The sequence below is a fragment of the Collinsella sp. AM28-11LB genome (assembly GCF_003469895.1).
Taxonomy (GTDB): domain Bacteria; phylum Actinomycetota; class Coriobacteriia; order Coriobacteriales; family Coriobacteriaceae; genus Collinsella.
This window is the reverse complement of record NZ_QSKJ01000002.1, coordinates 1-115,343: the sequence shown is the minus strand read 5'-3', so window position 1 is coordinate 115,343 and position 115,343 is coordinate 1. Positions and strand designations below refer to the sequence as shown.

General features: G+C 59.2%; 97 protein-coding genes, 6 tRNA genes, 1 other RNA gene and 2 pseudogenes (1 of these 106 running past the window's edge). 15 read left to right on the top strand and 91 right to left on the bottom strand.

The annotated features are described in order from the left end of the window. The 9 genes from DW732_RS02455 to ftsH all read right to left on the bottom strand — a co-directional run. Nucleotides 1–4, bottom strand: the beginning of a protein-coding gene (locus DW732_RS02455; RefSeq protein ID WP_199569711.1) for a replication-associated recombination protein A. 1,346 nt of this gene lie to the left of the window's left edge; 4 of the gene's 1,350 nt are visible here — the first part of the coding sequence; the start codon lies at nt 2–4; its stop codon lies beyond the left edge, outside the window. 60 nt (nt 5–64) lie between these two features. Further along, the gene (locus DW732_RS02450) at nt 65–1,312 is read right to left on the bottom strand and encodes a deoxyguanosinetriphosphate triphosphohydrolase family protein (RefSeq protein ID WP_118098512.1); all 1,248 of its coding nucleotides are present in this window, start codon (nt 1,310–1,312) and stop codon (nt 65–67) included. Between the two features lie 31 nt (nt 1,313–1,343). Next, the gene (locus DW732_RS02445; protein ID WP_118098511.1) at nt 1,344–1,769 is read right to left on the bottom strand and encodes a prepilin peptidase; all 426 of its coding nucleotides are present in this window, start codon (nt 1,767–1,769) and stop codon (nt 1,344–1,346) included. Nucleotides 1,770–1,847: 78 nt separating this feature from the next. Then, entirely contained in the window at nt 1,848–3,143 is a 1,296-nt protein-coding gene (locus DW732_RS02440) for a glycosyltransferase family 2 protein (protein ID WP_118098509.1), read from the bottom strand. Between the two features lie 82 nt (nt 3,144–3,225). Further along, on the bottom strand, nt 3,226–4,239 hold the full coding sequence (locus DW732_RS02435) for an RluA family pseudouridine synthase (RefSeq protein ID WP_118098507.1): 1,014 nt from the start codon (nt 4,237–4,239) through the stop codon (nt 3,226–3,228). Continuing rightward, nucleotides 4,239–4,766, bottom strand: a complete 528-nt coding sequence (gene lspA, locus DW732_RS02430; RefSeq protein WP_233539331.1) for a signal peptidase II — start codon at nt 4,764–4,766, stop codon at nt 4,239–4,241. The genes DW732_RS02435 and lspA overlap by 1 nt, the downstream gene beginning before the upstream one ends. Nucleotides 4,767–5,078: 312 nt before the next feature. After that, the gene (ileS, locus tag DW732_RS02425) at nt 5,079–7,856 is read right to left on the bottom strand and encodes an isoleucine--tRNA ligase (protein WP_370214004.1); all 2,778 of its coding nucleotides are present in this window, start codon (nt 7,854–7,856) and stop codon (nt 5,079–5,081) included. 563 nt (nt 7,857–8,419) lie between these two features. Then, nucleotides 8,420–8,875: a DUF523 domain-containing protein gene (locus DW732_RS02420; RefSeq protein WP_117799234.1), complete on the bottom strand. Its 456-nt coding sequence runs from the start codon at nt 8,873–8,875 to the stop codon at nt 8,420–8,422. 81 nt (nt 8,876–8,956) lie between these two features. Next, a complete protein-coding gene (gene ftsH / locus DW732_RS02415; RefSeq protein ID WP_199407087.1) occupies nt 8,957–10,849 on the bottom strand; it encodes an ATP-dependent zinc metalloprotease FtsH in 1,893 nt (630 codons plus the stop codon). A gap of 91 nt (nt 10,850–10,940) precedes the next feature. On the opposite strand from ftsH, the gene DW732_RS02410 reads away from it, so the two are divergent. Beyond that, on the top strand, nt 10,941–11,426 hold the full coding sequence (locus DW732_RS02410; protein ID WP_117735051.1) for a cob(I)yrinic acid a,c-diamide adenosyltransferase: 486 nt from the start codon (nt 10,941–10,943) through the stop codon (nt 11,424–11,426). A 32-nt stretch (nt 11,427–11,458) separates the two neighbouring features. Here the strand turns inward: DW732_RS02410 and DW732_RS02405 are convergent, their stop codons facing one another. From DW732_RS02405 to thyA, 4 genes are all read right to left on the bottom strand, one after another. Next, on the bottom strand, nt 11,459–12,808 hold the full coding sequence (locus DW732_RS02405; RefSeq protein WP_117742827.1) for an MATE family efflux transporter: 1,350 nt from the start codon (nt 12,806–12,808) through the stop codon (nt 11,459–11,461). A gap of 125 nt (nt 12,809–12,933) precedes the next feature. Continuing rightward, the gene (locus tag DW732_RS02400) at nt 12,934–13,848 is read right to left on the bottom strand and encodes an RNA methyltransferase (RefSeq protein WP_117794258.1); all 915 of its coding nucleotides are present in this window, start codon (nt 13,846–13,848) and stop codon (nt 12,934–12,936) included. A 109-nt stretch (nt 13,849–13,957) separates the two neighbouring features. Next, nucleotides 13,958–14,476, bottom strand: coding sequence for a dihydrofolate reductase (locus DW732_RS02395; RefSeq protein ID WP_117794257.1), 519 nt, complete (start codon nt 14,474–14,476; stop codon nt 13,958–13,960). A gap of 9 nt (nt 14,477–14,485) precedes the next feature. Beyond that, on the bottom strand, nt 14,486–15,334 hold the full coding sequence (gene thyA, locus DW732_RS02390) for a thymidylate synthase (RefSeq protein ID WP_117794256.1): 849 nt from the start codon (nt 15,332–15,334) through the stop codon (nt 14,486–14,488). Nucleotides 15,335–15,543: 209 nt separating this feature from the next. On the opposite strand from thyA, the gene DW732_RS02385 reads away from it, so the two are divergent. After that, complete coding sequence (locus DW732_RS02385; protein ID WP_117735046.1) at nt 15,544–16,308, top strand: NifB/NifX family molybdenum-iron cluster-binding protein; 765 nt, start codon at nt 15,544–15,546, stop codon at nt 16,306–16,308. A 115-nt stretch (nt 16,309–16,423) separates the two neighbouring features. Here DW732_RS02385 and ffh read toward each other — a convergent pair whose 3' ends face one another. The 27 genes from ffh to DW732_RS02250 all read right to left on the bottom strand — a co-directional run bounded on the left by ffh (nt 16,424) and on the right by DW732_RS02250 (nt 48,087). After that, nucleotides 16,424–17,899 (bottom strand): signal recognition particle protein, encoded by a 1,476-nt coding sequence (gene ffh, locus DW732_RS02380; RefSeq protein WP_117735045.1) that lies wholly within the window; start codon nt 17,897–17,899, stop codon nt 16,424–16,426. Nucleotides 17,900–17,909: 10 nt separating this feature from the next. Beyond that, the gene (ftsY, locus tag DW732_RS02375; protein WP_117794254.1) at nt 17,910–18,827 is read right to left on the bottom strand and encodes a signal recognition particle-docking protein FtsY; all 918 of its coding nucleotides are present in this window, start codon (nt 18,825–18,827) and stop codon (nt 17,910–17,912) included. Next, entirely contained in the window at nt 18,827–22,363 is a 3,537-nt protein-coding gene (gene smc / locus DW732_RS02370; protein WP_118098502.1) for a chromosome segregation protein SMC, read from the bottom strand. The genes ftsY and smc overlap by 1 nt, the downstream gene beginning before the upstream one ends. A gap of 10 nt (nt 22,364–22,373) precedes the next feature. After that, nucleotides 22,374–23,099, bottom strand: a complete 726-nt coding sequence (gene rnc, locus DW732_RS02365; RefSeq protein WP_117637759.1) for a ribonuclease III — start codon at nt 23,097–23,099, stop codon at nt 22,374–22,376. A gap of 3 nt (nt 23,100–23,102) precedes the next feature. After that, nucleotides 23,103–23,345: an acyl carrier protein gene (locus DW732_RS02360; protein WP_055309519.1), complete on the bottom strand. Its 243-nt coding sequence runs from the start codon at nt 23,343–23,345 to the stop codon at nt 23,103–23,105. 124 nt (nt 23,346–23,469) lie between these two features. Beyond that, nucleotides 23,470–24,489 carry a phosphate acyltransferase PlsX gene (plsX, locus tag DW732_RS02355; RefSeq protein ID WP_118098500.1) on the bottom strand — a complete coding sequence of 340 codons (1,020 nt, stop codon included), beginning with the start codon at nt 24,487–24,489 and terminating at the stop codon, nt 23,470–23,472. Nucleotides 24,490–24,576: 87 nt separating this feature from the next. Continuing rightward, nucleotides 24,577–24,756, bottom strand: a complete 180-nt coding sequence (gene rpmF, locus DW732_RS02350) for a 50S ribosomal protein L32 (RefSeq protein WP_022094017.1) — start codon at nt 24,754–24,756, stop codon at nt 24,577–24,579. A 64-nt stretch (nt 24,757–24,820) separates the two neighbouring features. Then, nucleotides 24,821–25,375 carry a DUF177 domain-containing protein gene (locus DW732_RS02345; protein ID WP_118098498.1) on the bottom strand — a complete coding sequence of 185 codons (555 nt, stop codon included), beginning with the start codon at nt 25,373–25,375 and terminating at the stop codon, nt 24,821–24,823. Then, nucleotides 25,375–25,872: an ATPase gene (locus tag DW732_RS02340; RefSeq protein WP_040358176.1), complete on the bottom strand. Its 498-nt coding sequence runs from the start codon at nt 25,870–25,872 to the stop codon at nt 25,375–25,377. Before DW732_RS02340 ends, DW732_RS02345 begins: the two co-directional genes overlap by 1 nt. A 68-nt stretch (nt 25,873–25,940) precedes the next feature. Beyond that, nucleotides 25,941–26,438, bottom strand: coding sequence for a pantetheine-phosphate adenylyltransferase (gene coaD / locus DW732_RS02335; RefSeq protein WP_117742816.1), 498 nt, complete (start codon nt 26,436–26,438; stop codon nt 25,941–25,943). After that, nucleotides 26,431–27,087, bottom strand: coding sequence for a 16S rRNA (guanine(966)-N(2))-methyltransferase RsmD (rsmD, locus tag DW732_RS02330; RefSeq protein WP_117735039.1), 657 nt, complete (start codon nt 27,085–27,087; stop codon nt 26,431–26,433). Before rsmD ends, coaD begins: the two co-directional genes overlap by 8 nt. Beyond that, complete coding sequence (recG, locus tag DW732_RS02325; RefSeq protein WP_118098496.1) at nt 27,084–29,261, bottom strand: ATP-dependent DNA helicase RecG; 2,178 nt, start codon at nt 29,259–29,261, stop codon at nt 27,084–27,086. The genes rsmD and recG overlap by 4 nt, the downstream gene beginning before the upstream one ends. Nucleotides 29,262–29,271: 10 nt before the next feature. Then, the gene (locus DW732_RS02320; RefSeq protein ID WP_118098494.1) at nt 29,272–30,933 is read right to left on the bottom strand and encodes a DAK2 domain-containing protein; all 1,662 of its coding nucleotides are present in this window, start codon (nt 30,931–30,933) and stop codon (nt 29,272–29,274) included. Between the two features lie 27 nt (nt 30,934–30,960). Continuing rightward, on the bottom strand, nt 30,961–31,350 hold the full coding sequence (locus DW732_RS02315) for an Asp23/Gls24 family envelope stress response protein (protein ID WP_195919456.1): 390 nt from the start codon (nt 31,348–31,350) through the stop codon (nt 30,961–30,963). A gap of 161 nt (nt 31,351–31,511) precedes the next feature. Then, nucleotides 31,512–31,586, bottom strand: a tRNA-Asn gene (locus DW732_RS02310). A gap of 34 nt (nt 31,587–31,620) precedes the next feature. Beyond that, nucleotides 31,621–31,695 (bottom strand) — tRNA-Asn (locus DW732_RS02305). Between the two features lie 165 nt (nt 31,696–31,860). After that, on the bottom strand, nt 31,861–33,210 hold the full coding sequence (gene rpoD / locus DW732_RS02300) for an RNA polymerase sigma factor RpoD (protein WP_117742812.1): 1,350 nt from the start codon (nt 33,208–33,210) through the stop codon (nt 31,861–31,863). A 110-nt stretch (nt 33,211–33,320) separates the two neighbouring features. Beyond that, a complete protein-coding gene (gene dnaG, locus DW732_RS02295) occupies nt 33,321–35,420 on the bottom strand; it encodes a DNA primase (RefSeq protein WP_118098492.1) in 2,100 nt (699 codons plus the stop codon). After that, complete coding sequence (gene ribF / locus DW732_RS02290; RefSeq protein WP_233502180.1) at nt 35,413–36,420, bottom strand: riboflavin biosynthesis protein RibF; 1,008 nt, start codon at nt 36,418–36,420, stop codon at nt 35,413–35,415. Before ribF ends, dnaG begins: the two co-directional genes overlap by 8 nt. Beyond that, nucleotides 36,417–37,349, bottom strand: coding sequence for a tRNA pseudouridine(55) synthase TruB (gene truB / locus DW732_RS02285; protein ID WP_118098490.1), 933 nt, complete (start codon nt 37,347–37,349; stop codon nt 36,417–36,419). Before truB ends, ribF begins: the two co-directional genes overlap by 4 nt. Before the next feature lie 15 nt (nt 37,350–37,364). Then, entirely contained in the window at nt 37,365–38,408 is a 1,044-nt protein-coding gene (locus tag DW732_RS02280; protein WP_089571696.1) for a bifunctional oligoribonuclease/PAP phosphatase NrnA, read from the bottom strand. Further along, nucleotides 38,401–38,811, bottom strand: coding sequence for a 30S ribosome-binding factor RbfA (rbfA, locus tag DW732_RS02275; RefSeq protein WP_006234038.1), 411 nt, complete (start codon nt 38,809–38,811; stop codon nt 38,401–38,403). The genes DW732_RS02280 and rbfA overlap by 8 nt, the downstream gene beginning before the upstream one ends. Nucleotides 38,812–38,822: 11 nt before the next feature. After that, nucleotides 38,823–41,537 (bottom strand): translation initiation factor IF-2, encoded by a 2,715-nt coding sequence (gene infB / locus DW732_RS02270; RefSeq protein ID WP_117735032.1) that lies wholly within the window; start codon nt 41,535–41,537, stop codon nt 38,823–38,825. Between the two features lie 91 nt (nt 41,538–41,628). After that, nucleotides 41,629–42,876, bottom strand: a complete 1,248-nt coding sequence (gene nusA, locus DW732_RS02265; protein WP_006234042.1) for a transcription termination factor NusA — start codon at nt 42,874–42,876, stop codon at nt 41,629–41,631. A gap of 1 nt (nt 42,877) precedes the next feature. Then, on the bottom strand, nt 42,878–43,372 hold the full coding sequence (rimP, locus tag DW732_RS02260; RefSeq protein WP_118098488.1) for a ribosome maturation factor RimP: 495 nt from the start codon (nt 43,370–43,372) through the stop codon (nt 42,878–42,880). A 256-nt stretch (nt 43,373–43,628) separates the two neighbouring features. Beyond that, the gene (leuS, locus tag DW732_RS02255; protein WP_118098486.1) at nt 43,629–46,205 is read right to left on the bottom strand and encodes a leucine--tRNA ligase; all 2,577 of its coding nucleotides are present in this window, start codon (nt 46,203–46,205) and stop codon (nt 43,629–43,631) included. A 370-nt stretch (nt 46,206–46,575) separates the two neighbouring features. Continuing rightward, on the bottom strand, nt 46,576–48,087 hold the full coding sequence (locus tag DW732_RS02250; protein ID WP_117758167.1) for an IMP dehydrogenase: 1,512 nt from the start codon (nt 48,085–48,087) through the stop codon (nt 46,576–46,578). A 193-nt stretch (nt 48,088–48,280) separates the two neighbouring features. Here DW732_RS02250 and DW732_RS02245 point away from each other — a divergent pair, with 193 nt between their 5' ends. Beyond that, a complete protein-coding gene (locus tag DW732_RS02245) occupies nt 48,281–48,625 on the top strand; it encodes a winged helix-turn-helix domain-containing protein (RefSeq protein WP_118098484.1) in 345 nt (114 codons plus the stop codon). A gap of 101 nt (nt 48,626–48,726) precedes the next feature. Here the strand turns inward: DW732_RS02245 and DW732_RS02240 are convergent, their stop codons facing one another. The 9 genes from DW732_RS02240 to DW732_RS02195 form a co-directional block, all read right to left on the bottom strand. Next, nucleotides 48,727–49,719: a PLP-dependent transferase gene (locus DW732_RS02240; protein ID WP_158567319.1), complete on the bottom strand. Its 993-nt coding sequence runs from the start codon at nt 49,717–49,719 to the stop codon at nt 48,727–48,729. A gap of 96 nt (nt 49,720–49,815) precedes the next feature. Next, nucleotides 49,816–51,357, bottom strand: a complete 1,542-nt coding sequence (locus DW732_RS02235; protein ID WP_118098480.1) for a glycoside hydrolase family 32 protein — start codon at nt 51,355–51,357, stop codon at nt 49,816–49,818. Nucleotides 51,358–51,464: 107 nt separating this feature from the next. After that, nucleotides 51,465–52,865 carry a PTS transporter subunit EIIC gene (locus DW732_RS02230; RefSeq protein WP_118098478.1) on the bottom strand — a complete coding sequence of 467 codons (1,401 nt, stop codon included), beginning with the start codon at nt 52,863–52,865 and terminating at the stop codon, nt 51,465–51,467. A 184-nt stretch (nt 52,866–53,049) separates the two neighbouring features. Continuing rightward, nucleotides 53,050–54,021, bottom strand: a complete 972-nt coding sequence (locus DW732_RS02225) for a LacI family DNA-binding transcriptional regulator (protein ID WP_233539337.1) — start codon at nt 54,019–54,021, stop codon at nt 53,050–53,052. A 247-nt stretch (nt 54,022–54,268) separates the two neighbouring features. Further along, on the bottom strand, nt 54,269–54,706 hold the full coding sequence (locus DW732_RS02220) for a DUF4956 domain-containing protein (RefSeq protein WP_199569707.1): 438 nt from the start codon (nt 54,704–54,706) through the stop codon (nt 54,269–54,271). Nucleotides 54,707–54,933: 227 nt separating this feature from the next. Next, complete coding sequence (locus DW732_RS02210; RefSeq protein ID WP_118098476.1) at nt 54,934–55,752, bottom strand: hypothetical protein; 819 nt, start codon at nt 55,750–55,752, stop codon at nt 54,934–54,936. Between the two features lie 2 nt (nt 55,753–55,754). Further along, nucleotides 55,755–56,855, bottom strand: coding sequence for an ATP/GTP-binding protein (locus DW732_RS02205; protein ID WP_118098474.1), 1,101 nt, complete (start codon nt 56,853–56,855; stop codon nt 55,755–55,757). 478 nt (nt 56,856–57,333) lie between these two features. Beyond that, nucleotides 57,334–58,698, bottom strand: coding sequence for an AbiH family protein (locus tag DW732_RS02200; protein ID WP_158567318.1), 1,365 nt, complete (start codon nt 58,696–58,698; stop codon nt 57,334–57,336). A gap of 602 nt (nt 58,699–59,300) precedes the next feature. After that, the gene (locus tag DW732_RS02195; RefSeq protein ID WP_118098470.1) at nt 59,301–60,188 is read right to left on the bottom strand and encodes an Abi family protein; all 888 of its coding nucleotides are present in this window, start codon (nt 60,186–60,188) and stop codon (nt 59,301–59,303) included. Nucleotides 60,189–60,336: 148 nt separating this feature from the next. On the opposite strand from DW732_RS02195, the gene DW732_RS10045 reads away from it, so the two are divergent. Next, complete coding sequence (locus DW732_RS10045; protein ID WP_233539330.1) at nt 60,337–60,627, top strand: hypothetical protein; 291 nt, start codon at nt 60,337–60,339, stop codon at nt 60,625–60,627. Between the two features lie 404 nt (nt 60,628–61,031). Here DW732_RS10045 and DW732_RS02185 read toward each other — a convergent pair whose 3' ends face one another. Further along, entirely contained in the window at nt 61,032–61,619 is a 588-nt protein-coding gene (locus DW732_RS02185) for a HEPN domain-containing protein (RefSeq protein ID WP_118098466.1), read from the bottom strand. Then, complete coding sequence (locus tag DW732_RS02180; RefSeq protein WP_118098464.1) at nt 61,609–62,781, bottom strand: DUF262 domain-containing protein; 1,173 nt, start codon at nt 62,779–62,781, stop codon at nt 61,609–61,611. Before DW732_RS02180 ends, DW732_RS02185 begins: the two co-directional genes overlap by 11 nt. On the opposite strand from DW732_RS02180, the pseudogene DW732_RS10190 reads away from it, so the two are divergent. Then, nucleotides 62,753–63,208: pseudogene (locus tag DW732_RS10190) on the top strand (transposase); the annotation flags it as partial. The gene DW732_RS02180 and the pseudogene DW732_RS10190 overlap by 29 nt on opposite strands. A gap of 29 nt (nt 63,209–63,237) precedes the next feature. Here DW732_RS10190 and DW732_RS02170 read toward each other — a convergent pair. Continuing rightward, a complete protein-coding gene (locus tag DW732_RS02170; RefSeq protein WP_118098462.1) occupies nt 63,238–64,170 on the bottom strand; it encodes an Abi family protein in 933 nt (310 codons plus the stop codon). Nucleotides 64,171–64,556: 386 nt separating this feature from the next. On the opposite strand from DW732_RS02170, the gene DW732_RS02165 reads away from it, so the two are divergent. Together DW732_RS02165 and DW732_RS02160 are read left to right on the top strand one after the other, a co-directional pair. Then, nucleotides 64,557–65,228 carry a hypothetical protein gene (locus DW732_RS02165; protein WP_118098460.1) on the top strand — a complete coding sequence of 224 codons (672 nt, stop codon included), beginning with the start codon at nt 64,557–64,559 and terminating at the stop codon, nt 65,226–65,228. Between the two features lie 241 nt (nt 65,229–65,469). Continuing rightward, nucleotides 65,470–67,395: a transglutaminase domain-containing protein gene (locus tag DW732_RS02160; RefSeq protein ID WP_158567317.1), complete on the top strand. Its 1,926-nt coding sequence runs from the start codon at nt 65,470–65,472 to the stop codon at nt 67,393–67,395. A 108-nt stretch (nt 67,396–67,503) separates the two neighbouring features. On the opposite strand, the gene DW732_RS02155 is transcribed toward DW732_RS02160, so the two are convergent. The 12 genes from DW732_RS02155 to DW732_RS02100 form a co-directional block, all read right to left on the bottom strand. Then, nucleotides 67,504–68,499, bottom strand: a complete 996-nt coding sequence (locus tag DW732_RS02155) for a hypothetical protein (protein WP_118098456.1) — start codon at nt 68,497–68,499, stop codon at nt 67,504–67,506. Next, nucleotides 68,483–69,019, bottom strand: coding sequence for a hypothetical protein (locus DW732_RS02150; protein ID WP_118098454.1), 537 nt, complete (start codon nt 69,017–69,019; stop codon nt 68,483–68,485). Before DW732_RS02150 ends, DW732_RS02155 begins: the two co-directional genes overlap by 17 nt. A gap of 23 nt (nt 69,020–69,042) precedes the next feature. Further along, nucleotides 69,043–70,137: a non-hydrolyzing UDP-N-acetylglucosamine 2-epimerase gene (gene wecB / locus DW732_RS02145; protein WP_370213923.1), complete on the bottom strand. Its 1,095-nt coding sequence runs from the start codon at nt 70,135–70,137 to the stop codon at nt 69,043–69,045. Beyond that, nucleotides 70,127–71,623 (bottom strand): oligosaccharide flippase family protein, encoded by a 1,497-nt coding sequence (locus tag DW732_RS02140; RefSeq protein WP_118098450.1) that lies wholly within the window; start codon nt 71,621–71,623, stop codon nt 70,127–70,129. Before DW732_RS02140 ends, wecB begins: the two co-directional genes overlap by 11 nt. 8 nt (nt 71,624–71,631) lie before the next feature. Next, nucleotides 71,632–72,732, bottom strand: a complete 1,101-nt coding sequence (locus DW732_RS02135; protein WP_118098448.1) for an EpsG family protein — start codon at nt 72,730–72,732, stop codon at nt 71,632–71,634. Next, complete coding sequence (locus DW732_RS02130; protein WP_118098446.1) at nt 72,733–73,857, bottom strand: glycosyltransferase; 1,125 nt, start codon at nt 73,855–73,857, stop codon at nt 72,733–72,735. Then, nucleotides 73,854–75,029 carry a glycosyltransferase gene (locus tag DW732_RS02125; protein WP_158567316.1) on the bottom strand — a complete coding sequence of 392 codons (1,176 nt, stop codon included), beginning with the start codon at nt 75,027–75,029 and terminating at the stop codon, nt 73,854–73,856. The genes DW732_RS02130 and DW732_RS02125 overlap by 4 nt, the downstream gene beginning before the upstream one ends. 177 nt (nt 75,030–75,206) lie before the next feature. Next, on the bottom strand, nt 75,207–76,310 hold the full coding sequence (locus tag DW732_RS02120) for a glycosyltransferase family 1 protein (protein WP_199569705.1): 1,104 nt from the start codon (nt 76,308–76,310) through the stop codon (nt 75,207–75,209). A gap of 5 nt (nt 76,311–76,315) precedes the next feature. Continuing rightward, entirely contained in the window at nt 76,316–77,038 is a 723-nt protein-coding gene (locus tag DW732_RS02115; RefSeq protein ID WP_199569703.1) for a sugar transferase, read from the bottom strand. A gap of 123 nt (nt 77,039–77,161) precedes the next feature. Then, on the bottom strand, nt 77,162–77,752 hold the full coding sequence (locus DW732_RS02110; protein ID WP_118098440.1) for a hypothetical protein: 591 nt from the start codon (nt 77,750–77,752) through the stop codon (nt 77,162–77,164). Nucleotides 77,753–78,077: 325 nt separating this feature from the next. Beyond that, a complete protein-coding gene (gene thrS, locus DW732_RS02105; RefSeq protein WP_118098438.1) occupies nt 78,078–79,841 on the bottom strand; it encodes a threonine--tRNA ligase in 1,764 nt (587 codons plus the stop codon). Nucleotides 79,842–80,070: 229 nt separating this feature from the next. Continuing rightward, nucleotides 80,071–80,502 (bottom strand): zinc ribbon domain-containing protein, encoded by a 432-nt coding sequence (locus DW732_RS02100; protein ID WP_055251579.1) that lies wholly within the window; start codon nt 80,500–80,502, stop codon nt 80,071–80,073. A 565-nt stretch (nt 80,503–81,067) separates the two neighbouring features. Here DW732_RS02100 and DW732_RS02095 point away from each other — a divergent pair. The 4 genes from DW732_RS02095 (at nt 81,068) to DW732_RS02080 (ending at nt 85,850) form a co-directional block, all read left to right on the top strand. Beyond that, entirely contained in the window at nt 81,068–82,522 is a 1,455-nt protein-coding gene (locus DW732_RS02095) for an NAD(P)/FAD-dependent oxidoreductase (protein ID WP_118098437.1), read from the top strand. Nucleotides 82,523–82,538: 16 nt separating this feature from the next. Then, nucleotides 82,539–83,891: an NAD(P)/FAD-dependent oxidoreductase gene (locus DW732_RS02090; RefSeq protein ID WP_118098622.1), complete on the top strand. Its 1,353-nt coding sequence runs from the start codon at nt 82,539–82,541 to the stop codon at nt 83,889–83,891. 3 nt (nt 83,892–83,894) lie between these two features. Next, on the top strand, nt 83,895–84,287 hold the full coding sequence (locus tag DW732_RS02085) for a DUF1667 domain-containing protein (RefSeq protein WP_118098435.1): 393 nt from the start codon (nt 83,895–83,897) through the stop codon (nt 84,285–84,287). A gap of 474 nt (nt 84,288–84,761) precedes the next feature. Continuing rightward, nucleotides 84,762–85,850, top strand: coding sequence for a Xaa-Pro peptidase family protein (locus DW732_RS02080; RefSeq protein ID WP_118098433.1), 1,089 nt, complete (start codon nt 84,762–84,764; stop codon nt 85,848–85,850). 150 nt (nt 85,851–86,000) lie between these two features. Here the strand turns inward: DW732_RS02080 and DW732_RS02075 are convergent, their stop codons facing one another. From DW732_RS02075 to DW732_RS01990, 19 genes are all read right to left on the bottom strand, one after another. Continuing rightward, the gene (locus DW732_RS02075) at nt 86,001–87,344 is read right to left on the bottom strand and encodes a folylpolyglutamate synthase/dihydrofolate synthase family protein (protein ID WP_118098431.1); all 1,344 of its coding nucleotides are present in this window, start codon (nt 87,342–87,344) and stop codon (nt 86,001–86,003) included. A gap of 243 nt (nt 87,345–87,587) precedes the next feature. Beyond that, nucleotides 87,588–90,284, bottom strand: coding sequence for a valine--tRNA ligase (locus DW732_RS02070; RefSeq protein ID WP_118098429.1), 2,697 nt, complete (start codon nt 90,282–90,284; stop codon nt 87,588–87,590). A gap of 287 nt (nt 90,285–90,571) precedes the next feature. Further along, a complete protein-coding gene (gene clpX / locus DW732_RS02065) occupies nt 90,572–91,981 on the bottom strand; it encodes an ATP-dependent Clp protease ATP-binding subunit ClpX (protein WP_118098427.1) in 1,410 nt (469 codons plus the stop codon). Nucleotide 91,982: 1 nt separating this feature from the next. Next, nucleotides 91,983–92,603: an ATP-dependent Clp protease proteolytic subunit gene (locus DW732_RS02060; RefSeq protein ID WP_022095182.1), complete on the bottom strand. Its 621-nt coding sequence runs from the start codon at nt 92,601–92,603 to the stop codon at nt 91,983–91,985. A 163-nt stretch (nt 92,604–92,766) separates the two neighbouring features. Further along, nucleotides 92,767–94,068 carry a trigger factor gene (gene tig, locus DW732_RS02055; RefSeq protein ID WP_233539328.1) on the bottom strand — a complete coding sequence of 434 codons (1,302 nt, stop codon included), beginning with the start codon at nt 94,066–94,068 and terminating at the stop codon, nt 92,767–92,769. A gap of 88 nt (nt 94,069–94,156) precedes the next feature. Next, nucleotides 94,157–94,240 (bottom strand) — tRNA-Leu (locus DW732_RS02050). 13 nt (nt 94,241–94,253) lie between these two features. Continuing rightward, on the bottom strand, nt 94,254–94,850 hold the full coding sequence (locus tag DW732_RS02045; protein ID WP_199569701.1) for an FAD binding domain-containing protein: 597 nt from the start codon (nt 94,848–94,850) through the stop codon (nt 94,254–94,256). 236 nt (nt 94,851–95,086) lie between these two features. Continuing rightward, nucleotides 95,087–96,442 (bottom strand): NADP-specific glutamate dehydrogenase, encoded by a 1,356-nt coding sequence (gene gdhA, locus DW732_RS02040; protein ID WP_118098423.1) that lies wholly within the window; start codon nt 96,440–96,442, stop codon nt 95,087–95,089. Nucleotides 96,443–96,705: 263 nt separating this feature from the next. Next, nucleotides 96,706–96,802: transfer RNA gene (locus DW732_RS09830), tRNA-Sec, on the bottom strand. 62 nt (nt 96,803–96,864) lie between these two features. Next, on the bottom strand, nt 96,865–98,055 hold the full coding sequence (locus DW732_RS02035) for a SelB C-terminal domain-containing protein (protein WP_118098421.1): 1,191 nt from the start codon (nt 98,053–98,055) through the stop codon (nt 96,865–96,867). Between the two features lie 5 nt (nt 98,056–98,060). After that, nucleotides 98,061–99,110, bottom strand: a complete 1,050-nt coding sequence (locus DW732_RS02030; RefSeq protein ID WP_199569699.1) for a hypothetical protein — start codon at nt 99,108–99,110, stop codon at nt 98,061–98,063. 185 nt (nt 99,111–99,295) lie between these two features. Next, nucleotides 99,296–100,132: a formate/nitrite transporter family protein gene (locus tag DW732_RS02025; RefSeq protein ID WP_118098618.1), complete on the bottom strand. Its 837-nt coding sequence runs from the start codon at nt 100,130–100,132 to the stop codon at nt 99,296–99,298. 115 nt (nt 100,133–100,247) lie between these two features. After that, nucleotides 100,248–100,321: transfer RNA gene (locus tag DW732_RS02020), tRNA-Gly, on the bottom strand. A 6-nt stretch (nt 100,322–100,327) separates the two neighbouring features. Next, a tRNA-Pro gene (locus DW732_RS02015) sits at nt 100,328–100,404 on the bottom strand. Nucleotides 100,405–100,495: 91 nt separating this feature from the next. Further along, nucleotides 100,496–101,854 carry a branched-chain amino acid transport system II carrier protein gene (gene brnQ, locus DW732_RS02010; RefSeq protein ID WP_118098419.1) on the bottom strand — a complete coding sequence of 453 codons (1,359 nt, stop codon included), beginning with the start codon at nt 101,852–101,854 and terminating at the stop codon, nt 100,496–100,498. A gap of 118 nt (nt 101,855–101,972) precedes the next feature. Further along, nucleotides 101,973–102,269 (bottom strand): hypothetical protein, encoded by a 297-nt coding sequence (locus DW732_RS02005; protein WP_118098418.1) that lies wholly within the window; start codon nt 102,267–102,269, stop codon nt 101,973–101,975. A 15-nt stretch (nt 102,270–102,284) separates the two neighbouring features. Further along, nucleotides 102,285–102,473 (bottom strand): MBG domain-containing protein, encoded by a 189-nt coding sequence (locus tag DW732_RS02000; protein ID WP_118098416.1) that lies wholly within the window; start codon nt 102,471–102,473, stop codon nt 102,285–102,287. Between the two features lie 5 nt (nt 102,474–102,478). Further along, entirely contained in the window at nt 102,479–102,817 is a 339-nt protein-coding gene (locus DW732_RS10040) for a molybdenum cofactor biosynthesis protein B (protein ID WP_233539327.1), read from the bottom strand. 10 nt (nt 102,818–102,827) lie between these two features. Further along, a complete protein-coding gene (locus tag DW732_RS01990) occupies nt 102,828–103,235 on the bottom strand; it encodes a hypothetical protein (RefSeq protein ID WP_233539326.1) in 408 nt (135 codons plus the stop codon). Between the two features lie 217 nt (nt 103,236–103,452). On the opposite strand from DW732_RS01990, the gene DW732_RS01985 reads away from it, so the two are divergent. Both DW732_RS01985 and DW732_RS01980 read left to right on the top strand, forming a co-directional pair. After that, on the top strand, nt 103,453–104,874 hold the full coding sequence (locus tag DW732_RS01985) for a chloride channel protein (protein WP_117743612.1): 1,422 nt from the start codon (nt 103,453–103,455) through the stop codon (nt 104,872–104,874). An 87-nt stretch (nt 104,875–104,961) separates the two neighbouring features. Continuing rightward, nucleotides 104,962–105,924, top strand: a complete 963-nt coding sequence (locus DW732_RS01980; protein WP_118098414.1) for a diacylglycerol kinase family protein — start codon at nt 104,962–104,964, stop codon at nt 105,922–105,924. Between the two features lie 21 nt (nt 105,925–105,945). On the opposite strand, the pseudogene DW732_RS01975 reads toward DW732_RS01980, so the two are convergent. The 4 genes and pseudogenes from DW732_RS01975 to DW732_RS01960 all read right to left on the bottom strand — a co-directional run. Beyond that, nucleotides 105,946–106,254: pseudogene (locus DW732_RS01975) on the bottom strand (peptide chain release factor-like protein); the annotation flags it as partial. Between the two features lie 156 nt (nt 106,255–106,410). Beyond that, nucleotides 106,411–106,989, bottom strand: a complete 579-nt coding sequence (locus DW732_RS01970) for a xanthine phosphoribosyltransferase (RefSeq protein WP_117773615.1) — start codon at nt 106,987–106,989, stop codon at nt 106,411–106,413. A gap of 180 nt (nt 106,990–107,169) precedes the next feature. Further along, entirely contained in the window at nt 107,170–108,474 is a 1,305-nt protein-coding gene (locus DW732_RS01965) for an MFS transporter (protein ID WP_118098412.1), read from the bottom strand. A 141-nt stretch (nt 108,475–108,615) separates the two neighbouring features. Further along, on the bottom strand, nt 108,616–109,899 hold the full coding sequence (locus DW732_RS01960) for an O-acetylhomoserine aminocarboxypropyltransferase/cysteine synthase family protein (RefSeq protein ID WP_117799201.1): 1,284 nt from the start codon (nt 109,897–109,899) through the stop codon (nt 108,616–108,618). A gap of 233 nt (nt 109,900–110,132) precedes the next feature. Here DW732_RS01960 and DW732_RS01955 point away from each other — a divergent pair, with 233 nt between their 5' ends. Then, nucleotides 110,133–110,579: a C-GCAxxG-C-C family protein gene (locus tag DW732_RS01955; RefSeq protein WP_117734986.1), complete on the top strand. Its 447-nt coding sequence runs from the start codon at nt 110,133–110,135 to the stop codon at nt 110,577–110,579. 67 nt (nt 110,580–110,646) lie between these two features. On the opposite strand, the gene DW732_RS01950 is transcribed toward DW732_RS01955, so the two are convergent. The 3 genes from DW732_RS01950 to rpsA all read right to left on the bottom strand — a co-directional run bounded on the left by DW732_RS01950 (nt 110,647) and on the right by rpsA (nt 113,381). Beyond that, nucleotides 110,647–111,285 carry a YigZ family protein gene (locus DW732_RS01950; protein ID WP_199412323.1) on the bottom strand — a complete coding sequence of 213 codons (639 nt, stop codon included), beginning with the start codon at nt 111,283–111,285 and terminating at the stop codon, nt 110,647–110,649. 224 nt (nt 111,286–111,509) lie between these two features. Continuing rightward, nucleotides 111,510–111,871, bottom strand: an RNA gene (gene rnpB, locus DW732_RS01945) — RNase P RNA component class A. Nucleotides 111,872–112,214: 343 nt separating this feature from the next. Beyond that, nucleotides 112,215–113,381 (bottom strand): 30S ribosomal protein S1, encoded by a 1,167-nt coding sequence (gene rpsA / locus DW732_RS01940; RefSeq protein WP_022095232.1) that lies wholly within the window; start codon nt 113,379–113,381, stop codon nt 112,215–112,217. Nucleotides 113,382–113,696: 315 nt separating this feature from the next. On the opposite strand from rpsA, the gene DW732_RS01935 reads away from it, so the two are divergent. After that, entirely contained in the window at nt 113,697–114,455 is a 759-nt protein-coding gene (locus DW732_RS01935) for an HAD family hydrolase (protein ID WP_117794727.1), read from the top strand. Between the two features lie 87 nt (nt 114,456–114,542). Here the strand turns inward: DW732_RS01935 and DW732_RS01930 are convergent, their stop codons facing one another. Further along, nucleotides 114,543–114,932, bottom strand: a complete 390-nt coding sequence (locus DW732_RS01930; protein WP_118098410.1) for a hypothetical protein — start codon at nt 114,930–114,932, stop codon at nt 114,543–114,545. Between the last annotated feature and the right edge of the window lie 411 nt (nt 114,933–115,343).

Genomic DNA, 115,343 nt, shown 5'->3' with positions numbered 1-115,343 from the left:
CCATAGCCATCCCGTGCATCAATCAAAATCGTTGTTGACCAACAGTATACCGAAAGGATACGAACTACCGTTCGTTAATATAGGTGCGGTGCGGAAACTTTAAACCCGGGAACAGCTTGCTCGTGAGCTCGCAGAAATAACCGTCCGTCATGCTCGCGATGTAATCCACCACGGCTTGATCCTTGTCGTCCTGCCAGGCATACACGCGATCGTAGTAAGAAAGCTGCTGCTCAATGCGAGAAATGTGATGCTTAAAGATGTACGAAGACTCGTCGCCTTCGTTTATGTCCCGCAGGCAACGGCCGTAGAGCTTTTCGAAGGCCTCTCGCAGCTCCGCTTCGGAGTCGCCTTCGATACCGCCCTTGCTATAGATTTTCTCATAGTTCTCGCGCTTGGCTCGGCGTATTTCCTCAAACAGGTCCTCGCTCATCTCGATGCGCGGCTTGCCATAGCTGTGCTCGACGATATCGATGGAAGCGTGCGTGAGGATCCAACTGTTGTAGGCACCGCCCCGGCCATCATCAAAAGCGTCGGGCGAAAGCAGGCCCGCCGCGATCGCATCCTGACGGTCACGACCGACGTAGGCGAGGATGTCCGAAATGCGAACGACGCAGCCCTCGAGCGTCATGGGACGCAGGTGCTCAATAGCGCCATAGCCCGTGGCGATACAGTCCTCAACTGTCCGATCGAACTGGTCAAAGGAGCCCATATCCGACAATTCAAACACGCGCTGCTCGTACTCGCCGTTATGGCATAGCACGCCGTCGAGCGTCTGGAGCGATACGTTGCGGCCATACAGGGCATCGAGCACGCGCACCGACTGCACGTTATGGAAAAAGTAGCGACCGGTGCGCTCGTGGTAAATATCGTTGAGGAATCGCTCACCGGCATGGCCAAAGGGCGTGTGCCCCAAGTCGTGGCCCAGGCCAATCGCCTCGATCAGATCACAGTTGAGCCCCAAGGCGCGGCCGATATCGCGTGCGATGCGCGAAACAAGCTGCACGTGCAAACCGCGACGTGACAGATCGTCATTGCTACGGAAACTAAAGACCTGCGTTTTGCCTGCATAACGGGTGTACGCCGGAAGATGAAGTATCTTTTCGGTATCGCGCATAAACGCTGGACGCATAAGCGTACCTTTGTCGGCGACGCGATCAACACGACGAATGACCTGGTCGTCGTTGCAACGATACGGACTGACATAGCCCGAAGCACGATCGGCGGCAATGCGCTCGACAAGTTCGGACGACAACGCCGAGGGAATACGGTCCATGCGCGCCTTTATGACGGCCGTTTCTTGATTAGTTGCCATGGCATGCTCCTTAAGAAGGATGCGCAATCGGTTACAATGTGCAGCCCACGACCTCGATTATGGCAAAAATCGGCACCAAAAACGGGAGCAATGGCAGGGAGCGAGATTTTGTGATGAGACAGGAGAGGGCAAGGGCCAGGAGCGCGGCGGCAAATGCCACGATGCCACCCATAGGGTCGAGCGTGCAAAGCGCGAAGAGCGCCTTGGCATCTCCCATGCCGATGCCCGGGGTTTGGCGAAGACGACGCCAGAGGGACTCAGTCAGCACGAGAGCAAGATACATGATGACGGCTAGACCCGCGTGGTCAAGCGCTGTGCTCAAACCGACGTCGAGCCAAACGCCCGCAAACGCCGCCACCACGCACGCGCCGGCAAGCTCATTCGGGAACCGCCGCTCGCGGGCATCAACCACCGCACCGGCAAAGGCGCAGATCCAAAATGGGATATAGAACATCATGCACCTCCATGAACAGCTGCTCAAAAGCAAAAACCACCACAAAGGTGCCTGTCCCCTTTGTGGTGGTTTTGGTGGTGGTTATTTAGCGCCCTGCATGACCTCGTCGAGGGTAACGTTGACGGCGTGCTGCGTCGGGACCCAGTCGACCTTTAGGAACAGTGCGGCCACCGTGATGGGAATATAGCTGAACATAAAGATCGGGAAGGTAAACAGGTTGGTCACCAGGCGCCACTTTTGAGCGCAGTGAATGTGCTTGTACTCAAAGATGGTCGTGAGCAGCGCCAGGATAAAGAAAGTCTGGTACATCATCGCGAAGGTCATAATGAGCGAGGCGGCACAAGCCTGCATCTCGACTTCGGTAGCCAAGAAGCCGTGTGAGAGTCCGCCCACGATAAGGAACGTCGCGTTGGCTAGCATGGAAATCAGGGACAGAAGCATGCCCGGAGCGATGGTCATAAACATGTCATATGCGGCAAAGCGATGATAGCGGAAGGTCGACTTGACCAGGTGCTTACCATACGTAAAGAACACCTGGTAAAAGCCCTTGGTCCAACGCATACGTTGCTTCCAGGACGCCTTAAATGTCACGGGCTGCTCGTCAAAGAACTCCGCCGGCGCATAGCCAATACGAATGCCGTGAATAGCGCAGAACGTGGTGAACTGAATATCCTCGGTCAGCGTATGGAACTGCCAGCCGTGCATGCCCTCAATAACGCTAGCCGAGATAAGGTAGCCCGAACCCGATACGGCGCAGGACGTCTTGCAGATGTTGCGCGCGTTGTTGAGAAAACGCGCCTCGCGCAGATACCAAGTGGCATTCGCTGCCGAGATCCACGAGCTTCCGAAGTTCTTGGAGTTACGATAGCTCGTGACCACATGGAAGCCCTGGTCAAAGGCGTCATTCATCTTGGAGACGTAATCGCGGGAGATAACGTTGTCGGCATCGAAGATAAAGTAACCCTCAAACGTGTCGGGATACTCGTTGAGAATGCGATCGAAACCAAAGTCCATGACCCAGCTCTTGCCCTTGCGGGCCAGGTCATTGCGCTCGTAAACAATGGCACCGGCCTCGCGCGCGAGCTGCGCCGTGTTGTCGGTGCACGCGTCGGCAACGACAAAGACCTCAATGAGCTCGGACGGATAGTCCTGGTCCTTGATGGAACGTACGAGATTGGCAATTACGGCCTCCTCGTTATGCGCCGCGATAAAGAAGGCATAACGGTGGAGTTTTTTGGCCTTGGGAGGTGCAACCTCACCGCGCAGGGCGCCAATGACAAAGAAGACGACCTGGTACAGAAAGCAGACCGTGAGCAGCGTAACCACAATCTGGTTAAAGATCACGATGGGCGTGTTGGTTTGTAAATAGGCGAGCATGCAGGCTCCCAGGAACGCGTTACGTAAACAACCGTATATCTTACCGCAGGCTAGGGGCGTTCAAGAAACCACCTAATACTGACTAGGCTTCGAGAAGACCGAGCTGAGGAACGATCTCGTCGCCGGCAGCGGTGCGACCAAGCGAGCGCGGGGCCAGGTCGTCAAGAACCGCAGCGAGATCCCACGGCAGCTCGTCGCGGCACTCAATGCGCTCCCCCGTCACGGGATGGTCGAATGCGACGCGCCAGGAATGAAGGAATTGCCTGGTCAGACCCTGATCGGCGCGTGCATCGCACTTGCCGTAGAGCGGATCCCCCACGCAGGCGTGGTTGATATGGCGCATATGCACGCGAATCTGATGCGTGCGGCCCGTAAACAGGTGGCACTCGACGAGCGTATAGCCGTCGTCAAAACGCGTGGAATCGAAGCGCTCGAGGACCTTAAAGGTCGTAATGGCCTGGCGCGCGAAAGGATCGTCCGAAACCGCCATCTTGACACGGTCACGCGTAGAACGGGCAATGCCGGTGTTAATGGTGCCCTCATCCATAGCGATATGTCCGTGAACGAGCGTAATATAGCGGCGGTCGAGCGTGCGCGTACGGATAAGATTTTGGAGCGCGCGCTGGGTGTCGTCGTCCTTCGCCGCAAGCATAAGGCCCGAAGTGTCGCGATCCAGACGATGCACGATGCCGGGGCGATCCTCGCCCTGCACGGTGCCCAGATGGTCGATGCCGCAGTGATAGACCAGGGCATTCGCGAGCGTACCGCTCTCATGACCATGCGCAGGATGGCACACCAGGCCGCGCTGCTTGGAGAGCACAATGAGATAGTCGTCCTCGTAGCGAATATCGAGGGGAATGGCCTCGGGAATCACGTCGGTCGGGTCGTGCGGCTCGAGCAAATCGACCGAAATGCGGTCGCCGGCTCGCACGGCGTACTTTTTGGAGAGACAGGTCTCGCCGTTGACGGCAACGGCACCGCCCTCGATCAGATGCGCGCAGGCAGAGCGCGTAGGGCAGCCATCATTGGCACCCAGATAGGCATCAAGACGCTGACCAGCGGAATCGTCAGCAACAAGAATATGGATGTCGGCCATTAGCGCTCATTCCTTTCGCGAATCTTGCGGGCACGCTCCCCACGCTGCTTGGCCTTGCGCATAGCGCGAGCCTCATCACGGGCGTTAAGCTCGGCGGTCGCATCGACCTCGCGAGCGGCAGGGCTCAAGAGCATGTAGCCAAAGAGGGCAAGCACGACGCCCAAGGTAATGCCGATATCGGCCACATTGAAGACGGGGAAGTCGATGAAGGTAGTGGCAATAAAATCGGTCACGAACCCAAAGGCGAGACGGTCGATCGCGTTGCCGACGGCACCGCCCGCGACCATAGCCATACCAACGACCTCCAGGCGAGCAAGCTGAGGCGCACGAACAAGATACACCGCGATGGCAATGATGACGACAAGTGCCAGCACGGCAAACGCAATGCCATGACCCTCGCCCATGCTAAAGGCAGCTCCGATATTACGGACAAACAGAAAGTCAATCACGCCGGGGATAACAGTCACATGCAAAGCGTCGCCCACGGCACGAACCGCAAGCTTGGTCAGCTGGTCAACAAGTAGCACAACCAGCGCCACCCCACCAGCAACACCTAGCCGCCAACGCAAAGGAGGCGTCATATCCCCAGTACGACCCAAATCAATCTCCTACCCTCAAGAACATCGAATTACGTTTAACGCAAATTAATATCTTATATTGACCAGCAACGAAATAGCTGATGATTCGTTACCGACAGCGAAAACCCGCCAGAGCGAGCAAGGTGCCTTGAAACAAGGCGGCATTGACCTTCTGGTCATGCCGCCGAAGTTGAAAGGCAGATTGCCGCTCTGGCGGGTTTGCAGCGTCAACTGGTTACGCGGTTTGGTAAAACCGCGTAACTAAAGAGCTTCGGCACAACGCTTGCAGATGTGCGCGTGGCCGTTGTACTCGCCGACGGTGGTGCGGTAGTTCCAGCAACGGTCGCAGCACTCGCCTTCGGCAGCCTCGATGGCAACGGAAAGCTCCTCGCCCTGGGTCAACTCAACATCGGAAACGATGTAGAACTCGGCCAAGTCGACGGCCTTATCACCGGTCAGCAGCGCGTACATCTCGGCGGGAACGACCGCCTTGACGCGGACCTGCTGGCTCTTGGTGAAGGTGCCGGCAGAACGGGCATCCTCGAGAGCCTTGGTCACGACGCTACGGAGTTCGAGCGAAGCCTCGAGCACACCCTCAAACTCGTTAGCCTCGTCGACCGTGATGGGCGACTTGTACCAATCGAGCAGCGCAGCGTACTTCTGGTGATCGACGCAGCCAGCAGGCGCATAGGCCATGGCCTCGTCGACGGTGTAGGACAGGATCGGCTGCAGGTCGCGCATGAGCATCGAGAAGAGCTCGGCCAGCACGGTCTGGGCGCTGCGACGCTCGAGCGAGCCGGGCTTGTCGCAGTACAGACGGTCCTTCAGGGCGTCAAGGTACACGTTGGAAAGCTCGGTAACCACAAAGTCGTAGAGCGCACGGTAGGCGCGCGGGAACTCGTAGCTAGCGTAGGCGTCGTCGACCTCGGCCTGGACCTGGGTCAGACGGGCGACCATGAGCTTGTCGAGCGGCAGCAGGTCGGCAAAGGCGACGCCGTCGGTCTCGGGCTCAAACTGGCCCTCGAGCTCGGAGAGCAAGAAGCGCAGCGTGTTACGGAAACGACGGTAGGCATCGGACGTACGAGCGAGAATCTCGTGGTCGATGGAGACGTCGGAGCTGGTGTCGACGGAGGCAACCCACAGACGGATGATGTCGGCGCCCATCTCGTCGCTGACCTTGTTGGGGTCGATGACGTTGCCGAGCGACTTGGACATCTTGCGGCCCTGGCCGTCGAGGGTAAAGCCCTGCGAGACGACCGCCTTGTACGGAGCATGGCCGTTGGCACCCACCGAGGTGAGCAGCGAGCTCTGGAACCAACCGCGGTGTTGGTCGGAACCCTCGAGGTAGACGTCCGCCGGGTACTCCAGCTCGGGACGATACTCGCAGACGGCCTTCCAAGACACGCCGGAGTCCCACCATACGTCGAGGATGTCCTTATCGGCCTTGAGGTGATGGCCGCCGCACTTGGGGCAGACGCAGGCCTCGCCCAGATAGCTCTCGGGAGCGTCGGTGAACCAAGCATCGGAGCCCTTCTCGTGGAAGAGCTTGATGACGGCGTCGAGCGTGGCGTCGTTCATGACCTTCTCGCCGCAGTCGGCGCACGTGTAGCTGGGGATCGGCACGCCCCAGTTGCGCTGACGGCTGATGCACCAGTCGGGGCGTTGCTCGACCATGGCGCCAATGCGGTTGGCGGCGTGGGCCGGATACCACTTGACGTTCTCGCGGACCTCCTTGCCAGCCTGCTCGCGCAGACCGGTCTTGTCCATCGAGACAAACCACTGGTCGGTAGCACGGAAAAGCACCGGATGCTTGCAGCGCCAGCAGTGCGGATAGCTGTGCGTGATCTTCTTCTCGAGGACCAGGGTGCCGCGCTCGCGCAGGAACTCGATGATGTGCGGGTTAGCCTCGTCGGTGTCCATACCGCTGAAGGGACCACCGGTGCCAAACTCCTCGCCGGTGTAGAACTTACCGTCGTCGTCGACCGGCATGCAGATGTCGGTGATGCCCTCCTTGAGGCAGGCAAAGTAGTCGTCGACACCGTGGCCGGGCGAGTTGTGGACAATACCGGTACCGTCATCGACACCGACGTAATCGGCCAGCAGCGCCACGCCCTCAACACCGTCAAAGATCGGCTGCTTGTAGTGGATGTGGTGGAAGGTCTCGGCGGGAACCACATAGGGCTTGCCGTCGACCGTGACCGGGGTGTACTCCCAGCCAAACTCCTCGCAGCACTTGGGAGCCAGGTCCTCGAGCATGACCTCGGCGCGGCCGTCGTGCTCAACGGCGACGTAGGCGGCACCGGGCTTTAGGGAAACTGCCTGATCGGAGGGGATGGTCCACGGGGTGGTCGTCCAGATGATGAAGTCGACCGGGCCGTCGAAGTTCTCGAGGCCGGCAGGCTTGGTGGTCATCTCAAAGCGCACGAAGATGGACGGGCTCGTCTCGTCGGAGTACTCGATCTCGGCCTCGGCCAGCGCGGTGTGGCAGTGCTTGCACCAATGAACCGGCTTGTGGCCGCGATAGATCATGCCCTTATCGAACATGGCCTTGAAGACCTCGATGTCGGCGGCGTCATGCTGGTGATAGAGCGTCAGATACGGGTTGTCCCAGTCGCCAAGTACGCCCAGACGGCGGAAGCCGGCCTTCTGCAGCTCGATGTTCTCGACAGCGAACTTGTTGCACAGCTCGCGAATCTTAGCCGTAGAGGTCTGATTGAACTTCTCGGTGCCGAGCTTCTCCTCGACCTTGTGCTCAATCGGCTGACCGTGGCAGTCCCAACCGGGGACATAGGGAACTTCGCAGCCCTGCATCATCCAGTAACGGTTGATCATGTCCTTAGAGATCTTGTTCATGGCGTGGCCGATGTGGATCGGGCCGTTGGCGTACGGAGGGCCGTCGTGCAGCACGAATTTCTTATGACCCTCGTTCTTCTTCAAAACCTGCTCGTAGACCTTGTTGTCCTGCCAGTCCTTGAGTCGCTTGGGCTCGGACTTGGAAAGACCGGCACGCATGGGAAATCCGGTTTTGGGCAGATTCATCGTCTGCTTGTACTCGTTTGCCACGGTACCCCTTTCATGTCGTGGGCGCACACGCCCTCTGGGCACCAAAAATAGCGCCCGTCCCTACAAGCTGGGACGAAGCGCCACAAAACGGGCAGAATGCCCGTAAAAGCTCTTCGCTTAACCACCCAGCTTAGATGCCCTCGCCCGCGTCGCCACGCGCTCGCATCCGTTACTCGGCTGGCCTGTATCGACGACCATCTCGGCGATGTCTACTAAGACGTGCCTGTGCGGCGCGTCCGTTGGGACCGCAGCTCCGGGGTGATTTTCATCGGTCGCATGCACGGGTTCTCAGCGCTCCCCGCTCTCTGTAGCATGCGGATGGCCGACTACTCGTCCCCATCAACGCTTATGCGCTGTATAGTAGCACGGTCAACGCCGGCAAAAAACCCTCAACACTGGTTTTATACGTTCGAAAAATCTCGCGGCTGTGGACTTTCTCTTGGAGCAAAATACCGGGCGGCCAACGCCTACGGTCACACGCTCCTCGCCTAACCTACCAAAACCACCACAAGGGGGACAGGCACCTTTGTGGTGGTTTATTATTGCTCCAGCATGCTGGGGTCGAACTCGCTAGCCGGAATCACGCGATAACCGTGGCGCAGCAGTAGGTCGACGAAGACACCGTTGCCCGCGATGAGCGTACCGCTAAAGGTTCCATCATAGATACGACCCGCGCCACACGAGGGACTGCGGTCCTGAAGGAAGCACGCAGCGATCTCGGACGGGCCGCCAAAGTGCTCGCACATATCGAGCGCACGCTGGGCACCTAGACGAAACTCGCGATCGACCGAGGTGCCCTCGCAGGTGCGGACCTCACCGTCCACAATCTCGGACGGCTTGCGCGGCGTAGGCAGACCGCCAAAAACCTCAGGGCACACCAGTAAGACCTCGGTCCCCGTACGTTCGCAAGCCTCGACCAGCTTGCGATGGTAATTGTCAAGCCCGTTATATTTACAGTTCTCGCCCATCAAGCAGGCGCTCACCACGATCTTCATTTCCATCCCTCTCAAGCAAAACGCCCCATTTGAGAAAGCTGCTCAAATGGGGCGTCGGCGATCACTGGCTCGGCCGCGGCTTTACTGCTGCTTTGGCATCAGCGGATTCTCACGCATGAGGAGGTTCATGAACTCCTCACCCGTAATCGTCTCCTTCTTATACAGATAACGAGCCAGCTCGTGAAGCTTAAACTTGTTCTCCTTGAGGATCTGCAGGGCGCGATCATGCGCATCCTCGATCAGCTTGGCGACAATCGCGTCCACGCGCTCGGCCGTACCGGGAGCGCAGGTGAGCGACGTGTCCTGGTTGAGGTACGCGTTCTGAACGGTACCGAGCGCCATCATGCCAAACTCATCGGACATACCAAAACGCGTCACCATGTTGCGGGCGAGCTTGGTGGCCTGCTCGATATCGTTGGCCGCGCCGGTCGTCATCTCACCAAAGATGAGCTCCTCGGCAGCACGTCCGCCGCAGTAGACAGCGAGCTTGTCGAGCACCTCCTGGCGCGTGGTCAGAAAACGCTCGTCCTCCTCGACCTGCATGGTATAGCCAAGAGCACCGCTCGTGCGCGGCACGATGGTGATCTTGGTGACCGGGGCAGAGCCCTTTTGGCGGGCAGCGACAATGGCATGGCCAATCTCGTGGTAGGAAACAACCTGCTTCTCGTGGTCGGAAAGCACCGTGGACTTACGCTGCTGGCCGGCGATAACAACCTCCACCGACTCCTCGAAGTCGTCCTGGGTTGCACGCTTTCGACCCTCGCGAACGGCGCGCAGGGCGCCCTCGTTGATGATATTGGCCAGGTCGGCGCCCGAGGCACCGGGCGTAGCGCGGGCAATCGCGGTCAGATCAATCGGTGGCTGGGTCTTCACACTCTTGGCGTGGAGTTCGAGGATGTTCTTGCGGCCGGTCAGGTCGGGCAGCTCGACGGGAATGCGGCGGTCAAAACGGCCGGGGCGCAGCAGGGCCGGATCGAGGCTGTCGGGGCGGTTGGTGGCAGCAAGGACGACAATACCCTTGTGGTTATCGAAGCCGTCCATCTCGGTCAGCAGCTGGTTGAGCGTCTGCTCGCGCTCGTCGTTGCCGCTAAAGCCGCCGCCATCGCGCTTCTTACCGATGGTATCGATCTCATCGATAAAGACGATACACGGGGCCTTTTCCTTGGCCTGCTTAAACAGGTCACGCACCTTAGCAGCGCCGCGACCAACAAACATCTCAACGAACTCAGAGCCCGAAATGCTAAAGAACGGCACGCCCGCCTCGCCGGCAACAGCCTTGGCAAGCAGGGTCTTACCGGTACCCGGAGGGCCAACAAGAAGAGCGCCGCGCGGCAGCTTGGCGCCGATCTCCTCGTAGCGCTGCGGCTTCTCCAGAAAGTCGACGACCTCCTTGAGGGACTCCTTGGCCTCTTCCTGGCCGGCGACGTCCTTAAAGGTCACGCCCACGTCCTTGGAGGCGATCACGCGCGCGCCGGACTTACCCAGTCCGCCGCCGCCAAAACCGCCGCCGCCAAAGTTCATCGACGGACCGTCATCGCCCATGGCCTTCTTCATGCGGCGGTTGAGCCACCAGCCAATCAGGAAGAATATCGCCATGGGAAGAATGAGGGTGAGCAGGTAGTAGGTCATCAAACCCGAGTTTTTATCGGGAACGACCGACTCAAGCGAGGCGCCAGATTCAAGCACGCGATCGGTAAAGCCCGCGTCATTCGGCACACCGGTCGTCTTGTAGGCGATGTTCTCGTCCTCGCCCTTCTTGGTGTAATAAATCGAGTAATCGTCCGTGTTGTACTCGACTTTGTCAACGCTCTTCTTATCGAGCGCTTTGACAAACGTCGAGTAATCGGTCTTCGTAATCTGCTGCGTGTGACCGATGTTGGGGAACAGAACGGTCGAGAGCACGAGGTAGACGACGAAGGCGATGAGCACGTAGAGGATCATATTCCGTCTACGTTTGTTGTCATCCATCTCCATCTGCTTGAACTCCATCTACTGGGGTTGATAATGTTTTTAGAATACCCAACCCGGACGGCGATAAACCGACGCCGGGCACGAAAGGACAGAGATGGCATCACTGGAAGTCGGCAAGGTTCAAATCTATACGGGCGACGGCAAGGGCAAGACAACGGCTGCGTTGGGGCTCGCCTTGCGCGCGACGGGCTACGGACTTAACGTGCTTATGCTGCAGTTTGCGAAGAAGCTGCACTGCGCCGAGCATGATGCGGCGCCCCGTTTGGGTCTGCGCATCGTACAAGCCGACCGCGACACGCCCGAAGCCTGTGCCGCACAAATCATGGAGCTGGCGCGCGAGCAGATTAGCCAGGTCGACGTGTTGATCTTGGATGAGCTGGGAGAAGCCATGCGGCGGGGCTTTGTGACGCGCAAAGATGTCGAAGCGCTGATCGCGATGAAGCCCGACACCACGGAGCTCGTACTGACCGGCCGAGGCTTGCTGCCCCTCGCCGACCTTGCCGATCTGGTAACCGAAATGCGCCCTGTCAAACACTACTTCGACGAAGGCCTCCTAGCCCGCCAAGGCATCGAATACTAATTCGGCACTTAGGGACGTTCCCTTTCTGCCGGCTAGGCGGTGGCGCGGCCTAGCCAGTTGCCGCTGTGGTGGTAGATGGTGAACATGGTTGCGGTGATGAGCCAGGTTACGGGATAGACCAGCAGCAGGTGCTCGAGCGACGGATCAAAAGGCATAATCGCAAACACCCAGATTACCCTTAGGACGACGGTACCGAAGATGGTGAGAACCATGGGCTGGAAGCTCACGCCGGCGCCGCGGATGGAGCCCGACGCGTTCTCGATAATCGAGAAGATCGCGTAGAACGGTGCAATGAAATGGATGATGGTCGTGGTGTAACCCGAAATCGAAGCATCATCGACAAACAGGCGCGACAGGGGACCCGAGAACACCAACAGTACACCGGACAGACCGCCGATGAGCAAAAACGACAGCACGAGCGACGTGTGGTAGCCCTTGCGCATGCGCTCGTAATTGCGCGCGCCAAAGTTCTGCGCCGAGAACGTGGTGATGGATACGCCGAGCGCCTCGGTCACCATCCAGATGATGCCGTCGAGACGGCCCGAAAGACCCCACGCCGTCGTAACATCGGCACCAAACGAGTTGACCGATACCTGAATCAGAACGTTGGAAATCGAATACGCCGCCGATTGAAAACCCAGCGGCAAACCGCACGAAAGCATGCTCTTGCAAATACCGCGATCGATGCCGAGCTTGGATATCGACAAACGCCATGCGCCCGGAGCACGCATCATGCGAATCACAATCATCGTGGCATTAGAGCAAATGGTCAGTGCCACCGCGATACCGCAACCCAAGGCCTCCAAATGCAGCACGGCAACAAAAATGATATCGAGCACCACGTTCACGAGGCAGCCGGAAGCAATAATCACGGCAGGGCCACGCGTATCGCCCACGGCACGCAGCAGCGCGGTACCCATATTGAGCAGCAGCGCCGCAAACATGGCGGCAAAATAGCAGCGAGCATAGGCTACGCCCTCGGCGAGAAGCTCGTGCGGCGTATTCATCAAAACGAGCATGGGCTCGACAAGCACTATGCCAAGAATGGAAACGACGATACCGCCCACGAGCGCAAGCGTCATGGCTGTATGGATCGAACGGCTCAAACGCTCGTCATCGTGCTGGCCAAAAAACTGCCCCGTGATAACGGCGCAACCGGCGCCAACGCCAACGCAAAAACCAATGCAGAGCTCCGTGAGCACCATCGTGGCTTGAATGCCGCCCAGCGCAAGCTTGCCGCCAAACTGACCGACGATATAGGTGCCGATAAGCGTGTAAGCCTGCTGGAAAAACGAACTAAAAAAGATGGGAACGCACAGCGACAGCAATTGCTGCCAAATGACACCTTGCGTTACATCGATAGCCGTAGATTTCTTAGCCACACGCCCTCCCCACTCGTATACGTCAAACAACAAATTAGCAATTTAAAACCAAAGTCAAAACCAGCTTAGCACCGACTGGCGGCTACCGAAACGCCCCGAATCAGAGCGCGGTGCGGAATATCTGCCTAGTGATACAAACCCGGCTGGTAGTGATACTCGTTGCTCACGTGCGGGCACAGCTGCCAAAAGGCGACGGCGCTCGCCGCGGCAACGTTGAGCGAATCGACCCCGTGCGCCATCGGAATGCGCACGGCTCGGTCGCAGCCGGCAATGGTCTTGGCGCCCAAGCCAGCACCCTCGGTGCCCATAAAGATCGCCAGACGGTCAATCTCGCGCAGCGCAGGGTCGTCCAGCGAAACGGAGTCGTCCGTCAGCGCCATGGCGGCACAGGAAAACCCGGCATTGTGCAGCGCCGCCAGGCCATCATGCGGCCATACGCGCGCCTCGCTGCCAATACGAGTCCACGGCACCTGAAACACCGTGCCCATGCTCACACGGGCGGAACGACGATACAGCGGATCGCAGCACGTAGGGCTGACCAAAATACCGTCAACATTCAATGCGGCAGCCGAGCGGAAAATCGCGCCCACATTGGTATGGTCGACAATGCCCTCAAGCACGCACACGCGCACCGGACGCTCCCCTGCCGCCTCAGCGACGCCGCCGAGAAACTCATCGACCGGAATCTGCCGCGGGCGACGAAAAGCCGCCAGCGCGCCGCGCGTCACATTAAAGCCCGTCAGCTGCTCCATGAGCTCCATCGAGGCAACAAACACGGGAACCGGGCCCTCACCGTCGCGAACGGCCAGACGCCCAAACAGCGGCATCATCTGATCGAGCCAGCGCTCGCCCAACAGAAAGCTCACCGGCTCGTAGCCGGCGCGTACCGCACGCTCGATGACCTTGGCGCTCTCTGCGATAAAGATGCCCTTTTGCGGCTCCAGCACGCAACGTAGCTCACGCTCCGTCAGTCGCACGTAGGCATCGAGCCGCTCGTCCTCGAGCGAATCGATTCGCAGCACCTCAACGGCATCAGTCATAGTAGCCAGCCCGCACCTTTCTTTGCAGCACCTATACAAATATCGGGGCAACGCCATGCGCCGCCCCGTCATTCATTTCATCCCGATAATACCGAAGGGATAATCGGTTTTACGCCTCGATGCGACGATACGTCACGAACTCATAATCGACGCCCTCGTCACCCTCACCGGCGGCAATCGTTGCGACCCCGCTACGCTGCGCAATCTCCCACGCAGGATCGGTTCCCAAATCGGGAAAGTACGTATCCACGACATGCACGCAATGGTTGTGCGTGACCTCGGCCTCGACGCAATACGGCAAAAACTGCCGATAGACATCGCCGCCACCAATCACCCACGCAACGGGCTCATCGGCAACCGCAGCGAGCGCCTCATCAATACTATGCACCACATCGACGTCCTCGGGAGCAAAGTCCACGTCGCGCGTGAGCACGATATTGCGGCGGTTCTTGAGCGGACGCCCCCCGGGAAAACTCAGCAGCGTCTTGCGTCCCATGATGACCGGACAGCCTTTGGTGCACGCAACAAAATGGCGCATGTCGGCGCGATTGGACACTACCATGTCGCCCTCGCAGCCAATGCCCCAGTCGTCACACACGGCGACGATGACAGAAAGCTTACACGTCATAAGCGCCACCTACACCGCAATAGGAATGTTCTTGACCTGCGGACCGTGCTCATAGCCCTCGACGATCAGATCATCGGTCGTAAACGCATAGAAATCATGCACGTCGGGGCTCAGCGTTACCTTAGGCGCCGCAAACTGCGGACGCTCGATAAGCTCGCGGACAATATCGACATGACGGTCGTAAATGTGAGCATCGGCAATCACGTGCAGCAGCTCGCCGGGAATCATATCGACGGACTGCGCAACCATCATGAGCAGAATGGCGTACTGGCACACGTTCCAGTTGTTCGCGGCCAAAATGTCCTGGCTGCGCTGGTTGAGAATCATGTTGAGCGTCGGTTTGTCATCCTGCGGGCGCTGCGTCACGTTATATGTCACGCTGTAGGCGCACGGATACAGGTGCATCTCGGACAGGTCGCTGAACACATAGGTGTTCGTCATGATGCGACGGCTATACGGCGTATGCTTAAGGTCGTACAGCACGCGGTCCATCTGGTCAAAGTCGCCCTCGGCATAATGGCTCTTCTGGCCAATCTGGTATCCGTAGGCCTTACCGATGGAGCCGGTCTCGTCAGCCCACTCGTCCCAAATATGGCTGTGGAGGTCATGGACGTTATTGGACTTCTTTTGATAGATCCACAGGATCTCGTCCATGGCAGACTTAAGCGCCGTGCGGCGCAACGTGAGCGCGGGGAACTCCTCGCGCAGGTCGTAGCGCGCCGTAACGCCAAAGTTTTTAATGGTATAGGCAGGGGTGCCGTCCTCCCACACCGGACGGACCTTTTGGCCCTCGGTGGTGGTGCCATGGTCCAAGATATCGCGGCACATGGCTACAAACTGTTGATCAGCTTTGCTCATTGACCCTCCTGTCAGTCGCCTATAAGCAATTTTTATTGTAGCCCAGGCGCACAGCATCGGATGGGACACTTGGGCCGGCACACGCAATGCACGGCAGCTCACTCTCAGTCGCAACGGCTTTGCCTTTTTCTGACATATGCCAAAAATGCCTTGCGCTGGTCCGCAGGTGCGCTATCCTATTTTTGACATATGTCAGATTTGGAGTGTATATGGCAGGAAGACGCAAAAAATTGCGCCGTGTTGGGATTATTCCTGAATATCGCGGTTTTACCCCCGATGGCCTTGCCAGCGGAGACGCCATCGACATGACGGTCGACGAGCTCGAGGTGCTGCGGCTGTGCGACCTGGAAGGCCTCAATCAGGAGGCTGTCGCCCAGCACATGGGCATCGCTCGTGCCACCGTGGCGGCCATCGGCAGCCGCGCGCATCGCAAGGTGGCAAACGCGCTGGTCAACGGGCGCGCGCTGAGTATCGAAGGTGGCAACATCGCGTACTCCCCCATTACCACGACGACGGCCGCATGGCCAGCAAAGGAGGTTGACACTATGAGGGTGGCAACGACGTACGACAACGGCAACATCTTTATGCACTTTGGCCGCAGCGAGCAGTTCAAGATCTACGACATCCAGGACGGCGAGGTGATCGACGAGCAGGTCGTGGGCACCGGTGGCACCGGTCATGGCGCGCTGGCGGGTCTGCTCGCCAACGGCGGCGTCGACACGCTCATCTGCGGCGGCATCGGCGGTGGCGCTATCAACGCGCTTGCTCAAGCCGGCATCACCGTCTATGCGGGAGCCCAGGGCAGCTGCGATGCGTGCGTCGAAGCCCTTATCGCTGGCACGCTCGCACAGAACGGCGAGGCCACGTGCGGCTGCCACGGCCATGACCACGAGCATTCCCATGAGCATGGCGAGTCCTGTGGCTGCCACGGCCATCACGAGCACGAGGGCCATGAGGGCTGCGGCTGCCACTAGCGGCAGGCAATCGATGCCATCACGTGCCTGCTCACACAACAAATAACGCACCAACGACGAAGGCCGCCTGGAATACCATCCGGGCGGCCTTCGCCATACACGACTCAGCCAGTCGCTACTTTTTCTTACGCATCTGCGCTTCCATCTGGCGCAGCAGATCCATATCGGACTTGGGGCCACCCGTTCCCAGGCCGCCCATGCCGCCCAGGCCCATGGCATCCAGGCCGGGAATATTGGGCATGCGCATCTTTTTGCCCTTCTTACCCTTTTTGCCCTTCTTGCCGCCGGCCTGTGCCTGATTGGCCATCGTGCGCATGCGGCCCATCATCTTGTTCATCTCGCCCCACTGCTTCATAAGGCTGTTGACCTCGGTTGGGGTTACGCCAGCTCCCTTGGCAATGCGGGCACGGCGCTGACCGTTGATGATGGAGGGACGCAGGCGCTCCTCCTTGGTCATCGACATGATGATGGCCTCGTTCTTATCGAAGATGCCCTCGTCCAGGTTGCCGCCCATCTGGCTGAGCGCGCGCTGGCCACCGGGAAGCATGCCCAGAATGCCCTTCATGCCGCCCATCTTCTTAACGGCCTTCATCTGGTCGAGCATATCGTTCATGGTGAAGCCCTCGCGCAGCATGCGCTCGGCAGCCTCGAGCTGCTCGGCATCGGCTGCCTCCTGGGCCTTCTCGATGATGCCGACGACGTCGCCCATGCCCAAAATACGCTTGGCCATACGATCGGGATAGAACGGCTCCAGCGAATCGGGCTTCTCGCCCATGCTCACAAACTTGATGGGCTTGCCGGTCACCTGGCGCACGGAAAGCGCGCCGCCGCCACGGGCATCGCCGTCGAGCTTGGAGATGATCACACCGTCAAAGTCGGTGCGCTCGGCAAAGGTCGAGACCACGTTGACGATATCCTGGCCGGTCATGGCATCGACGACCATCAGCACCTGATCGGGCTTGACGGCTTTCTTGATGTCCACGGCCTCCTGCATCATCTGCTCATCGATCTGCAGGCGACCGGCGGTATCGACGATGACCACGTCGCGCAGGTGGTCGACGGCCTCCTGGATGGCGCCCGTGGCAATGTCGACCGGATGCACACCGTCACCGCGGAAGACCGGCACGCCAATCTCGCCGCCAAGCGTTGCCAACTGGTCGGCAGCGGCAGGGCGGTAGACGTCGCACGCGGCGAGCAGCGGCGAGCGGCCCTGCTTCTTGAGCAGGTAGGCCAGCTTTACGGCCGCCGTGGTCTTACCGGAGCCCTGCAGACCCACAAGCATGATGACGTTGGGGATACGGTTGCTAAAGACGAGCTTGCTCTCGGTGGAGCCGAGCATCTCGGTGAGCTCGTCGAGCACGATCTTGACGACGTTTTGCGCCGGCGACAGCGACTCCATGACCTCTGCGGTCATGCAGCGCTCCTTGGTCTTGGCGACGAACTCCTTGACGACCTTAAAGTTGACGTCGGCCTCGAGCAGCGCCATACGGATGTCGCGCATGGCCGAGGTGATATCGGCCTCGGTCAGCTTGCCCTTGCCGCGCAGGCGGTCAAATGTGTCGTTGAGGCGATCGCTCAGGGAATCAAACACTAGTCACTCCTTAATTGGACTCGCCCACCAGGGCGCGGCAGAAATCTTTGGCATTGAACTCCTGCAGGTCATCGACCTGCTCACCCACGCCGATGCGCAGGATCGGGAGCTTGAGCTTCTCAGCCACGGCCATGGCGATACCGCCCTTTGCCGTGCCATCGAGCTTAGTCATGATAATACCGTCCAGACCCAGCGCCTCGTTAAACTCGAGCGCCTGGTTCAGACCGTTCTGACCGGTGGCGGCATCGATCACGAGCACGACCGAGACGGGCATAGGACCGGCGGCCATATTGGCAGCGCGCTTACGCGTCACGTTGACCACCTTGGCAAGCTCGCGCATGAGCTCGGGGCTCGTGTGCAGACGGCCGGCGGTATCGATCAGCACCAGGTCGCTGCCGCGCTTATCGGCCTCGTCAAGCACGTCATAGCACACGCTCGCCGGATCGGAGCCGCGGTCGCGCTTGATGACGGGAACGCCGGCGCGCTGGCCCCACACATCGAGCTGCTCGATGGCGGCGGCGCGGAAGGTATCGGCCGAACCGATCACGACGTTCTTGCCGCGGGCGGCCATGGCGCTCGCGATCTTACCGACCGTCGTGGTCTTGCCGGCACCGTTAATGCCCACAAACAGCACGCAGCTCGGCGTATCGGAAAACGGATCGCGCTCGATGGGCACAAAGTGCTGCTCGAGCTGCTCGGCCAGGGCACGACGGAGCTGCGGAGCGGTCTTGAGGTTCTTCTTTGCCGCGGCATCGCGCAGGTCATCGGAGACCTGAATGGCGACCTCGGCACCCATGTCACCCATAACGAGGGTGTCCTCAAGGTCCTCCCAAAAGTCCTCGTCAACCTCGCCGCCAAAGTAGAAGACCTCGTTGAGTGCCTCGCGGCTGCGCTCAAGTCCGCGCGAGAGAGCGTCAAAGAATCCCATTATGCATTCACGACCTTTCCGGTTTCGCGATCGAGTTTTTGCGAGACGACGCGACTGACGCCGTCGGCTTGCATCGAGACGCCATAGAGAACGTCAGCGTCCTCCATGGTACGGCGCTGATGCGAAATGACCAAGAGCTGCGTATCGGAACGCAGCACATCGAGGGCGCCGATGAGCTTGGACAGGTTGGCGTCATCAAGCGCCGCCTCAACCTCGTCCAGCACATAGAACGGCACCGTGCGCGTGCGGTACACGGCAAAGAGCAAGGCGAGCGCCGTCAGACTCTTCTCGCCGCCCGACATGAGCATCATCTTTGTGATGCGCTTGCCGCGCGGCTGCGCCACGACCTCAATGCCCGTCTCGGCCGGATGCTCGGGATCGGTCATCTCCAGATGAGCCTGACCGCCCGGGAAGAGCATGGCGAAGATCTCGCGGAAGTTCGCGTCGACCTTCTCAAACGTCACCAGGAACGCCTTGCGCATCTTGCGGTCGATCGCCACCGTGATCTTGGTGAGCGCCTTGCGCGCGCTCTCCAGATCGGCCAGCTGCTCCTCGATGTAGTCGGCGCGGCGCTTGAGCTGCTCGTACTCCTCCATGGCAACTTGGTTCACAGGGCCCAGGTTGTTGATCTGGCGCACAAGCTGGTTGAGCTCGCGCTCGGCGGCATCGCGGTCCGTGGGCGCGGGAAGCATGAGCGCTTCCTCGAGTACCGTGGTGCCATCGGCGGTAATGGCCTTAATGGCGGCCTCTACCTGCACCTCGAGCTTGCCACGCGCGACCTTAAACTCGTTTTGCGTGGCGGTGGCGGTATCGACCCGCTCCTTAGCGCGGGCAACCTCTGCCTTGGCATCCTCGATGGTCTTCTTGAGCGAAGCGGAGTCCGCCTCTTCCAGAGAGGCCTGGTCACGCAGGCGCGCTGCCCAATCCGACGCGCGTTCCAACAGGGCAGAATATCGTTCGTGCATGGGGTCGACGCGCAGGCGCAGCAGCTCGAGCGAGCGCGAAGCCTGGCGTGTTCCGCGGATACGACGGTCGATGCCCTCAAGACGATGCTCCAGGTCGGGCACGCGGCCCTTCAGCGAACGCAGGCGCTCGCTCGTCCGAGCTAGGCGAACCTTGGCGTCGGCGAGCTTGCCAGCAGCCTCGGAATCGTCACGACGAACGCGGTCAAGTTCATCGTTGGCCTGGGCAATCTGCAAGCCCAGGTCGCTCGCCTGCGCACGAGCCTCGTCACGCGAACGAGTGAGCTCGTCCACGCGCGGACGCGCAGCGCGAACGGCCTCTGCGGCCTGCTGACGGCGCTTGGAAATACGCACGTGCTCGACCTCGGCATTGTTGGCGCTTTGCTCCAGACGGCCGATCTCGGACAACAGGGAGCGGCGCTCGCCCTCAAGGCGGGCAATCTCGCCGGCGGCATCGCCCTCGGCGGCACGCGCCTCCTCGACGGCCGCGTTGGCCTCGACGACCTGGTCCGACACATGTTCAAACACAGCGGCCAAATCGGGCTCAAGCCCCTCCAGCTCGCGGATACGGCGCTTGCGCTCCAAGGCACCCGACGCCTCGCCGGCATCGAGGCCCACGCGCACCAGGCCGCCGCAGGCGACGCGGGCGCCATCAGGGGTCACATAGGTCACGCCATCCACAACCGGCGCCGCCAACGCGGCAGCCAAGTCATCGACCACGTAATAGCCGCCTAGCAGAGCCTCGACAACAGGACCGTAGCCCGCACGAACGGACAGACGATCGACCAGACGGGTACCGAAAGCACCCTCAGCGGCCGCAGAACCGCTCACGCCGCGCGCTACCAGCAGCGCCTCGCCCGAGGCCTTCTTCTCGTCCAGGGCCGCACGACCGGCACGCTCAAGCGCGGACGTATCGTCGAACAGCAGCGCATCGATATCGCCGGCGAGCAATTGCTCAACCAGGCCCTCAAGCTCGCGCGGGGCCTCGAGCACGTCGCCCAGACGACCCGAGATATCGTCGCCCAGCGCACCCACCAGGCGGCTCACGAGCGGCGAGCTGTCGCCCATGCGGGCATCGAGTTTCTTTTGGCTGGCAAGCTCCGAGCGCACCTCGGAAAACTTGTTGCGCGCCTCGCTCTCGCGGGCACGCAGGTCCTTCAGGGCCGCGCGTGCCATCTCGGTGGCTTCACGCGCATCGACCTGAGCCTGGCGCGCTTCCTCAAGAGCGCACTCAAGCTCCTCGGCGCAGCCGCGACGGCTCTCGAGCGAAGCCGTGACCTCCTCGAGCTGTTCATCGATCTGCTCCAGGCGCGAGGCGTACATGTTGTCCTCGACCTCGGCATTGCTCAAGGAATCCTTCACCTTAGCGAGCTCGAGCGCGGCGTTATCGGCCACGCGCTGCACATCGCGTTGCTCACGCGTAAGCTGCGAAATCTGATTGTCGAGCGCCACGCGGCGCTCGTGGAGCTCGGCGGCAGCAGGACCAGCGGCGTCAACGTCCTCCTGGGCCTGCATGTGCGCACCAGTCACTTCCTCAAGCTGCGCGCGCGCGTCCTCGAGCTCCTCGACCACGCGACGACGCTGATGCTCGGAGCTCGAAATCTGGCCGCGCATGTCGGACAGGCGCGACACCATGTTGTGGCCCTTTTCCTCGAGCAGGCGCATATCGGAGTTAATGCGGCCGACCACGTCTTGCATATGGCGGCGCTGCTCGCCCAGATCGCCCACAAACAGGCCCTTTTCCTCGAGCATAACCTGGAGCTTCTCGAGCTCGCGCTCCTTTTCGCCCATGCGGTACTGCGCAAGCTCCAGCTCGGCGGCACCTTCCTTGGAGCGGCTCTCCAAGTCGTTCCACTGCGACTGCAGCGAACGCAGCTCGTCGACAGCCAGCATCTGCGTAATCTCATTCGCGCGCGAGGACAGCTCTTTGTACTTGCGCGCGCGATCGACCTGACGCTCCAGCGGTCGCAGTTGACGGGCGATTTCCTTATTGATGTCGCGGGCACGCGTCAGGTGCTCGTCCATCGACTTGATCTTTTTGAGCGCACGCTCCTTGCGGCGCTTGTGCTTGGAGATGCCGGCGGCCTCCTCGATGAGGGCACGGCGCTCCTCGGGGCGGCTCTGCAAAATGGCGTCGAGCTTGCCCTGACTGATGATGGAATGCGTATCCTTACCCAGGCCCGAATCGTGCAGGATGTCCTGAATGTCCATCAGGCGGCACGGACTCGAGTTGATGAGGTACTCGCTTTCGCCCGAGCGATACATGCGACGGGTGATGGAGACCTCGTCAAAATCGACGGGTAGCACATGGTCCGAGTTATCGAGCACCAGCGTGACCTCGGCGACGCCCACCGGCTTGCGAGCCGACGAGCCCGAGAAGATGACATCCTCCATGGCCTGGCCGCGCAGCTGCTTGGCGCTCTGCTCGCCCAGAACCCACAGGATGGAGTCGGAGATGTTCGATTTTCCCGAGCCGTTGGGACCGACGATGACGGTCAGGCCCGGCTCAAACGTCATATGGGCGCGGTCGGCAAACGACTTGAACCCTTTGAGCGTGAGGGACTTGAGATACACGGTTCCTCGCTTACACAGGCTTCTTGTTGAGAATCACGCCGTTAGTGGTGTAGCCCATGCGGTCAAGTGCCTCGAGTGCAGCGGCCCCCTCGGCTTCCTTCTTTGAGGAGCCGGAGCCGCGACCCTGGCGAATACCATCGATCAACACCACGGCGGTAAAGGTGGGCGCATGCGCCGGACCCTCGGAACCAACCAGCTTATACGCCGGAGGCTCGTGGCCGTCGGCCTGCACGCACTCCTGCAAAAACGACTTGGGATTCGCAGGATGTTCGGCACGCTCGGAAGCCAAGTGCGGCTTAAGCGTGCGATGAATGAACTCCGCTGCGGCATCCCAGCCGGCATCCAGGTACAGCGCGCCCACGAGCGACTCATAGACGTTCTCGAGCGCCGAATGCAGGCCGCGTGCGCCCGTACCGGTCTCGGAGGCACCAAAGATGATGATGTCGTCGATACCCAGCTCGTGCGATACCTCGGACAGCGTGGCGCCCGAGACAAGCGACACCTTCAGGCGCGTGAGCTTGCCCTCGTCAAACTCCGGATAGGACTCAAACAGGGAGCGTGCGACCACGGCGCCCAAAATGGAATCGCCCAAGAACTCAAGGCGCTCATAGCTGGCAGAAACCGGCTGGCCCTCGACTGCCGAGGGATGCGTAAGCGCCGCGCGCAGCAGCACCTTATTATTGAACTCATGGCCCAGAATTTCCTGGGCGCGCGTAAGTCGTTCAGACAAAGCCAAGACCTAGGCCTCCCTGGCGTTTTCGATCGCGTCGACGGCGTCGGCGACAGAGTTGAGCGAAAGCAGAGTCTCGTCATCGATCTCGAGGTTGAACTCGTCCTCGATAGCCGTAACCAGCTGCAGGCGCTCGAGCGAGTTGGCATCGAGGTCGTCAAAGGTGGTCTCATCGCTAATTTCGGCAACATCGACGCCCAGAACGTCAGCAGCGACCTCGGCGATCTTGTCGAAGATTTCGGAGCGGTCCATAGCGCTTCCTCTCATAGTGCATGAATACCAAAAGAATGGTACCGCCCGGGCGGTACCAAGACACGGTTCTGATTCTACCCCACGACGCACGCCCCGAGGCGCATAACAGCGCTCTAACTCGCTCTTATAAAACGATACCGTCCATAGAGTTGGCGACATTCTCGACCAGCCCGACGCGCACGGCTTCGGCCGCCGCGAGCGTACCGTTTTTGACAGCTTCGACCGACGTGGCGCCGTGGCCGATCAGAACCACGCCGCGCAGGCCCAAAAGAATCGCGCCGCCCTTGGCGTCGCCAGAGAGCTTGGCCTTGATCTCGCGCATCTGCTTTTTAATAAGCAGCGCGGCGATCTTGGTGCCAAGTGAAGACATAAAGACGCCCTTGAGTTCCTGCAGCAAAAACTTAGCAGCGCCCTCAGTGGCCTTGAGCGCGATGTTGCCCGACATGCCGTCGGCGACCACGACGTCAAAATTGCCCGACGTAAGATCGGTGCCCTCGCAGTTACCAACAAAGCCGGGAACGACGGCTTTCATGGCCGGGAAGCACGCCTTGGTAAAGTTGGAGCCCTTCTCGTCCTCGGTGCCGTTAGCAAGCAGGCCCACGCGGGGATGCTCAATGCCCAGGACGACGCGGGCATAAGCGCTACCCATCTGAGCAAAACGCACCATGTCATCGACCTCGACATCGGGGTTGGCGCCCATATCGCACAGCACCGTCAGACCGCCGGCGCGATTGGGCAGCGCATTGGTCAGACAGGGGCGCACCGGCTGCTTCTTGCCTTCGGCCTGATACCTAAACGGCGTCACATAGGCGGTAGCGGCGGCGGTCATAGCACCGGTCGAGCCGGCAGAGAAGAACGCGTCCGCATTTCCCTTCTTGATGGCACGGCACGACAACACGATCGAAGACTTGCGTTTGGTCATCACGGCGCGAATGGGATCGTCATCCATGGCGATAACGTCGGGTGCCTCAAGGGCCTCAACACGTGCATGGGAAGCTGCAAAGGGATTGACGATTTCGGCGGGGCCAGCTGCCAAGACCTCGATATCGGGATCGGCGGCAAGCGCAGCCTCGATACCATCGAGAACAACCTGAGGTTTCTCGTCTCCGCCCACAACGTCTACACAAACGCGAACGTTACTCATATACATGCTCCTTATACAAAAATGGCCGACTCATTGAGCCGGCCATTGTGGTTCCATTTGGAACGGCATCGCATCCAGAGTATACCGTTACTCGGTAACGATAACCTCGCGGTCCTTGTAGAAACCGCAGCTGGGGCACACGTGGTGCGGGAGCTTGACGGCGCCGCAACGGGGGCACGTGGACTGAGCCGCAGCCGAGATCTTCATGTTGGCGGAACGACGGGTGTGAGTGCGGATACGACCCTGCTTTTGTTTAGGTACGGGCATAGTGACCTTCCTTATGAACTATCCAGTGTGGCGATTACGCGCAAGTAGCGATACTACCACAGTTTTACTCGTCAAGCTTGAGATTCTTCAATGCTGCAAATGGATTTTCCGTGGCAGCGGCCCATTCGGCCTCCGTCTGGGCGGCGCAATCGCATTGCTCGACGTTGAGATTGCAACCGCAAGTGGGGCACAGACCGTGGCAATCGGGCTTGCAGAGCACCACAAACGGCGTGTCCATGACGACCGCGTCATTGATGGGCTCACCCAGATCGACGATGCGGTCCTCACCCAGGAGCTCGTAGCCGTCCTCGTAGGCCTCGGGGTCCTCGGGCTCCTCAAAGAGGTAGAACTCCTCGATCTCGCCGGCGATATCAAACGAAGCGGGCTCCAGGCAACGGTCGCACTCGCCGGTGGCGTGCGCGCGGACCATACCCGTGAGCAAGACACCGGTACCGGCGTTGGTAAAGACAACGTCGTAGTCGATGCCGTCCTGTAGCTGGTACTCCTTCTCGCCCACCGTGTAGGTGGCGACATCGACCTTACCGGTCAGCGGATACGAATCTCCAGGGAACTCGAGCTGCTCAGATAGATCGACGGTAACGCTCGGGAACTCAGCCATTACCACTGACCATTCTGTTGGGCGGCACCCTCGTTAAGCTGCTGACGGCAACGAGTAACGGTGCCGGTCAGGCTCTTGAGGTTCTCCTCCAGGTGCGTAAAGACCTGCTCTGCGTAGTCCTCGGCAGCATAACGCGTCTCGCGCTCGTACTGCTGGGCACGATCACGGATGTCGTCGGCCTGCTGCTGCGCTAAGCGGACGATCTCCTGCTCACCGGCAATGGTAAGAGCCTGCTGCTGAGCGTCGGCGATGATGGAATCGGCCTGAGCGGCAGCGGAAGCCATAAGCTCCTCGCGCTCCTTAAGGATACGGCGGGACTTCTGCCACTCCTCGGGATAGCTCATGCGGATCTCGTCGAGGATGTTGAAGAACACGTCGGCGTCGATGACCTTGAACTGAGCGTTCTTGCCGAAAGGCGGCTTGGCTTCCTCGATCAGCCCTTCGAGCTCATCGACCAAGCTGACGATCCTATCGCCAGGAAAATTCTCGCCCGGCATCCGGTCTCCTTTCATAGGTAACATATCATCGTGCTAGTTTACCACATGCCACCAGGCAATAAGAAACGTCACGAAAAGCGAAGTCTGAGCGCTTCGACCACGTTGGGCGGGACAAACGTCGATACATCGCTGCCGAGTGAGGCGATCTGGCGAACGACCGAGCTCGAGATGTAGCCGTACTGCGGCGCACTCATGACAAAGATGGACTCCAGCTCGTTATCCAAGCGATAGTTGAGATCTGCCTGCTGCAGCTCGTACTCAAAGTCGGTCATGGCGCGCAGGCCCTTGACCACGGCCCCCGCCCCCTGCTCACGAGCGAAGTCAACCAAGAGGCCGGTGAAGGGCAGGACCTCGACGCCGTCGATATCGCCGAGCGCCTCGCGGGCCAGCGCCACGCGCTCATCGAGCATAAACGTCGTGCCCACACCGTTTTTACCCTGCGACTCGGCAACAGCGACGATCACGCTGGGAAAGATGCGGCGGGCGCGGCGGATTACATCGATATGGCCAAACGTAATGGGGTCGAAGGTGCCCGGAACGATGACGCGGTTAATGGTGTCACTCATGGGCGTCCTCCTGAAACGTCGTGGCATCGTTGTTGTCAGCATCGGTGCCGGCGTTATCACCCTCACCATCGTCATCGCCGACCCAACGAAGCAGATCGACCGAGGTGATGCCATAACGCTTCTCACGCACGGTCTCAAAACCTGCCGGATGCGCGCCCGCATCGGCAGCGGCATGCTCAAACAGGGCATAAGCGCCAGATGCAAGCAGACCCTGCTGAGCCAGGTTCTGCAGCAGCTCCTCGACCGGCTCGGCACCAAAAGCATATGGTGGGTCGAGCAGGACCAGATCAAAGGGGCCGCCCGGCACACGACCGCGTGAGGCACTCGCCAGCATGTCGCCCGCTACCACGCGCCAACGCGCACGGTCACAGCAGAGCGACTCAATATTCTTGGTAATGAGCCGCGCGGCGTTGCGATCGATCTCAAACGTCGTGAGCGAGCGGGCCCCACGAGAGAGCATCTCTAACCCTAAGGCACCGGAGCCGCCAAAGGCGTCCAACACACGAACCTCGTCCAAATCGAAATCGAATGCCGACATGACCATAGATGCGCACGCCTCGCGCACGCGATCAGTCGTGGGGCGGGTGACATCGCGACCACGGGGCTCCTCGATCTTACGACCGCGCCATTCGCCGCCGATGATTCTCATCCTCCGCTGACCTCCTTAAAGATATGTCGATAACGCATGGCGACCGCGTCGCGCAAGGGACGCGTCGCCACAGAGTCAAGGTTGCAAGCATACCGCAAGAGCTCGACCGCGTCCAAATGGGCCCACTCGATCAGCTCCTCGTCGGCATCCAGGTCGACAAAGCGCAGGGTCACACCACCATGCTGGCGATAACCCAGGATTTCGCCCTCATGGCGCAGGCGCAGGTCCATCTGGGCGAGCGTAAAGCCATCCGAGGTTTTTTCGAGCGATTGCAGACGATCTTGCGCCGCCGATGCGCCGCCGTTGCCCTTGGAGTGCGTCATGACCAGGCACGTGCCCGACACGCCGCCACGGCCCACGCGGCCGCGCAGCTGGTGCAGGGCAGCCAAACCAAAACGCTCGCCGTTCTCGATGACCATGACGGTGGCGTTGGGCACGTCAACGCCCACCTCGACCACCGTAGTCGAGACGAGCACGTCAATCTCGCCACGCTTGAAGGCATCGATAACCTGGTCCTTCTCCCCCGCTGGCATGCGGCCGTGGAGGCGCTCGATAGTAAGACCCGGCAGCGCCAGACGCAGGCGGTCGAGCTCGGTCGCCGTATCATGCAGCGGCACGGGGACCGTCACGCGGCCCTCCTCGTCGCGGGCGATACCGGGCACGTCCTCCAACTCATCGGCCGAGTCACTCGGCTCCACGAGCGGGCAAATCACGTAGGCCTGCTGACCTTTTTCATGCGCTTCGCGGATGGCGCCATAGGCGAGGTCGCGGCTCGACTCGGTGAGCACGCGTGTCGACACGCCAGCGCCAGGGACGGGCCGATGGCGGATGATGCTCGTATCCAGATCGCCGTAGACCGAAAGCGCCAGCGTACGCGGGATGGGCGTTGCCGTCATAACGAGCAGATCGGCACCGGGGCCCTTCGCGCGTAGGGCGTTGCGCTGGCCAACGCCAAAGCGGTGCTGCTCGTCGATGACAACAAGCGACAGATGCTTGAACGCAACGTTATCCGAAAGCACCGCATGGGTGCCAAAGAGCACGTCAAGCTCGCCCGATTCCAGCTGGGCATGGATGCGCTCGCGCTCTGCGGCCGGCGTGGCGCCCGTCAGAAGCGCCCAGGACATGCCGGCCTGCGAGAGCAGAGGGCCGGTCTTATCGGCATATTGGCGCGCCAGCACGCCCGTGGGCGCCATAACGCAGGCCTGCGTGCCGCTATCGGCAGCCACAGCCAGCGCGCAGGCGGCAACGGCGGTCTTACCGGTACCGACATCGCCCAGCAGCAGACGGTTCATCACGCGCCCGCCATCGCACATGTCATGCAGGATGTCTTGGAATGCGGCCTCCTGCTCGTCGCTCAGCGAAAACGGAAGGGCCTGTTTAAGCGCGCCCAGATGCTCGCCCGCAGCGTGGGCATAGGGCACCACATCGACCAGGCCGCCGTCGTTGCGCAGACGCAGCGCCAGCTGCAGGTAGAGGCACTCCTCGTAGGCAAGACGCCGGCGTGCGATGTCGCGCTCAGCCATGCTCGAGGGAAAGTGGATCGAACGCAACGCGCGGGCATTGCTCATGAGCTTCCGCTTTGCGCGCAGCGGCGCGGGAATCGGATCGAACGGATTGCCGACGACCTCGAGCGCGCCGCTTACGATGCGGCGCATCCACGCCTGGCTCACGCCATCGCTCACGTAATGGACCGGCAGAATGGTGCCTGCGGCGCGCCCGTCCTCGAGCTTTTCAAAGTGGGGCGAGGCCATCTGCTTAAAGCCGTAGGCAAACTCGACCTTGCCCATCACGGCCAGGCGGTCGCCCTGCTTAAGCTGCTGGGCAATCCAGGGCTGGCGGAAAAAGGCGACCTGCAGAACGCCCGTCTCGTCAACAAGTGAGACCTCAGTCACCTGCATGCGCGGACGCGGCTGCTTTTGGACGATACGGTCGACCGTGGCGATGATGGTGCACACGGTACCGATGGGCGCCATCTCGATGGACCACGAGCGGGTAAAGTCGAGGTATCGATGAGGGATATGGAGAAGGAGGTCCCCCACCGTCCGAATTCCCAGACGGCGAAGGGCCTCCTCACGTTTACCCGAAACATATTTGAGTCGCGCGATATCCTCGTCGAGCGCATTGCTCTGGGCAAAGCGCTCCGAGACGCGCGGCACGGAGCACAGCTCGGACATGGGCAGTTGCCTACTCGATCGAGAAGATCACGGGATAGAGCGGCTGCTCGCCACGATGGGCGTCAATCTCCAGATCGGGCTGAGCCTCCTCAATGGCGTCGATGATCTCCTGGAAGGCTTCATCGGACAGCTCCTCGCCGGCCAGAATCGTCAGCGCGTCACCCTCCTCTTCCTCCTGCATGCGGTTGATGCAATCGAGCGTGACCTGCTTCACATCGGAGCCGACCACGTCAATGGAACCGGCAATGATACCCATAACGTCACCGGAGTGAATCGGCGAGCCGTCGAAGGCGCTGGAGTCGCGCACAGCGCGGGTGACCTCGCCATCGCGGACTTCGCTGATGGCGTCGACCATAGCGGCGACGGCTTCCTCGAGCTCGGAATCGGGCAGGACCGCGAACAGCGCGGAGAAGGCCTGCGGAACGGTCTTGGTGGGAACGACGGCAACCTTCTTGTCGGTGCAGGCAGAAGCGGCAGCCTCGGCGGCCATGCGGATGTTACCGTTATTGGGCAGGATGATGACCGAGGTCGCGTTGACCTGGTCGACGGCGCCCAGCAGGTCTGCAGTCGAGGGGTTCATGGTCTGACCACCCGACACGATCACGTCGACGCCGAGGGACTTGAGGATATCGGCCTCGCCGGAACCGGCGGCAACAGCGACAAAGCCCAGCGCCTTGGCGGGCTCGGCGGCCTTCTCCTGGTCCTCATGGATCTTGGCGGTACGGTCGTGGGCCTCCATCTCCATGTTGTGGATAAAGACCTCATAGATCTGACCAAGCTGCAGCATGTGCTCGAGCACCAGGTTGGGGGTGTTGGAGTGCACGTGAATCTTGTAATCGGGGTAAGCACCCACGAGCAGCTCGCAGTCACCCATGGAGCCCAGGAACTTAAGGCATTCGTCCTCGTCAAAGGGAGCGTCGGCCTTAAAGAGGAACTCGTTGCAGTAGCGGAATTCCGAGCCCTCCCAGTCGTCGTTGGCCTCGATCTCAACGCGGTCGAGGGCCGCGTCGCGGGCAGAGCCAGCGGAGTCAAACATGGTGGAGAAATCCTCGACAACGGTGCTGCGACCAAGCGCGGCGGCAACAAAGTTCTCAAGGAAGATGGCAAATCCAAAGGCGCCGGAGTCGACCACGCCGTTCTCCTTCAGAACAGGCAGCAGGTCGGGCGTACGGGCGACGGACTGATAGGCCTCGACGACGATGGCGTCGAGCGCGTCCTCGGCCGAGAACTTCTTCTTCTCGCACTCATCTGCCTTGGTCGAGACGTCGCGCAGCACCGTGAGGATCGTACCCTCGATGGGCTTACGCACTGCCTGGAAGGCAACCTTGACGGCTCGGCGGAAGGCATAGGCGATGTTGGCGGACGTGATGGGCTCATCGGCAGAGACAAGGCCCTCGGCCACACCACGCAGAATCTGCGAGGTGATGACGCCGGAGTTGCCACGGGCACCCATCAGGGAGCCGTGAGTGATGGCGCCGGCGATGGCCTCCATGTCGGCGTCAGCAGGAAGGGCGGAAAGCTCCTTGGTCACCGAGGCGAGTGTGAGCGACATGTTGGTACCGGTGTCGCCGTCGGGTACGGGGAAGACGTTGAGCTTGTTGATCTCCTCGGCCTTGTCGGAAACAGCAGCCGCAGCGATCGGAAAACAGGTGCGAATGGTCTTTGCAATCATGGGTATTTGAATCTCCGTTTTCGGATGCTAGTTCAGACGGCTCTTGAGCGCGTCGATGTGAATGCCGATCTTAAGGCTGGCGGGATCGATCTGGGCGACCTCCTGCAGAGTGAAGGCAACGGAGCTCGAAAGATTGTGGCAGACGGACTTCATGTTGACGCCGTTCTCGAGCACGACGTGAAGGTCGACCGTGAGGCCGTTCTCGTCGGCGGAGACAAGCACGCCCTTGCGGAGGCGCTGACCGGCAAGCAGGCGCACGCTCTCGGCGCCCTGGAGCTGCTCGGCCATACCGACAACGCCATAGCACGTCATCGCGGCATAACCGGCAATATCGGCAATAACGTCGTTCGAGACGCTCAGGCTGCCGTTAATGGTCTCAGACACAAGAATCTCCTTATCTGGTGCTCGCGGCACCATCTCGTGGGAGCAATCATTGCAATATTCTACAACGAGCGCGCCATGTTGAGGTGGTGGGTCGCGGGATTACATCCTCGACACGAAATGTTGATATGGTAACGTTCGCGCCAGGCGATCGCGGTATGAAAAAACCCGCCGCATAAGCGACGGGTTTTACAACCTGGCTCCCCGGGTAGGACTCGAACCTACAACAGCGCGGTTAACAGCCGCGTGCTCTACCATTGAGCTACCGAGGAATTTAAAAGCCCAGCGGAATGGGCTGAAAAATTCTGGCTCCCCGGGTAGGACTCGAACCTACAACAGCGCGGTTAACAGCCGCGTGCTCTACCATTGAGCTACCGAGGAATAGGTGCGTGCTCTCAAGCAACGAAATTTATTATACGGACGAATCAGCTCAGGGCAAGAACTTTTTTAAGAAATTTTCCGACCCAACCGTTGCGGCAAGGAGTGTCCCAAAGTGCCGGCAAAAAAGGAACGTCCCTAACTGCCGGAACGGAAACGCCGTGACTACTAAGACTCAATGTAGTCCTTGAGCTTGCTCGAACGGCTCGGGTGGCGGAGCTTGGCCAGGGTCTTGGACTCGATCTGGCGGATGCGCTCGCGCGTGACGCCAAACTCGCGGCCGACTTCCTCGAGCGTGCGGGGATGACCGTCGACAAGACCAAAACGCAGCTCGATAACCTTACGCTCACGATCGGCAAGCGAATCGAGCACCTGGGTGAGCTGCTCCTGCAGCATGGAGAAGCTGGCCGCATCGGGCGGAACGATGGCCTGGGAGTCCTCGATGAAGTCGCCCAGCTGGGAATCCTCTTCCTCGCCGATGGGAGTCTCGAGCGACACGGGCTCCTGCGAAATCTTCTGGATCTCGCGGACGCGGTCGGCACTCATGTCCATCTCGGCACCGATCTCCTCGGGGGTCGGGTCGCGACCCAGGTCCTGGAGAAGTTGGCGCTGCACGCGGACGAGCTTGTTGATGGTCTCGACCATGTGCACGGGAATACGGATGGTACGGGCTTGGTCGGCGATAGCGCGCGTGATGGCCTGACGGATCCACCACGTAGCGTACGTGGAGAACTTAAAACCCTTCTGGTAGTCGAACTTCTCGACGGCGCGGATCAGACCGAGGTTGCCCTCCTGGATCAGGTCCAGGAACAGCATACCGCGACCGACATAGCGCTTGGCGATGGAGACGACCAAACGCAGGTTTGCGCTGATGAGTGCCTGCTTGGCTTCGAGGCCCACGTTCTCAATGCGCGTAAGACGACGCATCTCGGCACGCGTGAGCTCGAGCTCGCCCGCCTCGGCAGCCTCGAGCTTCTCGGTGGCCTCGAGACCGGCCTCGATCTTCATGGCCAGATCGACCTCTTCGGAGGCGGTCAGCAGGTCGACCTTGCCGATCTCCTTGAGGTACATACGAACCGGATCGCCGGTCAGCATCACCGTGGAGGCATCGATGCCACGCACGCGGGAGCGTGAGCGGGACGTGCGCACGGTGCGCTTCTTCTTGCTCTTGGAAGAACCCATCTCGGCGTCGGCCTGACGGGCCATCTTGAGCTCATGATCGTCGAGCGAGCCGGAATCGTGCTCGTCGTCGTCATCGAAATCGTCGGTATCGGTATCGTTATCGTCATCGTCGACGTCCATGGGGGCGTCGTCGTTACCGCTCGCGGAGATAATCTGGATGCCGCTGTTGCGCAGCGCGGAATACACCGCGGTGAGCTGCTCGTCAGAAACATCGATATCCTTCAGGGCGACCTGAATCTCGTCCTCGGTTACCGAAGTCCTGTTTGAGCCGTTGCCCATGAGCTTTGCAACGCAGGATTCCAGCCCAGTACCCGTGCTCTCAGTCTTTTTTGGCACAGATTCTCCCTTCATAGTCCACAGGACTCAATACTTTAGCACACACATAGACGTCTATACCCAAAAAGAAAACTGGATATAGGCGAGAATACGCTGGTTGACCACAACATCTAGGCCTGTTCGGTGCCCGCGGTCTCCAAACCGATCAAACGGAACGGGTCCGCCACGCCGCCGATAGACTTTTGCAGCTCGCGTTGACGCTGCGAATCCTGCGCGGCCTGCACGGTCAGCGCGCGGCGGGCCTCATCATCGAGCGATCGATCCTGGCGCAGCTTGGCCTGTGCGGCACGCATGCGGCGCTTAATGGTGTAGAGCTCGAGCGTATCGAGCATGAACACGATGTTCGTCTCGGTAGGGTGTTTGCTCGTCGCGGAGATGCGCCCGGCACTCACAAGCGTTGCCGCCTCGGGACACACCGAGCGCGCCGCATCCATGCAGGTCGCAGGATCGGTACCCGGCGGCGTTGCCAGCACGGCCCACGCGATGGACTCGTGGCGCGGGTCGACCCACTCGATGGAACAGATGCGGTCAGCATACGTGCGGAACAGGTCGGGGTAGCTCGTGAGCATGGTCAGCAGCTCGCGCTCCCCTGCCAAGGACTTGCGCTCTAGATCGGTCAAAACCATAGGGAACGAGGCGTCTACCGGAGCACCGGCGGGCGCAGAGCCCATACCATCAGGCACGTCGATCGGCGGCAGGTCGTCGACGACCTCCACAGGAGCGGCACCGTAAGCATCGAGCGGGACATAGTCGTACGGCTCTTCCTCGACCGGCGCCGCTACTGCCGGCGTCGCGCCCGACGCCCAAGCACCACGAGATGTCCCCTGCAAACCAGACGACCGACCGCCCGCGCTACCAGATCGCTCGGCTTGCGCCCGCTGGCGTTCATAATTCTGCTCACGACGTCGTTCCGCATCTTCGCGCTTGGCGACATCGCGAAACACGCGACCCGAACTCGCGCGCACCGTCTCCAAATCCAAACCCAGCAGATCGGCAATCTGGATAAAGTACGTGTCGATCATATAGCTATCGCGCAGCGGATAGATAAGCGTCAGCGCATCTTCCAGCGCCTTGGCGCGACCGCCCGGCGTGGTGATGTCGCTCGCTTCCTGCAGCGAACGGTACACGAAGTCCATGAGCGGCTCGGCGGCGTCGATGCGCGCCTGCAGCTCCTTTCCGCCGTGCGCCGTGATGAACTCCATGGGATCGTTGCCGTCGGGCAGCACCACGCAGCGCAGGTCCATCGAATCCTGCTCGATAAACTGTATCGCGCGACGGGCGGCCTTCTGGCCCGCGGCATCGCCGTCAAACATATACACGATGCGCTTGGCAAAGCGGGTGAGCGTCTTGACGTGATGCTCCGTGAGCGCAGTGCCCAGCGTGGCGACGACGTTTTTAATCCCCGCCTCCCAACAGGCGATGCAGTCGGTATAGCCCTCTACCACGATAGCGGTATCCTGCGCGACGATAAACTCCTTGGCCCAATTAAAGCCGTAGAGGTTTCGCTTTTTATGAAACACGCTCGTCTCGGCGGTGTTGAGGTACTTAGGTTGGCCGTCTCCCATGATGCGACCGCCAAAGGCGATGTTATGCCCCTGCTCATCAAAAATGGGAAACATCACGCGGTCGTAGAAGCGGTCGGCAAGCTGCCCGCGCCCGCGACTCACAGCCACGTTGGCGTCGATCATCTCCTGCGGAGTAAAGCCCGCCTGCGACAGATGAGCCACCAGCATGTTACGACCCGGTGCAAAGCCCAGGCAGTAGCGGCGGCAGACGTCGCCACCCATGCCGCGGCTGGCGAAGTACTCACGTGGACGGCCGTCCTTACCGCGCATAAGCATGGTGTGGTAGAACTGGGCGGTCTGGGCGCACAGATCGTAGATTCGGGCACGCTTAGTACCGCGCTCGCGGCGGTCTCCGGTGTCGTGCAGCTCAATACCCGCGCGATCGGCTAAATAACGGATTGACTCGGGAAAGCTCAGGTTCTCGCGCTTCATGATATAGGTGAAGACGTCGCCGCCCTCGCCACATCCAAAGCAGTGCCACACCTGCGTGGCAGGGATAATGTGAAACGACGGGGTCTTTTCGCCATGGAAGGGGCAGCAGCCCCAAAACTCATGGCCGCGGGGCTTGAGCTCAACCGTTTCCTGCACGATGGCTACCAGATCGGACGCAGCGCGGACCTGGTCTTTCTCCTCATCGCTAATCACGGATACTCACCCCCTGCTCACCCAAGTTATGACGGATATCATCGATATTACCCTCGACGGTCGCGATCAACTCGTCCAGGGAATCGAACACGCGTGACGGACGCAGCCAGCGCGTAAACGCCAGCGAAACGGAAGCGCCGTACAGGTCGCCCGTATACCCAATTAAGTTGGCTTCGAGATGCGCAGATGCCGCATCGTCGGCATACGTTGGCGGCAGGCCGACGTTGACAGCAGCGGGCCGCACGGTGTCATCGACCAGCACCAGACCCTCATACACGCCATCGGCAGGCACCTGAATGCCGCTGGGAACCTGCAGGTTTGCCGTGGGAAAGCCCATGCCAGAACCCTCGTGACGGCCGTGAATAACACCGCCACGCACCATATACGGGCGGCCGAGTAACCCAGCAGCAAGCCCCACATGGCCCTGTCCCAGCTCGTGACGAATGCGGGTGGCGCAAATGGCCTCACCGCCCTCGCAAAGCAGGTCGTGACCATACACGTCAACGCCGCGCTCGGAACCCCAGACGCGCATCTCGGCAACACCAGAAGCACCGCCGCGACCCAGCCTAAAGTCGCTGCCAACGCGAATCGAACGAATGTCGACCACGCGTGACAACAGTGCGAGAAAACCGACATGGTCGAGTGCCGCAACCTCAGGCGTAAAGGGAACGGCCACCACTGCATCGACCCCGGTTTGAGCCAAGGCATGCAGACGGTCGGCCGTCGTCATCAATTTTTGAGCGGGTGAAGGGCTCACGACAACGTCCGGGTCGGGATCGAAGGTAACTACGACCGCTTTGCAGCCATGGGCACGGGCATCACGGACGAGCGCCGCAATAAGCTCCTGGTGTCCACGGTGCACACCATCGAACACGCCGATGGCGATGGAGGCAGCACCCAAGTGCTCGCACTCATCAAACACATCGGCAGTAACGATGCGAGCCTCGTCCGACTCGCCCGCGAAAAAGATACGCGCGAGCTCGCGAGCGGAAAACATCATCGAACACCGCCGATTGCCTGCGGAAACACGTGATCCATGACAAAGCGGCCACTCTCAATGCGGGCGAGCGCCTTGAGCCCGCCATCGAGCACCAGCGCGAACGGCGCCTTCGAGGAATCGAAATTGACAAGCGCACGCTCAACGGGAATGCGTCGGCCGCAGAGCAGGTCGTCGGCAAGATTGCCCGGCAAGTCAACACGCGTGGCGCCCAGGGCCGCAATGGGATCCAGGGCAAAGCCAGCCGCGGACTCGGGAGAAAGCTCCTCGACCGCATGACAAGCGCCAATGGAAACAACACCGGAGGCCGTGCGGCGCAACGCGGAAATGTGCGCGGCGCTCTCACAGGCGCGGCCCAAGTCGCGAGCGAGCGCACGGATATAGGTGCCCTTGCTCACCGAGAACGCCACGGTCCACACACACGTATCACCTTCGCCGCCCACGGCGATCAGGTCGGCGGCATAGACCTCGACGGGACGCGGAGGTAAGTCCACCGCATTGCCCTCTCGAGCAGACTTGTAGGCGCGAACGCCATTTACCGAGATAGCCGAAAAAGCCGGCGGCACCTGCATCTGCGGGCCCAACATGGCGGCCAAGCGCTCGCGGGCATAGGCCGGATCGCGCAGCTCGGGTGCAACGGGCACCGTGCGGACCGCCTCGCCCTCCGCATCATCGGTATTGGTCTCGGCACCAAACGAGATGTCGGCGACGTAGCTTTTGGTATCGAGCGTGAGCATGCCCAGCAGACGGGTGGCTTGGCCTACACCCACCACCATGACACCCGATGCCATGGGGTCGAGCGTGCCGGCATGGCCGACGCGCCGCTCATGGAGGGCGCGCCGGCATTGCGAAACCACATCGTGGGACGTGCAGCCCACCGGCTTATCGACAGCAAGCAGCATATTCAGTTGAGAAGGTGTACGACGAGCCATGTACCATCCAAAAAGTTAAAGCTCGACGGTCACCGAAGCGGGATCCTCCCCCACCAGCTCGGCCAGCATGGGAAGTGCCACGGTAAGCGTCTCGAGAATCGTTCCGTTGTTGGAGAAACCGGCGGCAGCGGGATGTCCGCCACCGCCAAAAGCAGCAGCGATCTCGGATACGTTGAGGTCGCCCTTGGAGCGCAGGTTGCCGCGCACCTTGGTATCGCCCTCAATGCCCTTCAGGAACAGGCAGACCTCGACGCCCATCACCGAGCGCACCACGTCAACTAGGCCGTCACACTCATCCGAGGTGACACCGCAAGCCTCAAGGTCACTCTGGTACGCGTAGCTATACGCGACGCGTCCGTGGGCCACCGTCTTGATGCGGCCCATAACGATGGACTTGAGGTGCAAAAACTCAACGCGCATGCTCTGGTAGACCTCGAGCGCAACACGGGCCGGATCGGCACCGTGAGCAACCAGACGCGAGGCCGCATGGAATGCGGCGGCATCGGCGTTTTGGTACTGAAAACGACCGGTGTCGGTGACTAGGCCACACAGCAGACAGGTGGCGACGCCATCACGTGCGACAATGCCGCAATTGTCCAAGAAGCGGTCGATAATCATAGCGCAGGCTGCAGCTTCGACGCGTCTCAGGCTGAGCTCGGCAAACTCCTCGCGCGCCGGATGGTGATCGAAGCACACCACATGCTTGGAGCGGCGAAGCACCTCGGCGGAATTATTGAGGCGCTCGACGACCGGTACGTCCACCGAGATGAACAGGTCAGGATTGCCGGTGTACGCAGATGCCGGCACCAGGCGATCGGAGCCTTCCATAAAGCGGTAGATGCGCGGAACCGGGTCATCGTCTGCCAGCAGCAGGGCAATGTCCTTGTTGGGGAAAAACTTCATAAGCGAGAGGCCCAGACCCAGCACGGAGCCCAGGGCGTCGCCATCGGGGGAAGTGTGTCCCGAAATCGCAATGGAGGACGCATCCTCGATGAGCTCGAGGATGCGTCGCTGAATATCTGCAGACTCGCACGAGGCGAGGTCGGCGGAATTAGTCATCTAAAGCTGCCTCCTGGGCGGCATCCGCTATGGGGTAGCCGTCCTCGTCCTTTTCGATCGCAAGCGTGGCGGGAACGTTTTCCAGCGCACGCGTGATGCGCTCGGCCTCATCGGTCGAGCGATCGATGCGAAAATCGAGCTCGGGCGTAACACGCCAATCGAGCGAGCGAGCCAACAGGCTGCGAATACGGCCCTTGGCGCTTGCGAGCGCCTCCATGACCTCATCGTAGCGGCTCGCATCGCACGACACGTACACGCGCGCGAACGAACGGTCCACCGCGACCTCGACCGCGGTCAAAGTAACCAGGTCGAGACGCGGATCGGAAACCTCAAAGAGCAGGATATAACCGAGCTTCTCGCGAAGCTGCTCGCCCAGACGGCGGGTTGCCTGCGTTTGCTTCATAGCGCTACCCCCTACTCGGTACGGGCAACCTGGTCGATGCGGTAACCCTCGATCTGGTCGCCGGGCTTGATGTCCTGGAAGTTCTCCAGGCCAATGCCGCCCTCGGAACCACTCTTGAGGCTCTTGGCCTCGTCCTTGTAGTGGCGCATCGAGGCGATCTTGCCGTTAAAGACCACGATGCCGTCGCGCACCAGACGCACGGAATCGGTCGCGGCGATCTCGCCCTCTTCGACGCGGACACCGGCGGCGATACCGACTTTGGGCACCTTGAAGGTGTCCAGGACGGTCGCGGTACCCGTGGAGACCTCGACCTCGGTGGGCTTGAGCATGCCGATACGGGCAGCGTCGAGCTCCTCGAGGCACTTGTAGATGACATCGTAGCAACGGATCTCGACGCCCTCGCGCTCCGCAGCGGAGCGGGCCTTACCGTCGGGACGGACACCAAAGCCGATGATGATGGCGTTGGAGGCGTCGGCCAGGACGACGTCAGTCTCGTTGATGGCACCGACTGCGGAGTGGATCGTGTTGATGCGCACCTCGGACTGGTCCATCTTGTCGAGCGAGTCCTGAAGGGCCTCGATAGAACCCTGAACGTCGGCCTTGATGATCAGGTTGAGCTCCTTGACCTCGGCGTCGGCAATGGTCTCGAAGAGGTTCTCGAGCGTGACGTGCTTAACGCGACTCTGTTCCTCGATACGGGCCTTGAGCGAACGCTCGTCGGCAAGGGCGCGAGCCTCGCGCTCGTCCTCGAACACGCGGAACTCATCACCGGCGTTGGGCACGGACTGAAGACCCAGAATCTCGACGGCGTCGGAAGGACCGGCCTCGGTGACGGCGTTGCCCTTCGGGTCGAGCATGGCGCGGACGCGGCCGTAGGTAAGGCCGGCGACCAGCGTATCGCCCACGTGCAGGGTACCGCGGGTGACGAGCACCGTGGCAACCGAGCCGCGACCCTTGTCGAGCTTGGCCTCGAGGACGTTGCCGGAGGCAAAGGTGTCGGGATTGGCCTTGAGCTCGAGCACGTCGGCCTGGAGCAGCACGGTCTCGAGCAGATCATCGATACCAATCTTCTGCTTGGCCGAGATGTTGACGAACATGTTCTGTCCGCCCCACTCCTCGGGGATGATGCCGTACTCGGTGAGCTCTTGGCGCACGCGGTCGGGGTTGGCACCCGGCTTATCGATCTTGTTGACGGCGACGACGATGGGTACGCCGGCGGCCTTGGCGTGGTTGATCGACTCGATGGTCTGGGGCATGACGCCGTCGTCGGCAGCCACGATCAGAATGACGATGTCGGTCACCTTGGCACCACGGGCACGCATGGCCGTAAAGGTGGCGTGGCCCGGGGTATCGATGAAGGTGATCTTGCGGTCGTTAATCATGACCTGCGAAGCGCCGATGGCCTGGGTAATGCCGCCCGCCTCGCCGGCAGCGACGCCGGTGTGACGGATGGCGTCGAGCAGCGACGTCTTACCGTGGTCGACGTGGCCCATGACGGTGACGACCGGTGCGCGCGGCTTAAGGTCGGCGGGATCGTCGTAGAACGAGAAGGTGTTCTCCTCCTCGGGGGTGATGATCTTGATCTGACGACCCAGGTCGTCGGCAACGAGCTCGACGAGGTCGTCGGACATGGACTGCGTCATGGTGAGCGGCGTACCCAGCAGGAACAGGCGCTTGATGATATCGTTGGCCGGAACGTCAAGCGCCTCGGCGAGCTCCTGGACCGTAACGCCCTGGGAGACCTTGATGGCATCGAGCTCCTCGGGGTTCACGCCCTGGGCCAATGCCTCCTCTATCTTGCGCTCCTCCTGAGCCTTTGCAGCCTCGCGCTCGCGCTTCTCCTTGCGCTTCTTGCGGCGACCGGTGGACTCGCGAGAGGCCTCCTCGACGGCGGCACGGGCCTCCTCGAGCACCTTCTCGCGGCTGTACTCCTCGGCCTCGCGAGCCATGCGGCTGTAGTGGTCCTCTTCGTTGTTGTGACCGCCCTTGCGCTTCTTACCCTTGCCCTGCTTGTCGGGGTTGGGGAAGTCCATGCCGGCAGCGACGTTGTTGCTGGCGTTGGTGCGATGGCTGTGCGGGCGGCTCTCGGAGACGTTGCGCTCGGAGTTGTTGTCGGAGGCGTTGCGGTCGTTGCGACGGCCACCGCGGCGGTCGTTGTTACCGCCACGACGGTTACCGCGCTCGGCGGCGCGCTCGGCCTTGGCCTTGTCCTCGGCGTCCTTCTTCTCCTTGAGCACGGTCTCCTGTGCGGCGATCTGGTCGAGCAGCGAACGGAAGCGCGAACCGGAGTCCGAAGCGGGAACGGCGCGGCGCTGAGCCTCGCGGGCAGCCTCCTCCTTCTCGCGGGCAAGGCGCTCCTGCTCGGCCTTCTTCTTGGCCTCGGCCTCGGCGCGCGCAGCCTCCTCGGCAGCCTGGGCTGCGGCAAACTGGCGGCGCTCCTCCTCGCGGGCCTTCTCGGCGGCGATGCGCTCGCGCTCGGCCTCGGCGGCGCGAGCGGCCTCCTCGGCGGCGGCAGCCTCCTCCTCGGCCTGCTTGGCGGCCTCGACTTCCTGGGCGCGGGCCTCGATCACCGAGGCTAGCTGCTTGCGGACCATAGCGACATAAGCGTCCTCCAAGGTGGAGGAAGCGGACTTAGCGGGAATCTTCATATCGGCGAGATGACCCATCAGTTCCTTGGAGGTCATGCCGAACTCTTTGGCCAGGGTGGACACACGGACTTTTGCCATATGACTTCACCTACCCTTTCTGGCACCTTGGGTGCCTAGAGACTGAACGAGCGTGGGAGACGCGCCGGGACCCGCCCGGCGCGACCGCGCGCTAGATCAGGTCCTCCGCATCATCGAAGGCGTCGGTGTCATGGACACCGCAGAAACGGGAGCCGGGACGAGCCTGGTTGCGGCACTGGATGCCGTCCTCGGACACGTACTCGCAGCGGCGGACGTCCTCGTCCTCCTCGTCACCGATCAGGTCGGCGGCGGGCTCCTCGTGAACGGGAACGTTCTTGAGGATGTCGGCGGCAAGCGTCTCGGACTTGATATCGATGTGCCAGCCGGTCAGGCGCGCGGCGAGGCGGGCGTTCTGGCCCTCCTTGCCGATGGCGAGGGACAGCTGGTCGTCGGGCACGATGACGCCGGCGTAGGCCTTCTCCTCGTCGATGAGGACGCGGGTGACCTTAGCGGGCGAAAGGGCGTTGGCGACGTAGACGGCAGGATCGGCATCCCACAGGATGACGTCGACGCGCTCGCCACGGAGCTCGCCCACGACAGCGCGAACACGGCTGCCCTTGGGGCCGACGCAGGCGCCCACGGGATCCAGACGATCGTCGAGCGAGTGGACGGCGACCTTGGAGCGCTGGCCGGGCTCGCGGGCGATCGACTTGATCTGGACGGTGCCCTCATAGATCTCGGGCACCTCCTGCTCAAACAGACGACGCATGAGCTCGGGGTGGGTACGAGAGATGACAATCGGCGGACGGCTGTGTTCGCCGCGAACAGGCTGCAGGTTGGAGTTGGGGTCGCGAACGTCGATGATCACGGCCTTGATGTGCTGGTTGTGCAGGTAGCGCTCGCCCATCGGACGCTCGTTGCGCTCGTTCTCATAACGACGCTGGTCAAAGTGCGGAAGCTCGGCCTCGACGCCCTCGCGAATCTTGACGATCGTAAAGTCGGGGGTGGACTGCAGCACGGTACCGCTGATGAGGTCGCCGATGCGGCCGGAGAACTCCTCGTAGATCTGCTCGCGGGCGGAGTTGCGAACGATGGCGTTGATCTCGGCCTTGGCGTGCTGGGCGGCGATGCGGCTCGTGTTCTTGGGAGTGACGTCGATCTCCTCGAACTCGGTGAAGTTGCCCTCCTCGTCCATGGAATCGTCGATCGGCTCCAGGCGGTAGACATAGATCTTGCCGGTGGTGCGGTCGATGGTCACCTTGGCGCCCCACTCAAGATGCAGGATCTCGGCGTAGCTCTTGGCGAGCGACTGCTCCAGGCGGTCGATCAGGTAGAGCTGGTCGATGTGCTTCTCCTGGCAAAGCTCCATCAGGGCGGACATCATGTCGGATGCTGCCATCTTACTTTCCTTCCTTCGCGGGCTTGAAGTCATAGGTGGGCTTCAACTTGCACTTTTTAACATCAGTGAAATCGAGGGTGACGGACTCGCCGTCCTCGAGATCGAGGGTCACGTTCGTCTCGGTCGCGGCGGCAATCTTGCCGGAGTACTTGCGACGGCCCTCGGTGGCGGTGGAGGTGAGCTCGCAGTCCTCGCCCACAAAGCGGGCAAAGTCGCGCGGACGGCGCAGCGGGCGCGCCATACCCGGGCTCGACACCTCGAGCGTGTAGCTCGAAGAAATGGGGTCGAGCTCCTCGATCACATCGCCGACCCACTTGGTGTTGGCTGTGACGTCGTTGAGGGACAGGCTCTGACCCTCGGCACCCTCGATACGCACACGCACGCAGGGGGCCTTGGTGGCACCCACGAGCTCGACGTCGACGATGTCGACATCGTGCTGGGGAGCCACGGCCTCGAGCGCGTCGATGATCGCCTGCTCGGTCTTGGTCTTGACCATTGCGGCACCTCCATCCATACAAAAAAGAAGCGGGGCCGAGACCCCACTTCTTTCAATTACAACTTCATTTGCAAGCAAACTATACCAATACCTGCGGAAACACGCAAGTGCCACAGAAACCCGCAGGTCAGCGTGCCCACAGCATCTCCACAAGAATAAGACAATTGACCGCGGTCTCGAGTGAACGACAATAAGACGAGGGACGACCCAACCGGATCGTCCCTCGTCTTTTACACGTCAGCTGCGCATGCGGCGTTTACTTGACCACCAGGTTGACCAGCTTGCCGGGCACGCAGATGGCCTTGACAACGGTCTTGCCCTCGGTCCACTTGGCGACAGCGGCCTCGGCGGCAGCCTGCATCTCCTCGTTGGAGGCATCGCGGGCTACGTCGATGCGGCCACGAACCTTGCCGAGCACCTGCACGACAATCTGCACCGTGTCCTCGATGGACTCGGCCAGGTCGAACTCGGGCCAGGCGGCGGTGTAGGCGTTGCCCTCGCAGCCGAGGGCCTCGTGCCACAGCTCGTCGGCCCAGAACGGGCAGATGGGGGCAAGGACGCTCACGATGTCCTTAGCCACGCCATAGCACAGCGCCTTGTCGCGCGATGCGCCCTCGGTGGCGTTAAGGTAGGCGCTCGCCGCGTTGACGAGCTCCATGACGGCCGAGATCGCGGTGTTGAACTGGCCGCGGTCAAAGTCCTCAGTGCACTTAGCGATGGTGCGGTGACGCTCGCGATAGAGCTTCATCGCAACCTCGTCGAGCGCAGACTTGTCGAAGGCCACGTTGGCGTCGCCGAACTGGACGAGCTGCCACACGATACGCCAGGCGCGCTTGATAAAGCGGTTGGCACCCTCGACGGCCTTGGGATCCCAGTCGAAGTCCTTCTCGGGCGGGGCGATAAACAGGATCGCCAGACGCATGGTATCGGCGCCGTAGGGCTCGATAACCGAGCTCGGGGGCACAACATTGCCCTTGGACTTGGACATGGTGTCGCCGTTTTCGTCCTTGACCATGCCCTGGCACAGCAGGTTGGTGAAGGGCTCGTCCACGCTCAGCAGACCCAGGTCGCGCAGCGCCTTGGTAAAGAAGCGGCTGTAGAGCAGGTGCAAAATAGCGTGCTCGATGCCGCCGATGTAGTTATCGACGGGCATCCAACGGTCGGCAGCTTCCTTGGAGAAGGGCAGTTCGGTGTTGTGCGGGTCGGTATAGCGCAGGTAATACCAGCTGGAGCAGGTGAAGGTGTCCATGGTATCGGTCTCGCGCTTGGCCGGGCGGCCGCAGACCGGGCAGGTGGTCTCGTAGAACTCCTTGCACTCGGCAAGGGTCTCGCCGGCGCCCAGGTCAAGGTTCTCGGGCAGCGTCACCGGCAGCTGATCCTCGGGCACGGGCACGATGCCGCAGTGCTCGCAGTGGATGGCCGGGATGGGGTTGCCCCAATAGCGCTGGCGGCTGATGAGCCAGTCGCGCAGGCGGAACTCGACCTTGCGACGGCCGCAGCCCATGGCCTCGAGGTCGGCCACGATGGCAGCCTCGCCCTCGGAGTGCTTACCGCCACGCATGCCGGTGTACTTGCCCGACTGCACCAGCGTGCCCTCGGCGGCATGGGCGCAATCCCAGTCGACGGTCTCGGCATGGAAGGTGTCGATGGTCTCACCGCTGGCCTCGACGGCAGCGCGATCCTCATCGTCCAGAATGATCGGCACGATCGGCAGATCGTACTTGCGGGCGAACTCAAAGTCGCGCTGGTCGCCGCAGGGAACGGCCATAACGGCACCGGTGCCGTAGTCGGCCACGACGTAGTCGGCAACCCATACGGGGATCTTCTCGCCGTTGACGGGGTTCACCACGTAGCGACCCGTAAAGGCGCCGTGCTTCTCGAGGGTGCCCTGGGCGCGCTCGACGGCAGAGATATGCTTGGAGTCCTCGACGATCTTGGTGACGGCTTCCTCGTACTGAGTGCCCTCGACGAGCTCGTGCAGACGAGCGTACTCGGGAGCGAGGACAAAGAAGGAAGCACCAAAGAGCGTGTCGGCGCGCGTAGTGAAGACGGTGATCTTGCCCTCGTCGCCCTCGATGGGCTCGCCATCGGCATCGCACAGGGTAAAGTCGACCTCGGCGCCCTCGGAGCGGCCGATCCAGTTAGCCTGCATCTGCTTGACGCGCTCGGGCCAACCGGGGAGCTTCTCCAAGTCATCGAGCAGCTCCTGGGAGTACTCGGTGATCTTGTAGTACCACTGCTCGAGGTCACGCTTCTCGGGCTCGGTGCCGCAGCGCCAGCACTTGCCCTCGGTTACCTGCTCGTTGGCCAAAACGGTCTTGCAGGTGGGGCACCAGTTGACCGGATTCTTCTTGCGGTAGACCAGGCCCTTTTCCCACATCTTCTCAAAGATCCACTGACCCCAGCGATAGTAGTCGGGGCTGCAGGTTTTAACGGTACGATCCAGATCGTAGGAGAAGCCCATGCGCCTCATCGTGGCGAGCGCCTGGTCCATGTTCTTATACGTCCAGGCGGCAGCCTGCGTGTTGTGCTTGATGGCGGCGTTCTCGGCAGGCAGACCAAAGGCGTCAAAGCCGATGGGATGCAGCACGTCAAAGCCGCGCATGCGGGCCTGACGGGCCATGGCATCGCCGATGGTGTAGTTGCGCGCGTGGCCCATGTGCAGGTCGCCCGACGGATATGGGAACATCTCGAGCACGTACTTCTTGGGCTTGGTGGCATCGGTGTCGACGGCAAAGAGGTTCTCGTCGTCCCACGCCTTCATCCACCGGGACTCAATGGCCTGCGCGTCGTAAGCAGGGATCTCGTCCTTATGATCTGTGCAATCGCACATATCAGCTCCTTTAATCTTTGCTGGGGTCGGACGGCTTAGCTTTATTCGCTACTGCGGACAGTCCTGCGCAAGACGAAGAGCACATTAAGTGCTCTTCTTTGCGTGCGGAACTTGTAGCGAACAAAGCCAAGCCGCCCGACCCTAAGGTTAACTTGGTTGATGATAGCAAATACAACAAGCGAGATGCCTGCGACTTGCGGGCATCTCGCTTTATCTAAATAACGTGGTTGCGAGTCAACCGTTATTTGTTACCCGTCCTAGTATGAACGGGTTTTCCAGGTGCCGCAGATTGGGCCGAAAGAGGAGCGACGCGTACTTTGGTACGCGAGCGACGGTTTGAGGCCCAAGATGCGGTGCCTGGGAAAGCCGCCTAGCGGTACGTGACGCTCTGCTGGGAATCCTTGACAACAACGTCGTGGGCTCCGCCTTCGACGATCGAGGTCGAGCTTACCAGCGTCAGGCGCGCCTTTTCCTGGAGCTCGGGGATCGAGAGGGCACCGCAGTTGCACATCGTGGACTTGACCTTGTAGAGCGTGCCGCCCACGCCGTCCTTGAGGGAGCCGGCGTAGGGAACGTAGGAGTCGACGCCCTCGACGAAGCTAAGCTTCGCGGCGCCGCCCAGGTCGTAGCGCTGCCAGTTGCGGGCACGCGCAGAGCCCTCGCCCCAGTACTCCTTCATGTACTGGCCGTTGACGTTGACGCGCTCGGTCGGGCTCTCGTCAAAGCGGGCGAAGTAGCGGCCCAGCATCATAAAGTCGGCACCCATGGCAAGGGCGAGCGTCATGTGGTAGTCGTAGACGATGCCACCATCGGAGCACACGGGCACATAGACGCCGGTCTCCTCGTAGTACTCGTCGCGGGCGCGGCAGACGTCGATCAGCGCGGTGGCCTGGCCACGACCGATACCCTTGGTCTCGCGGGTGATGCAAATGGAGCCGCCGCCGATACCGACCTTGATGAAGTCGGCACCGCAGTCGGCCAAGAAGCGGAAGCCTTCGGCGTCGACGACGTTGCCGGCACCGACCTTGACGTCCTCGCCGTAGTTGGCACGAATCCACTCGATGGTACGCTTCTGCCACTCGCTGAAGCCCTCGGAGGAGTCGATGCACAGGACATCGGCACCGGCCTCGATAAGCAGCGGCACGCGCTCGGCATAGTCGCGGGTGTTGATACCGGCGCCGACCATGTAGCGCTTATCGCCGTCGAGCAGCTCGTTGGGGTTGGTCTTGTGGCTGTCGTAGTCCTTGCGGAAGACGATGCCCATGAGGTGATCGTTGTCGTCGACGATCGGCAGGGCGTTGAGTTTGTTGTCCCAGATGACGTCGTTGGCAACCTTGAGGCTGATGTTCTTGTCGCCCACGATGAGCTGCTCACGCGGGGTCATGAACTCGGAGACCTTCTTTTGGTGATCATCGCGGCTGGGGCGATAGTCACGGCTGGTGACGATACCCACGAGCTTGCCCTTGGGGGTGCCATCGTCGGTAACCGGCATAGTGGAGTGACCGGTCTTTTCCTTGAGGGCGATGACCTGCTCCATAGTCATGTCGGGGGTCAGCGTGGAATCGGACTGGACAAAGCCGGCCTTGTGATCCTTGACGGCTTTGACCATGGCGGCCTCGGACTCGGGGGTCTGGGAACCGTAAATGAAGGACAGGCCACCCTCGGTAGCGAGCGCGACACCCATGTCGACGCCCGAGACGGACTGCATGATGGCGGAAACCATGGGGATGTTCAGGGTGATTGCCGGCTTCTCACCGCGCTTAAAACGGGTCAGCGGCGTCTTAAGAGAGACGTTGTTGGGGATGCACTGCGAGGACGAGTAACCAGGGACCAGCAGATACTCCGAAAACGTGTGGGACTCACCGGGAAAGAACGTAGCCATGTTTCTCCTTTTTCCATGCGACCGGTCGGCTGCAGGCCTCGTAGGACCCAGCCCAACCTTGGGCGCCCAATACTGGGGAAGTATCTTAACGCACTTTGACTGCTACAAAGCATGAATTAAGAAGAGCACACGAGGGCTTGACGCAGGCTTTGTGTTTGCCCAGCAAACACTTTAGCGGGGAGACGTGGAGCATATGGAGTACAAGACTACGGCGCGACTGGTCATTCAATCGTGCGACAACGATCTGCCGGGCGTGTTCGGCCACGGCTGCGTCTTGCTGCTGCAGGGTATCGCCCGCGAGCACTCGCTCAACCGCGCCGCCAAAAGCATGGGCATAGCGTATTCCAAGGCCTGGCGCATCATAAATGAGGCCGAAGGACAGCTGGGTTGCAAGCTCATCGAGCGCGACGGCGCCCGCGGATCCACGCTCACCCCCGCCGGCGAGCGAGCCGTAGCGGTCTACGAGGGCCTGCAAGCAGAAATCAACCAAGCGATCGCCACCAAGGCCAACGACCTCATCGCCAGCATCAAAGAGTAGCTAATTTGGGACGGGGCTTTTTTAGCTACCCATCCAGAGCATTCTTGACTCATAGCCAAAAATTGACATTGGGTAGCTAAAAAAGCCCCGTCCCAAATTAGCTACTTGCGGAGGGCGTGGTCTAGGGTGGCCGCTACTGCCAGAGGATCGTCGATGCCGGCGAAAAGGCGGATGGTACTCCCCTGCTTGCCGCGTGGAGCAGAAAGGCGCGTCGCGGCGCCGCCGGCGGGCGATGTGCGAAACTCCCCCGGCAAAGCCTCGAACAGCTCACCCGCGCTGCGATCGATAAGGTCAAATTCGACTGCCGGACCAAAGCCGTGCTCGAGGATTCCCGTTGCAACTGCATGATCGGGATGCGAACTCAGCCCGGGGTAACGCACATTGCGCACCATCTCGTTCGCAGCCAAATACTCTGCCAGCGCACGGGCGCGGTCAAAGTGCGATTGTATGCGAGCGTTGAGCGTCTCGAGCCCGCACTCCAGCACGTCGGCCTCATCAACAGTCAGATCAAGCACAGGCGCACCGCAGCCGGTAAGCAACGCATGCGCGCACTCGGCAGCGGTGTCCACACGATGCCGTTTGAGCTGCGAGCGCGCCACCGACGCCGTCACAAGCTTGCGCGGAGCCCCACCGGCACACACACGATCAAGGGCCTCGAGCGACAGCACGGCTCCCAAGCGCAGCGGATCGCACCCAAAGACGCTTGCCACAGTGTTATCCACCACGAGGAGTGCACGGGCAACACGAGCTGCGCGGCCCAGAGCACGAAGATCGGGCACGCGCAGGCCAAACCCGCCAATGGAGTTAACGAACCACCACAGATGCGGGCCCGCGACATCAAACGAAGCGTCAAAACCCACGGACGCGGCGTCAAACGCTGCAACCGACAGCTCCCCCACCAGCGCAACATCGCAGCCATCAAAGCCGTGAGCGAACGCATCGGTAAAGTCATCCGCAAATGCCACCAGGCGATCCCCTGGCTGCACAATCCCCAGCAACGACAGCGCTGCCGGCACATGCGAGGCCGTGAGCAACCGCGCTTCACGCGCGCCGGTCCTCAAAGCCCAGGCCTCTTCTAGCTGCTGTACGTCCACGCGGCACCGTCCCTTCATAAGCAAAAACCCACGATGCGGGTGTTCCCCGCATCGTGGGCAACGGCTGCAGTATAGCGCCGATAGACGACCAATCGCCTAGATATTGAGTACGTGGCAGGTCACGCTCGCACCCGGAGCGTCAACGGACACGCCATAGGCCTCCGGATAGATGCGCGTCGAAAACACGAGCGCGCCATCGTTCACAAACACCTCGACCGACGAGACATCGCCAACAACGCGCACGTTACGAACCTCGTTGACGGGCTCCCAGCGCACGGTACGACCGCAGCCGGCAGAAGCGCGGCCTTCATCGGCAAATCGCATCTCAAAGCGCGCGGGCAGCTCGCCCTCGGCGGGCACAAACGCAAGCTTCAGCTCGTCATCAACGGTCGCGGTAAACGCGTCGTTGACACCGTCGACAACAACGTCAAAGCAGGTATCGCCGGCAACCTCCAACGAGCCCACCCCCACACGCACCGAGGCATAATGGCGCTCGATCTCGCGCGCCGGCTGCTGCAGCACCACGCCGCCGGCACCGGCTGTAAGCTCACGCGGCACCGTCATGCAGTGCTGCCAGCCGCACACCACGGTGGGCGCGTTGCCATAGGTCGGCTCATCGGGCATGCCCATCCAGCCGATCAGCATGTGGCGACCGTCCTCGGCCGTGAACTCCTGCGGAGCATAGAAGTCAAAACCGGCGTCCCACAGGCGGAACTCGCCCAGCTCATAGGCACCGTCGCCGCCGGTAATGTCGCCTGTTACAGGCATGTAGCCAGCAGCGTATACGTTGCCGCGGTCCCAACGACCGCCTTCGAGCCCCTGAGGAGAGAAGGACAGGAACTTCACCGGCACACCGTCATCGGTCTTAAGCTCAAGATACCCCGGGCACTCCCACATAAAGCCGAAACGCTCGGGCGTAGACACACGGCTCTCGAGTTCCCAGCTCAACATATCGGCCGAGCCATACACCAGGATCTCGCCCACATCGCGCCCGGCACCCTCGCCGTGCATCGCACAAAAATGGCTTTCGATATGCGGTCCATCCACGCGACGACGGGCGCCCAGCACCATGTGATAATGCCCGTCCGCGTCACGCCACACCTTGGGATCGCGCACGTGGCAGGTCAAATCCTCGGGATAATCATCGGACGCCAGCACCACGCGCTTTTGGCTGAACTCCCGACCGGCAAGACCATCAATGCTCTCGACATAAACAGTATCGGCTCGTCGACCGGTATTGACGTAGTCGTACGTGCCGTCTGCATCGGAAAGCTTAACGTTGCCCGTGTACAGCACGCGAATGCGGCCGTCCTCAGCAAGCGCGGAGCCCGAATACACGCCATGGCAATCGAACGGCTCGTCGGGCAGCAGCGGGGCGCCAACGTAGTCCCACGTCATAAGGTCGCGGCTCGTCGCATGACCCCAGACCTTAACGCCACCCTCGACATCAAACGGCGCATATTGAAAATAAGCGTGGAACACGCCGCCCGCTTGGCAAAGACCGTTGGGGTCATTGAGCCAACCCGCCGGCGGCATAATATGGAAGTGCTGGCCATACGCGCCATGACCGCACTCAGAGGCGGCAGCGTCAACAGCGGCAACCAGCTTTGCAAGGTCGCGACCAAGTGCATTAGACATATCAAAGTCCTAACGGATCGAAAGTTACAAGGCACCAGATATCGGCACCAGATACGGGAAACGCCCGCGAGCATACAACCCGCGGGCACCCCCTCAATCAAAAGCCCTTAGGCCTGCTCGGAAGCCTTGGGCTCGTCCTTGTACAGGACAAACGAGACGCCAAAGGAAACCAGCGCGGCGACCGCAAACATGATCGCGTACTGCACGGGCTGGGCCAGGCACAGCAGGATACCGAAGATACCGGTAACGCCCGTGCCGGAGGCAGCCAGCGAGGTGAGCGCGCAGACCAGGGCACCGCAGCCGCCGCCGATGCAGCCGGCGATGAAGGGCTTAAAGAAGCGCAGGTTCACACCAAAGATGGCAGGCTCGGTAATGCCCATAAAGGCGGACAGAGCCGAAGGAAGCGCCAGGCCCTTGATCTTGGCATCGCGGGTCTTAAAGGCAACGGCAAGCGCGGCGCCACCCTGGGCGATATTGGCAGCGCTAGCGATGGGCAGCCAGTAGGTCACGCCGTACTGGGCGAGCTGGCCCAGGTCGATGGCGGTGTACATCTGGTGGATACCGGTAACGACCGTGGGGGCATAGAACAGGCCGACGATAAAGGAACCGATGCCGAAGGGCAGGGTCAGCAGGGTCTGGATCAGACCGAGGATGGCGTTCTCGGCCCAAACAAAGATGGGGCCGACGGCAACGAGCGTCACGAGCACGGTCACGAACACCGAGACAAGCGGGGTCACAAAGAGGTCGAACATCTCGGGGACAACCTTGTGGAGACGCTTCTCGAGGAAGGCGAGAATGGCGCAGGCGATAACGATGGGAATCACATGGCCCTGATAGCCGACCCACTCAAAGCTGTACACGCCGGGGATGACGGTGACCATGGTCTGCACGCCCTCGGAGGCAACCGTGTAGGCGCTCTGCAGCGAGGAGTTGATGAACGCACCGCCGACGACGGCACCCAGGTACGGGTTGGCGCCAAAGGCCTTGGCGGCGGAGTAGCCGATCAGGATCTGCAGAATGCCGAAGGACGTTCCCGAGACCAGGTCGGCGATCTTGTAGATAAAGTTATTGGTGTCGAGCGCGATAAAGCCGTTGGAGGCCATAAAGTTGAGGGCGCTCATGATTCCCAGCAGCAGGCCCGAAGCCACGATGGCGGGGATGATGGGGACAAAGACGTCGCCGAGCACCTTAATGGCACGCATAAAGATGTTCTGCTGCTGTGCGGCGGCCTCCTTGACCTCGGCCTTGGTGGCAGCCTCGACTCCGCTGAACGCAATGAACTCTTCGTAGACCTTGTTGACGGTGCCGGTACCAAAAATAATCTGGAGCTGGCCCTGGGCCTCAAAGACGCCCTTGGCGCCGTCGATATTCTCAAGGGCCTCCTTGTCGACCTTGGCGTTATCGGCAATCACCAGACGCAGACGCGTGGCGCAGTGTGCAGCCGAAACAACGTTGCCGGCGCCACCGATGTTGTCGAGCACCTCTTGGGCTGATTTACGGTAGTCCATGACTTCCCTTTCCTCCAACGGGTGCATTCGCACCCGGCCATCTTTGACACTTATACTGTAATCGTTTTCAGTTTCATAATTCTGTAATCGTTTTCATAATAGGGTGAACGGTAGGAAAAAGCCGGCGAAAGGTAGTTTTAAGGCAAAAACAGGCGACTCAGAGGCAGACAGACGTGCCCAAAACCTAGACATTCATAAGCTGATGGCCGAGCTTGAGCGTCTTGAGACCGCTCTCCCCCTCCACGCCATCGAGCGTGTTGAGCAACATATTGGTCGCCTCGACGCCACTGGTCAGGTAGCCATAGTGCACGGTGGGAATGCCGCCCGTCAGCGCGCGCAAAAACGCGTTGTCACCAAAACCGCTTACGCGGTGCATGCCCTCGCCCACGCCGCGAACCTCATCGATGGCACGCAGCGCGCCCGCCGCCATGGTGTCGGTCGCGCAGGCGATAAACGAAACATCGGGAGCGACGGAAAGCAGTTCACGCGCCGCACCATAGCCCGAGTCGAGCGTAAAAGACCCCTGGCGAATCAGGCTCGGATCAAGCGCCACGCCTGCGGCGCGCAAGCCAGCCTCAAAACCGCGACGGCGGTCATAGCCAGCAGCGCGGTCCTCCTCGGTAACTCCAATGTAGGCAATCTTGCCATCCACGCGACCCGCAAGCGCATGACCCAGCTCAAAGGCGGCCTCGTAGTCGTCGTGATAGACGCACGCCGCGCCCTCAACATTCTGACCGATCAGCACGATGGGCACGCGGCACGACTCAATCGCCCGGCGATGCTCGTCGGTAATCATGGTTGCCACCAGCACAATGCCATCGACCGGGTGGTTTTGGAATAAATCGAGGTATTCGAGCTCGCGATCGGCCGCGTTGTCGGTATTGGCAAGCAGCATCTGGTAGCCACGGCGACCGAGCACCTGGCCAATGCCGGCGGTAATGCGGCTCACGGATTCCGAGTTGATCTTAGGCACGATGACGCCGATGAGCTTGGTGGAACCGGTGCGCAGCGCGCGAGCCTGGCTGGACCGCACGTATCCGGTCAGCTCAATCGCCTGCTTAATGCGCTCGGCCTTGTCCGTCGAAATGTAGCCACCGTTGAGGTAGCGCGAGACGGCGGCGCTCGAAACGCCGGCCAGCTCGGCCACATCTTTCATCTTTACCACGAGTACCCCTGTCGTTGAAATCGCTTTCACCATGATACCCGTGAAGACGGCATGCGAACCAAATCGGCCCACTCAGGTCGAGCAAACGTCAGCGAGCGGGCAGCTGCCGTGGCGAGGTGCCGCGAAAGAGGAGCGAAGCGTACTTTATGTACGCGAGCGACGGTTTGAGCGGCAGATCGCCCGGCAGATGTTCGCGCAGCGTCGACCGGTCCGGCGCTCGGTAGAACGCCGGAAATAGTTAGCCGTGGTACTCGCCGTTGTACTGGATGAGCGTCAGGTCTTCCACGCCGTCGAGCGCGCGGATGGCGTCGGCATAGGGCATATCAACGCCGTCCGAGAACACCTCGACGGCCATCTCGACCTTGTCACCGCGCATGGTCTTGGACTTGACGGTGAACTTGGTGCGGCCAAAGGCGCGCACAATGTCCTCGCCGGCGGTCTGGCCCGTGTAGTGGATGGCCATCATGTACACGCGCGCCTTGTCCTGGTGGCTCGCAAAGCCGGCAATCATCACCACAATCACCACCGCCGTGAGCCCCACGAGCGCATACATGCCGGCACCCGCCGTAATGCCCGTGGTAATGGCCCAAAACAGATACAGCAGGTCGAGCGGGTCCTTGACCGCCGTGCGGTAGCGGACAATAGACAGAGCACGGTACCTTCGTCCATCACCCACGGCTCACGCTCATAGTCCACGATGGCCCACGGGCGCATCATGTTGTAGATGCACTCGATGTAGAACTCGCGACAGAGCGGATAGGGGCTCCTCAGCAAAAAGTCGTAGTAGCCAGCCAGAATCTGCTCAAACTCACCGCGTGTAAGTGGCGCGTCCTCCTTGTAGATCCAGCTGCCGTACTTCTTTTTGCGCTCGAGCTTAATCGCCTTGTCGCTGCCGTTATAGATTTAGAACAAACGAATACCCAAACCCCTCTTAATCGCCTTATTCAAAACGTCGTTAAGTCGCTTAGGCCAATTCGAAATAAAAAATAGACAAATGCAGCATGCGCAAAATGAATCATTGTTCAGACGATCAATCTCGTTGAGCAAAAGTTCAGAATGATTGATGTCCGCCACAGTCGCAGCTAAGTCAGCCATACACTCGTTTGCATTTTGCGTCGCTTGTTCATTAGTTAACCATAGCGACCTCAGGGCATGAACGGCAATAATGCAAGCAAATGTATAGCCATCAATACGCCCAATATCCGCAAGCGAATCTCCCCTCCTGGCAACCCAGTCCTTGTAAGATCGCTGGCCAAAAATCACATCTGAAGGAACAAGGGCATCATCCAGAGAGAAAAACTTCGAGGGATCAAAATCACGATATGCTTCAACCGATGGATAGCTTAGATATAGCTGACCCATATCAGTGCTGTCGCAGTAATAGTCTTGCATTAGCTCAAGCCGCTTAAAATCGAGCCGATTGTCCTGAGGATCTAAGTCAAATATAAGCAAGGTGTCTGTAAAACTGGATTCGAGAAGCTGGGCCGCATCATTTTTATGCGAAAGAAGCTCTGCGACAAAGGATTTAAGATCAATGGACTCGAAATCGCAACCGCATTCTTGAAAGAGCTTGTCTAGAAAGTCATGAACATTAATCTCGACAGGAACAATTTGATGATCATCTGCGAGGCTAAAAGAATCAAACATGCGCTCCATCAGCTGAGGCTCGCGTTTAGCACCTTCGACAATGAGCAGGACGTTCTTTACGGACGCATTGTTCATGACTAGTCAAACTCTCCGGCACGGAGGAGCTTCTCAATGTTGTTGCCAAGCCTCAACTCGCGATCGGTGGAATCGGCCAAAGTTCGAATGCCCCCTTTTGCAGAGATTTGATAAACGCAGTCAGGCCTCATTACGCCATTCTTAACAAGCGAGGTATTGTGGGTCGAGCACAGTATCTGACACGATGCCTTTGAAGCAAAGAGCTTCAAAAGGCTCTCTGCCATCTCAAAGTGACAAAAAGCGTCAAACTCATCTATGAACAAAAAGCTGGCCGACTCGTTAAGCTCAAGCTCAGAGAACAACTTAACCAGAGTTCTTGTACCGCTAGAACATGCCTCGACAAACGGGATGCATCGCATGGGATGATTGAAATACAGAACAGGTAAGCCGTCGGACTCTTTAATAACGATCAGGGACTCATCGACTCCAAAATTGCGAATAAATGACTCGAATTCCGCGACCTTGTTCTCGCGTATGATCTTGTCGATTACCTTTCTTGTTTCAAACCCTTTCAATCGAAAACTGTCCATGCGAATCAGTCTCATGCGCGAGACAAATCGGCGCAACTCCGCCAAGACGCCTAAAACATTAGTTGGAAGACTGCTCGTTATGTATGAAAGAAGGCTCAACGAGGTATCGGAGAATTCAAAATTGATCCCAGCAGCACCGATTCGTTCAAGATGGTTCTCTTCGAAAACGCCGCTTGCATTGTTGAATTCGAAAATTCGTTCCCCATCAATCAATAGGGTCTCGTGAAGCCAAGTAGTCGGAGAAGTCTTCTCATAGCAGTAATTGATTTCGCGACCGTCAAATTCAAAGACATAGGTGAACTGTGCCGTACCTCGCCCGCAGTCAGCACTCAAAAACAGACGATCATCCTGGTCAGAATAATCGAATGCCCTTGGAAAGCCGAGTGTAATGTCGAATAAAGCTGAACCGAAATTCGATTTACCAGACGCATTTCTGCCGATCAAAAGTGCAGTTTTCACGGTTCCGTTTTTAACGTTATTTTCTGCAAACTGGTAATCACGAGAAGCTGCGAAATTAAATGAAACCGGAGTCGAAAAATTCCTATAGCCATCAACAGTAAAACGCTTAAGCATGAGAGTCTCCTATCTCTTGCCGTAATTATATTACGGCAAGAGATAGGAGACCTGCATCAATTACGTAACTACTGGAAAAGTCACGTAGCCAAAGCCCATCCGAACCATGAAAACCTACCGCGAGGGCCGCTCAAACCAGAAGTATGCGGCAAATTCCAGACATTTCGACCACACTGGATAGTGACAAAGCTTCTACCTGCGGTTTTGTTTCTTGAAAAGGGCGGCGTGCTCGAGAGTTCCGAAATTTGCCGCATACTTCCGTCGAGCGGTTCCGGAAGTGCGGTGAAAAACAGAGAGCTGTCGACCACACCCCGGTTTTGGGCATCAGCGACCTGCGGTTTTGTTGGTAAAAATCCGGGTGTGCTCGGAGGTTTCCGATTTTTCCCCGCACTTCCGGAAAACACGACAACACCAAGCACCCTAAAACTGAAGACGCGATAAGAGACCCCTCAGAAAACAACCTTTTGAGCAGATCGACCTAAATCTCCCGAACGACAAGTCGGCCTTCGAGCATGAGCTTGTGTGCAAGGTTGTTGCTACGTCCGGCAATACCAAGCGAAGCGCCATAGTAATCGAGAAGGGCAAGTACCTTGGCCACCTCTGAGTCGCGAACACTCTTGGCGTAGCTTGAGTATAGGAAGACCAGGCTGGTATGCCCGTTATACAAATCCACCGTGCTAAAAATAGACTCAAAATACGAATAATCGGCTCGCGAAAGCGAATGGCCAAAAAAGACTATCGAAGATGTCTTAAGACCATCCCCTCCCCTTTGCGAAGGATAAGCAATCGAGCCACTTGGAACCCCTCGGGCAGACTTCAATACACGATATGTCTTGGTAAATGGGAGGATATCCCGATTATCCAAATTGCCGGAACCGTCGATTCCAAAAATGCATTCACCATCAAGCGTGCCGTGGATATTGACAAGATCGGCATCCCCAAACCGCTGTTTAAGCCACCGATATGGAGACGTATAGTTAAAGTTGAGAACAGTCACCGCATCATCGGGCACACCATCGGGCGCCACGGTATGCTCAATCAGCTTGCGCATTAAGTTATCCGAACAATCTGAATAGCCATCGTTGCGAGCAACCTCATCTTTGAGATAGCAATTGAAGTAGTGTTCCATACGCTCGAGTTCCGACATGAGGATGGAAGATAACTGCCCCTCGGGATCCTCAAGGACCCGAGGGAACGCATGGGCGAGGTAATGCCCCACACGCTCGGTCCAAGGATTGGGCTCGTGTCCCAAAAGGCGAGCACCCTCTCTCAATAGAGCAGAATATACCTCTGAGTCATCCGAACTCTCCGAATCTTCAATGCTCAGCTCAGAAAGAACCCCTTGATTACCATCGTCAATGCCGTCTCCAAGCCGTTCGATCTCGTCGACCCGATTCTCGATGTAGTCACTTACATTGAGAGCGTTCGCTTCATTTGCTATATAAAAGTAGTCCTGCAGAGAACCGAACGAGACGGCATAGTCGGATATCATTACGCCCTCATCGTCGATGCCGTCCTCGGGCAGGTTGATGCCAAACACATTGGCAATAGCCGTCTCGACATCGCACCAGTTCACGTTGAAGGCTCTTGCCTCCATGTCCTTCCGGCTTCTAAGGATTAGATCCCAAGCAGTCAGGCCTCTCGCTTTGATGGCTCCGTAATCACAAGCGCCCTCTTCCGAGACAAGAGAATCTATGACCTTCATTCGAGGCTCAAAGAAATCCTTAAACGAAGACGCCAGGCCACAGGAAAGATCGAAACCGTTGCCAACCACTATAAGATGATGATTGCGGCATCTCTTCCCATCATCCTCACCGGTAAACCTGCTATCTTCTGCACTCACATTAGTCCTTAATACACCGTTTAGACTCATTCTCAGTCAGATAACGCTCAGGCATCCAGACCATTCGGATGTAATTAACGATTTTATGTCCGCCAACCTTGGCGTAATAAGCCCTCACAATAAGCATAATGAAGAAAGACGGCCATCCAAAAGAACGGCCGCCTCTCCGCAGGACGTAGGCCCGTAGGTTGACTACGTCAATACCAACTATTTACTCTATCGTCCAGGCTCCAAGGGGTCAATTCAATTTAAAGAGCGGCACCGTAAACATCGCTGTCCTGACTACCAGACGATTGATCGAGGAGTTCAGGTACGCCGACGGCTGAATCGGCATCGTGAGGTATGCCTGCTTTGAGCGGCCGCTGGATCGCAGGGGCAATTCTGGAGATGACATTATCCAGAACGATTCCATGCAGCCATCTCACGCATGCTGTAAAGAAATCGACAAAAAAAGAGGGCCGACGCATCAACCCTCTTCAGGTGTCGCCCGAAGGCTTCCACCGCAATCGGCTATATTTTAGTCGATATCCTATGTTTGTCTACGGGCCCAGCACCAAAGAATGTCGTCTCCATCTTTAGCCTCCATCTTTAGCTACTGCTTCCTAAGAAGCAGCTATATAGCAACGAATTGCATCCATCTTGCTCCTAGCCCCAGTCTTTACTATTTTATGAAAATCTGAGGAAGACAGGGAGCCGTGCAAGTCTTCCAGCACGCTAGAGTAGTTCCGAATTAACTGATAGCACTCAATTTTGGAAACCATCATCTTTCTGAGCAGATAGACAATTAGGACGACATAATCAGTAATAGTTGAAAAGCCTATCGAAGGAACGCCAACCTCGGATGACAGCATCTGGCCAAGCTGATTTCCCACTTTTGCCCTCTTAAACCTAACGTCATAAACGGCACTGTTATGAGCAATCGCGTTACGGAGATCCTTGAGCACAAAGATAGTACGTTCGAGAAGCCCGGGGCCGTCGTAATTGTTCGGAAGCTTTAGGTCATCGGATATGCTCTGTCTAACCGAGCCCTTTAAGCACGAATAGAAAACATCGAAGTTTCCTAGAGTCAAGACCTCGAATAGCGCCCAAATAGGCAAGGGTTTATCGCTGTCATAAAAATGTCTAACAACAGGGTTCTTGGAATAATTGTACTGAATCAATCTATTGATTTCCGCGCGCAGATCCAGGCGCTTTTTCATAGCAGCGCTATAGTCTTTACTTTTTCTAGGGTAATCACGGTACGCCACGAGCGTTTGAGAGAACATATCCTCCAGCACGAACGAGTGAGAATCTTCAAGCACGGCTTCTAGCGTATAGTTCTTTAGCGCAGTTTCAATAAACATTACGCTTGGATATAAGAGCGCCTTGACCGCCATATCAAACTCATTTAAGGCAATTGCTTCATCAAAGCTCGTTAAATCCAAGCAGTTGGAAGAGTTGCCCACAAAACGGTGCCCCTTGTAGCCATGGTAATAGCCGTAATTCTTCATCTATCTTTTATGGATAGGGCCGTGTATCTCTATTTCTTTATCCCTAAGATGCTTCATGAGGCCATTGAGAGTTTTCATCATGAATCCTTAGGTGCGGAGCTGAAATTGAACATGCTCATATCCGCCGCAGCATAGCAACCAGTAGAACATGGAAAGACGGACCAATATGTTCTCCGGCCACAAAAGCGTGCCAATGGACTGTCCTTATTCATATATGAAGCAACGCCAATTCTGTCGCGTCGCATCGCAAACGCGCAATCAGGCTACGTTCCCGGCAGACGTTTCGGCTGTTCGCCGCGCCGCCGCAAAGCCGGTCGGCATCGGCGTCCATCGAGGCGTTTGCGACCAACTCGGCGCGATATCAAAGCATCCCAGCATGTTGATGGCGTTGACGCCGAACCGAGACATGGCGATCATGTCCGGCGTCAGGCCTGATTAAGTTTTCATGGAGTCTTCACCCTTTCCCAGAACCAGTTGTTGTGGTGATTTCAAATTCTAGGACGAAGGATGTTCGTCGCTAAACGTGTTCCAGGGCGTCACCCTTACGCCAACGCTTCCGACGCGATCGCCGGGATAAGGACAAGAGCCATCGAAACCCTCCCAGGCGGCAACTCAGTCACCCACACTGAAAACGGCGATGGAGTACATATGGGGCATAGTGGGGCATGAACAGGCATAAGGAGGCGCTTCGACATATATAAACTGGAAGAGATGAACGAGCTGATCAAGAAGGCAGAGGAATATGCTAGCGCGGGCACGAGGACGGTTATATCAAATTGGGAAAGAGCCATGAAGGCACCAATGTCAATCGCCTTCGAACTGCCAATCCGTAAAAACGTATCGCTACCGCGCGAAATCATTAAACTGGGAATCAAATTGATCCAAAAGCCCTAGCAAGGAAATCACCTGCTCGCGAATTTCATAACAATTTATCTCCTCGCTAATGCCGATAAAAGAAGAATGGGCACATTTTCCGCGTAATGTCCCAAATGAATCAAGAGCCTGCTCCAACAGCAAATCCAAATCGATACCGCCAACAAAAAAAGGGTCGAACATTTTAGAAATATCTTTGCCTTTGATTCCGTTGTTGCCATGTAGCACCTTTAAGTGCAGGGAAACGGCCCCCTTTGCAACGTCTTCTAAAGACCCAGCTCCTTTAAGCTCATTAGCCTTGGCCCCATAAAAAAACAAGAAAGAACTTGTGAATGAATCGTAGTGCTCTTTAGCAATGAGCTCCCGGACATGGGCGCAAAGCTCCTCTGCCAGTCCCTCTAGATAAGACTCAACTTCAGCATGAACAAGTAAAATGCAAGCACGCGCATCATCCTGCTGTTCCTCGCTATAGTCACCGATTTTATTTGGCTTCTCGGGCAGATATCGATCTCTAAGAGAAATGGTCCTTGAATGCAGACGATCAAATCTAGCGGTCAACGATTACTTTCCCATCCTTATCAAGAGCCAATTTCTTAACCGGTATTTCCAAAAGCGCAGATAGCGCATCGCTCCAGATCTCAATCCTTGCGATCAGAGACCTCTTGGTTTTAGTGGAAACAGAGCATGCCTCTATAAACCCCGGAGAGGAAAGTACTCGCCCAAGCTCAGCCGCCACATTCTTCTTGTTAGAGGCAATTGCCGCTCGTATATTTACGTCCTGCGCTACAAAACAGAGAGCGTCGAAAACCGCACGGTTAAAACGCGGCTTCTTTCCACCTTGCAAAAGTGTAAAGGGAGCCATCTTTTCACCGTAGCTCGCTTCAATCAAGCCGTAAACATCCCTATAGAGGGATATAGCTTTAACCGCATCACCAGCATACGATTGGTAAGTGAGCTCAGAGTCTAAGTCATTTAGCCATGCCGTGGTTTGATCGAGAAACTCCTTGAGGTTGCCCATGTACAAATCGGGCCTATGCACTATCCCACAATAACGCGTAAGTAATTCAATGTCGCGCATTCGGAAATCAGGGCCATCGGCTGATTCGCTAAATAGACGGGCAAATTCAAAGTCAAAGTCTGTAAAAGACGAAGCAAACCTAGTGAATGGACCAGGCATTAATGCAAATCGCAACTCTTGCGTATTCAGAGAAACGCTTCCGCTGTTCAATCGATGGAATATAGTGTATAGAACCGACTCGTTATTCCATCCGGATATCCTAACGGCTCTAATCGTAGCGTTATCGATGGCATCACGGTAAACGTCATCCATCTCACCGCGAGTGAGCCCCTTTAATTCCTCAAGTAGCTCAGGCTTTCCCAAACGGAGATCGCCATCATAAAAACGCATTATGCTCAAAAGGCGCTGTTTGCCATCAAGGACAATATATTTACCCCGCTCTTGTTTGTTCTGAGCAATCACAATTTGAGGAACTGGAATACCAAGAATTAAAGACTCAATAAAAGCGGTTTGTTTTTTTGCGTCCCAAACTTGCCTTCGCTGAAACTCTGGTGAGACATCAATATTTCCCTTTTTCATTTGACCAAATAAAGTTTCAACTGTCCAGTCAGAAGAAGAAAGGGATAAATCACGATAGTCCGAAATAGAGGAGAAAAAATCATCCTCATCTTCAATGTTAAAATTATCGTCTATAACAGCCATTACGTCCAACTTGCCAAGCCCTCCACGTCAATCAACAACGTTTATTCTAATAATCCCATTATTAAGTAATTATGATTGTATGCCCAATAAACATGAAGCTCATGGACATGTGAACCGGCGTTTATTTCAGACTCTTAATTCTCATTTTCATTGCAACAGTCTCGGGACTCAGCGCAACATTGTTGGCGACCTCGCCGCACAGCCTGTCGGCCTCTACTTCCACATCGGCGTTCACGACCTACTCGACAAGGCGCCAGAACAGGTCGCGAACGCAGTGATGGACGCCGAGGCCGACCAGCTGTGCGGAGGCAGGGCGAACAGCCGAAACGGCTACCGCGAGAGGCCGCTCGCCACCTGCTTCGGCACGCTGACGCTGCGCATCCCGAAGCTCCGTTCCGGCAGCTTCTTCCCGGACGACGTGATCGAGCGCTACCGTAAATTCATCGCTCGCGTCGATTACGACCCCAATATTTCCTTAGGAAACACGCTCGGCAAATCGTTAACGCCCATAGCGAAAAGTACCTTTGCGCTGGCATCGTTGCTGAGCTCGTCACTCAACTTGAGTGCATCAAGCAGTATGTTTCGGCGCAACATCTTATAGTCATCCTCAGTCAGCACTAGCTCAAGATCGCTTAAAACCCCTACTAGATTGACATCGTGAGACGGAGACACCCTGGCGCAGAATAGACGCTCGTCATGCGCGCAGATGTTTCGAAAATCTTTGATGTGATCGTATGCGAGCCTTAGCCTTCGGGGGCTGATGCGCTTATCGACTTCATGCGTCTCGGAATAGAGATCGGAAAACGACTTGGCAATGGAATTTCTCATGCTTTCTGGTTGAAACTCGTAAAACTTGAACGTCTGACCAAGCATCAAATAATTCATAAGAATCCATACCGGCGTATTGTCATGATTATTCTCATAATGCCGAATGTAGTCCCTTTTATAATCGCTTTTCCATTTTTGAGACCTACATAGCACCTTCTCGAAATCACCAATAAGCGTGTCGATCTTTTTTCGATAACTAGCATCGGCACGGTAGGATCTTCTATCCAGATATGCTTCCGGGCTATCTTTATGGGCCATCGCGAAACGATAAGAACAGACGGTTTTAAGCACTGCTTCCGCCTTGTTAAAGTACTCAAACATGAGCAGACGCAATGAACGGTCAAATTCGAATAAACGATATATATCAGAAAACTTCGTACCTTTTACGAATAGCTCGTGGCAAGAATCTCCACGCTGGTCGAGAAACAAATCCTTGTAGCCGTTAATAACCGGATAGTATCCCTCGCGTTCCAAAACTAAACGAGTATTGTTATCGCATTCGAGTCCACGGCTTTCAAGAATAGCAATCTGCTCATCAATAGATTTAAATGGTTTATCCATTTGGGCCCCTTAAACGCGAAAACCGCCTTTCGGCGGTTTCCACGGACCAAGCCGGACGTACCGTCGCAAGGCCTCATCACAACGATTACTTTAAGGGAGAACTCGGGGTTCGTCAATCTGATATCGCCAATCTGAGCGGGACCGACATATGTCAGCGCTGAAAGGTCGTTATTAGCTGACAGCAGCCGACACTCCCCTGCCCGGAAACAGCCCCCGGAACGCTCCACAGACATGCAACCCCGGCGCCGAGGGCGATCACAACCCCAGCAAGCGCCAGGCGCGCACCATTCCCGCACGAGGGCCCCGCCTGACACCCTTACCTTGGTAGCAAGCAACCCGGACACACAAAGCGACCCAGAGCATCACTACCCAAGAAAGGAAACACCATGTCCAACAACAACATCGCCTACCTACTAAAGTTCGCATCCAAGGAGGTGTACATCGACGACCTGCTGAACGGACATCTCTATATGAATGCAGCCGGCTACTATCATGGCCTGCCTGGCGAACAGGGCGATCCGCTCGAGGCGTCCATGGTCCTCCCGGCATGCATCTACGGCAATTACCGTCTGCCCATCTACTGCATGTACACGGTCCGCGAGAACGACATCGTCGACGGTTCTGTCCAAATCCCGAAGCGCATGATCCGGGAGTTCGGATGTGCAGACGGATGGATCGGCATCCTGCGGTACGACAGCTTCGCGCGCCTTATAGACAGCCACACCACCGGCGGCGAGGAGGTATACGCCCACGGCGCCATCTCCTATGGCATCCCCGGACCAAAGCGGATCGAGGAAATTTTCCAAGGCACGATCTGCAACCTACTTATCAAAACGCCCAAGTACGCTTACCAGCAGGAATATCGAATCATCGGGTCGAACCCGGTCGAGTGCCGCCTGAGGCCCGATACCAAGCACCCTGGATGCAAAATCGAAGAATATGGCCACGCAGAGCTGGATCTGGGTAGCCAACTCACAGGCTTTTCTTGGAAGACGCCCGTGTCGAGCCTCACGGAGGAACAACACAGACTCGCGCTGAAGCTTCCGCAGCACGCATAGACAACCCAACGCATGCCGCATAGCCGCCAGATGGGGAAACAGAAAGCCACCGCCCCTCCCCTCCCCAACATCCCCCAAAAAGTTCGCTGATGTAGACTGGGGTTCCCGTAAAATAAACTCAACAAAATATGTGCGGAGTGCTGGCCTGGAGCTGCCTTCGGACCCTATTGGCTGCTCACCGAGAGGCTCCGCTATGAAACGACCCCTTTACTACCTGCTCTGCGCGATCGCGTGCACGTCCATGATCGGCGCGACGATGCCCATGGCGGCCATCGCAGAAGCCATGCAGCCTCAAGAAACCGCCGAGCAGCAGGCGCAAGCCGACGCCACGAGCAGCGACACCGACAAGATCGAAGAAACCACAAGCTCAAACGCCACCGACTCAAGTGACCCCACATCAGATACGCAGGGCAACAGCGACACCCCCGTCGACGCGACCAACGCGACCGACACGCCCACCCCAGCAACCCCCAATCCCCAACCATCCCTCCGCGCCCAAGCCAACAGCACGCCCGAGGCGATCACCACAGCGGCAGAAACGGGCTATGCCCATAATGTTACCGCCAATCAAAACGGCGTCACGCTCACCCTCAGTTGGGACGATGCCGCCGCAGGCGAGCCCACCAGATTCCACCTGAGCGCCACGGGCGGCTCGGGCGCGTACAAATTTCGTATGGACGCGCCTTTCTACATGAACCCAGGCGAGGGCTATTTCGGCGAAATGGTTGCCGATACCTCCCGTGGCCAGTGGATGACGTGGACCAGCTCCGATACAGGTTGCGACTACGAGTTCACCATGACGGCCAGCGGACGCTACTACTACCGCTTCTACCTACAGGACGCACAGAGCAGCGTCTGGAGCCTTCGCGTAGCCGCCGAAGCTGAGGTCTCAGACGATGCACATCCCTCGATTGATCAGATAATCACGAACGCCGTAGCCCAGTGCAGGCAGGAGACAAACGGCTCGGAATACGACATGGCGCTGTGGCTGCACGACTGGACGCTCGACCAGCTGGAGTACGACCTCAGCCTCAACTGGTGCTCGGCCGAAAGCGGCCTCACACGCCACCAGGGCACCTGCGAGAGCTACCAGCGCATCTACTCCAAGCTCCTTAACGCAGCGGGCATCGCCAACGGCCGCATCACCGGCAACGGCCACACCTGGAACGCCGTAAAGATCGACGGCAAATGGTGTCAGATGGACCTAACCTGGGACGACACCAGCGAAAACTGGTACGGAGATCTGGACCAGCGCCATCTTTACTTCGGCCTGACCGACGAGCTGATGGCCATTGCCCACAGCGACCACGCGAAGAACTACCGAGCAGACAGCTACGCCTACCGCTCAACCGACCTAAGCAACAACTACTTCATCCGCAGCGGCAAGGCCGACGAGTGGGCGGAAGCGTACGCCGACCGCATCCAGCAGCATCTGGACGCCAGGGAGACAATCTTCTCCATCGATGCCGACAACCAGAGCTTCCCGCCCAGCATCTCGGGGATTCAGAACGGCATCGTAGCCTATGCGATGAACCAACGTAATTGGGAGACAAATAATGCCGCGATCGCCCTTGCAGCGGCCTCTCGCATCTCGACCGTTTCTAGTTCGAGCTGGGCTGCGGCGTTTGATTTCGCGGCGGAATACCCCGAAGAGCGCAAAGAGGGCTGGTCAAAGCTAGATAACGGCCTAACTTTCTACTATAAAGACGGGGAGCTGGTTCACGGCGAGCAGAAGATCGACGGGAAGTGGTACTACTTCGCCGACGGCACCGGCGAGATGGCGACGGGCTTCACGACGCTGCCCTACGGCAAGAAGGTCTACTACGGCGGGGACGGGGCCATGCGCTACGGCGAGCAGAAGATCGACGGGAAGTGGTACTACTTCGCCGACGGCACCGGCGAGATGGCGACGGGCTTCACGACGCTGCCCTACGGCAAGAAGGTCTACTACGGCGGGGACGGGGCCATGCGCTACGGCGAGCAGAAGATCGACGGGAAGTGGTACTACTTCGCCGACGGCACCGGCGAGATGGCGACGGGCTTCACGACGCTGCCCTACGGCAAGAAGGTCTACTACGGCGGGGACGGGGCCATGCGCTACGGCGAGCAGAAGATCGACGGGATAGCACATTATTTTGACCTTGAAACAGGAGAGATGCTCTACTAGGCGGTTAACCGCTGGCGTGCTTAAACCAACATTTTCGACACACCTGCGGCATTAACTAACCATTAGGTAAGTATGGCGATGGCTGTTCTTTACAGCCATCGCCATACTTTAATCTAAACGGTTGATTTTGCTGATGCCAACGCCAATAAGCTTTTTTCGGGTTCTTCCCCCTGCGCGCGTGAACAGCTGCCTCTCGGCATCAATCGCAACCTTATCGCCAGGCTGAAGACCGTAAAGCTGCTCAGGTGGAATATCTCCAATCGGAAGAACGGTTTCTGTTGATAACCCCTCGCCATCATCCTCCCTAATTCGAAGATGATCTTTTTCGGATGTAGTAACAGTTAATAAAACACCCTCTATATGAACCTGTTCAACATTAACTTGAGCATCCTGAATTACAGAAGCAGCGAATTTAGCAAATGAGTGACTTACGCTGACTTTTTTCCGCTCCTTAGAGGGGTCTCGCCATTCAAAATCAATGTCAATTTGGCTTCTGTCCACAGTCTCACATAGAGATTGAACGTTTGAAGCAACTCGGGGCCCCAATTCAGCAAGATGTTCGACGAAGGCATCTTGATTCGGGGTTTCACAAGATAAATCTGCCAGTAGGTTTGAAAACTCTTCAAAAGCACAGTCAGCCAAAGTTTTCGCACCGATGGTAGTTTCAATGTCGAATAAAGCCGGTTCACCTTCCGGGCGGAAATCCTCAACTCTGGGCATAGAGGGCGCTACTTCCAGGACCACGGATCCTGGAAGCGGAGATGCAACTAAAGCAAGCTCAGTTCTTTTTGCAATTTTAGAGGGAATGGTGCCGCCCAGCGCCCTAAATCCTTCAATAGAAGCGCCTACGGCCTCGAATGTCGACTGCAGCTGCGTCATAAAGTCTCCCACGCTGCGCAGGGGCGCGCTATGCCCGATGACGGAAGGTCCGGTGATATGAATTAACGCGGAGGATTCACTCGAATGTTGTAAATAGGATTGATCAATAAAGGCACGCAAACTGGAAACAGAGAAATCATTCAGATCATCGGGAAGATCATAGCTCTCATTCTTGCTGAAACCGAGACTCTCTAGCAGGGAATCGGAACTAATCGTCGTAGCCATCTATCATCACCTCCAAATATCCAGCAGCTGGATATAACCACCGCTTGTCGTCATCCTCGAAACGAGTTTTAGACCAGAACTGATCCCAGTACCCACGCCACGGAGTGTAGCCTCTACTGGCATCATTTTCGAATTCCGTCGGTGGAACAACCATCATATAACTATCAACGTAGCTGTTGAGCCTGCGATCGTGGCCGTACCTCCCGGATAAAAGATTAAGAAGAAAAGCCCCTCTATTATCAACGGATTTGATGCACTCCTCTTTAAAGAAGAATACAACGTCAATGTCGTGAGGATTCTCTTCGCTGGTGATAAAGCTGCCGCCAATCCATAACTCTGCGATACTACCGACCGTCCCTCTTACCAAGTTGACGACAGTTAGTAAGCCCTCCCATATAGCGGAGCGGTTTTCATCGTCATCAGGTACATACCTTTCTCTTATGTCATCGAACGAGCAGGAGTACCTACCAAGAGGCAGCACCCTTCTTTTGGCCCCAATGTCCACCAGCTCAGGAATCAATCAGACACCTCATTCCAAATCAACTATGCAAGCACGTCAGCGATCAGAGCGCTCGCGTGGCCGTCGCCGTAGGGGTTGCTCGCGCGGCTCATCTCCGCGTACTCCGCCTCATCAGAGAGCAACCGGCTGAACTCGCGGTAGATGACGTCCTCGTCGGTGCCCACGAGCTTGAGCGTGCCGGTCGCCACGCCCTCGGGGCGCTCGGTGGTATCGCGCATGACGAGCACGGGCTTGCCCAGGCTCGGCGCCTCCTCCTGGATTCCGCCCGAGTCCGTGAGGATCAGGTGGCTCGCCGCCAGGAAGTTGTGGAAGTCGAGCACCTCCAGCGGGTCGATGATGTGCAGCCGGTCGAAGCCGTCGAGCTCCTCGTGGGCGGCCCTGCGCACCACGGGGTTCATGTGGATCGGGTAGATGGCCTTGGTGTCGGGGTGCTCCTCCATCACGCGGCGGATTGCCCGGAACATGCGGTGCATCGGCTCGCCCAGGTTCTCGCGGCGGTGCGCCGTGATGAGGATGAGGCGGCTCCCGGCGGCCCAGTCGAGCTCGGGGTGGGAGTAGCCCTCGCGCACCGTCGTGCGCAGCGCGTCGATGCCGGTGTTGCCTGTGACCCAGATGCGACCCTCGGGCTTGCCCTCGTCCAGCAGGTTCTTCTTGCTGGCCTCCGTCGGCGCGAAGTACCAATGAGTGACCAGGTCAACCGCCTGCCGGTTGAACTCCTCCGGCCAGGGGCTGTAGAGGTCGTGCGTGCGCAGGCCGGCCTCGACGTGACCCACGGGAATCTGCAGATAGAAGCACGCCAGCGCAGCTGCGAACGAGGTCGTCGTGTCTCCGTGCACGAGCACCGCATCGGGCCGCTCGGCCTCGAGCACGGGTTTCAGCTTGAGCAGTACGTCGCATGTCACGTCGAAGAGCGTCTGGCCCGGCTTCATGATGGCGAGGTCGTGGTCGGGCCTCACATCAAAGACCTGCAAAACCTGGTCCAACATCTCACGGTGTTGGCCGGTTACGCACACAACGGGTTCAAACTCATCGGTCCTGCTCTTGAGTTCGTTCACGAGCGGGCACATCTTGATAGCCTCGGGACGCGTCCCAAATACAAGCATCACTTTACTGCTCACCTGAAGCACCTCGTCTTCCCTTACTTTTATTAGTTAATTGGACAATGAGAGTCATTACGAGTTTTTCTCGAGTTATGCGAAGCACGGCTAGAAAAACAATTGCATACGTACAACCAGTAAATATGAATTCTAGAATTGCATTACACGAAGACGCCGACACTAGGACAACCGCACCAGCAATGCATGCTGCAACAGCGGCGATAGTGATTTTGGGGTAATCCGTTAACCTAAACGCCGGGGCGAGTCGAGATCGCGCCGAATGAATCGTTATGACGAAAACTCCCAGCTGCCCCAGAGACACGGCGAGGCCAGGCCCAGTGATGCCGAGAAAAGGAACGAGCGCCAAAGCAGCCACGACGGTTATGAAAAGCCCCACGAAATTCGCCAAGGCGAATGTCTTCTCATTCTTGTCAATCAAAAGAACTTGGGAAACCACACCGGTTCCGGCGGCAAATAATATCGCTGGCGCTAGCGCAACGAGGGGGGCCACTGCTCCAGAATAAGCCTCTCCGCCCAAAATTCCCACCATCGAGGACGCGCAAAGAACTGACCCGCCAAGAGCGAACAGGCCGATAATTAGCGCGAAGTCGAGGCCGAATGCAAGAAGCTCCTCGTAACGCCCTTCCTCGCCATGAGTCCTATAAGAGGTAAGCCTGGGAAGGAGGACCGAGCCAACAGATTCAACTGCCGCAACAACCATGTTCTCGATCTTGGATGCTATCTGATAAACGCCTACCATCTCCGTGGTTCCCAAAAAACCGAGAACGACAACGTCGGATTTACTCGCCATTCCCTTGCTCGTGTTCATTACCAGGTAGGTCACCATGGGTTTAACTTGGGAGAGAGGTCGTATGTTCTTGGCCTCCCCAAGGTCTATCAGTTTCCTCATCCTCAGCAGATTGATTAGGCAAGAAGCCCCTTGACTTGCAACGGTTATGATTGCATATGTTAGATAATCGCTCGCATCCCTAACAAAAATAAAGATGCACACCGTGCCGATGGTCCTCACAATGAGCGCTCTGACGGTTATATAGTCGTACTGCTCGATTGACTGGAAGAACCATTCAAGACTGAAGGCGGTTGTCCAGACGCTCGTCACCATGAAAACATAGAGCGCCCTCGCATCGCCGAATCTCGGAAGGAGGAGAACAAGGAAGAGATAGAGAATCGACATCAGAAAAGACGATCCTACAAGAACAGCGATTATTTCCAGCGAGACGCGTGAAAAACCGACTTTGTCATCGCGTACCCTAGAGCACGCGACCACTCCGTAGCTTGCAACCCCCATCGAGGCGACTGCTGAAAAGTAGTAGACGAAACTCTGAGCAAAGGAGACCAGGCCATTACCATACTCCAAGAGCACTCTAGATATGTACGGGACCGTGATTAGGGGAAAGATGAAGGACGAAGTCATAACGATGGCATTCATTGCCACGTTGTAGGCAACACTGTGCGACTTCTGAACCGGCTCTGTTTGTTGGCTCATACATCTCCTCAGAACAGATATGTGCCAAAGGGATTAATGTTGTCCCAGGCAAATAGCGAATAGGGCACGTGCCATAAAACCAATGCGAGGATGAGGGGAACCTGCAATTTGGGATTGCGCTTGACCAAGTAGGGTATGACCGCAATTAGCGTGAGCAGCACAAAGAAGGCCATTCTGTCCATGGGCCATACTGCAAAAGAGACCACGTTTGGAATAAGCGCGAATTCGCAAGCCACCATGATGCTGTCCATGCGAGTGTCCCTATTCTCATCGCTCGTCGTCTCACGCAGGTAAAGCATCAGCGTCGCGCATGTAAGGGTCAGGTAGATGAAGGAGACGATCCACATGTACTTGCGGTCAAGGTCGCCAGACAATTTATCAAGAGTGGTCACATACCTGGAAAGGAAGGGAAATACCCCAGCGAGCAAATTGAATACGCCCACATACAAAACCAGCCCGACCGCGCCTAAAGCAAGACATGTGAGCAGCAATTTTCCAGACGGCTTTCTTCCTCCCGCCAGTATCGCAATAGCGATAGCGACAACCGAGGAGGAGTGGAATACGATCGCAAGGGCTGAAAGGATTATGAACGCGAGCCACTTACGGCTGAGACGAGCCTCAAAAGCCCAGAGGAAGCACACAGCGGCCAGGGTATGTCGTAGGACGTTGATGGAACTCCCGAAAAACCCCAAAAAGAGATATGCGACAAAGGCCCAAGGTGCGGCCTCTGTCTTTTTCCTGAAGTAGACGACCATGGCGGGATAGGTTAAAAGAGAAGTCACCCAGAAGACGGCATGCGGCTCGTTAAACAGCGGAAATCGCGAGATAACAGCCATGAGATACCAGAATCCACTATCCAAGCCATACCAAGAATAGATGGTATCGAAATAACCGGACGATGCCAGGATGTTGCTGAAGGTATTGTAATATTGCTTCCAATCAGCTCCGACATCATACCGCGCCCCGGTAACGACAACTAAGAATACCATCAGAGCAATGTCGCACACCTGAATGTTCTTCGTGGGCTTGCTGAGCAAGAAGTAAAAGGCGAACGCAACAAGATAAGCCACGGTAGTGACCCCGCAGTTTGCAATAAGCTGCTCGAACATCTAGGCCACGCCTCCCCAAATGGAAAGGATGCTGGAATGAGCCTCGCCAGCCTGTAGCGCGGCGTAGGTTGCCTCAAGCCGCGGAGAGCACCACTCGACATTAAAGGGGCAAGAATTGATTTGATCCACGGTGGGGACTTTTCGTTTGAAGTCGCCAGACAATATACACTCCGTCCAAATGTCAGGCCCCCGATCGATTGGCAGAAAGACACCGTTGGCGAAAAGGTCGGAAGCTCTCGTTATCTCATCGGAGGCGATAAAGCTCAGGCCTTCCGCCTGGGCCTCGCACAACGCGAGGCTCAGGCCTTCATTGAGGCTCGGGAAAAGAAAGAGGTCGCCGGCCGCATAGTAGTCAGAGACTTTATCGACGTAACCACAGAATTTTACAGAACCCCGGACACCGAGAAGCTCCGCCTCGCGAACAAGCCATTCGTCATTTTCCTCATCGGGGCCTAGCAGGAGCAGTTTGGCGTCAGGATTTGCGTCGAGAACTCCCCGAAAAACTCGAAGAAGAAAACGATGGTTCTTCTGAGGAATGGGGAGCCCGGAGTGGATCAGCGTGAGTGCATCGCCGAGCCCGAGAGCGTCCCTAATGGCCGCACGCCTCTCGGGTGAGAAACAAAAACTCGAGAACGAGATGGGGTTTGGCAGGAAGAGAGAGTTCTTTGGATTGCGTCCATACAAAAACTCGATTGCCTCCGGCGAACAGCCCCAGCATTCATCCACGTAACGTTTTATAAGCCTCCTGAACACAGCGTGATAAGCATCTTTCAGACGGGATGTCGAGGGGAAGACGTTATGGGAGTGCGAGATCACAATCGGATAACCGACCTCACGGGCAATCTTGGCAGGAAGCAGGTTGTGCCAGTTTCTATGGACATGGAAGATGTTCGCCCCGGTCACCTTCCTCGCGGCAGTCAAGGCCGCCCTCAGCTCGCCCGTGGAGCCGATGCCGTCGGCTATGACTCTGCCGCCGACGGCATCGACGCGCTTGCGAGCCTCCTCATCGACGGTCGCTATTGAAATGAAGTTGAACGAGATATCCTCGCATGCAGAGGCATAAGAGAAGAGAACGCTCGCCACGCCACCCCTAAGCAGGTCTACGCAATGAACGGTCTGTATCATGATCTTTGCACGCCAATCTCAGTCTCCATACGTCCATAAAGCTCTTGAAGCCGTGAGGCCATAATGTCCCAGGAATGCTCGGTTTCGTAAAGCACCCTTTGGCGTCTGGAAATCTTGCCATCGGCATTCTTGGCTGCAAGGTCAACGACTGCGGCATGGAGCTCTGCCTCATCAAAGTCGGCGGAGAGCACAGCACCCACGCCCTCGGCAGCCACCCAGTCACCCACCGAGGTCCCCTCCACAGTGATAATGGGGGTACCGAGCATGAGCGACTCATAGTATTTGTTAGGCGCAGCGAGTTTGTTATTGGGGATGCGAGGGTCATAAAGCCCGAACATCACGTCTGCTTCGGACTCGATTTCGAGAGTCTCCCGATAAGGAGTTTTTCCAGCAAAAACAATACGACTGCAGGAATCCGAATACGAACGAACCTTGTCCTCGAGAGGACCGAACCCGCCTATGGTAAGCTGAAGGTCATCATGCTCTTTAACCGCAGACAAGACCCTCTCGATGTACCTATCCGAAGTCAGCAGTCCCACATACGCAGTCTTAAGGCGCAGACCAAGATTTCCGCCCCCATCCCGCGAAGGCCCCTCTGCGTTAAAGTCAGACTCTGGTGTATTTTCGATGACAAGCACTTCTTTGGGGTTGGAGCCAGTTAGCTGTACCCGCCGTTGGTCAGTGCATATCAGTGTCGCATAGGCTCCTTCAACGACTTTGAATTCAGTTCTTCTGACAAGCCCAACGAGCTTTGACGGCATAATCCTGCTTTCGGCATAGAAATCGAATATGTCGTATACGTACGGTTTTCCGGTTTTCTTAGCCGCCAAATAAGCGACAAAGCCAGTATCAAGGTCGCATGCGTGAACACAATCGTAGCTAGCCGAGTTACGAATGAGCCACCTATAAATCAGCCTATTGAACTTTATGAGACGCGGGGCATTTTTCAAGCCAGATCCAAAGACGCTCCTAACACCAAATAGCGTCTTTGGCACTAACGCCCCGTTCAATTCATTGGTCGTATCGACACCAGGATGATCCGAGTCTCTGTCCCAGCCTATAAGCTGGCAGTTATGGCCGCGCCTCAAGAGCGCCTTCACTTCTTTCTCAACTCTAGGATCAGGATTTATTGCATTTGCCCTTAGAAAGACTATATTCATTGTCTTGCTCAACTCTCGACTAATAGTTAACTATCAGATGACTACCAAGCATCTATCTGTGGGGAGCTCGACCGCACTATAGAGTGAGGGGAAATCACTCCCCCAATCAAAAATCCAGCCCCAACAACATGATCCCCTATGTTCGCGTCCCTTGAAAATAACGACATTGCTTCCAATACTTTCTAAGAATCATCCCTGGTTCAACGAAACGCTTTCATAGAAATCAAGGAGCTTGACGGCGTTGTAGTTAATATCAAACTCGGTTAGTTTGCTTTCCTCATTTTCATTGATGCAAAGCTCACGCATGGAAATAAGGTGCTTCGCCCACTCGTCGCAGCCAGACGAAAGAGTTTCAAACTCCATGAGCGGTGTGACAGCCGCCTCCCTTGTTACCTCCGTCGATGAAAGAATCGGTGTGCCGGCTGCTTGGGATTCAATCGATACAACAGGCAGCCCCTCGTAAAGCGAGGGCAGGCAAAAGACGTCGAAGGCCTGATAAAGCCTAGAGGTATCCGCGCGCAAGCCAAGAAATCGAACAGACTCAGCTATGCCCAAGGAGGAAGCTTCCTCTCTGACCTTTTCGATCAGAGGACCATCGCCAACTAGGATCAGCACAGAATCTGGTTCGTATGCCAAGACTTTTGCAAACACATTTAAAAGAAAAGCGTGATTCTTCTGGATAGCGAACCTGCCTATATGGCCAACGACAAATTGGTCGTTCCCTAGCCCAAGCTCACTGCGCACTTCGGTACGAATCTTCCTGTTTGACAAAAAGGATTGAATGTCTATAGCATTTGGAAGAACCGTAAATGACTTCCCCTTACCGAAAAGCCAATTACCAGCATGCGTCGAACAAGCCATAAGATGGGTTGGATAGCGATTTGCCTGGGTCTTGAGAACGGCCTTGACGATGTTCTTGGCATGCTCGCCCTTCCCGGATGTCGAGTGGCTGTGGGCTATGCGCACGGGAACTTCGGCCCGTTTTGCGGCTCGTAGAGGAAAACAAGAGAGGGCATTCATGTGAGCATGGACGATGTGCCAGCCCCCCTCACGAAAAATATGCTCCAATCCCGATGAGTACGCAATTGGATTTGAGCGTGAGGAAGTCATATAGACTCTTCCACCTAAGGAACCGATCTCTTCGCGCGGAATCATCGTAGAGTCCTCGCCTACGAGGAAGTCAAACTGAACTCGCGAACGATCAATATGACGGTAGTAATTCATAACAACCTGCTCGATGCCGCCACCATTCATAACACCGAGGACTTGAGCGACACGGATGGGTTTAGTCAAACCAATCACCGCCCCGTCTTATTTTTGCCAAACATCACGCCGAAGGTTGCGAAGAACACGCCGAAGTCGTGGCCGAGAGAGGCACTCCTCGCATAGTCGAGCTCCAAGCGCTGCCGCTCGCCGTTCTCGAAAGTGGCCTCATTGCGGGGCCCGGACTGCCAGGCACCGGTAATGCCCAGGGGCACGGCGAGGAGCTGGCGCTGCTGCTCCGGTGTGTAGTTGTCGAGCTCCTCGTAGGTGACGGCCCTAGGCCCGATGACGGAGAGCTGACCGAGCAGCACGTTGATGAACTGGGGAATCTCGTCGAGACTTGTCTTACGCAGGACGCGGCCGAGCTTCGTGATGCGCGGGTCGTCGGTGACCTTGCGCTCGCGGTGCCACTCCTCGATCTGCGCCGGCGTGAGGTACTTCTCCACGTCGTTGGCGTCCGCCACCATAGAGCGGAACTTCAGCACGTGGATTGGCCGACCAAAGCGACCCGCACGCTCGTGCGCGTAGATGGGAGCGCCTTTGGTGTCCGCCGCGATGAAGGCGCAGAGCACCGCGCCAGGGATAAGCCCCACAGCACAGACGAACGCGCTGAACGCGATGTCGAACGTGCGCTTGACGAATCGGTAGCCGAGAGGGCGCGAGTCGAGCGCGCGGGACTCTGCGGCGAACTCGGGCGAGCCCGGAAGGCTCACCGGCTCCGCGACCGCCGCAGCACCGGCGCCCACAGCCACCCCCACGGGCGCATTGCTCTCTGTTACTTCTTTAGCAGCCACAGTCATTCTTACGTCCCTGTCTCCCAGGGACCCCCCCCGAATTGGTAAATTCAAAAATGCGAACAAACAGCTGGTGCAACGTCTCGCTTACGTTTTGCTGGGAACGTCCAGTGCAAGCAGCTCCCTAAATGCGGAGTCGCCTTCGCCCACGTCTACCAGGCACCAGCGTTTATGACGGTCGATCTTTTTAACGCGGCCCTCTTGCCCCACCAAGGGACCCTGCTCTATGTGCAACACGCCGTCTTCTATGCGCGCAACGCTGTTGCGCACCACGCCGTCGTCGTCCAGCACGCTGCGGTACCAGTCCTGCGCATCGTCCGGCATGGGCATGTACGCCCGCTCCCTGCTACCGGCGATGCGACAGCCAAAGCTCAACTGGGCCAGGGCCCTATCGAGCGCAGCGGCATCGTCCGTGGCGACGAAGAAATATTCCTTGTACATGGGTTTGGTTTGGAGCGACCAGGCGCCGTCCCGCTTAAACCAGAACTCCTTTTGCATTACAAAAGCGTCCTGCATCAGATCGTGCGGGATAATGCGGCGGACCTTTTCGCAGGTCTCGCGCTCTTTTCCTTGGGGGGTATGAACCAGATACCAGCGGACGCGGCCATGCTGGCTGTTGGTGGTGACGCCGTTAAATGCGCCCGGCAGCTGCTCTTGGCGCCGTGCCGTCTGTTCCATGTCTTCGCCCCCTCTTTTTGCTTTGCGATGCACGCAAATGCAGGGGCGTTTAGAACAGGCTTCTCGCTCGCAGCTAGGCGCAGTCGCAAAAGTACAGGTTTTTGTATCTTTCGACATAGACAATTATACGAGCAATTAATCAACGATTGCCCAGATTACGCAAAATGTCCTGCCGGTAGATACATCTCCATAGCCCTCTACAAAAACCTGTACCTTTTTGTGCAACAAAAAAAGCCGCTCAACCAGCGGCTTTTCTTATTTCGGCATGAAAAAGGCGACCGCCCTATGTGGACGGTCGCCTTTGTTAATTGTTGTGAAGTTTGCCTTAGGCGCGAGTCTTAATCTCCTCGAGCACCTTCGCAACAAACTCGTCAACACCCATCTGAACGGTCTCGTTAGAGCGATCGCGGACAGAGATGTTGCCGGCCTCGACCTCCTTCTCGCCCAGGATGAGCATGTAAGGCACGCGGTCGATGCTGCGGGCCTCGCGGATCTTGTAGCCGATCTTCTCGTCGCGGTCGTCGCAGACCACGCGAATGCCGGCATCCTCCAGCTTGGCGCACACCTCGTGGGCATAATCGCGGCTCTTCTCGGAAACCGGAAGTGCCTTGACCTGCACGGGAGCCAGCCAGGTGGGGAACTTGCCCGCAAAGTGCTCAATCAGAATACCGATGAAGCGCTCGATGGAGCCAAAGCACACGCGATGCAGCATGATGGGACGCTTCTTGGTACCGTCGGCGTCAACGTACTCCAGGTCAAAGTTGAGCGGCATCTGGAAGTCGAGCTGGACGGTACCGCACTGCCAGGTACGGCCGAGCGAGTCCTCCAGGTGGAAGTCGATCTTGGGGCCGTAGAAGGCGCCGTCGCCCTCGTTGACCTCGTAGTCCATGCCCAGCTTCTCCAGAGCGGTGCGCAGGCCCTCCTCGGCGCGCGCCCAGTCCTCGTCGGAGCCCATGGAGTCCTCGGGGCGGGTGGAAAGCTCAACGTGGTACTTAAAGCCAAACTTCTGGTACACGGAGTCGATCAGGTTGACCACACCCACGATCTCGTCGGTCAGCTGGTCGGGACGCACAAACAGGTGGGCGTCGTCCTGGTTAAAGCAGCGCACGCGGAACAGGCCGTGCAGGGCGCCGCGCAGCTCGTGACGGTGCACCAGGCCAATCTCGCCGGCGCGAATGGGCAGCTCGCGGTAAGAGTGCGGCTTGGAGGCATACACCAGCACGCCGCCCGGGCAGTTCATGGGCTTAATGCAGTACTCTTCGTCGTCGATAACGGTGGAGTACATGTTGTCCTTGTAGTGGTCCCAGTGGCCCGAGGTCTTCCACAGCTGCTTGTTCATGATGAGCGGCGTGGAGATCTCCACGTAGCCGGCCTTGTGGTGGATCTCGCGCCAGTAGTCCAGCAGCGTGTTCTTAAGGATCATGCCGTTGGGCAGGAAGAACGGGAAGCCGGGGGCCTCGTCGCGCATCATAAAGAGGTCCATCTCGCGGCCGATCTTGCGGTGGTCGCGCTTCTTGGCCTCCTCCAGCATGTGCATGTGCTCGTCGAGTTCTTCCTTGGTGGCAAAGGCGACGCCGTTGATGCGGGTGAGCATCTTGTTGTCCTTGTCGCCCTTCCAGTAGGCGCCCGAGACGCCGGTGAGCTTAAAGGCCTTGAGGGCCTTGGTGTAGCAGATGTGGGGGCCGACGCACATGTCGATGTAGTCGCCCTGCTGGTAGAAGGTGATGCGGGCGTCGTCGTCCAGGTCGCCGATGTGCTCGACCTTGTACTTCTCGCCGCGCTCCTCCATAAGGGCGATGGCCTCGGCGCGAGGCTTCTCGTACACGGTGAACTTGAGGTTCTCCTTAACGATCTTCTTCATCTCGGCCTCGATCGCGGGGAAGTCGTCCTCGCTGATCTTGACGCCCTCGGGCAGGTCGACGTCGTAGTAGAAGCCGTTGTCGGTCGCGGGGCCGTAGGCAAAGTCGGCCTCGGGATAGAGGCGCTTGATGGCCTGCGCCATGATGTGCGCGGCGGAGTGGCGGATGACGTGTGTGACCTCGTCCTGCGGGAGCTCGGCCACCGAACCGTCATTGTAGAGTGCCTTCATAAGTATGTTTTCTCCTCTCGGATGCCTGATGCAAGTGCGTGCGATGCGCTCGGCGTTTTAACTTGCATCATTATAGGCAGGTTGCCTTGGTATACAAGCGCCCGCCGCACCTTAATGGCACGGCGGGCGATTTTCTACGCATGCTTCATCGTGTGGGGCGGCGCGGGGCGCGTGGCGGCCGTGGGGTGCGCGGAGCCCGTGGCTTGCGGCCGGCCCGGCGATGGATGCGTTACTGGATGCGAGTTCGGCAGTAGGGGCAGACCTTCCAGTGCGCATCGAGCGGGCGATGGCAGCTGGGGCAGACGTTGCGAACCTGGGTGTCGCACACCGGGCAGACCACAAAGTCCTTCTCGATGGGCGCGCCGCACTGCGGGCAGGTGCCGTACTGGGCAAGCTGGCGCTCGCGCAGGGCCATGTCCAGCTCCTGCTCCTCGCGGTCGGACGCGTAGGAGTGCGGGCGCAAGACCAGGTAGGCGATGAGGCCTACAAACGGGATGAGAGCGATGATGCCCCATGCCACGTAGGCGCTGGCGCCGCGGCGGCGAGCGTCGATGAACACATAGACGACCGACAGCACATACAGGGCGATGATAAAGCCAACGAAGGCATAGACGACGCCCATAAGCTGCGGCGACATGAGCTCGGAGATGTACTTGGACATTACGGATACCTTTCGGAATATTAACGGTCCGGTCAAGTTTACCACGGGGTTTGTTTATATGGGACCACGGCTAGGGGCGGGGCCGGCGCGGACACAAACATCTCAATCTGTAACAGGTGGGAGCGGAATCCGGGTCTAGGTGTTACAGAACGAAACACAGGGGTCCATCCCCGACTTCAATCTCGATCAGTAACATCTAGGGTCCCAAAACCCCTCTTACTGTTACAGATCGAGACATTCAAAATCCGCCGGAAGGTTTGTCTTGATCTGTAACATCTAGAACCCAAATCATCAGCTAACTGTTACAGATTGAGACAAAGGAAACCGTCCGAACCGAATGTCTCAATCTGTAACAGTTACTCGGCAAAAACAGTCCCAGATGTTACAGAACGAGACAAACCTCTGACGCCAGGGGCGGCAGACGAGGTTATCGACGTTACTGAGTCTCCCCTCGTCTGCCGTTGGCGGGTGTTGCGGGGCTGTTCGCCGCATTGCCGCCGCACTGAGGGTGTGCAGACCGTAGGATAGTCTTATTGACAGCCTGTCAACTCGTCTGGGAGGCACTGTGACAGAAACGTTTGATATCGCGATTGTCGGCGCGGGCATCACCGGATGCGCCATCGCGCGGCAGCTCGCGCGCTATGACCTGTCCATTTGCGTAGTCGAGGCGGCCAACGATGTCGCCCTAGGCGCATCGAAGGCCAACGGCGGCCTGGTGCACGCTGGCTACGATCCGGCGCCGGGCACGGTTAAGGCCCAGGTCAACGCTCGTGGTTGTGAGTTGTACGGTACGTGGGCGCAGGAGCTGGGCTTTCTGTTCTGCCGCACCGGGTCGATGGTGCTGGGCTTTAACGACGAGGACCGCGCGCACCTGGAGAAGCTGCGCCAGAATGGCCTTGCCAACGGCGTGCCCGAGCTGTCGATCATCGGACCCGACCGCATCCACGAATTAGAGCCGCGCGCCAGTGCCGATGCAACGTGCGCGTTGTGGTGCCCCTCCACTGGCTTTGTCGACCCGTTTGAGGTTGCCATCGCCGCGCTGGAGAACGCCGTGGCCAACGGGGTGACGTTTATGCGCTCCGCGCCGGTGGAGGCGATTGAGGTTGCTGGCTCGGGCGACGACGCGCGCTTTACGTTGGAGACCCCCGCTGGCAACGTGCGCTGCCGCTACTTGATCAACGCCGCGGGCAACGGCGCCGCCGACATCTCGCATATGGCGGGCGCCGAGGAATTCCAGATGGTCTGGCGTCAGGGCAACATCGTGGTGCTGGACAAGGAGCCGCGCACGCTCATGCCGCTCTACCCCGTGCCGACACCAGTGTCGAAGGGCGTTATCGTGACGGGCACCGTGCATGGCAACACCGTGATTACCGCGACGGCCGCCGTGCGCGAGCCGGGCGACACGCAGACCTATGCGGGCGATGTGAACGCGCTGCTGACGGGAGCGCGCAAGCTGATTCCCGATCTGGATACGCGCCGCGTGGTGCGCGCATTTGCCGGCGGGCGTCCGGTCATTCAGGGAACGAACGACTTCTTTATTGGACAGTCGGCCGTGGTGCCGGGGCTTTTCCAGGCGGCGGGCATTCAGTCGCCGGGTGTGGCAAGCGCGCCGGCCATTGCCGAGCGCATGGAGCACGTGATGAGCAAGGCGGGCGTGGAGCTGCACGAGCGGGCAGACTGGAACCCAATTCGCCGCGCACCGGACGACTTTGACCGCGCACCGCTGGCGCGCAAGGAGGAGCTCATCGAGTCCGATCCCACGTGGGGACAGATTGTCTGCCGCTGCGAGACGGTGCCCGAGACCGAGATTGTGGCCGCGATCCGACGCCAGCCGGGCGCAGTTTCGGTCGAGGGTGTCAAGCGCCGCTGCCGCGCCGGCATGGGTCGGTGCCAGAGCGGTTTTTGCCAGAGCCGTGTGGTGGCGATTCTTGCCCGAGAGCTGGACTGCGACCCCAGCGAGGTATTACTGGAGGACGCCGGCTCCTGGCTGGTCGAGGGACCTTTGAAGGGGGTGCGCTAGGATGGCGACGTTTGATATGCGCGACGAACGCACAGGGGCAGAAGCCGTAGCGGCAGTGCAGACGCAAGCGTTCGACGTGGTCGTTATCGGTGGCGGACCTGCCGGTATGGCGGCCGCGCTAGCCGCGCATAAGGCAGGCGCACGCGTGGCCATCGTGGAACGCGAGCAGCGTCTGGGCGGCATCCTGCGCCAGTGCATCCACCCCGGCTTTGGGCTTTCGCACTTTAAGCAGGAGCTCACCGGTCCCGAGTACGCGCAGCGCTTTATCGACCAGGTGTACGCAACCGACATTGCGCTGTTCCTGAACAGCATGGTGATTGGGATTGATTCGGGCGAGCCGACGGGAGCCACCGCGGTCCATGCCGTCACGCTCATGAGCCCTGCCGGCATGCTACAGCTCACCGGGCGAGCGGTCGTCCTTGCCATGGGCTGCCGCGAGCGCACGCGAAGCGAGATCAAGATCCCTGGCAGCCGCCCTGCCGGCGTCTTTACGGCGGGCCTGGCGCAGCGATACATCAATATCGAAAACCTCAAGCCCGGCTCGCGCGCCGTCATTTTGGGTTCGGGCGATATCGGGCTGATCATGGCACGTCGCTGCACGCTCGAGGGGATTTCGGTCGAGGGCGTATACGAGCTCATGCCGTACGCCAACGGGCTGCGCCGCAATGTGAAGAACTGTCTGGACGACTTTGGCATTCCGCTGCATCTGTCCACCACGGTGACGCGCGTGATCGGGCACGACCGCGTGGAAGCCGTCGAGGTGAGTCAAGTCAACGAGCGCCTGGCGCCCATTCCGGGGACCGAGCGCGTTGTTCCGTGCGACACGTTACTGCTTTCGGTGGGCCTGATTCCCGAGAACGAGCTTTCGGTTGCCGCGGGCGTGGAGCTGGACCCACGCACACGCGGCGCCGTGGTGGACCAGAGCCTGCAGACGGGCGTGCCGGGCATCTTTGCGTGCGGCAACGTGCTGCACGTGCACGACCTGGCCGACAACGTGACAACCGAGTCCGAGCGCGCCGGTGCGGCTGCGGCGGCGCGGGCGTTGGGGAACGGCACGGAAGTTGAGGCGAGTGCTGCGAGCACGGACTGCGAGCTCACGGTCTCCCCTGCCGGCATTGCGGGATACGCACTGCCGGGACGCATTACGGCTGTGGCGCTCACCAAGCTCAACTTCCGCGTACGCCGACCGGTCGATACCGCCCGCGTGCGTATTCTGGCAGGCGACGAGGAACTGCTTGCAGGCAAGGTCCGCGCGTTTAAGCCGAGCGTTATGGAGAGTTTCCCACTACCGGCGAAAGTCATCCAGCAAGCGCTCGACCTGGGCGCCAACGAGATAGTCCTGTCCGTCGATCCCGTCGAGGAGGCATAGACTATGAGCGATAACGTGGTCGAAACGCTGCAGTTCAACTGCACGACCTGCCCATCCGAATGCCTTCTGACCGTAAAGGTGGAGCGCGACGCCAATGGCGCCGTGGTGGAAGTGCGCTCCGTAACCGGCAACAACTGCCCGCGCGGCGATAAGTTCGCACATCAGGAGCTCACCTGCCCCATGCGCGTGCTCACGACGACCGTGGCCGTCTCCGGCGGCGACGAAGCCTTGCTCCCCGTGCGCACATCCGAAGCCATCCCGCTAGAACTCCACGCCCAAGCCATGAATCTCATCCGAGGCCTAGTCGTCAACGCCCCCATCCGCATGGGAGACGTCGTGCTGGAGAACCTCCTAGACACCAACATCAACCTAATCGCCAGCATGGACATCGAGTAGCTAATTTGGGACGGGGCTCTTTTAGCTACCCCGCCATCCACCCCGCCCCTCCTCAATTGCGGTGAAATAGTTCCTGATTTCCGCCAAAACCCCGGCATCCAGGAACTATTCCACCGCAACTATCCTTGGAATCGGAATTTAGATTGTGCCTACTTTAGTGCCATTTCAAAACTATGCCGGATTACGGGGCTAATTCGGAGACCCCCATCCATACAGACATTTTTCGATATTTGATAAGCCGTCTACCTGCGGTTTTAATCTCGCGATTTTTCCCATGGTCAAGTAATACAGGTCCAGCCCCGTAATCCACCATACTTTTGAAACCAGCCCATTTGGAATGGGCCTCTTTTGACATCTTTTACTGCTTGATAGGCTGGTCATGCCAAGGAGTGTCCCGAAGTGCCGGCATAAAAGGAACGTCCCTATGTGCCGGGCTTGGGATACCATGGTGGCAGTCTAGCGAAAGGATGTTTCATGGCACATGTCGATGACCAGCGTGTGGCGCGCGTGCTCGATGCGCTCGAGGCTCAGCACCCCGGCGCGCAGCTGCTCGTAAACGACCCGTGGTCGATTTACTATCTGACCGGTTTTTATGCCGATATGTTCGAGCGTTTTTGTGGCGTGCTGCTCGCGCGCAATACCGAGCCAGTGATCCTAGTCAACGCGCTGCATCAGCTGCCCGAGTATGATAATGCGCGCGTCACCTATCACACCGATACCGACATCGTGGGCGACGCCATCGCTCGCGAGGTCGATCCGACCAAACCGCTCGGCATCGACACCGTCATGCGTTCCGGCTTTTTGATGCCGCTCATGGATCGTCGCGCCGCGAGCGAGTTCTTCCTGGGCGACTTTGCCGTCTCCGCCGCACGCGCCCACAAGGATGCCGCCGAGCAGGAGCTCATGCGCGTGTCCTCGGCCGCCAACGACGCCGTGATGGCCGATGCCATCAAACTCGTCCACGAAGGCGTAACGGAGCGCGAAATTGCCGACCAGATGCTCGGCCTGTACCGCAATCACGGCTGCGAGGGCTTTAGCTTTCCGCCCATCGTGAGCTTTGGCACCAACGCCGGCGATCCGCACCACGAGCCCGACGACACCGTACTCAAGCGTGGCGACGTGGTGCTGTTCGACATTGGCGGACGCCGCTGCAACTACTGCTCGGACATGACGCGTACATTCTTTTGGGGCGAGCCGGACGAGGAGACCGCACGCATCTACGATATCGTTCGCCGCGCCAACGAGGCCGCCGAGGCACTCATCGCACCGGGCGTGCGCATGTGCGACCTGGACCGTGCCGCACGCGACGTGATTGAGGATGCGGGCTACGGCAAGTACTTTACGCATCGCCTGGGCCACTCGATCGGTCTGCAGGACCACGAGTCGGGCGACGTCTCACTGGTCAACGAGCAGGTCGTAGAGCCAGGCATGACCTTCTCCATCGAACCGGGCATCTACCTCCCCGGCCGCACCGGCGTCCGCATCGAAGACCTAGCCCTGGTGACCGAGAACGGCGTCGAGATTCTCAACGCCTACCCCCACGAAGCTACGCGCCTAGACTAGGCTCATCCCCAACTGAAGAGGAAACTTGGGTAGCTAATTTGGGACGGGCTTTTTTAGCTGCCCTATGTCAAATGTGGTTTCCTGCTTCGAAGACTCCGGGTAGGGTAGCTAAAAAAGCCCCGTCCCAAATTAGCTACCCTCCAGGATGGGTTAACGGAGCAGGCCGGCTACTTCGCCGGCTAGGGTGATGGTGCCGGCTGCTACGAAGGACTCGCCCGCGGCATCGAGGGCTGCGAGGGCCTCGGACACGCTCGTGTACACGCCCGCGAGCTTATCGGCGTCCACCAGGGCGGCGAGCTCCTTTGCCGGCAGGGCGCGATCGGAATCGGTCTGGGTCACAACCACGCGCGGAAAGGCTGGAATCAGCACGTCGACGATGCCCGCCACGTCCTTGTCGGCCAGCGCGGCGCACAGCAATGTGGGGCGGTTTTCCACGCACGGATCGATCTCGTCCAACGCGCTTACAAAGTTCTCGCAGCTCTGGGGGTTATGGCAGGCGTCGATCAGCTTGAGCGGATCGGTTCCCAGTACATCAAAGCGACCCGGCGTGGGGCAGCCCATAAGCGAAGCATCAAGCTTGTCATGGTCGAGCTCGCGGCCCAGATACCCCTCGCACAGCATAATCGCACACGCTGCATTCTGCGGCTGATACGCCGGCTTCACCATGCTCGACGCATAGATCGCACGCGGCGTAGTGCAGCTAAACTCCACCGTGTCGCCCACACGCGCCGGCACCTTAGTCGTGGCGTGGCTCACCACGAGCGGCACGATGCCGCACTCGCGGCAACGGGCATCCATCACGCGCTGAACGCTCGCCTCGTGCGTGCCCTCGCCCAAAACAACCAAGCGCCCGGGTTTGATAACCGCAGCCTTCTCCCCCGCAATGGCCTCGAGCGTATCGCCCAAAATGCGCGTGTGATCGAGCCCAATGCCCGTAATGGCAACGGCGACGGGATCGGTCGCGCTCGTGGCGTCCCAACGGCCGCCCATGCCAACCTCGAGCACGGCAACATCCACCGCGGCCTCGGCAAACACCACAAGTGCGGCGGCCGTCAGCAGGTCAAACGGCGTGATGGTATAGGCGCGCTCCCCCGCCGCCACACGACGGGCATTCACTCGATGCCCCGCCTCAACAGCGGCCGAAACGCCACGGGCGAATGCCTCATCGCTCACGACGCATCCATCGACTTCCATGCGCTCGGGATAGCGCACCAGCTGTGGCGACGTATACAGCGCGGTCTTGAGCCCCTCACCACGAAGAATGGCAGCCGAAAAACGCGTAGTCGAAGTCTTGCCATTGGTACCGGCAACCTGAATGCAATCAAAGTACTCGTCCGGATGCCCCAGCTCATCGAGCATATCGACAACCGTCTCGAGCAGAGGCCCAGCATCCCCAGAAATCCGCCCCGTATCAGCAGCCAGCCCAACAGCCTCATCAAACGAAAGCAAATCAAACTCAAAAGGAACGGTATACAAGCCAGAACGCTTAGGCATTTTTAGAACCGCCATTCATAGAAAAAAACAGTATAGGTTGAGGATAGTCAGCGAAAACGCCTCTGATGAGCCAAGGTGCCGTGAAACAAGGGCGCATAGGGCTTATGCCCATGCGCCCGAAGTTGAACGGCAGATTGGCCATCAGAGGCGTTTGCAGCGTCGAGTCAGCCGCCGTTCGTTAGAACGGCGGAATAGGTGTCCGCAGCGGAGAGCAAAGCATCGGGACGCGCCCCTCAGTAAGCCCTACGAGAAGTCAGCAACCTGAGCAGTCAGCGCCGCCAGGATCTCCTTGAGCTCAGCTGCACGGTCCCTCTTCTTCTGGACCACCGCGGGCGCGGCCTTGGCCACAAAGCCCTCGTTGGCGAGCGTCTTCTCGCAGCCGAGGAGCTCCTTCTGGGCCGCGGCAATCTCCTTCTCCAGGCGCGCCTTCTCGGCCGAAAGGTCGACCTTGCCCTCGAGCACCACAAAGACCTCGACGCCGCTATCGACCACGGCGATGCTCGCGGCCGGCTTCTCAACGTCGGTACCCATGACCAGCGAGGTGGTGTTGGCCAGCGGCTCGATGGTCGAGCGCAGGCTCTCGAGCTTCTCGATATCCTCGGCACCGGCGCGCACGACCACGTCGAGCTCGGCCTTGGGGCTCAAGCGATAACGCGAACGGGTGGCGCGGGCGGCGGAAACGACGGTACGGCACAGCTCAAACGCGCGCTCGGCAGGCTCGTCGACGTACTTGGCGTAGTCGGCGGGCTCCGGCCACTTGGCGATCATGAGCGCCTCGGCGCGGTCCACGTTGCCCTCGGCGTCCAAATCGAGCACGCTCGCCGGCATGTTGTCCCAAATCTCCTCGGTGACAAACGGCATGAGCGGGTGCATCAGGCGAATGGAGGTGTCGAGCACAAAGATCAGGTTGCGCTGAGCCTGCAGACGGCCCTCGCCCTTCAGGCGGGCCTTAGTGACCTCGACGTACCAGTCGCAGACCTCGTTCCAGAAGAACTGCTGCACGCCGCGGGCCATGTCGCCAAAGGTGTAGTTCTCGATGCCCTCGGTGACCATCTTCACGGCCTTGGCCAGACGGCTGAACATCCAAGCGTCGGCCGGCGTCTCCACGACGGGCTCGCCGGGCGTGTAGCCCTCCATGTTCATGAGCAGGAAGCGGCTGGCATTCCAGATCTTTGTCACAAACGACTTGGCCTGCTCGGTACGCGGGCTGTCGATGAGCTTCTTGGACTTCTTATCGATGTTCGCGTCGAACTTAACGTCCTGATTGTTGGTGCACAGCGTGAGCAGGTTGTAGCGCATGGCGTCGGCGCCATACATGCCAATAAGGTCCATGGGGTCAACGCCGTTGCCCTTGGACTTGGACATGCGGCTGCCGTCCTTGGCAAGAATCGTCGGGTAGATGACGACGTCCTTAAACGGCACCTCGTCCAGGAAGTACAGTGAGCTCATGACCATGCGGGCAACCCACAGTGCGATGATGTCGCGCGCGGTGACGAGCGCCGTCGTGGGGTGATGGCCCTCGAGCAGCTCCGGCTTTTGCGGCCAGCCCTGCGTGGCGAAGGTCCACAGCTGCGAGCTGAACCAGGTGTCCAGCACGTTCTCGTCCTGATGCACGTGATGGCCGCCGCACTTGGGGCACACATCGGTGTCCTCGGTGAGGGCGTCCTCCCAGCCGCAGTCCTCGCAGTAGAACACGGGGATGCGGTGGCCCCACCACAGCTGGCGGCTGATGCACCAGTCCTTGAGGTTCTCCATCCAGGTAGTGTAGGTCTGCGTCCAGCGCGCGGGGTGGAAGGTGACCTTGCCGGAGTTGACGGCGTCGAGCGCCGGTCCCTTGAGCTTGTCGACGGCCACGAACCACTGCTCCGACAGCCACGGCTCCAGGGCGGAGTCGCAACGGTAGCAGTGCATGACGGAGTGATCGTGCTCGTCGACGTGGTCGAGCAGGCCGTGCTCGTCGAACCACTTGATGACGGCCTCGCGGCACTCGTCGCGGTTCATGCCGGTGAACTCGCCGTAGCCCTCGACGACCACCGCGTGCTCGTCGAAAATATTGATCTGCGGCAGGTCGTGGGCCTGGCCCATGGCGTAATCGTTGGGGTCGTGGGCCGGGGTGACCTTAACGAAGCCGGAGCCAAAGTTGGCGTCGACGTGCCAATCCTCAAAGATGGGGATCTCGCGGTCGACGATGGGGAGCTTGACGGTCTTGCCCACAAAGGCGGCCTTCTCGGGGTCCTTCGGGGAGACGGCAACGCCCGTGTCGCCGAGCATGGTCTCGGGGCGCGTGGTGGCGACGACGATGTAGTCCTGGCCGTTGACCGGCTCGGTCAGCGGGTAGCGCAGGTGCCACAGGTGGCCCTTCTCGTCCTTGTACTCGGCCTCGTCGTCCGAAATAGCGGTGGTGCAGTTGGGGCACCAGTTGACGATGCGCTTGCCGCGGTAGATCAGGCCGTCGTGGTACCAGTCGCAGAACACCTTGCGCACGGCCTGGGCGTAGTCCTCGTCCATGGTAAAGCGCTCGTTATCAAAGTCGACGGAGCAACCCATGCGCTTGATCTGCTCGACGATGATGCCGCCGTACTCGTGGGTCCAGTCCCAGCAGGCGTCGACAAACTTGTCGCGGCCAATCTCCAGGCGGCTGATGCCCTCACTTTTGAGTTTCTTGTCGACCTTGGTCTGCGTGGCGATACCGGCGTGGTCGGTACCCAGCACCCAGCGCGTGGACTTGCCGCGCATGCGGGCCATACGGATGATGGCGTCCTGGATGGAGTCGTCGGTGGCGTGGCCCATGTGGAGCTTGCCGGTCACGTTGGGAGGCGGAATGGTGACGGTACAGTCGCCCACGCCCTCGCGGCGCTTATAGTAGCCGCCGTCGAGCCACTTCTGCAGGATCGCCGGCTCGTTGGTCGACGGATCGTAATTCTTGGGCATCTCTTCCATATATCTCTCCCTGTCCCACCGGGGAGGAATGTAGGCCCGATTTTCGTTCGGTCAGGTCCTGGGCTCGCTCGAAGACCACATTAAGTGGTCTTCGGCTCGTGCGGAATCTACGAAAAACGGGCCTACATTCCTCCCCTTAGGTATCGATTACTTCAGTCTGAATTGACTTCGCTTTGGCTTAAACAAACACACAGAATAGCACAGGTAGTTGGGGTTATTGCGTATATATAAAATAGCCTCCGACCGCGGGTGGTCGGAGGCTATTTGCAAGCACGTATTTGGCTGGTTTAGCCGTAGAAGCGCTGGGGCTGCTCGTCGCCCTTTACGGAGGCTTCGGTCACGATGACCTTGGTTACGCCCTCCTCACTGGGGAGGTCGAACATCGTCTGCTGCAGCACGTCCTCGCAGATGGAACGCAGGCCGCGGGCGCCGGTCTTGCGGGCAAGTGCCATGCGGGCGATCTCGTGCAGGGCCGCGTCCTCAAACTCAAGCTCAACGTCCTCGAGCTGGAACATCTTACGGTACTGGCGCACCACGGCGTTCTTGGGCTCGGTCAGGATCGACACCAGGTCGTCCTCGTCGAGCGCTTGCGTCTGGGTGACGACCGGCGTGCGTCCCACAAACTCGGGGATCATGCCAAAGGCGTTGAGGTCCTGCGGGAGCACCTGACGCAGCAGGTCGTTCTCGTCGACCGAGGTGGGGCCGGCAATCTCGGAGTTAAAGCCCACACCCTTGTTGCCCACGCGGTCGGCGATGATCTTATCCAGGCCCACAAAGGCACCGCCGCAGATAAACAGGATGTTGGTCGTGTCGATCTGCAACAGCTCCTGCTGGGGATGCTTGCGGCCGCCGGTGGGCGGAACGCTTGCCACCGTGCCCTCAAGAATCTTAAGCAGTGCCTGCTGAACGCCCTCGCCCGAAACATCGCGGGTGATGGACAGGTTCTCGGCCTTGCGGGCGATCTTGTCGATCTCGTCCACATAGATGATGCCCACCTGTGCGCGCTCGATATCGCCATCGGCGGCGTTGATGAGCTTGAGCAGGATGTTCTCCACGTCCTCGCCCACATAGCCGGCCTCGGTGAGCGCGGTGGCGTCGGCGATGGCAAACGGCACCTCGAGAATACGCGCGAGCGTCTGGGCAAGCAGGGTCTTACCGGTACCGGTGGGACCGAGCAGCAAAATGTTGGACTTGGCGAGCTCCACCTCGTCCATATCGTCGTCGAGCTGCGCGTCCGAGCCGTCGTCATAGGCCGAAAGCGCAGCGCCGCCCTCAATCACGCGGCGGTAGTGGTTGTACACGGCAACCGACATGGCGCGCTTGGCATCTTCCTGGCCCATGACATAGGCCGAAAGCTCGGCATAGATCTCGTGCGGCGTCGGCACGTGCGTAATGACCTGACGCATATCGTCCTCGAGCTCAAAGCCCTCGGCCTCGGTATCCACAGCGGGCTGAGATGCGGCCTGGCCGTGGTCGTTGAGAAAGCCCGGCAGCTTGCCGTTGCGGGCGGCGTCCATAAAGTCCGAAGCCAGCGACTCCTCCAAAATCTCGGAGCAGGCGGCAACGCACTCGTCGCAGATAAAGATGTTGGTCGGGCCCTTTACAAGACGGCGAACCTGCCCCTGTTCTTTTCCGCAGAAGGAGCAGCGGATGGGGTTGCCGTTCTCGTCGAAATTGTCCTGCATGTTACCGGCCATCCTAGGCGTCCTTCGCGGCGAGATCGCGCGAGGTAACGATACGGTCGATCAGGCCGTAGTCGAGGGCCTCGGCAGCGGTCAGGTAGTTGTCGCGCTCGGTATCGGCCTGGACCTTCTCGATGGGCTGGCCCGAGGCATCGGACAGGATCTGATTGAGCTCGCGACGGGTCTTCTTGATCTCCTCGGCAACGATCTCAATCTCGGTCTGCTGGCCCTGGGCGCCACCGCTGGGCTGGTGAATCATGACCTTGGAGTGCGGCAAGCAGAAGCGCTTACCCTTGGCGCCGGCCGAAAGCAGCACGGCGGCCATGGACGCAGCCATGCCCACACAAATGGTGGAGACCTGCGGCTTGATGAAGTTCATGGTGTCCAGAATCGCCAGGCCGGAGTAGACCTCGCCACCGGGCGAATTGATGTAGAGCGAGATATCCTTCTCGGCATCCTGGCTCTCAAGATGCAGCAGCTGGGCAACGACCAGGTTGGCACTGACAGAGTTGATCTCCTCGCCCAAGAAGATGATGCGGTCGTTGAGCAGGCGCGAATAGATATCGTAGCTGCGCTCGCCGCGCGGCGTCTGCTCGATAACGTATGGCACGAGGGCGGAATCGAACTTAGCGATCATACGCATCTCCATTTCTCTCTTGCGGACCAAATTGGTTCTAGATAAACGTACGGTGCCCGCATGCTATGCATTGGCTGGCACCGTACGAAGCAACCGGATAACCGGCTTATAACTTTACCCCATCACGGGCACACGCATGCGCTCGCGGACAAGGTGGCGAGAATTACTCGGCGTCCTTGGCGGTCTCGTCGACCTCGGTCACCTTGGCGTTCTCGACCAGGTGATCGACGGCCTTGGAGCGACGGATGGACTCGCGGACGGCGGGCATGCGGCCATCGGCGATGAACTCGGCCTTGGAAGCCTCGACGTCCTTGACGCCAGCCTTCTCGAACTCGGCGTTGATGTCGTCCTCGGTGACCTCGATCTTGAGCTCACGGGCGAGGGCGTCGAGCGCCAGGGACTCACGGGCAACGTCGTTGGCCTGCCTGTGCAGGTCGCCGATGAACTGCTCCATGGTCAGACCGGAAGCGGGCAGCCAGGTGTCCAGGGTCATGCCGCGGGCAGCGAGGTTGGACAGGAAGTTCTGGCCAAGCTCCTCAAAGACGGATTGCTCGTAGTCGGCGTCCATCTCCTCGAGCTGCAGACGCTCGGCGAGAGCGGAGACGCAACGGTTCTCCTTCTCGGCCGGGAGGCGGGAAGCCTTGTCCTGCTCGATCTCGAGCTTGATGGCGTCGCGCATGGCGTCGATGCTGTCGAAGCCAAAGTCGGACTTGACGAGCTCGTCGGTGAGCTCGGGGGTGTTGCGGACCTTGATGCCCTTGACGGTGACCTCGACGGTGTGGGTCTCGGCCTCCTCGCCCTCCTCGACCTCGTCGGTCCAGGTGACGGTCTTGACGTCGTCAACGTTAGCGCCGATCAGGGCCTCGTTGAACTCCTTGGGGTTGCTGTCGCTACCGGCGATGAGCATACGGCCCTCGGCGGCGAAGTTATCAGCGTTCTCGACGGCCTTGAGGTCGACGGTCACATAGTCGTCAGCCTCGACGGCGCGGCCCTCGACGTCCTCGAAGGTGGCGCGGTAGTTGAGGAGCATCTCGACCTGGTTGTTGATCTCGGACTCGGTGACCTCCGCGGGAGGCATCTCGATCTCGACGGCATCGAAGGAGGAGAGCTCAGCGGCAGGACGCAGGGAGAACTCGACAGTGTAGGTGTAGTCCTCGTGATCCTTGGCGAGGTCGAGCTCCTTGTAGTCACCGTTCTTGGTGGGGACGATGTCCAGCTCGTTGAGGACGGCGGGCTCGTTGGCGGCGATCAGGTCGTTAGTGGCCTGAGCGAGGGTAGCCTCGGCGCCAAGAGCGGAGTCGATAACCGGACGGGGAGCCTTGCCGGCACGGAAGCCCGGGAAGCGGTACTTCTTGGCGGTGTCCTTGTAGGCCTTCTTGATCGCGGCGTCGACGTCGGCGGCCGGGATGGTGACCGTAGCGGTGAGCTTGGCGTCCTTGACGTCAGAAGCGGTGATGTTCAACACGTTCCTCCTCATACTGCCCAGCTTATCTGAGGTGCTGGTACCTTTATGCAACAAAGAGTCGCGACGGCGGGAGCCGACGCAGATGCGTTGGTGCGGGCGAAAGGACTCGAACCTTCACGGGAATCCCACCAGAACCTAAATCTGGCGCGTCTACCAATTCCGCCACGCCCGCATGTGCGCACAGACTAGGAATGATAGCAGATACGAACGGCAAGCGCACGCACACGTTTTTGGCTCACGACCTCACCACGAGTTGCCGATGGCTCAGGGTAGCTAATTTGGGACGGGGCTATTTTATCTACCCCACCAAGGCATTCGAGCTCGGGGCCGAATTCGAAGTGTGGGTAGCTAAAGCGTACGGCCTCGTAGCTCGCGCGGTAGTCGTGTTTGACGACCACGATGTGCTCGATCACGTCACGCACGTAACCCATGTCCACGAACTCGGCGAGCGGCACGCGGCCGGCACCCGTCAGCTCAACATAGGAATCGAGCGCGAGGAAGGCGGAGAGCACGTCCGAGAAGCCAAAGCGGCCGTAGATGCTGCCACCCACCGTGGCGGTATTGCGCAGCTGCACGCCCACAATGTCGTGGACGGCAAACTCAAACACATTGTTGACGAGCGCGTTGAGCTCGGCATGGCGCTCGAGCTGGCGCAGGGTGCACATGGCGCCGATGCGAAACTCGGTCTCGGTCTCCTCGATCTGATCGAGTCCGCAGGCCGAAAGGTCAATCGCCGTCGCCACGCGACGCGATCCCAGGCGCATCCAGATGCCGCCGCCCACAATCTTGTTGTTGCGGTTTTACTGCAAGAGCTCATAGGCTTCGGCCGCGTTTCCAACACGGACATAGGTACCGAACTTGAGCAAGTTCTCCCCCATCTCTTTACTTGTCCAGTACCTCTAAGTGTACCAAACGAGGGCGCACGGCCCTCGCCACCATAGAAAAAGGCTCCCGGACGATATGGTCGAGAGCCTTAGGTGCATCAGCTGGTGCTGAACGGAGCTATGTTGAGCTGGATTTAGCAGACGCCCTGAGCAAGCATGGCGTCGGCGACCTTCAGGAAGCCGGCGATGTTGGCGCCCATGACAAAGTTGCCCTCCTGGCCATACTCCTTGGCGGTGTCGTCCACGTTGTGGAACATGCCGCGCATGAGCTGCTCGAGCTTACCGTCGACTTCCTCGAAGGTCCAGGACAGGTGCTCGGCGTTCTGGCTCATCTCCAGGCCGGACACGAGCACGCCACCGGCGTTGGCAGCCTTACCAGGCATAAAGGCGACGCCGTTCTCCTGGAAGTAGGTCGTGGCCTCGATGGTCGTGGGCATGTTTGCGCCCTCGCCGACCGCCTTGCAGCCGTTGGCGACGAGCGCCTGGGCGTCCTCGAGCAGCAGCGTGTTCTCGCGAGCACAGGGCAGCGCGATGTCGCAGGGCAGCTGCCACACGCCGCGGCCGTCGCCCTCGTGCCACACGGCGTTGGGCTTCTCGTCAACATACATGGCGAGCGTGACGCCCTTATCGTGACCGGAACGCTTCTGGTTGTAGACGTGCTCGAGCACGGAGTAGTCGATGCCGTCGGGATCCTCGACCCAGCCGTGAGTATCGGAGCAGGCCAGCACCTTGCCGCCGAGCTGGGAAACCTTCTGGACGGCGTAGATAGCGACGTTGCCGGAGCCGTGAACGACGACGTTCTTGCCCTCGAAGGAGTCGCCGCGGCTCTTGAGGTACTCGTCCACAAAGTAGACCAGGCCGTAGCCGGTGGCCTCGGTACGGGCGAGCGAGCCGCCAAAGGAGAGGCCCTTGCCGGTGAGGACGCCGGTCCACTCGTTGGTCAGGCGCTTGTACTGACCGAACATGTAGGCAACCTCGCGGCCGCCAACGCCCAGGTCGCCGGCGGGGACGTCGGTGTTGGGGCCGATGTGGCGATAGAGCTCGGTCATGAAGGACTGGCAGAAGTGCATGATCTCGTTGTTGGACTTGCCCTTGGGGTCAAAGTCGGAGCCGCCCTTGCCGCCGCCCATGGGAAGGGTGGTCAGGCTGTTCTTGAGGATCTGCTCCAGACCCAGGAACTTGAGCATACCCAGGGTGACCGTCGGGTTAAAGCGCAGGCCGCCCTTGTAGGGTCCAATGGCAGAGTTGAACTCGACGCGGTAACCGCGGTTGACCTGAACCTTGCCCTGGTCGTCGACCCAGGGAACACGGAACATGACGATGCGTTCGGGCTCGACAAGGCGCTCAAGCAGGGCGGCCTCCTCGTACTCGGGGTGGGCGTCGAGCGCCGGCTGGATGGTGCCGAGGATCTCGGTCGCGGCCTGGATGAACTCAGGCTGCTCGGGATAGCGGGCCTTGAGCTCTTCGAGAACTTTCTGCGTGTAGCTCATGCTTCCTCCAATGATGGGAAACGAAAAGTGTCGGTCGCGGCACCCTATGCGCCGCGAGCTTTATCGTGTATGGATAATATCGCACTGTTGCGGCAAAGTTACGAATAAGACCGCGGGCGGATGTTTCATTTTGATTACGATGCAGGTAGATGGGTTTTTGACCGCCTGACGTGCAAATCGCGTGTTTCAAAGCTGTTTCTCGCACGTTTCGAAACCACCACAAAGGGGACAGGCACCTTTGTGGTGGTTTTGGCGCGATGCGTTGGCGGGAACGTATGTGAATCGAACACATCCAAGACGTTTTGCACGCCTCGCAACGGTTTTGAGGACCGCGGGGCCCACCGGGGCACATCCGTTCCCAAGCGTGGCGGTATTTTACCAAACCGAACAGACCATAACCGAAAAGAGCGATGCGGAGGCCGCTAGCGCAGCAATCTCAGACCGCCGGCCTCCTTGTCGAGCACTGTAAAGCGCACGGCATCCAGATGCTCCAAGATGCTGATGGTTCGCTTGCGAGACACGCCCAGAGCTTCACGCAGCACACTCGTGGTGGCGGCACCGCCAGCAGCCTCGATAGCCGTCGCAACAACCTCACGCGCATGAGCCTCGGCGGCGGCGGACAAGGCAACGTCACGCTCGACCTTAACGATCGAGCGGTTAAGCGAAAGCTCGCGCAGGGCGCGCGTCATGGTGTCGCGATCGAGCTGAAGCTGCTCGCCCACCTCGGGAAGCGTCGGCGCATTAAGACCAGCCTCGTCCAGCAGGGCAACGATACGCTGGCCAGCCTCGCGTACCACGCGTATCGCCGCAGCAGCGGAATGCGGGTCGATCACCTCGGCACCTTCGACGGTGCACACGCCACGCGCGCAGCCCTCGGCAATAAGTGCCATCGCGACATCGTTGCCGGCGCCCGGCCAAGCCATATGCGCGACCGCACCGGACGTAAAGCCGATCTCTTTGGGAGCCGCCGCGTGCATCGAGGACAAGGCAGCAGCCAGCACATCCATTGCAGTATCGAGGGCCGAGGCATCTGCGTAGAACACCGCATCGCCCGCGGCAAGCTCGCACACGGCAGTCTGGTCCACAAGCCCACGCAAAACGACCTCGACCTCGCCGGTAACAAGATCGAGCGCTGCAGCAACAGTGGAAGCAGCGACAGGTAGCGTCTGCAGCGCTAGCCACGTGCGTACCCCGTCCGCGACATCTCCGATCTCAAGCGCCGCATACAACGCGCGCTCCCCCGCCGACAGAGCCCGCGCGCGGCGACAGTGCGAAAGCAGGACGCGTCCGCCACCAAGCAGCGAAACTGGCGAATACGACAGAATGACGGCCTGATCGCCGACGCGCAACGGCAGCGGCCGTTCCAGGCGCACCTGCACCACACGCGTCTCGCCGACCGCGAGGGGCGGCTCGTCGTCCAAAAGCATAATGCGGCCGAGCACCTCGGCCGTGCCCGCCATGACGTGCATGCGCGTACCCGAAGCAAGAACGCCGGATCGCACGCCATCGCGCCCCACATATGTCAGTTGCATCAAAAAGCGCAGCGTCTGGCCCACGCGACCCTCGACGCCGAGCATCTCGCCGCGCTTGAGGCCCGCCTCGCCATCGCCCACCAGGTTCAGGGCGACGCGCTTGCCGGGAACCGCGCACTGGGTATCCCCGTGAACCTGCCCCCGCGCACGCGACAGCGCGTTTGCGACGGCAGCGCAACGAGCTCATCGCCAACCGAAACGGGACCGTCGTGCAGCGTACCCGACACGACGGTTCCGGTGCCGCGGATGCTAAAGCAACGGTCGATGGGAAGACGGGGCGCGGCGCCCGAGCCAGTGGTCGCCTCCAGGCGATCCGACCAGCACGAGCAAACCGCGTTATCGAGCGCCGTAAGCAGCTCGTCCAGGCCCTCGCCCGTCTTGGAGGACACCGGCACTATCGACGCCCCCGCAAACACGGTCCCGTCCAGAAACGCCTCGACATCGAGATCAAGGTCGGTGTCGCGCAAAAGCGTGCGAACGTCAAACAGCACCTGGTCGTGGCGCACGCGCGTCACAACCGGCGTATCGGGCTCCTGAACCAAGGCGCGCTTTAGGCCATCGGCGGATAGGCGCCCATCGACAGGGCAGACGGCAACGCAAAATGTTGGGAGCTCGACAGTCGGCAGCGATCCGCCGCCGGGAGTAGAGGCGCCCTCGACAACCTGCAGCTCCACGACCTCTTCGAACTGAGCCTCGCGAAGCTTGCGCAGCAGACGCGCGGCGTGCTCTTTGCGGCCCCCACGGGCACAGGTCGCGACGTCATACTCAAGCGTGCTGTAGCCGCGGGCAACATCGGTCACCGCCTGCACCGCTGCGGGAACAAGCGGAGCGCGGCCCAGATTGGTGTGAATCACAACGCCCGTCGCGTTGACGGCAGGGCGCAGGGTCGGCAGCGACAGTCGGTGGCACCGCTGCTCGATGGCCAAGGCGAGCTCGCGCTTATTCCTAGCAGGGGCGCCAGAGCGAATCGCCTCGCGCTCGGCATCGAGCTCGGCATCAATCGCCTCGCGCACAATCATGTCGCCTGCATCGCCGGCAGCCTTCATGACCGGCCACTCGGCCAGCAGCTCGTGAAAGGCGGGAATGGAGCGCAGGCGGTCGCGCACCTCGGAAGGCATGGATTCGCAGTCGCTCATGGAAAGCCTTTCGACATGTTCAATAAAATGCGGGTCCCCTTTGGTCGTCATCGGCCAAAATGTGACGAGACGTATGCAAAAGGGACAGGTCCATTATGGCAGCTCGCGACAAGACGGCGAAGTGCCTCGTCCAAAACCTGCCAAAATAAACCTGTCCCTTTTTGGTCGATTATGGGTTGGGTCCTTTAGGCCTCTTTATTGGCGTAAATAAACCAGTAGCCCAGCGCCACGATCAGGGCGCCGCCCACGATATTGCCCAGCGTGGCGACCGAAAGGTTGAGCGCCAGCCCGGCGGCGTTGAGGGCATCGGCGCCGGCGACATCGGCTCCATAGCCGCAGGAATGCATCAAAATGCCCATGGGCAAAAAGTACATGTTGGCAACGCAGTGCTCAAAACCGCAGGCCACAAAGGCAGCGATAGGCAGCAAAATGCCCACGACCTTATCGACCACGGTCTTGCCGGCAGTGCCGATCCATACGGCCAGGCAGACAAAGATGTTGCACAGAATGCCGCGGAAGAAGATGGTAACGGCGTCGATCGTAACCTTACCGGCGGCGACGCTCACCATGGTGTTGGCGACGGCCTCGCCGTTGAGCTTATAAATAGCTGCCATGTAAATCAAAAAGACAACGAACAGGGCGCCGGCAAAGTTGCCGATCCACACAATAGCCCAAGCCTTGAGCATCTGGACGAGCGTGATCTTTTTGCTCTTAAGCGCGCAGACCATAAGCGAGTTACCGGTAAACAGCTCCGCGCCGCAAATGAGCACGAGCACCAGTCCCAGGCAAAAAGCAAGACCGCCCACGAAGCGCTGGGCGCCCCAGCCAAGCGTGGGGTCGCTCAGAAAGACCGTGAAGAACAGGCCGCCGAAGGCGATAAACGCGCCGGCGAACATGGCGAGCAAAAAAGCCTTCGAGACCGGCAGGCTGACCTTGGCAACACCGGCAGCCTCGGTCTTGGCCTCGATCGCGGCGGGCGCCAGGCAGTCGGGAGTGGGATATTCTGCCTTACTTTGTGCCATGGCAATCACTACTTTCGTACGATGTGGGACAAACATTGGTCATAAACATGTCCCGCGAAGATGGGCAAAAACAAAACAGGCCAGAAGTAAATGTACCTCTGACCTGCAAATTACATGGAGCGGGCGACGGGAATCGAACCCGCGTCATCAGCTTGGAAGGCTGGGGTTCTACCATTGAACTACGCCCGCAAGATATGGTCGGGACGACAGGATTTGAACCTGCGACATCCTGCTCCCAAAGCAGGCGCGCTACCAAACTGCGCCACGTCCCGAAGGTGTTGAGCAGCTAAGGTCTAAACCTTGCGTGTCCCAAAGCGAAGGAAATTATAGGGGAGACTCCCCGCCTGTGCAAGTGACGATACCCTAGCTCCTCGAATGTGCGACAAACCGGCTGTGGAGCAGGCCGATCACAAACGCCACCACGGCAACCGGCGCCCACGCGGCTCCAATGTCTGCCAGCGGCAGCGCATCGAACGGCAGCCACGCGCCCGTAAAGAACGCATCGCGGACCGAGGTGATCACGCTCTGGACCGCGACAACGCCGCCGACCCAGACCCACACCTGCGGATGCGCGTCGCAAAAACCGTGCACCAGACCCATAAGCACCAGCACGATGGCGACGGGGTACAGGGCGTTGAGCATGGGCACCGAGAACATGAGGATCATGTCGAGACCCACGTTGGAGAGCACGCACGAAAACGCCGCGAACACAAAGGCGAGAACCGCAAAGGGACGGCGCATGGCCTCCTCGGAAGCCTCCGCTCCCCCTTTGACCACATACGTCTCGCAGAAATAGCGCGAACAGCAGCTGATGAGCCCGATGCACACGTTCATGCAAGCGAGGAAGAAGATCGCAAAGACCACGACCGTTCCGGCAAGGCCAAAATGCATGGAGGCAGAGCGAGCGAGGATGGCGGCGCCATTGGTGGCATCGGGCATCACGGTGCTGAGTTGCGTGCCGGCAAGTGCTAGGCCGCAGTAGATGATGGCCATGAGCACACCGGCGATCACGCCGGAGCGCGAAATCTCGAAGGCAACGCGCTTGTCATCGGTAACGCCCAGCTCGTGGATAATCTCGGCGATGATGATGCCAAAGGCGAGCGAGGCGAGCAGGTCCATGGTCTGGTAGCCGGTCAAAAAGCCCTGCACGGCAGCGCCGGCATTATAGGGAGCCTGCGGCGCGGCAGCGGGACCCAGCGGCGAGACCACGGCAGCACCCACGACCAACACGATAAGGGCGATGAGCGCGGGGCCCGTAATGCGGCCGAGCACGCGCGTGATGACGCCGGGACGCAGCGTGAGCGCAAATGCGACGATAAAGAATCCGACGGCGAACACCAGGCGAGCCGTGGCGAGCGAGACGCCCTCGGGCAGCAGCGGCACCAGCATCTCGAAGGCTGTTGAGCTCGTGCGCGGAATGGCCAAGCACGGGCCGATGGCCAGATACACCGCCGCGACAAAGAATTCGCCAAACTTGGGGTGCACGCGGCCGGCAAGCTCGCGCGCCGTTCCGGCAAGTGCCACGGCGATAAAGCCCATGACGGGCAGGCCGATGGCGGCGATGAGAAAGCCGAGCATGGCGACCGGCGTGGCAGAACCTGCCTGCAGCGCCAGCAGCGGCGGAATAATGAGGTTGCCGGCGCCAAAGAGCATCGAGAACAGGGCAATGCCGACAGTGAGGACATGGTCGGAGCGCAGGCCGCGGGGAGCGGATGAGGCCATGGGACCACCTTTCGAGTCGAGACAAAAACGGGACGGGCAAAAGACCCGTCCCGCAAGTATATATGCTTTAGCAGACTAAATCGTGCAAAGCTTCAATCTAGCCACCCCTTTTGAGCCGTTACGCGTCCGAGCGACGACGACGCAGCAGCTCGAGCGCTATTGCGATAAGCGCAACGGCGCCCGCAGCCACGGCGACTGCCAATGGCGCGTGATCGCCCGTATCGGCGAGCTGCTGAGCGCTCGTCTTGGAAGACTCCTTCTTGCCGGAGTTTTCCGCGCCCGATGCCTTTGCCTTATCGACTGCGGAGTCATCCGAACTACCTGGTTTTGTCGGATCCTTTGAATCCGGCCGCTCGGAATCGGGCGTCCCGGGCTTATCCGGGTCCGGGTTGCCGGGCTCCGGCTTCTTCTTCACCGTCAGCGTACCGAGCTAAACCGTGACATCAAAGTTCGGGTCGGTGACCGTCGCCTCGATCTGGTACTCGCCCGTCGGGGAACTCTCGTCGGCGACGCAGGAGTACTCGACCTTCACGCCCGAGGTATCGACCGCCCTCTCAAGGCTCGAGGTAAACGCTGGGTTCGTCTCTCCCTCGAAGCGCTCGGTGTCGTCAACCTTCACCGTTACTAGATTATGCTTTCGCGCGAATAATGTTTATGATAAATCTCTCTCGCCTGATAATTTTCTTTTACCAATAACCACGAGACGGCCCGCACTGTCGCTGCATAAAAAGGCGGAGCAGCCCGTAAGGTTACTCCGCCGCAGGTGAGCACGACATTGGCGTGGCACTCATCGGCGGCTTCCACAATGGCATCACCGATTTCGCTGACGTCGTCGCGCACGACCACATGTGAGGCGACCGTCCATCCCTGCGCCTCGATAAGCTCCTCGAGTGCGGCACCTGCCTCGTCCTGGGCAAGGTCGCGCGTATCCGAGCACGTCACGATCGAAATCTTCAACTCCATAGCATTCCTCCTATAGCACCGTTCCCTCGGGCAGATCGACGCGGACAACATCCACGACATCTCCCGCCTTGAGCTCACACGGCCCTTCGTCAATACGCAGCAGGCAGTTGGCCCGCTGCATCGTGCCGAGTAGCGCCGAATTCTGCGTCTTGGCCTCGGTCACCAGCAGCTCACCGGTCTCGGGGTCGCGCAAAACCGTGGTGCGATCGAAGAAGCGTCGGTCCTGGCGCTTCTTCACGCCGTGCGTCAATATCGCCTGCTGCACGGGACGCGTACCCTCGGCAAAGCCGCGCATCTTGCGGATCGCGGGGCGGGCGAGCATCTCAAAGCCCACATACGCCGCCGCGGGATTGCCCGAAAGCCCCAAAAACGGCTTGCCCCCAAGCAGGCCAAACGTGATGGCCTTGCCGGGACGCATCGAGATGCGATCTTACATGCCACGGCGCGCAACGGCGGCGCCGATTCTTTATGTTTGGTTCAGTATAATCCCCCGCTGCCCGCTCAAGACATGGCCCGCAACGGCAAATACACCTGTCGGCTACGCGCCTCTCGTAACAGATCCGAAACCTGCCAATCGCCTTGAGACTGAGGGCGCCGTCCTATAATGCATGCATCACAACAAATAAGAGGACGTTATGGCTTTTATCGATAAACGTGAAAATACACTCGACCCGTCTGATGACGCCCGTCAGGACAAAGACGGCAGAACCTTCTCTCCGGCCGACTTGATCATCAGCGGTCGCAACCAGCTCACCCGCTCTGAGCAGATCTTGGCCGCCGACACGCGCCGCAATGCCCGTAACATGCTCGCGAGTGCCAAGTTGCTCGCGCTCGTCGTTGTCGTTTCGCTCGCCATGGGCGTTGCCGCCTGGGCGTTTTTGGCCTCGCTGGATATCGCGACCGATTATCGAGAGCACCATGCGTGGGTCTACGCCCTGCTCCCCGTCGTGGGCGTGGCCACCGCGTGGGTCTACAAGAACCACGGTCTTGCCGCCAAGCGTGGCAACAACCTGGTCATCGACTCCGCTCTGGGCACACGCCTCATCCATATGCGCATGGCCGTCCTCACCTTCGTCTGCTCCACGCTCACGCACCTAACGGGCGGATCGGCCGGTCGCGAGGGAGCCGCAGTGCAGATTGGCGGCACCATCGCCAGCAACATCTCGAGCCTCGCCCACCTCAAAAAGCATGACCACCATGACCTCATGCTCGCCGGCATCTCATCGGCCTTTGGCGCCGTATTCGGTTCGCCCCTTGCCGGAGCTTTCTTTGGCATGGAGATGTGCTTTATCGGCAAGATCGACTACACCGCGGGCATCTACTGCCTGGTCGCCTCGTTTACCGGCTACTTTACGTCACTCGCTATGGGCACCCAGTACGAGAGCAACGTCATCGCCAGCGTTCCCGACATGACGCCCAGAACGGTTGCCATCGTCGTTATCGGAGGCATTATCTTTGGCCTGACGGCACGTCTCTTTGCCTGGTCGGTTCGAACCGTCAAAAGCCTGTACGGTCGCTTTATCACCAACTACCTTGCTCGCGCACTCGTGGGCGCGCTCGTGGTGCTCGCGGCCTACGCGATACTCGACGCCTGGAAGTATGCCGGCCTTGCCACCTGGCTCTCGGGCGCCGGTTTCGCCGGCAACACGACCCTTGCCGATGCGGCCATCAAACTCGTCGTCACAGCGCTTACCCTGGGCGCGGGCTTCCAAGGCGGCGAGGTTACGCCCCTGTTTGGTATCGGTGCGGCGCTCGGCGGATGGATCGGCTGCCTCGCTGGACTCGACCCGAGCTTTATGGCGGCCCTCGGCATGCTCGGCGTCTTCTGCGCCGGCCTCAACGTGCCCATCACCACCTGCATGATGGCTATCGACCTGTTCCATGGAACGGCCGCAGGCTTCTTTGTCATCGTGGCCTTTATCAGCTACCTAACCGGCGGCCACCGTGGCGTGTATCCCGCCCAGCGCATTGTGTCCCCTAAGTGCCGCTCGCTTATCGTGGACGAGGGTCACACGGTGGCAGAGGCTATCGAGCGCCACAACGACCTGATAGAGTAGACGTTAGTATTCGCCGTGCAGCCACAATCGGGGGCAATTCGACCCGAGCGCGACCGCACCGTCATGCCACACGCCGGGAGTCGCCCCATGCACGCAACTGACTTTGGTCGCACGCTCATCATCGCCAATCCTGCCGCCCAGTCGGGCGCCGCGCGCGAGGTCGCCGAGCGCCTGCAACGCTTTTTGGACATGACGGCGCGCGCGTCCCAGTTTGACTTGGTGCTGACCGAGCGCATGGGGCATGCCAAGGAACTTGCCGCACAGGCCCAGGGCTACCGCACGGTTATCGCACTCGGCGGCGACGGCGTGATCCACGAGGTTGTCAATGGGCTCATGGCGCAGGAAGAGACCATCCGTCCCGCCCTTGCCGTCCTGCCCGTGGGCTCCGGCAACGATTTTGCCCAGACGCTCGGAATCGACGATTTCTCCGGTAAGGATTTTGGCGCGCTGCTCACCTGTGAGCTGCAACGTCAGGACATCGGGCGTATTCGCTCATGGAACCCCGCAAGCGGAAGCGGCGAGGCTTCGGTGGAGTACTACGGCCAGACGCTCTCGGTCGGCATCGATGCCGCTATTGGCCTGGGCACCACCGAGTTGCGCAAAAAGACCGGCTTGACGGGTGCTCCGCTCTACACCCTCTCGGGACTTGAGCAGTTTGGTCTGTGCTATCGCAACTACCCCATAACGGTCAGCTTTGACGGCGCGCCCGCCGAGCGCGTGCGGGCGATCATCATGGCGATTCAGCTGGGCCCCACCTACGGCTCGGGCTATCGCATCTGTCCCGATGCCGACCCCTGCGACGGCATACTCGACGTCTGCTACGCCTGCGGCCCCGTCCCCCGCGCGGTTGCCCTACCCATGTTTCTTTCGGCCAAGGACGGCCACCACACCAAGCTGCCGCCGGTTCGTATGCGCCGTTGCTGCCATGCCGAGCTCACCTTCGAGCAGCCCGATTACCCCATCCAAGCCGATGGCGAGCCCGTTGTCGCCTCGCGCATCGAGGTCGACGTCCTCGGCGGCGCCCTCCAAGTTTGGCACCCCACCCGCTAGCAAGACCAGTGGAACAAGCGACTACTCGTCCCTGCCCGGCTTGCGTCGGTTGGCCTTTTTAATGGCATTGAAGTGCTTGTCGTTGAGCCTGCGCTGGCGAGAGCGCTGGGGCACCTTGGTCTTTACGCGTCGGCGCGGTGGACGCCCGCGACGCTCAAGCTCGGCGCGCAGCTTGCGCAGGCAGCTCGCGCGATTTTGGAACTGACTACGGCTTTCGCGCGCCGTCATGGTAATCCCTGTGGGCACATGCTTCATGCGCACCGCCGAGTCCGTCGTGTTCACGCCCTGACCGCCCGGACCTGTCGCGCGAAACACCTGCACCTCGCAATCGCGCGCCAACTCCTCAGCCGACATCGCGGCATAGCCCGCATACTCGCGCCATCCCATCTTGTTCTCATCCATATCAACACCTCCCCTCATACAAAAAAATGTGACAAAGGGACAGTCCCTTTGTCACATCGCATACCAATCGCTTGTGTTGCACGCTTAGGCGAAGGTGATCTCGCCGTTCTCGCAGTCCATATCGGCGATACGGGCCAGGCTCTCAACGCGGAAGCCACGCTCGCGGAGCTTATCGCCACCGCCCTGGAAGCCCTTCTCCACCGCAATGCCAATGCCGGACACCTCGGCACCCGCAGCCTCGCAGATCTTGATAAGACCCTCGAGCGCGCAGCCGTTGGCCAAGAAGTCGTCGATGATCAGGACCTTGTCGCCCTCGGACAGGAAACGCTTACCAACGATGACCGGGTACTCCTTTTGCTTGGTAAAGGAGTAGATGGTCGTGGCATACTGCTCGCCGTCGAGGTTGATGGACTGCGCCTTCTTGGCAAAGACCACCGGCACACCGCCAAAATGCTGAGCCGCGATGCAGGCCATGCCAATGCCCGAAGCCTCAATCGTCAGGATCTTGTTGATCTCGACGCCCTCGAACAGACGGGCCCACTCGGCGCCCATGTGGTCAAACAGCTCAACGTCGCACTGGTGATTGAGGAAGGCATCAACCTTAAGGACGTTACCGGCCTTTACGATGCCGTCATGGCGAATACGATCCTCAAGCTCCTGCATGAGGCAACCCCTTCTCGCGGCAAGGATGCCGCGCGATTAATAAACGTTGTTCGGTAGTCTACCACGGACCGACCCCCGCCCGCCCCACAAGCCCCTGCGCACCATAAAGCCGCAAGACCAGCTAATTTGGGACGGGGCTCTTTTAGCTACTTTCAATGGGCCGATAGCCGCCTTCGCAAGCTAATGGCGGGCGCGCATCCTCACCAAACGCACCATGGCGAGCGCAAAGCCCGCTGCCGCCACAGCCATGAGCACGTAGAATACCGAGCGAAAACCAAACAGGAACACATCCGGACGACCTGCAACAATACTGGTCACGGCCTCGCCCATCGCCACGCTCATCTGCCCATACAGGATATGCGATGCCGCTGTAATGCCCACTGCCATACCCGCATAGCGCGCCAGGCTACCCAGGCTGCCCGCAAAGCCGAGCGCTTCGCGCGGAGCCGAGCCCATATACAGCGAGTTATTGGGGCTCTGGAAAATCGACGTACCGCACGACATAAACGCGACGCAACACACGATCACAGGGATGGAAGAGTGCTCGTCGAGCGTGCTTACCGCAAAAAGACCGCATACGTACACGCCTAGGCCGACCGCCGTGGGACCCTCGCAGCCAACACGGTCCGAAACCGTACCCGAAAGCGGGCCGATAAAGGCATTCACCATCGGCAGCGCCAAAAAGAGCAATCCGGAAATGTCGGAACCAAACCCATGCGCATCCTGAAAATAGAACGGCAGAATAAACTCGGATGCGCCAATACCAACGAACACAATGAGCATGCAGGCAAGGTTGATGGTGAAAGCCGAATTTGCAAAGCAGCGGCGAGCAGCCTCGATCAGGGACATGGGGCACTCGCCGGCCTCCGGCTTAACATGCGGCAGCGTGTAAAGCCCCACGATAAACGAGATGACGCCAATGGGCAGGTTGATGAGGAAGATACTCTCCCAGGGAAAGCTTGCCACCAGCATTCCGCCCAGCACGGGGCCACACATCATGCCGAGGGCCACGAAGGTCGCGAGAATGCCCATGGCGCGGCCGCGCTCGCGCGCCGGAAACGACTCGGTAATAATGCCCATGTTGTTGGCCATGGACGCCGCGCAACCGACGCCCTGGACAATGCGAGCCAGAATAAGAACCTCGAGCGAGGCCGACAGCCCGCACAGCAACGATCCGACCGTAAAGACGATTACACCCAGCTGGAATACGCCCACCTTGCCGCGCACGTCGCCCAAGCGGCCAAACGGCAGCATAGCCACGCATGTCGCAAGCAGGTACACCGAGCTCACCAACTGGATGTGGTCGAGGCCCACGCCCAGCTCCTTTTGCATCACGGGCAACGCCACGGTCACGACGGTCGAATCCAGACACGACATAAACGTCATGATGAGCACGGTAAACAGAATCGCCCATTTGTTCTTGCCATGGGTGTCGCCTTCTAGGGCAATGTGCTCGCGGCGCAGCTGCTCTGCAGTTTTCTCCATATCCATCCTTTCGAGTGGCCCAACGCAAAAACGGGGCCCCAATCGTCTGCAAACAGTCGCGATTGGGGTCCCGCCTACGGAATCGGAACGAAAGGTCACCGAAGCTTTCTGCCAGCATCGGCGCCTTGTGCGAACGCTAGCCTAGCACTGCTCAAGCGCCTGCTCAAGGTCGGCAATCAGATCGGCCGTGTCCTCGAGGCCGCACGACAGACGCACCATGTCGGCGGAGATGCCACAGGCGATGAGCTCCTCATCGTTCATCTGGCGATGGGTGGCGTTTGCCGGATGCAAGCAGCAGGTGCGCGCATCGGCCACGTGCGTAGCGATCTGGGCGAGCTTAAGGCTCTTCATAAAGGTCTCGGCCGCCGCACGACCACCGTTAAAGCCAAAGCTCACGACGCCACAAGTACCGTTGGGCATGTACTTCTGAGCCAGGTCATAGTACTTGTCGCCCTCCAGACCCGGATAGCTCACAAAGCGCACCTTGGGATGGCTCTGCAGGAACTTGGCAACGGCCAGGCCGTTCTCGCAATGACGCGGCATGCGCACATGCAGGCTCTCGAGCGAGCTGTTCAAGAAGAACGCCGCCTGCGGGTTCTGCATGGGGCCAAGGTCGCGCATGAGCTGAGCGGTTGCCTTGGTAATGAAGGCACCCTCGCGACCGAACTTCTCGGCATACGTCACGCCGTGGTAACTCTCATCGGGCGTGGTGAGACCCGGGAACTTATCCGCATGGGCCATCCAGTCAAACTGGCCGTGGTCGACGATCACGCCGCCCAGGTAGGCAGCGTGTCCATCCATGTACTTGGTGGTAGAGTGCGTAACGATGTCGGCGCCCCACTCAAAGGGACGGCACATCACGGGCGTCGGGAAGGTGTTGTCGACCATCAGCGGCACGCCATGGTCATGCGCGGCCTTGGCAAAGCGCTCAATATCGAGCACGGCAAGGGCGGGGTTGGCGATGGTCTCGCCAAAGACGAGCTTGGTGTTGGGGCGGAAGGCAGCCTCGAGCTCCTCATCGGTGCAGTCAGGGGCCACAAACGTGCAAGTCAGACCCATACGACCCATGGTATGGGCGAGCAGGTTGTAGGTACCGCCATAGATGGCAGAACTGGCGACCACGTGATCGCCGGCGCCGGCCACGTTAAAGATCGCAAGGAAGTTCGCAGCCATGCCCGAACTCGTGAGCATCGCAGCGGTACCACCCTCCATCTCGCAGATCTTGGCGGCAACCAGATCGCACGTGGGATTCTGCAGACGGCTGTAGAAGTAGCCCGATTCCTCCAGGTCAAAAAGCTTGCCCATGTGCTCGGACGTGTCGTACTTCCACGTGGTGGACTGGTAGATGGGCACCTGGCGCGGCTCCGCATCGCCCGGGCGATAACCGCCCTGAACACACGTGGTACCGATGGTCTGCTCGCTCATATCCAACTCCCTTACTTGGGTTTTGTTTTATTCGGTTCACGATACCGCTACCCCGCACCCCTCTCAACCCATCCCGCCAATAGGTTATGGGACAAATAAATCAGGTTTATTTGTCCCAAATCTTAAGAAAGCGTTCGATGGCGAAAAACAATAAGATATGCGCTGGGGTCTCGATGAGTGAGTGCGCCAGCAAGGGTACCATAGGCGGGTACACCGTGATCAAGGAGACAACGATGAAGCAAATCGATACTGCCCAGCTCGACGCCGCCGCCTGCCAAGCTCAGGCTGCCGAATACCACGCCCGCGGTTTTAACTGCGCACAGGCCGTCGCCTGCACGCTCGCGCCTGCCGTCGGACTCGACCCCCAGGTCGCCTTTACCCTCACCGAGGGCTTTGGCGCCGGCATGGGCGGTATGACCGAAACCTGCGGCGCCATCTCGGGCGCCGTGGCCATCATGGGCTTTGTAATGAGCGACGGCATGGAAAACCCCAAGTCCAAGGGCAAGACCTACAAGCTGTCGCGCGAGATCGCCAAGCGTTTTGGCGAGAAGAACACGACGACCGTCTGCGGCACGCTCAAGGGCATCGGATCGGATAAGGGTCCGCTCCGCAGCTGCCCCGGCTGCATCGACGATGCCGTCGAGATCGCCTGCGATATGCTAAAGCAGCTCGCCGAGTAAACGGCAGCAACAGAAAACGACGGCCGGCACGCTTGGGATCCATCCAAAAGCACGCCGGCCGTCGCCGTTAGAACTCAGCAAATTCGGGAGCGCCGACCTCGATCTCCTCGCGACCGGCCATAAGCTCGCGCATCTTGGCGCAAAACGACTCCTGCTCCCCCGCCTTAAACACCAAATGAATCGTCACGGCATCCGCGTAATCGGTATCCGAAACCTTGGCACCACAATCCTGCGCCAAACGAAGCACCTGCTCATACTGCGGATAGGCCACACGCACGTCAACAGGCACGACGCTCGTCATCTCGACGATCTGCCCGGACTCCTGAGCCGCCGCCACCGCCGCCTGCGTCGCCGCGGTATAGGCGCGCACCAAGCCACCAGGCCCCAGCAGCGTGCCACCAAAATAGCGCGTTACCACGCAGCAAACATTTTTGAGCCCAGCACCGCGAAGCACCTCGAGCGTCGGCATGCCGCTGGTTCGACTCGGTTCACCGTCGTCGCTCTGACGCTCGCGTCCATCGACCAAAATCCAAGCGGGAACATTGTGTCGAGCATCGTAATGACGCTTGCGGACCATCTCGATAAAGGTATTCGCCTCATCCTCAGACTCAATATGGACCAGCTGGGCAATAAACCGGCTCTTACGGTCCACAAACTCGCCCGAAGCCTCAATATTCGATTGCAGAGTAAAATAGCTGTCCAACAAAGCCCCTCAACAACAAGCAAAGCAACAAACAGCCTCAATAATACGGCAAAGGCCGTACCGTTTACCCCGGTAAATAGAACGGCGACGCCGATGACCAGGCAAAAACAGCGAGACGGCGTCAGCTGAGTCGATTTGGCCCGAAAGAGGAGGGAGCACGCCTTATGGCGGCGACCGACGAATGAGCGCCAAATCGGCCAGCTGACGCCGTCGCAGCGTCAACAAGATAGCTGAGTAGGCCTATAAGCCGGGTTCTGTCGTGAACGGTCATTTATCTTGCCTGCACGTTACCGTGCAGCTCCACGCACGCTACCCGAACGCGGACCGGGCCGGCCCATAGCGTTCCTATTCGCGCTTGCTCCGGATGGGGCTTGCCAAGCCGCCGTGTTGCCACGACGCTGGTGGTCTCTTACACCACCGTTTCAGCTTTTCCCTTTACGCCTTGCGGCGCAGGTGGGAGTCTTCTTTTCTGCGGCGCTTTCCGTCGGATCACTCCGCCCGGCCGTTAGCCGGCATCCCGCCCTCTGGAGCCCGGACTTTCCTCACGCGTGCTGCAAGCAGCACATCGCGCGACCGTCTGGCCCACTCAGCAGTGCAAGAGTGTAGCACACCGTCAGCATAGGCAGCGGCACAACACAAGCGCTCGACACGATAAACCAAGAACCATGTCATGCAGTACAATAGGAACGCCGATGGGCAACGTTGTCAGTCGAGACGCGACCGCGCTCCGCACCCCTCCGTCTACTCGGTGCGTTCCCGCCTCCTCCCCGAGGCGGGATGTCGGCGTTTTTTCATGCACCGACAACTCAATAGCAAGCGAATAGCCCAAGCAGCGTTACGCGCAGGCACTACCGAACATCTCGGCAGTAAATGCAAAAAGGGACCCGTCCATTACGGACGGATCCCTTAAAACAAGTGATCGTCAAACCGATTTACTCGGCGTCGGTCTCCTCGTCCTTCTTCTCGGAAGGCAGCGGGGTAACCTCGATCTCGACGCCCAGAGTCTCAGCAGCGGACTTCATGGACAGGGAGATACGACGACGGTCGAGGTCGATCTCCATGACCTTGACCTGAACCTTGTCGCCTACGTGGGTGACCTGAGAAGGCTGATCGACGTGCTTGTTGGCCATCTCGGAGATGTGCACCAGGCCCTCGATGCCCTCGCCCAGGTCGACGAAAGCGCCGAACGGGACAAGCTTGGTCACAGTGCCCTCGACGATAGCGCCGACGGGATACTTCTTGACCAGTGCGCGCCACGGATCCTCGGTGGTCTGCTTGAGACCCAGGGAGATGCGCTCGCGGTTGAGATCGACGTCGAGAACCTCGACCTCGACCTCCTGGCCGACCTTGACAACCTCGGAAGGATGGTTGACGTGGTTCCAGGAGAGCTCGGAGATGTGGATGAGGCCGTCGATACCGCCGAGGTCGACGAAGGCGCCGAAGTCGACGATGGAGGAAACGGTGCCCTGGAGACGCATGCCAGACTTGAGCTTGGACAGGATCTCGGAGCGCTCGGCCTTACGGGACTCCTCGAGCACGACGCGACGGGAGAGGACGACGTTGTTGCGGTTGCGGTCCATCTCGATGACGCGGGCCTCGATGCGGGTGCCCATGTAAGAGGTGAGGTCCTTGACGCGACGGAGGTCGACGAGGGAAGCGGGCAGGAAGCCGCGCAGGCCGATGTCGAGAATCAGGCCGCCCTTGACAACCTCGATAACCTCGCCCTCGACGTTCTCGCCGGAGTTGAACTTCTCCTCGATGCGGTTCCAAGCACGCTCGTACTCGGCACGCTTCTTGGACAGGACCAGACGACCGTCCTTGTCCTCCTTCTGGAGAACCAGGGCCTCGATGGGATCACCGAGTGCAACGATGTCTGCAGGGTTAGCGTCCTTGCGGATGGACAGCTCGCGGACCGGGATAACGCCCTCGGACTTGAATCCGATGTCAACGAGCACCTCGTCATGCTCGATCTTAACGACAGTGCCGTTAACGAGATCGCCCTCATCAAAGTCGGTAATCGTACCGTCGATGAGGTTGTTCATCTCCTCCTCGTTGACATCGTCAAGAGAGAAAATGGACGAGTTCTGAATCTCACTCAAAGGTGGACCCCTTTCGAACTACGGGGCCCCGATTGCTAGGACCTACAGAAGGGTGCGACAAGCACACAACGTTTAGGAACACTCGGGAGCCGACAGATACTGATGTGACGCTTATGCAATCACGTTCGTATAGATTACGGGGAAATCGCTTCGATTTCAAGCGTGAACTGCGATTTTTTACTCGTATGGAGACTTTTTCGCAATCTTGTGAACGACTGTCTCCACAAGTTGACGATGAGCAGCTAGGCACACTGCTTTGGGGTAAAGTATCCCAGACATACGATTCTGGAACGATTTTTCGAGAAAGGTGCCCGCGTGCTCAAAGCAGTCGTTTTCGATATGGACGAGACGCTTCTTAGCATCAACCTCAACGCGTTCATCCTTCGCTATTTTAAGGATGTCTCGTCGATGCTCGCGGATATCGGACGTCGCAGCCGCGGGGGCACGATGGCGCGCCTCGGCACCATCCTGGTCGACCTCAACGCCAATCGCCGCAGCAGCACGGACAATCGCACCAATCTTGAGTTTTACCAGACCGAGGTCGAGCGCCGGTGCGGCATTTGCCTCTCGGACCCACTTATCTACGAGGCGTTTACCTACTACGATCACGAAGTTCTGCCGTACAAGAACGATGACATGATCAACGCAAAAGCCATGCCGGGTGCGCACGCCGCGCTTCAAGCCGTACAGGACGCAGGGCTGCGCTGCGCGCTCTTCACCAACCCCAGCTTTCCTCAAGGCGCCATCGAGTGCCGCATGGGCTGGGGCGAGCTGACAGACGCGCCCTTCGAGCTCGTAACGCACATGGGCAACGCTACGCGCTGCAAGCCCGATGCCACATATTATCTAGAGCAGCTGCAGGTCATGGGGCTCGAGCCACATGAGGTCCTCATGGTGGGCAACGACCCCAAGCGCGATTTCCCCAGCCCCGACTGCGGCATTCAAACCGCCTATGTGGGCCAAGGAAAGCCCGGCCGAGCCACCTGGCGTGGAACCATGGAAGACTTCGCCCGCGACTTTAACGCCGTAGCAGAAGCCTTCTACGAGCACCAAATAGCCGACGAACTAAGCTAGTCCCCAAATCAGGAATGGGGCGCACGTTTGCCCCACGCTTCATTACGTGGGCAACGGCTTGAGGGCAAGATGCGATGCCCCAGTGTCCTAGGCCGTGATCATTTTGACGCGTTCGCCGATTTTGGCGTCGCGCTTGTCGGAAATAACAGTAAAGCCCTCCAGGTCGCACACCTTTACATTTGAAAACACGTGGAACTTGGAGCTATCGGCGAGTACGTAACTCGCCTGGGAATTCTGCATCACGATACGTTTTTTGATAGCCTCGGGATAACCTGGCGTCATGATGCCGCGGTCCTCGTCCACCGCGTTGACACCTATAAACGCCCGGTCAAAGTACAGCTCGCGCAGCGCGCTCTCAACCATAGGACCGGTGAGCGAGCAGGTAACGGGGTTGAAGTCGCCGCCAATTACCACCACCTTAGCAGCAAGCTCGCCCGTAAACCGACATGCATAGCCGTTGGTGGTGTAGATAGTCACCGGCTTGTCGACGAGCAGGCTCAGGAGCGCCGTCGCGGTGGTACCGGAGTCGACAGCGAGATGAGACCGTCACGCCCGGAGACCCCGCTTTCGCCGCCGAGGAGCGCGCGGCGCACGTGGCCCATGAGGAGCGGCTCGAGCATATCGAGGGGCTCCTTCCCAAGAAGGGAAACGACCCTGCGGGACGACACGGCGAAAACCATCGTTGATTCCGGCAAGAGACGCCGTTTCTCTGGTAGCTTCATCTTCAACCAAGACCGACAATGCCGGCCAGGCACTCAACCCAAAAGGAGACAGCATGCCCAACGAGCTCAGCTATGAGGTCAGCCTCGAGCGCAGCAACCAGATCCGCGCCGACCTGCCGCAGCACCCCGAGAAGTTCACCATGCTCACCGGCGACCGCCCCACCGG

What these genes read in the sequence shown, in the direction of transcription:
- DW732_RS02450 (WP_118098512.1), bottom strand. Translation starts at nt 1,312, where the DNA reads ATGGCAACTAATCAAGAAACGGCCGTCATAAAGGCGCGCATGGACCGT.
- DW732_RS02445 (WP_118098511.1), bottom strand. Translation starts at nt 1,769, where the DNA reads ATGATGTTCTATATCCCATTTTGGATCTGCGCCTTTGCCGGTGCGGTG.
- DW732_RS02440 (WP_118098509.1), bottom strand. Translation starts at nt 3,143, where the DNA reads ATGCTCGCCTATTTACAAACCAACACGCCCATCGTGATCTTTAACCAG.
- DW732_RS02435 (WP_118098507.1), bottom strand. Translation starts at nt 4,239, where the DNA reads ATGGCCGACATCCATATTCTTGTTGCTGACGATTCCGCTGGTCAGCGT.
- ileS (WP_370214004.1), bottom strand. Translation starts at nt 7,856, where the DNA reads ATGAATCTGCCCAAAACCGGATTTCCCATGCGTGCCGGTCTTTCCAAG.
- DW732_RS02420 (WP_117799234.1), bottom strand. Translation starts at nt 8,875, where the DNA reads ATGAAGATCGTGGTGAGCGCCTGCTTGATGGGCGAGAACTGTAAATAT.
- ftsH (WP_199407087.1), bottom strand. Translation starts at nt 10,849, where the DNA reads ATGGAGATGGATGACAACAAACGTAGACGGAATATGATCCTCTACGTG.
- DW732_RS02410 (WP_117735051.1), top strand. Translation starts at nt 10,941, where the DNA reads ATGGCATCACTGGAAGTCGGCAAGGTTCAAATCTATACGGGCGACGGC.
- DW732_RS02400 (WP_117794258.1), bottom strand. Translation starts at nt 13,848, where the DNA reads ATGACTGATGCCGTTGAGGTGCTGCGAATCGATTCGCTCGAGGACGAG.
- DW732_RS02395 (WP_117794257.1), bottom strand. Translation starts at nt 14,476, where the DNA reads ATGACGTGTAAGCTTTCTGTCATCGTCGCCGTGTGTGACGACTGGGGC.
- thyA (WP_117794256.1), bottom strand. Translation starts at nt 15,334, where the DNA reads ATGAGCAAAGCTGATCAACAGTTTGTAGCCATGTGCCGCGATATCTTG.
- DW732_RS02385 (WP_117735046.1), top strand. Translation starts at nt 15,544, where the DNA reads ATGGCAGGAAGACGCAAAAAATTGCGCCGTGTTGGGATTATTCCTGAA.
- ftsY (WP_117794254.1), bottom strand. Translation starts at nt 18,827, where the DNA reads ATGGGATTCTTTGACGCTCTCTCGCGCGGACTTGAGCGCAGCCGCGAG.
- DW732_RS02360 (WP_055309519.1), bottom strand. Translation starts at nt 23,345, where the DNA reads ATGGACCGCTCCGAAATCTTCGACAAGATCGCCGAGGTCGCTGCTGAC.
- plsX (WP_118098500.1), bottom strand. Translation starts at nt 24,489, where the DNA reads ATGAGTAACGTTCGCGTTTGTGTAGACGTTGTGGGCGGAGACGAGAAA.
- rpmF (WP_022094017.1), bottom strand. Translation starts at nt 24,756, where the DNA reads ATGCCCGTACCTAAACAAAAGCAGGGTCGTATCCGCACTCACACCCGT.
- DW732_RS02345 (WP_118098498.1), bottom strand. Translation starts at nt 25,375, where the DNA reads ATGGCTGAGTTCCCGAGCGTTACCGTCGATCTATCTGAGCAGCTCGAG.
- DW732_RS02340 (WP_040358176.1), bottom strand. Translation starts at nt 25,872, where the DNA reads ATGCCGGGCGAGAATTTTCCTGGCGATAGGATCGTCAGCTTGGTCGAT.
- coaD (WP_117742816.1), bottom strand. Translation starts at nt 26,438, where the DNA reads ATGAGTGACACCATTAACCGCGTCATCGTTCCGGGCACCTTCGACCCC.
- rsmD (WP_117735039.1), bottom strand. Translation starts at nt 27,087, where the DNA reads ATGAGAATCATCGGCGGCGAATGGCGCGGTCGTAAGATCGAGGAGCCC.
- recG (WP_118098496.1), bottom strand. Translation starts at nt 29,261, where the DNA reads ATGTCCGAGCTGTGCTCCGTGCCGCGCGTCTCGGAGCGCTTTGCCCAG.
- DW732_RS02320 (WP_118098494.1), bottom strand. Translation starts at nt 30,933, where the DNA reads ATGATTGCAAAGACCATTCGCACCTGTTTTCCGATCGCTGCGGCTGCT.
- DW732_RS02315 (WP_195919456.1), bottom strand. Translation starts at nt 31,350, where the DNA reads ATGGTGCCGCGAGCACCAGATAAGGAGATTCTTGTGTCTGAGACCATT.
- ribF (WP_233502180.1), bottom strand. Translation starts at nt 36,420, where the DNA reads ATGATGTTTTCCGCTCGCGAGCTCGCGCGTATCTTTTTCGCGGGCGAG.
- truB (WP_118098490.1), bottom strand. Translation starts at nt 37,349, where the DNA reads ATGGCTCGTCGTACACCTTCTCAACTGAATATGCTGCTTGCTGTCGAT.
- DW732_RS02280 (WP_089571696.1), bottom strand. Translation starts at nt 38,408, where the DNA reads ATGACTAATTCCGCCGACCTCGCCTCGTGCGAGTCTGCAGATATTCAG.
- rbfA (WP_006234038.1), bottom strand. Translation starts at nt 38,811, where the DNA reads ATGAAGCAAACGCAGGCAACCCGCCGTCTGGGCGAGCAGCTTCGCGAG.
- infB (WP_117735032.1), bottom strand. Translation starts at nt 41,537, where the DNA reads ATGGCAAAAGTCCGTGTGTCCACCCTGGCCAAAGAGTTCGGCATGACC.
- nusA (WP_006234042.1), bottom strand. Translation starts at nt 42,876, where the DNA reads ATGGCAGCATCCGACATGATGTCCGCCCTGATGGAGCTTTGCCAGGAG.
- rimP (WP_118098488.1), bottom strand. Translation starts at nt 43,372, where the DNA reads ATGGTCAAGACCAAGACCGAGCAGGCGATCATCGACGCGCTCGAGGCC.
- leuS (WP_118098486.1), bottom strand. Translation starts at nt 46,205, where the DNA reads ATGTGCGATTGCACAGATCATAAGGACGAGATCCCTGCTTACGACGCG.
- DW732_RS02250 (WP_117758167.1), bottom strand. Translation starts at nt 48,087, where the DNA reads ATGGCTACGTTCTTTCCCGGTGAGTCCCACACGTTTTCGGAGTATCTG.
- DW732_RS02245 (WP_118098484.1), top strand. Translation starts at nt 48,281, where the DNA reads ATGGAGTACAAGACTACGGCGCGACTGGTCATTCAATCGTGCGACAAC.
- DW732_RS02235 (WP_118098480.1), bottom strand. Translation starts at nt 51,357, where the DNA reads ATGTCTAATGCACTTGGTCGCGACCTTGCAAAGCTGGTTGCCGCTGTT.
- DW732_RS02230 (WP_118098478.1), bottom strand. Translation starts at nt 52,865, where the DNA reads ATGGACTACCGTAAATCAGCCCAAGAGGTGCTCGACAACATCGGTGGC.
- DW732_RS02225 (WP_233539337.1), bottom strand. Translation starts at nt 54,021, where the DNA reads ATGAAAGATGTGGCCGAGCTGGCCGGCGTTTCGAGCGCCGCCGTCTCG.
- DW732_RS02210 (WP_118098476.1), bottom strand. Translation starts at nt 55,752, where the DNA reads ATGAACAATGCGTCCGTAAAGAACGTCCTGCTCATTGTCGAAGGTGCT.
- DW732_RS02205 (WP_118098474.1), bottom strand. Translation starts at nt 56,855, where the DNA reads ATGCTTAAGCGTTTTACTGTTGATGGCTATAGGAATTTTTCGACTCCG.
- DW732_RS02195 (WP_118098470.1), bottom strand. Translation starts at nt 60,188, where the DNA reads ATGAAGAATTACGGCTATTACCATGGCTACAAGGGGCACCGTTTTGTG.
- DW732_RS10045 (WP_233539330.1), top strand. Translation starts at nt 60,337, where the DNA reads ATGGAAAGACGGACCAATATGTTCTCCGGCCACAAAAGCGTGCCAATG.
- DW732_RS02180 (WP_118098464.1), bottom strand. Translation starts at nt 62,781, where the DNA reads ATGGCTGTTATAGACGATAATTTTAACATTGAAGATGAGGATGATTTT.
- DW732_RS02170 (WP_118098462.1), bottom strand. Translation starts at nt 64,170, where the DNA reads ATGGATAAACCATTTAAATCTATTGATGAGCAGATTGCTATTCTTGAA.
- DW732_RS02165 (WP_118098460.1), top strand. Translation starts at nt 64,557, where the DNA reads ATGTCCAACAACAACATCGCCTACCTACTAAAGTTCGCATCCAAGGAG.
- DW732_RS02160 (WP_158567317.1), top strand. Translation starts at nt 65,470, where the DNA reads ATGATCGGCGCGACGATGCCCATGGCGGCCATCGCAGAAGCCATGCAG.
- DW732_RS02155 (WP_118098456.1), bottom strand. Translation starts at nt 68,499, where the DNA reads ATGGCTACGACGATTAGTTCCGATTCCCTGCTAGAGAGTCTCGGTTTC.
- DW732_RS02140 (WP_118098450.1), bottom strand. Translation starts at nt 71,623, where the DNA reads ATGAGCCAACAAACAGAGCCGGTTCAGAAGTCGCACAGTGTTGCCTAC.
- DW732_RS02135 (WP_118098448.1), bottom strand. Translation starts at nt 72,732, where the DNA reads ATGTTCGAGCAGCTTATTGCAAACTGCGGGGTCACTACCGTGGCTTAT.
- DW732_RS02130 (WP_118098446.1), bottom strand. Translation starts at nt 73,857, where the DNA reads ATGATACAGACCGTTCATTGCGTAGACCTGCTTAGGGGTGGCGTGGCG.
- DW732_RS02110 (WP_118098440.1), bottom strand. Translation starts at nt 77,752, where the DNA reads ATGGAACAGACGGCACGGCGCCAAGAGCAGCTGCCGGGCGCATTTAAC.
- thrS (WP_118098438.1), bottom strand. Translation starts at nt 79,841, where the DNA reads ATGAAGGCACTCTACAATGACGGTTCGGTGGCCGAGCTCCCGCAGGAC.
- DW732_RS02100 (WP_055251579.1), bottom strand. Translation starts at nt 80,502, where the DNA reads ATGTCCAAGTACATCTCCGAGCTCATGTCGCCGCAGCTTATGGGCGTC.
- DW732_RS02090 (WP_118098622.1), top strand. Translation starts at nt 82,539, where the DNA reads ATGCGCGACGAACGCACAGGGGCAGAAGCCGTAGCGGCAGTGCAGACG.
- DW732_RS02085 (WP_118098435.1), top strand. Translation starts at nt 83,895, where the DNA reads ATGAGCGATAACGTGGTCGAAACGCTGCAGTTCAACTGCACGACCTGC.
- DW732_RS02080 (WP_118098433.1), top strand. Translation starts at nt 84,762, where the DNA reads ATGGCACATGTCGATGACCAGCGTGTGGCGCGCGTGCTCGATGCGCTC.
- DW732_RS02075 (WP_118098431.1), bottom strand. Translation starts at nt 87,344, where the DNA reads ATGCCTAAGCGTTCTGGCTTGTATACCGTTCCTTTTGAGTTTGATTTG.
- DW732_RS02070 (WP_118098429.1), bottom strand. Translation starts at nt 90,284, where the DNA reads ATGGAAGAGATGCCCAAGAATTACGATCCGTCGACCAACGAGCCGGCG.
- clpX (WP_118098427.1), bottom strand. Translation starts at nt 91,981, where the DNA reads ATGGCCGGTAACATGCAGGACAATTTCGACGAGAACGGCAACCCCATC.
- DW732_RS02060 (WP_022095182.1), bottom strand. Translation starts at nt 92,603, where the DNA reads ATGATCGCTAAGTTCGATTCCGCCCTCGTGCCATACGTTATCGAGCAG.
- gdhA (WP_118098423.1), bottom strand. Translation starts at nt 96,442, where the DNA reads ATGAGCTACACGCAGAAAGTTCTCGAAGAGCTCAAGGCCCGCTATCCC.
- DW732_RS02030 (WP_199569699.1), bottom strand. Translation starts at nt 99,110, where the DNA reads ATGAGCGACTGCGAATCCATGCCTTCCGAGGTGCGCGACCGCCTGCGC.
- DW732_RS02025 (WP_118098618.1), bottom strand. Translation starts at nt 100,132, where the DNA reads ATGGCACAAAGTAAGGCAGAATATCCCACTCCCGACTGCCTGGCGCCC.
- brnQ (WP_118098419.1), bottom strand. Translation starts at nt 101,854, where the DNA reads ATGGCCTCATCCGCTCCCCGCGGCCTGCGCTCCGACCATGTCCTCACT.
- DW732_RS10040 (WP_233539327.1), bottom strand. Translation starts at nt 102,817, where the DNA reads ATGGAGTTGAAGATTTCGATCGTGACGTGCTCGGATACGCGCGACCTT.
- DW732_RS01990 (WP_233539326.1), bottom strand. Translation starts at nt 103,235, where the DNA reads ATGCGTCCCGGCAAGGCCATCACGTTTGGCCTGCTTGGGGGCAAGCCG.
- DW732_RS01985 (WP_117743612.1), top strand. Translation starts at nt 103,453, where the DNA reads ATGGCTTTTATCGATAAACGTGAAAATACACTCGACCCGTCTGATGAC.
- DW732_RS01980 (WP_118098414.1), top strand. Translation starts at nt 104,962, where the DNA reads ATGCACGCAACTGACTTTGGTCGCACGCTCATCATCGCCAATCCTGCC.
- DW732_RS01970 (WP_117773615.1), bottom strand. Translation starts at nt 106,989, where the DNA reads ATGCAGGAGCTTGAGGATCGTATTCGCCATGACGGCATCGTAAAGGCC.
- DW732_RS01965 (WP_118098412.1), bottom strand. Translation starts at nt 108,474, where the DNA reads ATGGAGAAAACTGCAGAGCAGCTGCGCCGCGAGCACATTGCCCTAGAA.
- DW732_RS01960 (WP_117799201.1), bottom strand. Translation starts at nt 109,899, where the DNA reads ATGAGCGAGCAGACCATCGGTACCACGTGTGTTCAGGGCGGTTATCGC.
- DW732_RS01955 (WP_117734986.1), top strand. Translation starts at nt 110,133, where the DNA reads ATGAAGCAAATCGATACTGCCCAGCTCGACGCCGCCGCCTGCCAAGCT.